The sequence below is a fragment of the Photobacterium swingsii genome (genome assembly GCF_024346715.1).
In the GTDB taxonomy this organism is placed as follows: domain Bacteria; phylum Pseudomonadota; class Gammaproteobacteria; order Enterobacterales; family Vibrionaceae; genus Photobacterium; species Photobacterium swingsii.
In genome coordinates this window covers 57,672-173,014 of the sequence record NZ_AP024852.1, presented here as the reverse complement: position 1 = coordinate 173,014, position 115,343 = coordinate 57,672, and the positions used below count along the sequence as shown (strand labels likewise).

Genomic DNA, 115,343 nt, shown 5'->3' with positions numbered 1-115,343 from the left:
ATTTACCCAGGTACTTTTGATCCCATCACCAATGGGCACCTTGATCTGATTGAGCGTGCGGCAGCGATGTTTGACCATGTCATTGTGGGTATTGCAGCCAGTCCAAGCAAAAAGCCGCTGTTTAACCTGCAAGAACGCGTTGAACTTGCAAATCACATTACCCAGCATTTAGAAAACGTCACCATTGTTGGCTTCTCAGGGCTACTGGTTGATTTTGCCAAAGAGTATCAAGCGAATGTGCTGGTGCGAGGTCTGCGCGCAGTTTCTGATTTCGAGTACGAGTTCCAATTAGCAAACATGAACCGTCGCTTGATGCCTGAGCTAGAAACGGTATTTCTCACGCCAGCCGAAGAAAACTCCTTTATCTCTTCAACCATAGTGAAAGAAGTAGCACTACATAAAGGGGATGTTAGCCAGTTTGTTGATCCACATGTCACCGCAGAACTGATCAAAAAGCTGCATTGAGTCACGTATTGATTCTCAGAGAAAATCAAAAAAGGGAAGTGCGCACTTCCCTTTTCTATGTATCGCCATCAAGATTTATCAGCTAAACACTTATCAGGTATCAACCAAATAAAAGTCACGATACCAATCAACAAAGGCTTGGACACCTTCCGTCACTTTCACTTGCGGCAGATAGCCTGTAGCAGCAAATAAATCCTGCGTATCGGCATAGGTTGCGTACACATCACCCGGCTGCATCAGCATGAAGTTTTTCTTCGCTTCCACCCCTAAGGCTGTTTCTAATGCTGTGATGAAGTCCATCAACTTTACTGGGCTACCATGCCCTATGTTATACACTCGGTATGGGGCCGAACTTGTTGCAGGCGACCCCGTTTCAACAGCCCAATCCCTACTTGGCTCAGGGATCACATCCTGAATGCGAAGCACACCCTCAACAATATCATCGATATAAGTGAAGTCTCGGCTTAATTCACCATGGTTGTAAACATCAATTTGTTCACCTTCAAGAATCTTCTTGGTGAACTTAAACAACGCCATGTCAGGGCGCCCCCACGGCCCATAAACCGTGAAAAAGCGTAACCCTGTGGTCGGAATACCATATAAGTGAGAATAGGTATGCGCCATCAATTCATTGGATTTCTTCGTGGCAGCATAAAGAGAAATCGGGTGGTCGATACTATCGGCAGTATCAAATGGCATTTTCTGATTCAAGCCATACACCGAGCTTGATGAAGCATAGACAAGATGTTTAACCTTGTTATGACGACAGCCTTCAAGGATCGTCAAGTGACCCACTAGATTACTGTCCGCATAGGCCATCGGGTTATCAAGCGAATAGCGTACACCAGCTTGTGCTGCTAGGTGGATCACCCGATCAAACTGCTGCTCGGCAAATAACGCAGCGATACCCTCACGATCAGCGATATCTAAGGCCATAAAAGTAAACCGCTCATGCTGAATACGTACTAAACGGGCTTCTTTCAATGCTATGTCGTAGTAATCATTAAGATTATCGATACCAATAACCTGGTGACCTTGGGCACATAAACGCTCAGCAACCGCACTCCCGATAAACCCAGCTGCGCCTGTGACTAAATACTTCACATTTCCTCCAACTAGATAACAGGTTTAATGCTATCGCCTCGTCCTATCGCGTAATAATACAAGCCATATTCTTTCAATAGCTCAGGTTCGTACAAGTTTCTACCATCGACAATCACTTTTTCACGCAGTGTTTCCGCCAAGGCATCAAAATCTGGCGCCCTAAAATTGGTCCACTCAGTACAAATCACCAAGGCATCTGCATTTTTTAACGCCGCCTCTTTGGTTCCCATCAAGAGTAAATCATCGCGTTCACCATAAATCCGCTGACACTCTTCCATTGCCTCAGGATCAAAGGCTTGTACCTTAGCACCTGCTTTCCAAAGTGCTTCGATCAACACGCGACTTGGGGCTTCTCGCATATCATCAGTGTTTGGTTTAAAAGCCAACCCCCATACAGCAATAGTTTTACCTTGCAAATCACCCTCGAAGTGGCGCATTAACGCATCTGATAACTTCTCTTTTTGACGAGAGTTAACACGCTCAACGGCTTCAAGTAATTCAGAGTGGTAATCAATGGCACAAGAGGTACGCACCAAAGCTTGTACATCTTTCGGAAAACACGACCCACCATAGCCACAACCAGGGTAAATAAAGTGATAACCAATACGAGGATCAGAACCTATCCCTTTACGCACTTGCTCAATATCTGCACCTAGCTTTTCAGCTAAGTTAGACATTTCATTCATAAAGGATATTTTAGTCGCCAGCATACAATTAGCCGCGTATTTGGTGAGTTCAGCCGAGCGCACATCCATAAAATAAATCTTGTCACGATTACGATTAAACGGCGCATACAACTCTCGCATTCGACGTTTCACTTTTTCAGAATCGGTACCGACAATAATACGATCAGGTTTACGACAATCTGAAACTGCCGCCCCTTCTTTCAAAAATTCAGGGTTAGAAGCAACATCAAAGGTGAGATCTTCATTGCGCTCTTGCAACACTCTAGCCACATGCGCTTTGACTTTATCTGCCGTGCCAACAGGAACAGTCGACTTAGTGACAATGATTTGATGGGAGGTCATATGGGTAGCAATGGTTTCAGCGACAGATAACACATACTGTAAATCGGCAGAACCATCCTCATCAGGTGGTGTTCCAACGGCAATAAACTGAATTTTACCATGCGCAACACCAGCAGCCATATCTGATGTAAAAATCATACTGCCCGCTTCAATATTTTCTTGCACTAAGGTGGCTAACCCTGGTTCAAAGATAGGTACTATACCCTGTTTTAGAGTGTCGACTTTGTGCTGATCAATATCGACACACATCACCTCATGTCCAACTTCAGCCAGTACAGCAGCTTGAACCAAGCCAACATACCCAATACCAAATACCGTTACTTTCATGCTCTATCCCTTTTAACCTACGAACATCATACCGCGACTTGCATGCTCTATCCCTTTCACCAGCATTTTTTTGCAATAAACGAACAATGAATGAGTACAAAATAGAGAATAGTATGAATTCATCAGAGGCTAAAAATATTCTCGGTAATCACTATAACTGGCATTCACTACAATAAAATGTAGCACGCTGACCAATTTTTATTTGATTTAGCGGAGCATCGCACCGCGGGCATGCTTGCCCGCCTTTGCCGTAAACCTGTAATTCCTGCGCAAAATAACCGGGTTTACCGTCAGCATTCTTGAAGTCTTTTAAGGTGGTACCGCCTTGTTCAATCGCAAAAGCCAGTACTGACTTTATTTCAGCAACTAACTTAGTGACCTCTGCTTTCGTCAATTTACTCGCAGGGCGTTGTGGTGAAATTTTTGCGCTAAATAGCGCTTCATTAGCATAGATATTACCCACGCCCACGACGATGTGATTATCCATAATAAATTGCTTTACCACAGTGCGGCGCCCTTGCGCCTTTTCAAACAAATAATCAGCATCAAATTCAGCCTCTAACGGCTCAGGGCCCAACTTCGTTAATACTTGATGTAATTCGTTAAGATCAGCCCACAACCACGCACCAAACCGACGAGGGTCGTTATAACGCAACATCTCACCGCTCGCTAAGACAAGATCAACATGATCATGTTTATCTGGGGGCGTAGCTGCAGGCAGTACCCGCAAACTACCTGACATCCCCAAATGGACGATGGCAGTACCAACAGCAGTGTGCAAAAGCAAATACTTAGCACGACGAGTAACCTGCGTAATCACCTGCCCTTCAATGGCTGTTATCGCTTCAGGGATTGGCCAACGCAGCTTAGGGTTGCGAATAGTAATGCGCGACACCGTTTGTCCAGCGACATGCGGTGAAATACCCATACGGCTCACTTCCACTTCCGGTAATTCAGGCATTTTGGCTCCTCATTTTATGGCTTATCGCTTATGGTGAAGGAAATAAATAGGTCGGTTCTACAGACACGGCTAACCATTGTGCCTGCCAGTTTTTTAATAACCAGAACTGTGGAAGTTGATAGACAGTCACTCTGACAGGTTCTTCATAGGCTTGTAGCCAAATTTCAACGGTTCTCGGCTGAGTCAGCTGAGGTTGTAACTTGGTCATCATCGCCTCATCGACAGGTGTTCCCGCCAATGTCGCCCAGTGGCTCACCACATCCACCTGCGCTGTTTGCTCACCACCAGCGATATGCCAATCGTCGCCCTGACGAATATAGTGCTGTTCAGGCAAGATAAGCTGATCAATGACGGCGTGTGCGGGTAATAAGGTACTCAGGGTTACTGGAGGCGATGCTGTGCCATATTTCTGCTTGATCAAAGTAGGTAGTTGGATCACGGCAATAAAAATAATAACCGCAAAGATAATGACATTGTTCCAACCACGGCGAGATAACTTCATGGATACGCTCCTTTTTATCTTAACCATTATACCATTGATGCCATAACGCGAAGCGCTAAGACAAGAAACAAGAGAAAGAAAGACACAAGCAGTACAGATGAAAGCAGCAAGCATGATCAGCGAGTAATGGAGCAGGCATTAAAGCAGAATAGAAGGGAATCCACATTTTTCAGGTATAAAAAAACCCAGACAATGCTGGGTTTTTATCAAAGATTTTAAAATCAATTACTTGATTTTAGCTTCTTTGTACATAACGTGCTGGCGAACTACAGGATCAAATTTCTTGATCTCAAATTTGCCTGGCATGTTACGCTTGTTTTTGTCGGTAGTGTAGAAGTGGCCTGTACCAGCAGATGATACTAGACGGATCTTCTCACGAATGCCTTTAGCCATTGTTCAAATCCTCTTAAACGTTCTCGCCGCGAGTACGCATATCTGCAAGAACGACATCAATGCCTTTCTTATCAATGATACGCATACCTTTCGCAGAAAGGCGTAGTTTAACGAAGCGTTTTTCGCTTTCTACCCAGAAACGATGAGTTTGCAGGTTCGGCAGAAAACGACGCTTGGTGGCATTACGTGCGTGTGAACGGTTGTTACCCGTTACAGGACGCTTACCAGTTACTTGGCATACTCGGGACATTACTGTCTTCTCCAAATCGTTTCAGCTCGATATCTACTGTGATTAATTCAATACGAAAAAACTTTTCACATATAACCACAGCTATCAAAGGTCGCGCATTATACTAAGTCAAAACCAGTTGCTCAAGTCCCGAGCAGATCCTTTCTTCACTTTTTGTTCAAAAAACGACTATTTTATAGCCAATCTCGTTCAGAAAAAGAAATGATTTCCCCATCACCCACAACAAAGTGGTCAAGAACTCGAATATCCACCAATGCAAGTGCATCCGTGATTCTTCGGGTTATTCGACGGTCAGCCTGACTAGGTTCAGCTACGCCTGACGGGTGATTATGCGCTAAAATGAGCGCGGCTGCATTAAGTTCCAGTGATCTTTTTACCACTTCGCGTGGATAAACTGCCGCAGAGTCGATCGTTCCTTCAAACAAAACCTCGCCAGCTATGACTCTGTACTGATTATCGAGAAATAAAATATAAAAAACTTCACGCTGCCGATCGCGCAATATTTGGCTCAAATATTGCCTTGTTTGTTGCGGACTCGTCAGCACATCCCCTTTTTTGAGGGTTTCCTCCAGGTGCCGATGACTCATTTCGAGCACCGCTTGTAATTGCACATACTTAGCAGGGCCAAGCCCTTTGACTTCGCAAAAGCGCTTTTCGTCAGCAGCCAATAATGCCCGTAAGGATCCAAATTCACTCAAAAGCAAAGCGGATAGCTCAATAACGTTGATCCCCGGCAGCCCTGTACGCAAAAAAATGGCTAATAATTCTGCGTCCGTCAGCGCTTTTGCCCCAAACTGTAAAAGCTTTTCCCGTGGAAGAAGCGTACTCGGTAAATTTTTTAATGTCATAACGGCCTCTTTAAGTCATTCCCTACGCTTGAACCCTCTCCGTAAAAATACAAATTTGATCGCGATAGGTTACGAGCCGCTCATCGTTTTTCAGCGCAATCTAGCACCAGAAATACATGCGTTTGTGAGCCTAGTAACGAGATAACCCCATCACTAAGCTGGAATTACACCTTGCTTGAAATGATAGGTATAGCCAGCATCTAGCCAAGGCTCGATTGATCTCAAACGATGAATCACGCGATATTTGATGCTATCGTGTGGCCCTTGTTTTTGGTTAATCAGGCAATCTCATGCAAACGCTAGCAGGAAAAAAAATACTTCTCGGAATTAGTGGTGGTATCGCCGCATACAAGTGCGCAGAGCTCACTCGACGCCTTATCGAGCGCGGTGCTCAGGTACAAGTCGTGATGACCAAAGCAGCACAAGAATTTATTACGCCCCTAACGATGCAAGCCGTCTCTGGCAACCCAGTATCGAGCAGCCTACTCGATCCTGCCGCTGAAGCTTCAATGAGTCATATTGAGCTGGCTAAATGGGCCGACATGGTTTTATTGGCTCCTGCGACAGCGGATCTGATAGCCCGAGTCAGTGCGGGGATGGGCAATGATTTGCTCTCTACCTTATGCCTTGCAACAGATTCGCCGATTGTGGTTGCACCAGCCATGAATCAGCAGATGTACCGCAATATTGCGACCCAAGAAAACATCGCAACCTTAAAGCGCCGTGGTTTCCATGTGTGGGGACCAGCAAGTGGTGAACAAGCCTGTGGTGATGTTGGCCCTGGTCGTATGCTAGAACCAATGGAGCTAGTACATCATGCGGAAGCTTTTTTTCAACCTGCAGACCTCACAGATATTTCACTGACCATTACTGCAGGGCCAACCCGTGAAGCCCTCGATCCTGTGCGTTATATTTCCAACCACAGTTCCGGCAAAATGGGCTTTGCTATTGCCCAAGCAGCCGCAGAGCGTGGCGCAAAAGTCACTTTGATTAGTGGCCCAGTGAACTTACCCACGCCACAGGGTGTCACTCGCGTTGATGTAGAGAGCGCCGAACAGATGCACCAAGCCGCCATGGACCATGCACCTCAACATCATATTTTTGTTGCTTGTGCCGCGGTTGCTGATTTCCGCCCAGCCACTGTCGCTGAGCAGAAGATGAAAAAACAAAGTGATGAAGACACCATGACGCTCACTTTAGTGAAAAACCCCGATATCGTAGCAAGTGTGGCTGCGTTAACAGACAAGCGCCCATTTACCGTTGGCTTTGCTGCTGAAACCCAAGATGTCGAGCAATATGCACGTGGTAAGCTGACCCGTAAGCAGCTTGATCTGATTTGTGCCAACGATGTCGCGCAGCAAGGGCAAGGGTTCAATAGCGATAAAAATGCCCTGCACTTGTACTGGCCAAGCGGCGACAAAGCCCTGCCACTGACAGACAAGAGTGAACTCGGCAAACAACTTATCAATGAAATCACGGCGCTCTATCGCAGCCACTAACTGGGCGATAGATAGTTATAGTACAAACTAAATATCCCAGCTTGACACCCAACCTTGCGGTATCAAGTTGGCATCACGAAACATGTCTTTAAAGAGAACAAGATGAAAAAAATCGACCTAAAAATCCTAGACCCACGTGTCGGCAATGAATTTCCACTACCCGCTTACGCTACCGAAGGATCGGCTGGTCTTGATTTACGCGCCTGCTTAGATGAAGCACTAACCGTCGAGCCTGGTCAAACCCACCTTGTTCCAACAGGTCTGGCGATTCATATTGGCGATCCTAGCCTAGCAGCCACGATTTTACCCCGCTCTGGCCTTGGCCATAAACACGGTATTGTCTTAGGTAACTTAGTCGGTTTAATTGATTCAGACTACCAAGGTCAGCTAATGGTTTCAGTATGGAACCGCGGTCAATCAACCTTTACGATTGAACCTGGCGACCGTATTGCTCAGTTGGTATTCGTGCCTGTGGTACAAGCTGACTTTAACATCGTGAATGATTTTGATAGCAGCGATCGCGGTGAAGGTGGCTTTGGTCATTCCGGTCGTCAATAAACCGCAGCAGATCATCAGCAAAAAGTCATCGCTATTAAAAGCGATCTAACGCAACCTTCAGGTTGCGTTTTTTTTGCCGATACAATTTTTTTACCGATAACTCAGCACTATCAGCAGCTAACACTTTTCTCTGTGTCAGCGCACCGTTAAGATAGGCGGGTTTTTTATACCCAGCGAACAATGCATCTCGGTTTATTGACCGAGTGCCAATCTGTGGTACTCATTTCGAAAAGGAACGGTTATTCATGGCAGGCAACAAAAAAAACAATCGCCGCGAAGAGATTCTACAAGCTTTGGCACAAATGCTAGAGTCAGCACAAGGTAGCCAACGTATTACAACGGCCAAACTTGCTGCTCAAGTAGGCGTATCAGAAGCTGCACTCTACCGTCATTTTCCAAGCAAAGCGCGTATGTTTGAAGGCCTGATTGAGTTTATTGAAGATTCAATCACTACCCGCATCAACCGTATCCTAGATGAAGAAAAAGACACCCTGAACCGCCTTCGCATGGTGTTACAGCTGATCTTAGTCTTCGCCGAGCGTAACCCAGGTTTAACCCGTATCATGACGGGCCATGCGCTGATGTTTGAACAAGACCGTCTGCAAGCACGTATCAATCAGCTGTTTGAGCGTATCGAAACCCAACTGCGTCAAGTGCTGCGTGAGCGTAAGCTACGTGAAGGCAAAGGCTTTCCTGTCGATGAAAGTATCTTGGCGGCACAGTTGTTAGGCCAAGTAGAAGGTAGCCTAAGCCGCTACGTACGGTCTAACTTCAAGCATAAGCCGACGGATAGCTTTGATGATTACTGGGCACTGCTGAGTGCACAGCTAGGTTAAGTACATTCAATGCCCAAACACCAACAAAAAGGCTTGCCCAGTGGCAAGCCTTTTTTTGTCATCGTAGTTTATTACAACAAGGCTTAAACGCCGTATTGTGCACGGTACGCTTTAACCGCTTCAAGGTGCTGTTCCATGCCATCTTGCTCGGCAAGGTAGGTCACGACATCACCCAGTGACACAATCGAGATCACATCACAGCCAAAGTCACGCTCGACCTCCTGAATCGCAGAAAGCTCGCCCTTGCCTTTTTCTTGGCGATCAATCGCCACCAATACGCCAGCAAGGTCTGCACCGTTCGCTTTGATGATTTCCATCGACTCGCGAATTGCAGTACCCGCAGTGATCACATCATCCACTAACATGATGCGGCCTTCTAACGCGCTACCCACTAAGTTACCACCTTCACCGTGGTTCTTCGCTTCTTTACGGTTAAAACAGTATGGCGTATCCACATCGTGGTGGTCAGCCAACGCTACCGCTGTCGTCGTTGCGATAGGGATCCCTTTGTATGCAGGGCCAAACAACACATCGTAATCAATACCAGCTTCAACTAAAGCTTCAGCGTAAAAACGGCCTAGACGTGCAAGATCACGCCCTGAGTTAAATAAACCCGCATTGAAAAAGTACGGGCTCTTACGGCCTGATTTCAGAGTGAACTCACCAAACTTCAACACACCTTTCTCTAGGGCAAATTCGATGAACTGACGCTGATATGCTTTCATTGTAACTCCTTAATATAGCTATGTTTGTGTTTTATTCGCTATAACCTATCAACAGCCCCTATTCAGTAACACTATCGACAAATTTTAGACAAAAAAAAGCGACTCAATAGAGTCGCTTAATCATTAATTTTCTAACGCTGCTTTCTGCATCGAAATGATATCGGTAATGCCGTCCTTCGCCAGCGCTAACATCGCCAACAATTCTTCATGGCTAAAGGCCTCGCCTTCCGCAGTGCCCTGAATCTCGATCATCTTACCTTCTTCGGTCATCACCACGTTCATGTCGGTTTCAGCCGCTGAATCTTCAACGTACTCCAAATCACAAACAGGCTCACCGTTATAGATCCCCACAGACACAGCAGCAACCATGCCTTTCAGCGGACTCTTCTTCAGCAGACCTTTTTCAATCATGTAATTGATCGCATCAACTAGCGCAACCATAGCACCAGTAATAGACGCAGTACGCGTACCGCCATCGGCTTGGATAACATCACAATCAACAGTGATCATTTGCTCACCTAGCGCTTCAAGGTCTACTGCAGCACGCAAACTACGGGCGATAAGACGTTGAATTTCCATGGTGCGGCCACCTTGTTTACCGCTCGCAGCTTCGCGACGGTTACGGGTGTGCGTGGCACGAGGTAACATGCCGTATTCAGCAGTAACCCAGCCCTGACCTTTACCTTTTAGCCAACGTGGTACATTTTCTTCCACGCTCGCGGTACAAATCACTTTGGTATCACCGAACTCTACTAAAACTGAGCCTTCAGCATGTGCTGTAAAGTTACGAGTAATAGTAATAGGACGAACTTGGTGGGTCTGTCTGCCGCTTGGACGCATCGGGATAACCTCTGACTGAGTAATTTTAACCTGCGATTATAGCCAGTTACGTCCGCCAGTGCTAACCCTTTGCTAAACGATTGCTCTTAGACGCCCACAATTGCAGCGCAAAGCCACAACAACGCGGTTCAATTCCTTTTATAATCAATGCTGAGTATAATCAGCTCATCAACGCTTTGAGCACCAGCTTCAAGCGAACCGCTTAACAAAAGGGCCATCAGCCAATGATTCATAGCATGACCGCCTACGCGCGCCGTGAAGTAAAAGGCGACTGGGGCAGCGCCGTTTGGGAAATCCGTTCGGTCAACCAGCGTTACTTAGAAACCTACTTACGTATGCCTGAACAGTTCCGTGGCCTAGAGCCGGTTCTGCGTGAACGCTTCCGTAAACGCCTAGCTCGAGGCAAAGTAGAGTGCAACCTACGCTTTGAAGCGAACGCATCTTCTAATCGCGAACTATCGATTAATGAAGACCTTGCTAAGCAAGTGATCAAAGCCGCTCAGTGGGTTAAAGAGACCTCAGGTGAAGGCAATATTGGTCCATTCCAAGTATTGAACTGGCCCGGAGTGATGGAAGCACCAGAGCAAGACCTGGATGCGATCAACAAAGACCTACTCGCAGGCTTTGAAGAAGCACTGACCGATTTCATTGCAGCACGTGCAAGCGAAGGCGAAAACATGAAGGCGCTGATTGTTCAGCGTTTGGATGCGATTACCGTTGAAGCAGGCAAAGTACGCGAACAAATGCCAGAAGTCATGGCATGGCAACGTGAACGTCTATTAAGCCGTTTTGAAGAAGCAAAAATCGAACTCGATGCAAGCCGTGTCGAACAAGAACTGATCCTGCTGGCGCAAAAGAGCGATGTAGCCGAAGAACTCGACCGCTTAGATTCACACGTGAAAGAAACACAGAAGATCATGAAAAAAGGTGGCGCATGTGGTCGCCGTTTAGATTTCATGATGCAAGAGTTCAACCGCGAGTCGAACACCCTAGCCTCTAAATCAATCAATACCGATATCACGGCATCAGCTGTTGAACTCAAAGTACTGATTGAGCAGATGCGTGAGCAAATTCAAAACATTGAATAAGCGCCGTTTGTACATATAACATGATTCCCAAAGCGCCTCAGGGCGCTTTTTTGTTGCCTCGCTATCATCAACTAAATAATCCTCTTCGCATTCACATCGTTTCTCATGGTTTGACTATAGTTAGAGCTAAGCAGTGATCGCCCTGCATGGTAAAAATAGTCATGGATGCATACCAAGGATTGTTATGGATAGCTCGCTCGAACGAAATGATCACCAATCACATCCTAACCATCATCGAATAGCCTCTCGGCATCTCCTGCATGTTTTCCCCACCTTTGCCATTGGTGGCCAACAAGTGCGCTTTGCCCAGATCGCGAATGCGTGTTCGCAAGCTTACCGTCACACTATCATTGCTTTAGACGGTAACTTCGATGCCAAAAGCAAACTGCTGGAAACCATCGACGCAAGCTTCATCGACCTAAGTCATCTCAAGCAGCAACACGTTCTGCAGCGCATGCAATCGATCCAACATTACCTCGCAGATCATCAACACGATACCTTGATGACCTACAACTGGGGTGCGATTGAATGGGCGCTGGTGCACCGCATCCGTTCACGTGCCACCACTACGGTTACGGCCCCGCAACATGTCCACTGGGAAGACGGCTTTGGCCCCGAAGAACAGCAAGAGCGCCTACCGCGCCGCAATATCTTTCGCCGCCTTGCGCTATCTGATGACACCAAAGTAGTGGTGCCCTCACATCAGCTTCAATATATCGCACAGCAAGAGTGGCATGTACCAAGCACCCAGCTTGTTTATTTTCCAAACGGTATCGCCTTGCCAACACTCCACCCAGAAACTCAAACGCTGCGCCAACACCCCACCTTTATAACCTTGGCAACGCTACGCGCAGAAAAGAATATTCCACGGTTAATCGACAGCTTTTTAGCCGCAGTGCCAGATGGCAAACTGATCATTGGTGGTGGTGGGCCTTTACTTGAAGAGCTACGCACGTATGTGGTTTCACTCAATCAAACCGACCGTATCGAGCTAACCGGTAATGTCACGGATATTTGGGGATTTCTCGCTCAAGGCGATGTCTTTTGTTTATCCTCAGATACCGAACAAATGCCAATTTCAGTATTGGAAGCGATGGCAATGGGACTGCCTATCGTCTCAACCGAGGTCGGCGATATAAAAACCATGCTGCCCCCTGAGAACCAAGCTTATATTGCAGCACCTGCAGACTACCCAGCAACAATGAAAAAGCTACTGGCTCATCAAGACTACTGGCCAACCATAGGGCGCGCTAACAAACTACGGGTATCGCAACACTACAGTTTTGATACCATGCTCCATAACTTTGCCGCCCTGCTTTAAGTGCTATCTGCTATTTTTATTACATTAGAATATAAATAGCCGCTTAAAATAACGTGAGCAGCTACGCCTTATTTAAATACTTGCTTCAACGCTGGCGTTTTAAGGTTAGAAGCGAATAAGTCTGTTTTTTCAGTAACCACCTAGGCTTCACATTGCTAGCTCGATAAAAAAGATTATTGGTTATTCCTTGACTATCTGATTTAAATTATCTGCAGTTCATGATAATCTGCGCGCCCTTCTAACACTGAGTGAAACAGCAATGAGCAAAGGTACGTTATACATTGTGTCGGCACCAAGCGGTGCGGGTAAATCAAGCTTGATTAACGCCCTATTGGAAACCAACCCAACTTATGACATGAAAGTATCGGTTTCTCACACCACGCGCGGCATGCGCCCAGGTGAAGAACATGGCGTTCATTACAACTTCGTAAGTGTTGAAGAATTTACTGAACTTGCTGACCAAGGTGCGTTCCTTGAGCATGCAGAAGTATTTGGCAACTACTACGGTACGTCACGCCCGTTGATTGAAGAGCAGCTAAACAAAGGGATCGATGTATTCCTTGATATCGACTGGCAAGGTGCGCGTCAAATTCGCAAACAAATGCCACAAGCGAAAAGCCTCTTTATTCTACCGCCATCAAAAGAAGAATTAGAACGTCGTCTTAATGCTCGCGGCCAAGACAGCGACGCTGTTATTGCTCGCCGTATGGAAGAAGCGCGTTCTGAAATTTCACATTACAGCGAATACGACTACGTGATCGTGAATGATGATTTTGATGTTGCTCTTATCGATTTCAAAGCGATTATCCGCGCTGAACGATTGAAGCAAGACAAACAAGCTGCTAAATATAACAGCATGCTGAATGGCCTACTGGCAGAACAGTAAGTATTTTTGTACAATTTTCTATCTTTTTTTATATAACCACTGGAGTCCTCCATGGCACGCGTAACCGTTCAAGACGCTGTTGATAAAATTGGCAACCGTTTCGATCTGATCCAAATTGCTTCACGCCGCGCTCGTCAAATGCAAACTGGCGGTAAGGATCCACTGGTTCCAGAAGAAAACGACAAGTACACAGTGATCGCGCTTCGTGAAATCGAAGAAGGCCTAATCACTAAGGACATCCTTGATGCTCGCGAGCGTCAGGAACTTCAAGAGCAAGAAGCAGCAGAGCTAGCAGCAGTTAGCGCTATTGCAGGCGACCACCGTTAATTCAGGGAACCGGGCGATTGTATCTTTTTGATAGCCTGAAAGAAGTCGCAACCGAATACCTGCCAGAGCCTCATATCGAGGCTCTTAGGCAGGCTTATCTCGTTGCGCGTGATGCCCACGAAGGGCAGACTCGCTCTAGTGGCGAACCTTATATCATCCACCCGATTGCTGTGGCCCGCATCCTTGCGGAAATGCGCCTCGATTACGAGACGCTAATGGCTGCACTTCTCCATGATGTAATCGAAGACACCGAAGTGACCAAGGAAGACTTGGAAACCCGCTTTAGTGCCACGGTTGCAGAACTGGTTGATGGCGTATCGAAGCTGGATAAACTCAAGTTCCGCGACCGCAAAGAAGCGCAAGCAGAGAACTTCCGCAAAATGATCATGGCCATGGCCCATGACATTCGCGTAATCTTGATCAAATTGGCTGACCGCACGCACAACATGCGCACCCTAGGTGCCCTGCGTCCGGATAAACGCCGTCGTATTGCTCGCGAAACGCTCGAAATATTCTCCCCACTGGCACACCGTCTGGGTATTCATAACATCAAAACCGAACTCGAAGAGTTAGGCTTTGAAGCGTTATATCCAAACCGTTATAAAGTGCTCAAAGAAGTGGTGGCAGCGGCGCGTGGTAATCGCAAAGAAATGATTAATAAGATTCACGCAGAAATCGAGGGCCGCCTCGAAGATGCGGGAATTAAAGCAACGGTTGTCGGCCGTGAAAAGAACTTATACTCCATCTATAACAAGATGAAGAGTAAAGAGCAGCGTTTCCATTCCATTATGGATATCTACGCGTTCCGCGTTCTGGTCACCGATCTCGACACCTGCTACCGCGTATTGGGCCAAGTACACAACTTGTACAAACCGCGTCCAAGTCGCATGAAAGACTACATCGCCATCCCGAAAGCCAATGGCTACCAATCACTGCATACCTCTCTAGTGGGCCCGCATGGTGTACCTGTCGAAGTACAGATTCGTACCGACGACATGGACCAAATGGCCGACAAAGGTGTTGCTGCGCATTGGACTTATAAAGATGGCGAAAGCTCGGGTACAACCGCCCAAGTGAAAGCACAACGTTGGATGCAGAGCTTACTTGAGCTGCAACAAAGCGCCGGTAGTTCATTCGAATTTATTGAAAACGTAAAATCTGATCTCTTCCCTGATGAGATTTACGTCTTTACACCAAAAGGCCGTATTGTTGAATTGCCGGTTGGGGCAACCGCCGTCGACTTTGCTTACGCCGTCCATACCGATGTGGGTAATGCTTGTGTCGGTGCTCGTGTCGATCGCCAGCCTTACCCGCTCAGCAAACCGCTGAAAAACGGTCAGACTATCGATATCATCAGTGCGCCAGGCGCACGTCCAAACGCAGCATGGCTAAACTATGTGGTGACATCACGTGCACGCGCACGTATTCGTCAGGTACTGAAAACCATGCGCCGTGATGAATCCATCACCCTTGGTCGTCGCTTACTCAACCATGCACTTGGTGAGTTGAGTATCGACCAAATCAACCCAGATAACCTTCAGCAAGTGCTGACCGATCTGCGGTTAGAATCTATGGACGACTTACTGACAGATATCGGCTTAGGTGAACTCATGAGTGTGGTGATTGCTCGCCGCTTATTAGGTAACCCTGAAGAGCTGAATAATCACGACGAAGGCGCACGCCGCTTACCGATCCAAGGTGCCGATGGTATCTTGCTCACGTTTGCCAACTGTTGTCACCCAATCCATGGTGACCCTATTATGGCGCACGTCAGCCCAGGTAAAGGCTTAGTTATTCACCGTGAAGAATGTGCCAATATCCGTGGTTACCAAAAAGAACCCGATAAGTACATGGCGGTAGAGTGGAGCGAAGACTTTGAACAAGAATTCGTAACCAACCTTAAGGTGGACATGCAAAACCACCAAGGTGCGCTAGCTGATTTAACCAATACGATTGCTGCAACAGGCTCAAATATTCAAGGATTAGCCACCGAAGAAAAAGATGGCCGTTTATACACCATCACGGTTCGCTTAACGACCAAAGGCCGTATCCACCTTGCCAATATTATGCGCCGAATTCGTGTAATGCCGAATGTTGTCCGTGTTGCTCGTCAGAAAAACTGACACAGCAACACCAACAATCACTTATTCTAAACGCCCTCTTTTGGGCGTTTTTATTTATGGATATTAATAAACGACTATGACTCCTGATCGTTACCAACGTATTCAATCTGTACTGGCCACTCGCCAAACCGACCTCACTGTGTGTATGGAAGAAGTGCACAAACCTAACAATGTGTCTGCAATTGTGCGTACTGCCGATGCAGTCGGCATCCACAAAGTGCATGCCGTATGGCCTGACGATAAAATGCGCATGCTAAGCCATACCTCAGCAGGGGCGCGTAACTGGGTCGAACTTGAAACCCATGACACCATGGTCGAAGCCGTACAACACCTAAAGAGCCAAGGAATGCAAGTACTGGCAACCAACCTGTCAGATACCGCAATTGATTTTCGTGACGTGGATTACACCAAGCCCACCGCAATTATCTTAGGTGGTGAAAAAAATGGGATCACCCAAGAAGCCTTAGCGCTTGCCGATCAGGACATCATCATTCCTATGGTCGGTATGGTACAGTCGTTAAATGTCTCGGTGGCCAGTGCTCTTATTTTGTATGAAGCACAGCGCCAACGCCAGAATGCAGGCATGTACGACCAAGCAACCACTCAGCTACCTGAGGAAGTGGTACACCGTATTTTGTTTGAACGCGGCCACCCCGTACTTGCCAAAGTGGCACGTCGTAAAGGCTTGCCTTATCCACCATTGGATGACGAAGGCCAAATCATGGCTGACGATGCGTGGTGGGCAACTATGCAGGCCATTGAGCCAAAGAAAAACAAACAGAAATAGCCAATAAGGACATGCGATGAGCGGACAGCTACTGGATACCATCGCCCTCACCGAGCTTGCTGGTGTAGGCGCAAAAATGGCAGAAAAGTTAACGAAAATTGGATTAAATACCGTCCAAGACCTGCTATTTCATTTGCCGCTCCGCTATGAAGATCGCACCCGTATTTGGCCAATCGCAGGCGTGATGCCCGGCCAGCACCTGACGATTCAAGGTGAGGTGCTCAACACCAGCATTACCTTTGGCAAGCGTAAGATGCTCAGCGTTAAAATCAGTGATGGTAATGGCGCAGCCACCCTACGCTTCTTTAATTTCAACGCTGCGATGAAAAACAGCTTGGCTGAAGGTAAGCAAGTCAAAGCCTATGGCGAGATCAAACGCGGCAAGTTTGGGGTTGAGATCATACACCCCGACTACAAGGTGTTTTCTGAAACCACTGAACTCAGCGTCGAAGAAACCTTAACCCCAGTTTATCCCACCACAGACGGCTTACGTCAGCTAACGTTACGTAGCCTAACGGATCAAGCCCTTAAGCTCTTGGATAAAGCCGCCGTCAGTGAGTTGTTGCCCGAAGGGTTGTACGATCGCCAAATGACGCTGGCCCAAGCCTTACGCATCATGCACCGTCCAACCCCAGATGTTTCTTTAGAGCAACTCGAAGAGGGGAAACATCCCGCCCAGCATCGCCTGATACTAGAAGAACTACTGGCCCAAAATTTATCCATGCTGGCCGTACGCAGTAACAGTCAACGTCATGATGCATGGCCGCTTAGTGCCAAAGATACCCTAAAACAACAGTTCCTTGCTGGCTTGCCATTTCATCCAACAGGCGCTCAACAGCGTGTCGTTACCGACATCGAGCAAGACCTCACCCAACCACACCCTATGATGCGCTTGGTGCAAGGGGATGTGGGCTCAGGTAAAACCTTAGTCGCCGCGCTGGCGGCACTGCGTGCGATTGAACACGGCTACCAGGTAGCACTCATGGCCCCAACTGAGTTATTGGCTGAACAGCACGCGCAAAACTTTGCCAGCTGGCTCAACCCGCTGGGTATTCAAGTCGGCTGGATGGCAGGCAAGCTCAAAGGCAAAGCCCGTGAAGCCGAACTGGCGCGCATCGAAAGTGGTGAAGCCAAAATGGTGGTGGGTACCCATGCCTTATTCCAAGACCAAGTGGTGTTTAACAACCTGACCTTGGTGATCATTGATGAGCAACACCGTTTCGGTGTCCATCAACGCTTAGAACTGCGTGAGAAAGGCGCCAATAACGGACGTTATCCGCACCAACTGATCATGACTGCCACTCCGATCCCACGGACGTTAGCGATGACAGCTTATGCTGATTTGGAAACCTCTGTAATAGATGAATTACCACCAGGACGGACACCGATCAAAACAGTTGCCCTGTCTGACGCGCGCCGACCTGAAATCATTGAACGGATCCGCTCAGCCTGCCAAACCGAAGGCCGTCAAGCCTATTGGGTTTGTACCTTAATTGATGAATCTGAAGTATTGGAAGCCCAAGCCGCTTCTGACACCGCTGATGAGCTTACCGCGCTATTACCCGAGCTGAAAATTGGCTTGGTGCATGGTCGAATGAAAGCCACTGAAAAGCAGGCCGTTATGACGCAATTCAAAGACGGCGAGCTTGATTTATTGGTCGCGACCACGGTAATTGAAGTGGGCGTTGATGTACCCAACGCCAGTTTGATGGTGATTGAAAACCCAGAGCGCCTAGGTTTAGCCCAGCTCCACCAGTTGCGTGGCCGTGTCGGTCGAGGTCAGGTTGCTAGTCATTGTGTGCTGCTGTATCACGCACCACTTTCACAAACCGCCCAAAAGCGCTTAGGGGTACTGCGCGAAAGCAGTGATGGCTTTGTGATTGCCCAGCGCGACTTAGAAATTCGAGGGCCGGGTGAGTTATTAGGGACGAAGCAAACCGGCATCGCTGATTTTAAAGTGGCAGATCTGATCCGTGATCAACACCTTATCCCACAGGTACAAAAGCTAGCCCGATACATTCACGATAAATATCCGACCAATGCCGAAGCCATCATAACCCGCTGGCTCGGACAACGTGAAAATTACTCCAACGCCTAGTCCCCCTCTTATTTCGGCGCTTTATTTCACTCTAGTGTGGATAAAGTGCCGGCTTTTATTGATTCGATAAGCCAGCATCAGGCTAAGACAATAAAATAACAGCACTTACCAAGTTTCTAGCGCTTATCTTTCAGCATTACATAACAAGCGTGATCTCTACAGCCCACTAAAAATACTTACTCGCCTATTTTCTTTCCCTTTTTACCCCTTAGCACGCTATTTACCCCTGAAGTAAATTATCTCATCACAAAAGCGCGCAAACGATTGCTATTTTCTGCAAGGTAATTACAATAGCGCACAAAATTCGTCCACCTCCATCTCTCCCGTGTTGATTGAAGCTGATTAACAGCAATCACAGATATATTCGGTCAATACATACTGCGGCCCATTCAGCGCATGCAGTCAGGGAACCAGAGATAAACCAAGGAAAACAAACGGCATGACCCGTCAACACAGCGATATTGAAGCGCCGCGTAAGTCTGATCTCATCTATCGATTAGACGATCGTCCGCCGCTACCACAAACTCTGTTTGCAGCCCTACAACATCTTCTTGCAATGTTTGTAGCTGTCGTCACCCCCTCGCTGATCATCTGTCAGGCTTTGGGATTACCTGCCAGTGATACCAACACCATCGTCAGTATGTCGCTGTTCGCCTCGGGGATTGCGTCGTTTATCCAAATCAAAACCTTTGGCCCTATCGGTTCTGGATTATTGTCTATTCAAGGCACCAGTTTTAACTTCCTTGGCCCTATCATAGGGGCTGGGTTAGCCTTAAAAGCAGGCGGTGCTGACGTACCAACTATGATGGCAGCTATCTTCGGCACCATCTTGTTTGCTTCATTGACAGAAGTCTTCATCTCTCGCATTTTGCAGCACGCCCAGCGGGTAATTACTCCGCTAGTATCAGGCATTGTCGTCACCCTGATCGGCCTCACCCTGATCCAAATCGGTCTCACATCGATGGGTGGGGGTTACGCAGCACTAGAAAGTGGCACCTTCGGTAGCTTAGATAACCTCATGTTGGCGGGTACAGTATTAGCCCTTATCGTGCTACTCAATCGTGTTAAGAACCCGTACCTACGCGTATCATCCATTGTCATTGCAATGGCTGTTGGCACCCTTTTGGCCGCTTTCTTGGGCATGATTGACACCTCACGCAGTGCTGACACCGACTTCATCGCGATCCCCCTCCCGATGCAATACGGTCTAGGCTTTGATTGGGGCTTATTGATTCCACTGGTGATCGTGTTTGCCATTACCTCGCTTGAAGCCATTGGTGACATTACCGCGACCTCAGAAACATCAGAACAACCTGTCGCGGGCCCTGTCTACATGAAACGCATCAAAGGGGGTGTGTTGGCTGATGGCCTAAACTCAGGTGTGGCTGCAATACTTAACAGCTTCCCAAATTCTACCTTTAGTCAGAACAACGGCATCATCATGCTAACGGGTGTGGCGAGTCGTTATATCGGCTTCTTTGTCGCGGGTATGCTAGTGCTATTAGGCTTGTTCCCAGGCGTTGCTAATTTAGTACAGCTGATCCCTGAGCCAGTATTAGGCGGCGCAACTATTGTGATGTTTGGTACGATTGCAGCATCAGGTGTGCGTATCATCTCGCGCTGTAACCTTGACCGTCGCGCAATCCTTATCATGGCACTGTCATTCTCGATGGGCTTAGGCATTGCACAAAAACCTGAGATCCTGCAGTTCATGCCAGACCTAGTGAAAAGCATCCTGTCTTCGGGCATGGCAGCAGGTGGCTTAACCGCGATCATTCTTAACTTGGTGTTACCTGAAGAACCGAAAGAAGCATCAGAAATCAAAGCGGAAGCGGTGACGGCGAAGTAAGCAAACCTTATCGCCTCCCAAAAACCTATAACGAAAAAAAGATCAATAAAAAAGGGTTAGCCACTGGCTAACCCTTTTTGATCTCACTGTCTGCACCTAGATTCGCTAGGCTTTCTTACCACTGCGAGAGGTATGAAGTGCCAAATTAATTTGGACTCGTAAGCCGCCTTCACTGCGGTTGCGCACACAAATTTCGCCATCGTGCTGGTCGATAATACGTTTCACAATCGCCAAGCCCAGCCCTGTTCCTTCGGTTTCGCGACCACGCGCCGTGTCACCACGCGTAAGCGGTTGGAACATCCGTGAGACTTGATCAGGCTCTATCCCCGGGCCATCATCTTCAACACAATACCAAGCGGATTTACGATCGGCTGTCGCACCACTGGAGATCTTGACCCAGCCATTACCATAGCGCAGCGCATTACCGACTAAGTTAGCGACCGCCCGCTTCATCGCCACGTTATTAGCCAGAATCACCCCTGGGACATCGCCAAGATCAAGGTCAATCTGATGTTGCCCTTCGCTATCTGCGACCTCTTCTAATAATGCATTCAGATCAATTTTCTCTTCTTCCTGCTTCTTGGTCGATTTAAGGTAATCCATAAACTGGCTGATGATCTCGTTACACTCTTCGGTATCTTTGATCATACTATCAGCAAGATAACTGTCTTCTGGTGACATCATTTCTGTCGCCAGTCGAATACGGGTTAACGGTGTCCGTAAATCATGGCTCACCCCCGCCAGTAACAAAGCGCGATCTTCTTCAAGCTGCTGAATACCTTCCGACATTTGATTAAAGGCTTTGGTAACCGCTCGAATTTCAGACGCACCGTTTTCTTGCAATGGTGGAGGTGTTTCACCCCGTGCCACCGACAATGCCGCTTGCTCTAACGCTACCAAGGGCCGGTTCTGAATCCGAATAAACAGCCAACCACCCGCAATCACCATAAAGGCAATGATCAGGCTATAACGAAACAGCGGCGAGAAATCATCCTCTTGCAGTTCCGACAAGGGCACTCGCATCAAGAAACCGGGCATTGCATCGCACTTCAACCACAATACATAACTGTCTGCGCCCAATACCAACCGCACTTCGGTATTGGTATCGAGTTCTCGAGTCATTTCCTCACTGAGGTATTCCACTTCCGACGCCTGACGATATTCATCCGCTTCAGCACTGGTTTCAAGATGAAGAGTAACCCCAAGCTGTTCAAGCAGCTGACGACGTAATGGCGTGTCTAAGTGAAAGGTATGGCCATCGGCTAATTGCACATCTTCTTTTAGCATCAAGCGCACTTCGTAAGCCAAAATACGATTGAACTGCTTCAAGCTAGGCAATAATGCATAGTTAAAAACGGCAAGATACGAAAAGATTTGGCTAGCTATCAATAAGCCAGCCAATAGGATCAAAGTACGGGTAAACGTACTGCGCGGAGAAAAGCGCATAGATTATGCCTCGTTACCATCCGGTACGAATACATAGCCCAAACCCCACACCGTTTGAATGTAACGCGGGCGGCTTGGATCTTCTTCCACCATACGGCGAAGACGTGAAATTTGAACGTCGATTGAGCGTTCCATCGCGGAATATTCACGGCCACGCGCCATGTTCATCAGCTTATCGCGCGACATCGGCTCACGAGCGTTAGTCACTAGCGCTTTCAGAACCGCAAACTCACCCGAAGTCAGTGGCATGGATTCTTCACCTCGGAACATCTCACGTGTGCCCAAGTTCAAGCGGAAGTCACCAAATTCGATCACCTTGCTATCCACGCTTGGTGCACCCGGCGCTTCAATCGTTTGACGACGGAGAACCGCACGAATACGTGCTAGCAGTTCACGCGGGTTAAACGGTTTAGGCAAGTAATCATCAGCACCCACTTCTAAACCAACAATACGATCAACTTCATCGCCTTTTGCTGTCAGCATCAAAATAGGTAACATGTTATTGGCGTTACGTAAGCGACGACAAATCGACAAGCCATCTTCTCCTGGCAGCATTAAATCTAATACCATCAGGTGAAAGGTTTCGCGCGATAACAGACGATCCATCTGCTCACCATTGGCGACACTGCGAACCTGAAAGCCTTGCTCTGATAGATAGCGCTCTAGTAACGCACGCAGACGCATATCATCATCAACAACCAGAATTTTATAATTTTCCTGCATATCTTCTACCTTACTGCACCGAAACGATTATCGAGCTATGAGGGTTTATATTACTCGACTCACCCTGCCCTAAGCTTAAATTCGCCGCTAAAATGTGAGCTAAATTGTTACTGGGTATGTCTAGCACAATAACGTATCACTCCCCAAACAACACGTAATAGTTTCATATATTCTAACGCCTTAAAGTCCCTTCGACTGTGTTGCAAACATTGACCTGAGCCCAAATGCGTAACACTATTTATCTCTAAGCGTCACGCAATGACGGTTCAAACGATCACTTTGCATCCACCAAAGTACGCATCACGATTAGGAACTAGCATGAAAACCAACCTCATCACCCGCGAGGGCTATGACAAACTAAAAAGCGAACTTGAGTTTTTATGGTACGACGAACGCCCCGAAATCACTAAAAAAGTGACCTGGGCTGCCAGCCTTGGCGACCGTAGTGAGAACGCCGATTAATAATTAGAATCACTTTGAGTATACCATTGTCAATTAAATCAAAAATAATCAATTAATTACATATAGTATCTATCACATTAAAGTATACTATCGGCTCGATTATCATGACTAAAGTGATCACAAAAAGATGAATGAAGGACAATTGACTCTTTTGAAAGACTGGTTCAGAAGGGCTCGGGAAAGCCAAGAAATTCACTATGAAAGTGAAAAGTTTTTTAAACGAATCCATTACTCACTAGGGATTCCAGCAACGATTCTGTCTGCAGTCGTTGGTACTACCATCTATGCAGTTATGGAATCAGAAGCCGGTGGATCAATGAAGCTAGTGCTTGGATGCATTAGTATGTTATCAGCAGCATTGATAGCACTTAACACCTTTCTTGGTTGCTCACTAAAGGCAGAGAAACACCGTGCTACTGGTGCTTCATATGCTTCAATAAGGCGCAAGCTAGAGCGAATGAAGACATCTCAAGAGTCATATAAAGATAAGTTTGATGAAGAGATGGGGTTAGTCCAAACTGAGTTTGATTCTCTTGCGAGCAATTCGCCAGTGCCACCTGGATTTGTTTCAAAAAAAACAATTAAGCGCTTAAAAAGCACTGAGCACAAAAGAATTTTTCATATTCCAGCAAAAGAACAAAACTAAGTGGTAGGCCATTTGGGAGACATTCCAAGATCGCTGTATACTCCTTCGAGTATACCAAGCTCAAATGGCCAACTACGATGAAACCTTCGAGATTGTTTTCTAGATAGAAAATAAACCAAAAGTATATAGCTTTGCTTAAATTCCATATACTTACCAAGATTTATTCTTTCCTCAATCTTTTGAGGTATATAGCTACACTCTTGCAAAAACTCAGAGAACTCTTCAGTCGAATACTTAGCTAAAAGATCTTTTAAAATGTCAATAATATAATCATTATTGGCATCATCGAAAACTATATCTAAACCAGAAAGCCATTTTTCACACTCTTCCTTCAAGACTGCTTTCCAATCATTAATGTGCCTGCTAGCTTTATCTAAAGTACTCTTTGCTTCACATAGTAAGCCATCGGTGGTTTCCATAAGAGCCATCCCTTTTGCGAATGATCTTACAACCTCTGGCTCAGCTTTCACGCTCCCCTTGTATATTGTGTCATGAGCAAGCTCTGCGTATGCATGTTGAAGCAATGTTCTTACCTGAACTTCACAGGTGGTTCCCTCATTAATAAGAACACCATTATGTTCAAGTTTTTGGTTACAAGTGACAATATAGTGTACAGATTGATAATCAAATAGCCGAGGATCCGCCTCTTTCCAATCATCAAACTCTCTTGATTTTTCTGAAATCCAGTGCGGTGACTCTTCTATTAAATTGGATATACAACTAAGTTGAGATGTAAGTAAGACTACGAACCTAACGCCAGCTTTATCAGTAATCTCCTTATATGCATCTCTATCTTGATAGTATTCACGATGCCTTACAAAAACCTTTGATATCAATGAGTCAGGTGTCTTAACCCTTTTAGTGGGTGGAATTTTCACCCACTCTGAGTACTCTTTATCTGAATGACATGAAGAGCGAATAGCAAGGTCAATTTCATTACATACAAAATCAGCCCATGCTTCATACATAGGCATTTCTTGCACATAAAGTTCCCTAAACTCTTGCTGATCCATTACTCTTGATTCTCTAAATGACCTTTAACTTTAATAGTAGTTGATTCATCACTAACAGATAACACTTCAACTAACTCACTGAAGGACTCTGCAGGAGCTATGATTTTGACATTGCTAGAAAAGTTAACTTTCCTTTGCCTTAACTGCCCTTTAATTAGCTTTAGGTCTTTAACAATTACAGTGGTAGGGAAGTTCTTTCCTTCCATATAATCCAAATAATCATCTTTCAACTCATCAGAATCTGACATGTATTTGTCAGCAAAATCACTTAGCTGTATGGTATTGCTCTGGTCCATTTTTAGATAAGTATACAACGCTTGCTGTAAATCCAATTTATCTTCAGCTGGAATATCTACTGAGTTTATAAAATCTTTTGTAAGATTATGGAAGTCTCTTGTTTTTTGTTGAGAATTTTCAGGAATCTTTAAACCAAGAAAGTTACTGTAAAAGTATTGTGCCGCTTTACTATCATCTTGAGCTTTGATGTTACTATCAAAAATGAAAGCCGAAAAATCAGATGCCTCTCTTGCATTTGATTTAACTGATTTATCGTCAACTTCAATAAATGCGCCAACTTTATATAACTTCGACTGTGGTGTCAGAATCAGGTTATCGATGTACTCTAGGATAATCTGCTCTGTAGTAACGGTTTCTTCCTTAAAGCCTGATTGAGGCTCAGCTTTAATTATAAAAACACAGCGCCGATTTGAGGCTCCGACTGTTCCGGAGATGATTACAAGAGATCCGCCTGGCCAGGACTTACTTGTATGAGCTTGGGTATGAAGATCTGCTATCTCTGCAGATTTTTCAATAAAATCCTTCTCACCCGCACCTACCAATACTGAAGAGAAATGAAAGCAACTTGTTGCCCCCGTTTGGACAATCTCCATCTCTAAGCTTTTTGATTCGTGTCCTAGAACCTTACTAATACGCTCAATCAATTTACCCTTAGCCTCAGCACCAAGAGTAATTAGCTTTTTACTGATAAATGGAGGAACAATACCATCGTCACTTGGAGGGTAGACATTATGAGTAATTATGTGATTGAAAGATATATTATCAAAAATGAAAGCCATTCCATCGTCCTAACATACGAATTATTGAGCGCAAAGCTACCATAATCCCCCATAAAAAAATATGACGTAGCTTGTCAATTCCTATTGTTTATTAACGCTTTAAAGTTAAAGCACAACAAATCAACACGCTCCTAATCAATAGTGGTAAAGAGCGATAGTTTTTTTAAATCTCATTTCCCTCGCCAAAAGCCTCAACTAACCGATTTCTAAACCGCTCTAATTTGAGTTGAAAAGAAACACTATCAACTTCATTTGTGCCCCCTTCAATACAGAGGCTCCATTGTGTTCCTGACACAACGACATCACCTCTATTTCCTGTTTTTGGACAATCATAAAGCAGGACGCTATCCATATTAAAGCAAACTTCAGGCTCCTCTGATTCACATATCAAACCGTACCCTTCGTCTCCAACCCTTTCAGCGAACTTTGCGAGTCGCTCCTCAGCTATAGTGTAAAGCCATGCTTCTTGATTCAGAGAATTTGTGATTCTCAGAATTCGCCCCAAAACTTGTCTGAAGTAAAGTTCCGTTTTTATTGAGCTAAGATGAAAACACACTTGAAGCCGAGGAATATCCGTCCCTTCACTGACCATTCCAACACTAACAATCCATTGCGTTGAGCTATGTCGATATTGTTCAATTTTCTTAAGTGGCTCATCATCACGGTATGTCACGATCACTGTTGTTTGTCCGAAATCATTAATCAGAATCTGTTGTATCTTTCGCGCATGCTCAACAGATGCCGCAACAATCAAACCACCGGCTTCAGGGTTACTCCAGCGGATTTGAGCCAACTTGAGACACCCCAAACTAAGCACATATTTCATCGCATCATAGTTGGAGATGACTGAAAGATAAGACGTAGAGCCATCTCTCATCAGCTCAGAAAAAGATGAAAATCTTTTGTTTTCACCGCTTTCAAATAACGTAAGCTTATCGCTATCTACCAACGTGATTTTCGGTAATCAACATACCTTATCCCGAACTGCTTCACCAAGGCCATATACATAATCACAAAGGACTTCACCATTCTCATCAGCATAGTTTGCAAGAACAATTGAAGCTTTATCAGAGCGCCACGGCGTACCTGTTAAGGCCAGAGTGTAAGCTGCATTATCCTGTACCTTCGTAAGTATTTGAGCCCCCCAAGCATTGGCCTCTTCCACAGAAGAACCAGCGCAATGATTAATTTCATCAAACACTACTAGGACACTATAGCGTTTAAACAAATCCCAAAAACAGTCCTTTAAATAGAGCATATTTTGGTAGGTATAAGAGCCTCCGACAGCACCAATTCCACCATTAAAGGAACAACCCAACTTCCACGAAAAGGTACTCTGGATGCCTGCGGCAACAGCATTTGATGGGGAAAAGCAGATAACTAAATCCACCTTTTGGTTGTCAAAAAGGCGCTTGGCCACTTCAGCCGCCATCACTGTCTTTCCTGCTCCAGGTGTTGCTAAGCACATGAAATGCCGTTGTTCAGAGCTGTACTTTGTCAGAGCTACTTACACGCAATGACTTTGCCAAAGCCTCAACATGGGACTTTCTCCGACGACTGAGGATAATTCATTAAGAGCTTCGTAAGGGCCTCCAAATCTCCCTGCATGTTCTTTGCTCGCTCTCTTGCCTGTAAAAAGAATGTCCGAACATAACTGGATTCATCTGGAAAGCGACTAAGCACCTCTTGATACTTATCCATCTCACGTAACGCAATTTCTTGTAATGCCTCTAACTCAGATTTTTCTTTACGAATGGCTTCAAGGAAACCTCTACTATTTTCAGATTGACCATTAGGTCCCGGCTTACTCTCCTTCTGTTTAGCAACCAGACGTCTACGGCTTTTGCCAACAAACCGGTTTTGATTGAAGAATGTCGACTTGAAATAAACAGTACTTTTCCACCTACTGCCAGGCTGTTTTTCTAGCAATCCTTTATCGAACAAACGTGAGATCTGGCGATAGATAAACTTTCTCGCTTCATTCTCATCGTCAAACTGATCTGTAGACTTAACCAAAGCATCCCTGAGCTCCGTAACAGTAAAATGATCCAAATCCTTTACGATCAGCAAGTTGTAAATATGTTCATTCAATGCCACTGCTTTAGACACTTTAGACTCCTTAAACCATAAAACTTAGGATTGCTAAGTATACAGAAATCAGTAAAACTTAGACAATCTAAGCTATTCAGGACCTACTAAATGAAACCTCAGTGGCAAGAGAAAACCCGATCCCAGCACGCCTTAAAGAGGCGCGCAAAAAAGCAGGTATCACTCAAAAGGATCTGGGTGTTCGTATCGGTATGGAACCAAGCTCGGCAAGTGGCCGCATGAACCACTATGAGAAGGGAAGGCATACGCCGGACATCAGCACTCTCCAGAGAATGGCTGATGAACTAGGCGTACCTTTAAACTACTTCTTCTGTGAAGACGAATTAACCGCGGAATTGACTTGTTTGATTTCGAACATGAGTGATGTGGATAAGAAAACACTCATCAATCAGCTCACAAAACGCACCTAAAGCATTGACTACAGATTAACCAATGCGTTAGTTTAGAGGCTGAAAAATAAAACTTATTAATCTCACGTAATAGCAATTATTGAAGGCATTTAGATCAGATTTATGCGCTTAGTGACTACCGACTACATCTAACAAATGTGGTCATAGGAGCTATAGCTATGACAAATTTTCTTCGCCATATAACAGTCATCATTGTACTTCTAACCCTTACCTTTGCACTCCATCTAGCCTTAACAGGTAAAGAAACCGTAGCCATTGGACTAATAACCGTGCTCGGTCCAATTTTGACGACTATACACAAAATATTAAAGGACTGTGATAAAGCAAAGTAAACACCGTGGAAGAACAGATAAAGGGCGCTCTTTAGTTGCCCTTTTCATACTCAATGGAATTAATGAACCACTCCTTGTCACCTTCAGGTGTTTTCACCACGAAGTCGTCATCAACCTCTTTTTTTAGCAAGGCTCTAGCCATAGGTGAATCTATAGAGATGTAATCCTTCGCATCATCACCATAAATCTCTTCTGGGCCAACAATACGAAACTTTTTAATGTCTCCAGCTTCGTTTTCAATTTCGACCCAAGCACCAAAAAACACCTTACCCTCTTGCTGAGGTGAGTAATCAACAACGGTTACATCAGGCAGAAACTTTCGTAAGAAGCGAACTCTTCGATCTATTTGTCGCAGGATACGTTTATTAAAGGTGTAATCAGCATTTTCAGAACGGTCGCCAAGACTTGCTGCCCACGTGACTATCTTTGTGATTTCAGGCCGCTTTTCCTTCCACAAATAGTCATGTTCTTCTTTGAGCTTGTTATAGCCTTCTCGAGTAATCAGCTTAGTTTTCACGCTTAAATACTTCCTGATTTTATTATAGATTCTGTAGTGCTTTTTTAATCGCGTCTATAGTCGCGACATGAAAAAAAGACTTTTGAGTATCACTCGAGACTATACTGCCATTTTTTCCAAGCTCCAATTGATGTCTGCGCAAAAACTCACTAGAAATGAGGTACTCCAATGCGCTTCGTTCCAGATCAGTGAGCTTGATCGACGCAGCAGATATATCAACGTTATCGAACACTTCAATGACCTGATTAATAGGTACCACTTCATTTAGTAGTCGTTCCGCTTCCTTTTTTTGAGCATAGAGAATGTTGGCTTGAAGCTTAACTACTGGATCTTCGAGTTCATCTATCCAAGCGTGCATCTTACCTTTTGAGGTGTTTCGCGCCGGCCTTAGTTGGTCTTTTGTTGAGGAGCTGAAGCAAGCAATTAAGGTCCGGTACGATTCACCGGTTTTGTTTCGGATGCTTTGTGCAGCTGGAACTCCTCGCCCTTTTCCAAGACGAGCTATCGTGGAATAACTAAAGTCGCTCAATCCACGCTTTTGTTGTTCCTTGCATATCGTGAACACGGCCTCTAACGAGTTCTGTACCCGAGATGACGCTTTCTTTTTTAGCTGACTTAGTACTTGCTCAGGAGTAATTTCTGACATGCTAACCGATCCTTTTTAGTGGTTGCGACTTTTCAAACAATTCACGAATCATCTTTTCGTCGAACTGGTTGTCTATCGATAAGTCCTTTAGAGTCAAACTCCCATCGATGAGACGGTCAACATTCTCCCAGCCTTTCAACCTTGTCAGCATTAGCTCTATTAGCTGATTCCCCACCAAAAGCTGTTCTTCTTCTGACAGTAAGAAAAGTTGCGGCTGGATACCGTTCTCGACCATCATTTTGTCGAGCATTTGGGAGCGTCTTGTTACCGCTAAATCGTCGCTACAGCTATGGTACAGTTCTGCGTTCGAACACACTTCTGATAGTTGATGAAAATTGCTTACCTCATCTAGATCCACCCCTAATGTGAATTCATGCGGAACAATAAGCTGATAGTGATTCTCCGTATTTTCTTTAGGGTTACGCATAAGAATTTGACAATTATGAATATGTCGGTGAATCACGTTCATGTCTGAGAGGTACAAATCTAGTTTCTTCGCTCGTGTTTCAATTTCCGAGTTCAAGTGTATACGCTCTCCAACCAGCTTACGCCTATCAGACTCCAAAGTGGATTTCTCTGAGCTATCCGCTTTAATTTTATAAAGTTGGTGATCAATGACATCTATCTTCTCTGCAATATCATCAAGCTTTTGCCCAAGCGAGGTGTAACGTATAGATTGCGTGTTTACGGCTAGGCTTATCTCATTGAACATGGCGGCAAGTCCAACCAAAAAAGCAGGGCCGGTAATAAAGAATCGACACTGAAAACAGTTCTGCTCACCTAAATAACCTGCAGGTACAGGGTGATATATGTTGGCTTTTGTGGCGACTGGACAGCCCCCTTCTGAACAAAAAGCACCTCCAACAGGGCAGATACCAAAGTCTTTCCATTGGTAGCTGGAGGCCGGGCGAGCATTGTCGAGTGAACTTAGTAGATCCACAGATGAACCTACCAACTGTGATTTCACTTCTTCAATTCTCTGTTGTTCCACAAACGACCTGAGCGTTTGTGTTGCTTTGCTCAAAGCTTCCTTTTCTCCCAACTCCATTTTCTCTCGTAAGTTGGCACCAGTTTTATCGCTCTTGAGATAGTAGATAGACATAATGATACTTGAGTGACCAACTAGCTTCATTATGACTTCTAAAGGAATACCGAGTTCATACGCGTATGCGTTGATCAAACTGACGCGCATTGAGTGCGGAGTGTAGGGGGATTTGAAGTGTGAAAGCGGTATCGTTTGAGTCTTTTCCAACTCTTTAATCGATTGATTGTATTTCAGTCCTTGGTAAGTAGCCATTTTAATATCATTCTTGCCAGAGAAATATAGTGCAGATGCAAGCCGTGTCGTTAGTCTGCCACCAAATGTGCCTGGCTCTTTTTCTAGATAGTCTCGGAATAAAAAGCAATTCGACCCTTTTTGCTTACGCTGTACTTCATTTAGATTAGTACGCTCACAATCAAGCCATTTCGTTGGCTCCTTAAGTGGATTATATTTCTGTTGCCACTTTCTCAGCTTTACCAACCAATATGCCAACTCTATGGGCATGAAGGGAATCGTGTAGCCCGAACCATCAAACTTGGTTTTGTTCGACGTGTAGTGGACACCGAACTCTCCTTGGCCGGACTTACTCACCATGCCCTGTTGGTTGGTTAAGCCTGCCAACATAGTCCTATTTTTATTCCAAATGACTTTACCGTTCTTAAAATCGGCAAGCTCTTTGTCGGCCTCTCCAGAGTCACAGTAGACGATTTGCATTCCTCTTGCAGGGAGTTGCATCAATGAATACGTATAGGTCCAGTATGTTGGAAACCATAGAAAGGTTTTTCCATTTTCAACTTTGAATACGCAGTCAGGATCATTTTTATCTAGGAGAGAGTTGTCATTTATCTTCACCCAATCTGATGAAAAATGATGTAAATGGGCCAAGTCCCGATAGCTTAGTTTTTTTTCTATTGAATCTGAGGGAAACATCCACTCGCGCCCTTGTTTTACATATTGATAAGGCAGCGCCATCTTGTCCGTTTCATTAATGACTTGCGGTGCAACTTCTCCACTAAAGTTAACGTGGCTAAAAGGGTTTTTGGCTCCCTTAATATGAGTAACTTCTCCGGTCTCGGTGTCTTCCAAAATCAGATAGTTCGAGATAATCCAATCTAAGAATTCATTGATAGAGAAGATCCACTTTTTTTTACGTGTCACCGGTACTTGTTCAAATAGATGGAGCATTGGTTGAATGTTAGTCGAGCCGCGCGTGAGGAACTCTAAGGGGCATTCTTCGAAGTCATTCGGTTCAATGTATTCACGAACAAATTCACATAGATCTTTCGCTTTGGTATCTCCACCACGCGCAGACTTGAGAAACTCTTCGATCTTGTCTGCCCATAGAATCCATTCTTGAGTGAAATACTTTACTTGGTATGGTCTACAAGCCCCAAAAAAGTCATAAGCATTTGTCCACCCTTTATTTTTGTAGTAACCCTCTGGTTTTACCGCTAGGCGGGGATCATGTGATTCAATTCTATATTGAGTGTATTGCTTTAATGTCTTTATGCCATTCGAACGAACTAGCTTTCGCAACTCATCATAGCTATATAGCTTCGGGATATTTAAAGCATCGTACCAAGTTGTCCAACCATCCATCTTCTCTGGCTTCGCTGGAAGGATAGGGTTGGTCCTCCTAACTTCTCTATAGTGTTGCGAGTTTCTTATTCCTAGAACGATACAAGCTCTTTTAAAGGTTCCTATTTCATTGATCTTTTCTGGCAACAAAAAATCTTTCCAGCCACTCCAATGTTTGGAATACATTATTTCTGGTGACGATGGAAGCAAGGGGTCAGACTTATATCTCTTCTTATAGTCTAGGCTGCTTTTGATGTTGAGGTTGTGTGCTGACTTCCTTGCTAAATCATAGTTTTTATAAAACGGAGACATTTTTTCTGCTTGAAGGAAATTTTGCCAGTCAACCCAGTCATGTCTGTAATAGTTTTGAGGTTCAGATGGTAGCTTTGGATCTTCTTTATATCGTTTTGAATATTCCTCGCTTTTTGTAATTTTAAGCCTACATGAAGCTTGACTTGCTTCAGTATATGTTTCGTAAAATTTTTTCCTAGAATGGCCGAGGAAATCTGACATTCCTTTCCAAGAGTCTTTGTAATAAAAATCTGGTGCAGAACATAATCGTAAATCTTCACTATAACGTTTTCGATATTCATCCCATGATTTGATACCTAGTTTTCTGGCCGCTTCACTAGCTTCATCATAATTCTCATAGAATGATTTTTTCGTTTTCCCCAAGTAAGCTGTCCAACCCTTCCAATTTGCGCGATACCTTACATTTGGATGTTTGGGTAATAGAGGGTCTTTAGTGTAAATTTTGTAATAAACATCTCTACTACACGCGCCTAGTTTTGCAGCTGACTTTGCCGCCTCTCTGTAAGAGTCATAGACTCTTGCCTTTCTTTTACCAAAAAAGTCAGGCCAATTTGTCCACACCGTCTTGTAAATTAACTGAGGGTTCGACGGTAACTTTTTGTCTAGTTTATATTTTGTTCGATAAACTGTACTGTTTTCTATACCCAAATTTTTGATCGCTTTTTGGGCTGATATGTAATCATAAAATAGTTGAGGCTCTTGGCTTAGAAAGTCTCGCCACCCATTCCAATCGTTCTTATAAAATTTTCTAGGAGAGCTCGGAAGCTTTGGGTCTTTCTTATAGCTTCTGAAATAGTCGAGACTACTTTTTATTTTTAACCTTCGAGCAGATTTTTTTGCATCTTCAATGTTTGGGTAAATGTTCCTTTTCAAAGCTTGCAACCTCTCATCAAATCTCTGACTTCATTAGACATGGCTTGAAGATAAACCAAACAACTATCGGGGCTCTTATGATGCATTGCTTTCTGAATTTCTAACTGAGAAAAGCCATTTTTACTTAACCTATAACCATAGGAGTGACGATGTGAATGTGGAGTAGTCCCCAACAATTTGGAAGGTTCAAGTCCAATTCGTTGAACTGCTCTGCTGTGCTTTCGATTGAAATTTTTTTTACTCTCTGGGTTGCCTTTTGAGTTAACAAATAGGAAAGGAGATTCTGAAGCAGGTTTAGTCGAAAGGTATTTTTGCAATAACAGAGTAAACTCAACGGCTTTACTTGCTGGATAAAACATTACATCAAAAGACAGATTGCGATTTGTAAGCAAAGATCCTTTCCAGCCGCTGTAAAGCCTATGACTTCTCGAATACTCATTCCGTGGATTTAGTCGGTATACATGAGCCAAATATTCTCTTCGATTACTGAACCGCTTGTCAGGAGACTTTCCGTCACTAGGATGGTAAACCGATATAAGAGCAGAACCTGATTTAGGATCTATTGATATATCATCTGTGTATATATGGAAACACTCTGACAGTCGCAACCCACCGAAGTGCATTAACATCAAAATTAATTGACTACCATAATCTGGCTCTCCTGAAGCAGAAACAAAACCATATTTAAATAGGTCTTCAATTCGAGCTTCAGAAAAACGATATACCTCTTCAACATCAATAAAATGCCTCTCAGGTCCGCGAATTTTTCTAGCAAGTGAAAATTGTTGTGCAGTTGTTTTAGCTAAGTGATTAAGAAAGCTACGACTATGCCTCCTGTAGTAAGCACACCACTGCATTCGCTCTTCTGTGTAACTTGCTTTTCTCAAAGGATTTAGCTTCGGCAAGTCAGTGCCATGAATAGTGTCGAGGTAGTCGCAATAATCCGTAATATGCTGAAGTAGAACATTTACGTCCTCATTTCTTCTTGGAGACCAGAATAATCCTGAACTATCATCCCCTTCTTGGACAGTGCCAAATTGCAAAGCCTCTACAAATGCTCTGAGTAACTCTGTTGCGGAAGAGAAGCTAGAGACTTGATGGTCAATAAACTTTAAAAGTTGCTCCACAGCAAATGTGTTTCTCTCTATCCAAGATTGAGACTTACCTCGATTGGTATATAAGTATCTTAAATGAGAAAGTAACAAGCCATTCTCTGTGAGAAGAATCGGAAAGGTATGTGATGAAGTTGCAATACTACCTTTATAGGATGCCCTTCTTTTAAGTACATAACCCACTCTTAGCGATCTTTATCCGAATATTTGGGGGGGGGGGAGGAAGGAGTACTGTCACTTTTTGATTGTTTTCTGGGGAAATTCTTGTACTCCTCTGCTGATTTAGTCTTTGGCTTCTGGGTAGCCTCACGTGCTTGTTCATAACTATAGAATTTTGACACACCTTACTCCCATTACTTATTCCGAATATGTGCCTAAAAAAGATAAGACGTTAAGCATTTCTTAGCATACTAATTAGTATATAGTTCATAGATCTTATTTTTCCAAATATGAAAGTGATCTAGTCCAATCTGGGAGGTTGAAGATTGTTTACTTAGAAATAGTATGTTCTATAGAGTAGAACTAATACCAATACAATAAAAAACGCCTGCGTGAAATAGACCGTCGTGTTCGCTACCTACGTAAACGGCTTGAAGTGGTCAAAGTCATCGACTACTCCCCCCAACAAGACGGTAAAGTCTTCTTTGGTGCCTTTGTTGAAATAGAAAATGAAGCCGGTGACAGTAAAGCTTTTCGGATTGTCGGCCCGGATGAAATTTATGGCCGTAATGACTATATTTCTATCGATTCACCAATGGCCCGCGCCATGCTGAAAAAGGAAGTCGATGAAGAATTTGAGGTGGTTACGCCACAAGGACGAAAGCTGTGGTTTGTAAATAGCATTCGTTATAACTAACACGGGGCAGCCTTTGCTGTGCAACCACGCTGCAAGCCTGCGTATTGAACTCAGCCCCACTCATCGTGTTTAAACGCACTGACACAGTCTTAACATTAGCCTGCTTGTCAGCTTCGGATTCCTCCGTAGAATGACATCAGTTAACGATAATAACCAAGAGATACAACGGATGAACAACGCTATCAACCAGATGATTGCCAATGAACTCAATGTTCGTGTCGAGCAAGTCACTGCCGCAGTCACTCTGTTAGATGACGGTAATACGGTTCCCTTTATTGCCCGCTACCGCAAGGAAGTCACCAACGGACTGGATGATACCCAGCTCCGTAACCTCGAATCACGCCTTGGCTACTTACGTGAACTCGATGATCGCCGCCAAGTGATTCTAAAATCCATCACTGAGCAAGGAAAACTCACCGCGCAACTGGAAGCGGCAATCTTATCGGCTGATAGCAAAACTCGCCTTGAAGATCTGTACCTGCCTTACAAACAAAAACGCCGCACGAAAGGCCAGATTGCGATTGAAGCAGGGCTTGAACCTCTGGCTGATACACTATGGCAGCAACCACAGAGCGAACCAGAGGCTACAGCAGCACACTACCTGAGTGCTGACAAAGGTATCGCAGACACCAAAGCAGCCCTTGATGGCGCGCGCGCTATTTTGATGGAGCGCTTTGCTGAAGATGCTGCGCTACTAGATAAAGTACGTCGTCACCTGCAAAACCAAGCAGAGCTCACCGCTCGTGTGGTTGACGGCAAAGAACACGAAGGGGCGAAGTTCAAAGATTACTTTGAACATAACGAATTACTCAAAAACGTGCCATCGCACCGCGCCCTTGCCATGTTCCGTGGCCGTAACGAAGGCTTCTTGCAGCTGTCATTGAATGCAGACCCAAGCCAAGATGAAGGCGTTCGTGGTTCATATTGCGAAGTCATTATTGCTGACCACTATGGCGTCACACTTGGTAACCAACCCGCGGACACTTGGCGTAAACAGGTGATCAGCTGGGCATGGCGCATCAAAATTTTGATGCACATGGAAACCGAGTTGATGAGCGCCCTGCGTGAAAAAGCTGAAGATGGTGCAATGCAAGTCTTCGCCGACAACCTGAATGATTTGTTGATGGCGGCACCTGCTGGCCCACGTACGACCTTAGCGTTAGACCCAGGTTTACGTACAGGTTGTAAAGTCGCGGTCATTGATGCGACTGGCAAGCTGCTTGATATCGCCACGATTTACCCTCACCAACCACAACGCCAAGTCGCACAATCTGAAGCCACGGTATTAGGCTTAATCACCAAGCATCAAGTTGATTTAATCGCGATTGGTAACGGTACTGCTTCACGTGAAACAGATGCCTTTGTCGCGAAACTACTAAAAGACAACAACCTCAAAGTACAAAGCGTGATGGTCAGTGAAGCTGGTGCTTCTGTGTATTCAGCTTCCGAGCTGGCAGCCAACGAATTCCCCGATTTAGATGTATCCATTCGTGGCGCCGTATCCATTGGTCGTCGTCTACAAGATCCACTAGCAGAGCTCGTAAAAATCGACCCTAAAGCAATTGGGGTTGGCCAATACCAACACGATGTCAGCCAAAGCATGCTGGCCAAGCGTCTGGATGCTGTCGTGGAAGACTGTGTAAACGCCGTGGGTGTCGATGTCAACATGGCATCAGCAGCACTCCTGACACGCGTGGCAGGCTTGAGCAAAACCATGGCACAAAACGTGGTGGATTACCGCGATGAACATGGCCGCTTTGAAAGCCGCACCGCACTGAAGAAAGTTGCTCGTTTAGGGCCTAAAGCCTTTGAACAATGTGCGGGCTTCCTGCGTATTATGAACGGTAAAAACCCACTGGATAGCTCAGCGGTTCACCCTGAATCTTACGCTGTGGTCAAGGCGATCGCCGCAACGAACAGCAAACCTGTGGATGCCATCATTGGTAATAGCGAATTCTTACGCACCCTTAAAGCGGCAGATTACACCGATGAGAAGTTCGGTTTACCCACAGTAACCGACATCATCAGTGAGCTTGATAAACCCGGCCGCGATCCACGCCCTGAGTTTAAAACCGCGACCTTTGCAGAGGGTGTGAACGAAGTTAAAGACCTGATCCCAGGTATGGTACTCGAAGGCGTGATCACTAACGTCACCAACTTTGGCGCATTTGTGGATGTCGGTGTGCACCAAGACGGTCTGGTTCATATTTCAGCCCTGTCCGACAAGTTCGTCGCCGACCCACGTGAAGTGGTGAAAGCGGGCGATGTGGTCAAAGTGAAAGTCATGGAAGTGGATTTACAGCGTAAGCGTATTGCGATGACCATGCGTATGAGCGATGAACCCGGCCAAGAAAAGCCCACCCGTAAGCCTCAAGGGCAAAATCAAGGGCAAGCGCGCGTGACAGGTAACCAAAACAAACACGCCAACAACCCTGCGCGCAACCAAGGCAGCAATAACACGGGTGCTATGGGTGGCGCATTTGCTGCTGCATTTGCCAAAGCGAAAAAATAACATCCAGTTATGCTGCTAACCGCAACATGAAAAAAAGCCTTTCTCACTGAGAAAGGCTTTTTGTTGGTAACAGTATATTGGCTCACGACGGTGCAATCATCCACCCTCGCCCTACAACAAATCGATCTACAGCACGACAAGGTAATCCGTTGGCGGGTTAGGAATGGTTGCTTGCGCGTAATGGTGAGCAACCACCCCTTTGGTTCTTTCAGTTTTACTGATTTTCTCCAATTCATCGAGCAAATCACGCGGCAGCTTGATATGCATGGAATACCCAAGGTCTTGCGAATCTCGCAAATAGGTATCCGCCGATAATGCCGTCACTAACCGTTCAAGATCGTCCTGATAACCATATTGTTTAACAGAATCTTCCGCTAACTCACTGTAATCCGGATGTTCACTCGGATCCCAGGATGGCTTCTTCAGTTGCTTTTCTTCACTGGTCAGTGGTTTACCATGTGGCGATGGTGCACTTTCTGTCGCTGGAATGATTTTTTCACGAACGCGATTATCCCGCGCAGTCTGCTCGGTTGGCGGGTTCACTGAAGGCGCTATTGTGGGCGCACCCACATTAGCCGGTGAAACTATCACGCTGATGTCACTCCTTGGGCATCAGCTCAGGTTTTCAATCCCTTACGCTAATGCCAATAATACTGTTGCCACGGTCCCGACCGCAGAAAGTACCTGACCGGCAGTATAAAACTCATCGGTCTGTTTATTCACTTCTGCAGGATGGTCCATTCCCAGCGCACCGTAAGCAAACGACTCCCCTTTACTTGGCTTTTCATTTTCGCCTTTCTGAGGGTCGAGCTCTGTGGCTGACTCTTTCGCATCTGCCGCTAACTTTTGTTTCGCTTCTTCTGAAATAGACACCGTTGTCTCGGCAACCGCTCCTTTTGGATCGCCATTGACTGCTTGATTCCTTCCTTCAGCTTTCGCTGAGACCGCAGCCTGAGATTGTAACGTTGCCGGAGAATAGGTTGGGCTATTCCCCACAGTTCCTACTGTCATTATGGCCTCACAATAATGTAGAGCAACTCCACGAATATAAATATCGGCGATAATTAACAGAAGTTTAATTTTTTGTTAAATGCCGCCTTGGCATATCAATCATCGTGCGCCTCAACGAAGTGACGCAATGCTTGCGTAAACGCGACAGGGTGAGAGATAAAGGGTGCATGCGACGCCGCGGCAAACACTTGCCGTTGAGACTGCGGTGCAAGCTCATCCAATTCCTGTGCAATTTTCACTGGTACTAACCCGTCCAACCGCCCATACATCCTTAACCAAGGCTGTTGAATCTGTGCCAGTTGTTCACGTAAATCGACTTCAGCAAGCTGTATTAACCCATCGCTCAGCGCATTTGGATTAGGCTGAGGGCGTGATAACACCGCCTGCTTTAGCAACTTAATATCCTGCCGTGCCGTCGGGCTTCCCATGGCTTGTAAGGCCATAAAACGCTCAATGGTTAAACGAAAGTCATTACTCAGTTGCTGTTGAAAATCAGTAAGCACGCGGGGCTGAATACCCCGCCACGATGTTGCTTTATCAGCCGCAAACTTAGGTGAACTTGCCACCGTCACTAATCGATTAACACGTTCAGGCGCGAGCAGTGCTGCCTGTGTCGCGACTAACCCACCGAGTGACCATCCCACCCAAGTTGCTGCTGTTGGTGAATATTCAAGCAACAGATGTGCCAGCTCTTCAATAGAAGCACTGTCAATGGATGCGCTATGACCATAACCGGGTAAATCAACACAATGCACTCGAAAATAAGGCGTTAACAGCGGTAACACCTGCTGCCAAACCGCTCCATTCATGCCCCAACCATGAATGAGAACTAGATCCGAACCTTGGCCTTCTGTCTGCCAATGTAGCTTGGTTGTCATTTACACTTCCTTTTATTCGCAATAACCCATCAGGATGCCATGGATGTTATCCCCTTCGCGATTAAGATCAATACTCGATTGGACCAACCAGCGCTGCCAACTGTGTCATCTACCGCTGACCAATAACGAACGCGTATGGTGCCACCATTGTATTTCACACTTCCCACAGCCCCCTTATTGCCGACGATGTGGTGCTACGACCCTTACTTATGTTGATCGATGTGGTTACTGCTTATCCTCTCCACCACCTTGGCAACGCTTGTTCCGATTGGGTGAATACCGCCCACCACTGCGCCAATGTGTACAAAGATACAAATTCAACGGCAAATTTTGGCTAGCACACCCATTGGGTCAGCATCTTGCTGCGCATATAGAAAACCCAGCCCCTTTATTATTACCTGTGCCTTTGCATCCACGACGTCGCTGGCTACGCGGCTTTAATCAAAGCACCGCCCTAGCATGGTCAATAGCTGCAATCACAGGTAGTCAAGTGGCACCGCACGGTTTTCATCGTATTCGCCACACACCCGTTCAAAAACAGCTCTCACGCCACCAACGCCAACAAAATTTACGCGGCGCCTTTGAATTAACCTTAAAAAATTTACCCCATCACGTCGCCATTGTTGATGACGTAGTAACAACGGGCAGTACGGCTTCAGCTCTAACTAACTTGCTGAAAAGAAGCGGTGTTCAAACAATAGACATCTATTGTATTTGCTACACTCCGATGCCGAAGTGATCACAAAAAAGCGGCAAAACGGTGTTCAAATCATGGTAGGCGTGATTTGGGGATGATAGAAAGGGCGACTAAGAGTAGAATAGAATTAAATCTTACTAAATAAGTCAGGTATTACGTCGTGTCTATGATCACTATTACTGAAAACGCTCAGCAGCACTTCGGCAAGCTTCTTGCCCAGCAGCCTGAGGGAACAAATATTCGTGTCTTCGTGGTAAACCCAGGCACCCAAAGCGCAGAGTGCGGCGTATCGTACTGCCCACCTGAAGCTGTTGAAGCAAGCGATACTGAAATTAAGCTAGACCTGTTCTCAGCTTACGTTGATGAGCTAAGCCTACCGTTTCTTGATGATGCGGAAATTGATTTTGTTACCGACAAAATGGGCTCACAACTGACACTAAAAGCACCGAATGCAAAAGTGCGTAAAGTGTCGGATGATGCAACGCTGATGGAACGCGTTGACTACGTTATCCAGACCCAAGTTAATCCACAACTTGCAGGCCACGGTGGTAACGTATCACTGTCTGAAATCACTGAAGACGGCATCGCAATCCTACAATTTGGCGGCGGCTGTAACGGTTGTTCTATGGTTGATGTCACGCTAAAAGAAGGCATCGAAAAAGAGCTACTGGCTCAGTTTGAAGGTGAGCTAAATGGTGTTCGAGATATTACCGAGCACGCACGTGGTGAGCACTCTTACTACTAATCTCCTTCGCTGAAGTGTTACCCATAAAAAAAGCCGCTCAATGCGGCTTTTTATGGGATCTAATCAGCACAATATTAGGCACTATCCCGCCCAAGTGATCGTCACTTTACGCTTTCCCCAATTTTTTGCGGCTTGAATATCTTTACCCATGTAGATATCAATCTTACGCGACCAGCGCTTATTCATTTTATCCAGCACCACATACTCACCCGGTAAACCCGATATCTTCACCTTTGTACCGTGTTTAATTCCCATATTCAGTAAATCACGTGATACCGCGATGGCTTTCATGCCTGGTTTCAAGCGATCCCCCCAAGCGGCAATACTTGGGTTGGCATTGGTTTGCGCCCGCACTGAGTTATACGCGGTTGCAGTAACATTTAATGTTTTGCTTTGCTTACCTGCTAATACCTGAGGGGCAAAAATAAAGCTGGCTAGTGCCAGCATTACAACGAAAAACCGACTATTCATACATTCACCTGAACAATAATTGTGCACATTTTAAACACAACAAAGTCCAGATGAGTAGCATTTATTGGCGAAAAAAGAGCCAATTTCAGTTAAATAATTCTAACTAGTTGTTGGCATTAGCGGTTTCTAGAAAAATATTTTTCTTCCATTGATACGTAAAAACCACGGCAAGACTCATTCCACGCATAGCCATAAAGCCAAGCATGGCTCCCCACAATGCATGGTTGCCATAATCAACCAATAACCACCAAATCACAAAGAAACTGCAGGTCGCGACAAACATACTATTGCGCATTTCCCTGCCGCGCGTCGCGCCAATGAAAATACCATCCAGCAAGAAACACCACATCGACACCAAGGGCACGGCAGCGAGCCAAGGTAAGTAAAGTGCCGCTTCTTGTTGCACCGCAGGAATATCAGAAATCAAGCTCACGATATTGCCGCCAAAGAAGGTAAAGGCAACCGTCAGTAACAATGAAACCATCAGACTCCAAAACGTAGTACCCACTAAATAACGGCCTAATTCATCACGATTACGCGCGCCTATCGCTTTACCCACGAGCGCTTCCATCGCATAGGCAAAGCCATCCATCGCATAGGACACCAACATCAAAAAGCTCATTAAGACGGCATTCGCCGCCACAGTATTATCCCCGAGTGTTGCCCCATAGAAGGTCATGAAGGTAAAGGTCAATTGCAGGCACAAACTACGCAGAAAAATATCACGGTTGAGCTTAAGCAAACGCCCCAAACCTTCACGTATTGAGCCGATTTTTTCACGCACCGCAGGCAAGGCTTGTACTAGCCATTGACGCGACACAAACCATAAACCCAGCGCCATTCCACTGTAATCTGCTATTACAGAGGCTGCCGCTGCGCCTTGTACCTTCCAACCAAAGCCAAGTACAAACAGTACATCCAATGCGATGTTTACGATATTAGTGACAATCAACAACCACATCGGTGCACGGGCATTTTGGCTACCGAGCAACCAGCCCATAATGACAAAGTTAGCGAGCGAGGCTGGTGCCCCCCAGATACGAATCGAGAAATATTGCTCAGCATAGCGTTTGACTTGGTCGCTGGCACTACTGAGCGAGAAAATTAGATCGGCAACAGGCTGATGGAATACCAAAAGCATTGCTGCCAATAACCAAGCAAGGGTAATGCCTTGCAAGAAGGTGCTGGCTTGTGCGTCTTTATCACTCGCACCGTAGGCTTGAGCGCTCAAACCTGTGGTGGCCATCCGCAAAAAACCTAACAGCCAAAAAGTCACGTTGATCATGGTGCCACCCACGGCGACACCACCGAGATACCAAGCGTGATCAAGATGACCGATCACCGCGGCATCCACCAGCCCCAGTAACGGCACTGTGATATTTGACAGCACCATAGGCAAAGCCAATGCGAAAACTTGGAGGTGGAGGGATTTATCCCTGAGGGCTGCGAGCACGAAAACCTCTTAACGGCAAAGCATCGCATCTTGATGGATGCACAACAAAAATAGAGAGGCAGTGTAGCGACTTCCGTTTCGAGACTAAAGCATCACACAGGCATTTCGTGCCTGATGCAGCCAAGCCATTAACCGACGTATTAGCCCAACCAAGCCATTAGCCAATGGTCGCCAAGTAGCACCACAAATAACCCAAGCAAATGCCAAATCGAGTACTTAAAGGTCGCCCACGCATGGCCTTCACTATCGGCAAACTTCAGTTTCCACGCGTAACCAATAAATCCTACATTTAATAGGCCGCTACCCACGAGATACACTATGCCACTCATGCCCGTCAGCCAAGGCAGCACACCCACCGCAAATAACATAAAGGTATAGAGCAAGACCATGGTTTTCGTGAAGGCAATCCCATGAGTCACCGGCAACATGGGGATCCCAGCCTTGGCGTAATCATCACGACGGTGGATTGCTAAGGCCCAAAAATGAGGCGGCGTCCAAGTAAACACTAACATCACCAGCAAGAGAGCATGCGGATCAAGCTGACCTGTGACTGCCGTCCAACCAAGTAAAGGTGGTGCAGCGCCTGCCAACCCGCCAATCACTATGTTTTGCGGGGTAGCATGCTTCAACCACACGGTATACACCAAGGCATAACCCACTAAGCTGGCCATGGTCAGCCACGCAGTCAGTGCGTTAAGTTGCCATAACAGCGCAAAACCCACGACCATCAAGATCACGGCAAAGGCGATCGCTTTGTGCGTTTCCACTCGCCCTTTCGCCAACGGGCGATGATAAGTCCGTGCCATTTTGGCATCAAAGCGGCGATCCAGCACATGGTTAAACACCGCCGCCGCTGCCGACTGTAAACCTATTCCCAGCAACCCAAGCACAACGGCTTTCATCGGCGGAATGCCTAGGACGGCTAAACACATGCCAACCAAGGCGGTTAATAGCAACATAGCCACCACTTTAGGCTTAGTCATGGTGAGGTAATCTTGCCACAACGCAGGTTTAACCGACGATGACGCGGACGTTCGCTGAGAGGTAAACGCTTGTGACTTAGCCATGATGATGCTCCTCTGCTATCCATGCTTTTGCGCTCAAAAGACGAGCGGCGGCGTTATGCTGCGCCTGACGATAATCCAATACCAATCGATAGTTGGCGGCCACGACAGTCAGTAATAAGATAAGGCCAACCAAGTTATGACTAACCGCCACCGCCAGCGGTAAATGGGCGAGCACATTGGTGATCCCGAGCAATATCTGCAATACCAGCACCACAGTGATGACCGTGGCTAAACGACGATATTGCGGGCTACGCATAAGCTGCCAAACAAATGCCCCTACCACCCCACACACCACCACAGCACCGATTCGATGGGTAACATGAATCGTCACTCGCTGAGCATAATCAAGCACACCAAACTGATAGCTGGCGTGTTCAGGCTGAATAGGGGCAAAGGCACTGGTATCGTATTGAGCTAGCCAATCCACCTCACACAGTGGCAACTGAGTACAGACTACGGCGGCATAATTGGCGGCCGTCCAGCCCCCCAGCATGATCTGCCCCACCACGGTTATCAAGGCAAAAGCTGCCAGTGTGAGCAGCCACTTAGTCGGTGTAAAAGCAGGCGGCAGCTCAGCAGCATCACTGTCTTTAATTTGCTGCTCATGGGTTGCTCTTTCGTTAGCACGCTTCATCGCATCAACAGAAATAACCTGTTGATGACTCATTTCAAAATCCAGTTCATCGAAGGCATGTTGTAGCTTCTGTGCATCAGCAGGGGATAAGGCGGGTGAGGTCGTATCGAGCAAATCAGAAGGCAGTGCCAATAGCGCCTTTAACTGTCGCGCTTGCTGTCGTACACGTAACGCCAGTAACAACAAGAGTGACACAATCGTAAAGCCACCTAACAAGTGCCCCATCACCACAATGGGCATCAAGTTCAAGGTCACCGTCCACATTCCAAGTGCAGCTTGGAAACACACCACCACCAATAGAAAAAATGGCAGCTTTTTAGGGCGAGAGACTTGTTGCCACGAGGCAATATTTAACGCCAAAATCAACAATCCCAAGGTGCCTGCCACATAACGATGGATCATTTCATTCCACGCTTTTTCAACTTCTACAGGCGCATCGGGATACGTCAATTGTGCTTGGGCCAACTGCGCGGGCGTTTGAGGAACGCTCAAGGTGCCATAACACCCCGGCCAATCAGGGCAGCCTAACCCCGCTTCCGTCAAGCGGGTATACGCGCCCAAGACAATGACTATCAGTGACAATCCCAAGGTGGCGTAAACCAAATATCGGTACGTCGTATTCGCCATAGGCTCTCCTTAGCCGATTTTAGACACCTTCAACAAGCGTTTTAAATCACGTAGCACGTCTTTCCCCTGTGCCAAAATCGCATTTTTATCACTCACCAAGGGGTATGCCATCATCACGTTTCCTAACGGGTCTGCGATATAAATGGCTTTGGTGCCAAATTCAAACGTCTGCATTTGTGCAACCACATGGGGAGAAATAGACAGTAAATGAATACCAGCAAGGTGAGATTGTATTTCCGTCGACAAGCTGGCTTGTGCCGATTCAGCAATGAGTACAGTGCTATCGACCCGCGTTTGCCCCGCCCCCACCGCAACAGGCACTTGGCGAAGGTTGAATAACGCGCCTTGGCAAGCACTGTCACAATGTTCAGGCAATAAATAAATTAACCGCCACTGTCCCTGTTCACCGCCCCCGAGTTCACTCAACCACTCAGGCGTTAACGGGGAATCCAATAACTTACCGCGATTAGTGATCCCACCTTGGTACCAATTCAAATCCAGTACCAATTTAGCCAACAACAGCGGCAACACAAATACACCTAACAGCAGTAACAACGCACTCCGTTTGCTTCCTTGTTTGCTCATGCTCTTGTCCTTTTTAACCACCAGAAGGCTAACCCTGAAATGGCAACCGCCATCAAAAACCACTGCACAGCGTAGGCATAATGCTTATGCGGCCCCATCACAACCGGTGTCCAGGTTTGCTGCAATGCCAACGCATTATCGGGATCGATTTGTAAAACCCACGGCTTGAGTGGTAAATCCATTTGTTGCGACAGCAATTCTAAATCAACCACTTGCACTCGCTGCGGCCACACTAAGGTCTCGCTTGGCGCAGCCAATGTCGGCATCTGAGATGGGGGTGCAATAATCCCTTCAACCCTCAATTCACCGTGGTGCTCTGGCAATACAGGCAGTTGTTCACGGTATGTCGGTGCAGCAATCCAGCCTAAATTCACCAACACCCAATCTCTGTTCACTTTCAAGGGATAAAGCAGGTGATAGCCAACTTGACCACGGTAAATCTGATTATCCAATAACACCGCGTAGCGATGTTCAAACGTCCCATGCAGGGTTAACCCATACCAGCGGGGATCGCTCGGTAAACTTGCCAAGCTGTAATACATTTGTTCGCTTCGGTGCTTTAAAGCATGGTTTAACGCCTCTTTTTCTTGCGCTCGTGTTAATTGCCATAAGCCCAACTTGACCAATGTCAGCATTACCGCCACAGTAAAAAGTATGAATCCGATCCGTCGCATACCACCTCTTATCAATCGGTTACTGCTAACAGGAGTGTTTACATGCTGATCAAAGCCCTTGTTGTTTGCTTATTGGTTTTCATTATTTTCAATTTGTTTCGTGCACTGCCAGTGATGCTAGGTAAACGAGAAGGAGTACCGCTTTCCCGCTACTTAGGTCGTCGACTATGGCTGTCGGTATTGGTCTTTGCCTTGTTGCTTATCGGTATCGCCACAGGTTTAGTTGAACCTAACCCTCGCCCCTTTTAACCACGCACAAAACGTAAACTCAAAGAATATAAACAAAGGTAAATAGCCCCAACCACACCACATCGACAAAGTGCCAATACCAAGCGCCCGCTTGAAAGGCAAAGTGCTTCTCGGCACTGAAATGCCCTTTCAGCACCCGGCACCACACAATAAATAAAATGATGGTACCCAAGGTGACATGCAGGCCATGAAATCCCGTCAGCATAAAGAAAGTATTGCCGTATATGCCTGAATCTAACGTTAGACCCATATCCTGATAAGCGTGAATATATTCCACCCCTTGCAGGTAAACAAACAGCCCACCCAACAGCACGGTTAACAACAAAAAGAGGGTCAAGCGAGGGCGATTATCTTTTTCTAACGCAGTGTGCGCGATATGGATAGTGACCGACGATAACAACAAGATCAGCGTATTATATAAAGGTAGACCTAAAGGCCCCATAGCTTGGGTTTCGCCCCCACTCGGGGTTAAGATCAGCGGCCACTGGGCAATGAAATCAGGCCACAACACAGCATTGGTCATGGCGTTATTACCTGCCCCACCGAGCCATGGCACCGCAATCATACGGGCATAAAACAACGCCCCAAAAAACGCAGCAAAGAACATGACTTCAGAAAAAATAAACCAGCTCATGCCTTGGCGAAATGAGCGATCCAATTGGGCGCTGTATAACCCCCCCATCGATTCTCGAATCACATCGCGAAACCAACCTGTCAGCATAATCAGTAACAAACCGACACCAGCCAGTAGTACCCAAGGCCCTTGCCCCGCCATGAGCCCACCCACGGTTGAGCCAGCCCCGAGTGCAATCAAGAACAGCGCGATTGCCCCAACAATGGGCCATGCACTAGTCGCTGGTACATAATAGGCTTCGTGCTGCTGGCCTGAGGATGCGTCGGGGGGCGTAATTGTTTGATCGTGTTCGCTGTACGGGTTTGCCATTGTTATGACCTCATTGGGTTTGCGCAGTATCAGTCGGCTGCGCGTCATACAAGGTGTAAGCCAAAGTCAGGGTATTAATGTCATCAGGCAAATTCGGATCGATGTAAAACACCAAAGGTAACTCTGCCGATCCCCCTGCCTCTAATGGTTGATGATTAAAGCAAAAGCACTGAATCTTATTAAAATACTGCGCTGCTAACCCCGGGGACACCGACGGAACGGCTTGCCCGACACTGGCTGCTGCTGTCAGGTTTTGCGCGGCATAAGCAATTTTATGGGTCTCACCTGGGTGGACTTCCATACGTGTCACTTGCGGCGTAAATGTCCACTTCATGCCTTGATTGATGTAGGCGACAAACTCAACCGTGACCGTGCGACTCGTATCAATACGATTGGCAGCAGCCGTGGTCGGAGTCGATGAGGTTTTGCCATTGATCCCCGTGATATCGCAAAACACGTCGTACAAAGGCACCAGTGCAAACGCAAACCCAAACATTGCGATTGCCATCCCCACTAAAGACCACAGCGAGCGCTGCTTTTTCTTCGTTGCCGATAGCGGTTCTTGATCTGCCATACCCGCTCCTAATCCACTTTCGGTGGCGTCGAGAATGTGTGGTGAGGCGCGGGTGACGGTACCGTCCACTCAAGGCCCTCCGCTCCATCCCATGGTTTGGCGGCGGCAGGTTCACCACCACGGACACACTTAATGATGACGGCTAAGAAAATAAACTGTGATAAGCCAAACAAGAAGCCACCGATACTGACCACCATGTTCACATCAGCAAACTGCAGCGCATAGTCAGGAATTCGACGCGGCATGCCCGCCAGCCCAAGGAAATGCATCGGGAAAAACAGAATATTGACCGACACCACTGAGCACCAGAAATGCCACTTCGCGAGACGCTCATCAAACATGTACCCGGTCCATTTGGGCAACCAGTAATACGCTGCCGCCATGATCGAAAATATCGCCCCCGACACCAGCACATAATGGAAATGCGCCACCACAAAATAAGTATCGTGATACTGGAAGTCAGCTGGGGTTATCGCCAGCATCAAGCCAGAAAAACCGCCAATGGTGAACAAGATAATAAAAGCGATCGCAAAGAGCATCGGGACTTCAAAAGTCAACGAGCCTCGCCACATAGTGGCCACCCAGTTAAAGACCTTCACCCCCGTTGGCACAGAGATCAACATGGTGCAGTACATAAAGAAGAGCTCTGCCGCCACGGGCATCCCAGTGGTAAACATGTGGTGGGCCCAAACCAAAAAGCTCAAACCTGCAATCGAGGCTGTCGCATACACCATCGAACTGTAACCAAAGAGCTTCTTGCGAGAAAATGCGGGGATAATGGCAGAGATGATACCGAAACTCGGTAAAATCATGATGTAAACTTCAGGATGACCAAAGAACCAAAAAATATGCTGGAACATCACAGGATCGCCCCCACCTGCCGCATCAAAGAAGCTGGTGCCGAAGTACTTATCCGTCAGTACCATGGTAACCGCCCCTGCCAGCACGGGCATCACGGCAATCAGCAAGAAGGCCGTGATCAGCCAAGTCCACACAAATAACGGCATCTTCATATACGTCATGCCGGGCGCACGTAAATTCATGATGGTGACAATCACATTGATTGCCCCCATGATGGAGCTGATCCCCATGATATGAATAGCAAAGACAAACAACCCCGTGCTAGCAGGACTGTACGTCGTTGAAAGTGGCGCGTAGAACGTCCAGCCAAAGTTAGGACCACCGCCTTCCATGAACAGAGAAGCCAGCAACATGGCAAACGCAAATGGGAGAATCCAAAAACTCCAGTTATTCATCCGCGGTAACGCCATATCAGGCGCACCTATCATCAAAGGCACCATCCAGTTTGCCAACCCAGTAAAGGCAGGCATCACAGCACCAAACACCATGATGAGCCCATGAACCGTAGTCATCTGATTAAAAAAGTTAGGCTCAACCAACTGTAACCCGGGCTGGAAAAGCTCAGCACGGATCACCATCGCCATTGCACCGCCCGTTAAGAACATCGCAAAGCTAAACATTAAATACAGCGAGCCGATCTCTTTATGATTGGTGGTCAGCACCCAGCGCATAAGCCCTTTCGGTTGGTGGTGGTGATCATGATGTCCCGTATCGTCATGCGGTGAATGCCCATTATTTGATGGCGTCGAATCAGGCTGCTCAACGTCGGTTTGCTCTCGTAACATATCCGTCATTGGTCTTGCTCCCTTTAAAGATTCTCGCCATTCAACACGGCTTGTACTTCAGCGGCTTGCACCGTATCACCCGTATCATTGCCCCACGCATTCCGCTCGTAAGTGATCACGGCAGCGAGTTCCTTAAGACTTAGCTGAGGGCCAAAAGCCTGCATTGCCGTTCCCGTCTTGCCGTGGACAACAATCGAAATATGCTCAAGTTTTTTACTTTTATCGACCGATAACCCTTGCCCCGCTAACGCTGGGAATGCACCAGGAATCCCTTGGCCAGCCGCTTGGTGACACACCGCACAGCGAGCTTGATAGGTTTTCTCACCCAATGCCATCAGCTCATCCATTGGCATTTGCATATCCAACAAACGCTGCTCTTCTTCACGAGCTTGCTGCTGAGCAACCTTAGTGGTTTGCAGCCATTCTTCGTATTCCACTTGGGTTTTAGCAATGACGACTATCGGCATGAAGCCATGGTCTTTACCACACAGCTCTGCACATTGGCCGCGGTAAATACCTGGCTCTTCAATTCGTGTCCACGCTTCATTAATAAAGCCAGGATTGGCATCCTTTTTCACCGCAAAAGCAGGTACCCACCATGAGTGAATCACGTCTTGCGAGGTAATAAGGAAACGAACTTTTTGCCCAATAGGGAGAATTAATGGGCGATCCACCTCTAACAAATAGTTGTCACGCTTTTCTCGTTCGTTGGCGATCTGGGCGGGAGATGTCGCTAACAGCGAGAAATACTCCACTTCTTGATCAAAATAGCTGTAATGCCACTTCCACTGTGATCCCGTGATCAGGATTGTTAGGTCAGGTTTAGAGGTATCTTCCATCGCCAATAAGGTTTTGGTGGCAGGGATCGCCATCACTATCAAAATCACAAACGGGATTAGCGTCCATAGGATTTCAACTTTAGTACTTTCATGGAAAGAAGCGGCAACAGCGCCACGCGATTGACGATGATGGATAATGGCCCAAAACATCACCCCAAACACGATGATCCCTATCACGACACAGATGTAAAAAATGGTCATGTGAAGGTCAAAAACCTGTTGGCTAATATCAGTGACCCCTTGGGTCATATTAAGTGGCATGGTTTTCGTTTCGGCTGCAACTGGTAGCGCCCAAAAGGCAGCAAACAGCCCATAGAACAATTGGCGAATTGTCACCCCGATCCCTCCCCTGGTAACACCAACAAGACGATATCCCTAAGCATCAAGACAGGAAAAAACACACCTTTCCCGCCCATCAATTAACACTTTATTTACATTTAACTTAGGACATGATCGGGTGATAGCGCAATAAATTACCAGTTAAAAAATAGAGGGATAAACAAACGAAGCAACACCCAAAACAAGATGGTTTTAGGTGAAGGCACTACAGAGGAAAAGCTTTACAGACGGAAGTGAACAACAACAGGAGTCAGGCGATATTTTAGGCTACCCATCTTAGCAACCCAGCGCTGCCATGAACGCCAGCGCCCGCATGGGTGGTCAAACGGGCTCTGACAACTCACTAGCTCGGCCCAAGGTAACCAATTAATAATTTGTTGGCCTGGATCGGCAAAGCCATGTTGGTACTTTTCTGTGCCCATTTTTTGCGCCAACACCGAATCACTGGCATCCCCAGCGAGGACCACGCACGCTTCAAGTTTGCTGAAGTGACAACCAATACGCTGAATAAATTGCGCCAAGTGTTGCTCAGTGCATTGCAATAAGGCCTGATCGCACAATAACAAAACGGGGACAGTATTCATGGCAGGTAATGCCTTGAGCCAACTCAACTCTGTTACCGATCCATTACGCATGGTATAGCGCTCACTTTTATGGAAAAGACGCTCGCGCCACAGGAGATTTTCGTCGGTATCTAACTCGAACCAGCGACATCTTCCGTTATCTAGGCGGTAAAATCGGGTATCTAACCCAGCTCCCACATTAACGACATAGCCATTAGGGTTACGGCGCAAGAACTGTAAGACCACCTTGTCACACTGCAAAGTCAGGGTTGCATGAAGCAACTGCCGCTCAGTGATATTGCCCGATAAACAATCTGGAACAAGATGACATTGACTGCATGCTGCCGCAGCAACAGGATCATAGATAAGGCCGTTATCATCCATGCTTTCACGGCTACGCAGCCACAGCGGCTGCAGTAATTTAGGTGGTATCTTGTAGCGAACTGGACTGCCCATGACTTCTCATCTCCCTATGATCACACTGAATGACAGATACACTCAATGGTGAATACATAAGATGATAATAACTCTCATTAGCTTTTGCAAAGGTATTCTCTGCCTCTTCAGCGTCAAGACAGTATAAAAGGCAGGCAATAAAAAACGCCCGTCTAAATGACGAGCGCTTGATAATAGTGCAGCAATCAAGATGTGAGGCTGAAAATCACATCCAGTCGCTATTGCGAATCACCCCTACCGCAATACCCTCAATAGACAGGTGTTGCTGGCTAAGATCGACCACTATCGGTGCAAAATCTTCATTTTCAGCATGCAGTAGTACCTGTGAGCCTTTTTTCTCTAAACGCTTCACGGTCACATCATCATCAACACGAGCAACAACCACTTGCCCATTGTGCACATCTTGGGTTTTATGTACGGCCAGTAAATCACCATCCATGATGCCAATATCTTTCATACTCATGCCATTTACACGCAGTAGGAAATCAGCATGTGGCTTGAAAAGTGAGGCATCCACTTCATAGTGTGTTTCAACGTGTTCTTGCGCCAAAATAGGCTCACCTGCGGCCACTTGGCCAATAAGCGGTAATCCTTTCTCTTCTGGCTCATCATTACTGGCCACAAGGCGAATGCCTCGTGAAGCACCAGGAATAATTTCAATCACTTGCTTACGCGCAAGTGCCTTTAAATGCTCTTCTGCAGCATTCGCAGAGCGGAATCCGAGTTCACGGGCTATTTCAGCGCGTGTTGGCGGCATTCCAGAATCTTCGATTTTTGCTTTGATTAGCTCAAAGACTTCTTGTTGGCGCGGCGTTAACGGCTTCATAATAGACCCTGTCTTTTTATACAGTCACTGTGAGTATATCCAGTGTTAGCCTGCTTGAAAAGGCACTTGTCGAACAAAACAGCAATTAACTTTAACCAGCCACATATCCCCGCTGAATCAACTAGGGAAATACATTATTACGCAAGATAATTTAGTGACCTCCCTCACTAAACAATTAGTTAGCACAGCAGAACAGCAAAAATGTCACCTTTACCATCTTCTGAGTGATTTTAGCTGCAAGATTACGCGTGTTTAATGATATCCTTGCCTCGTTAAAAAACCGAGGCTAGTAAAAGACATGTCAAGTTGGCAGAAATTTTATCAAAAAACACTCAATTTGCCGCTTTCTCTGCTGGTTAAAACGCATTCAATTCCGTCTAACCCAGTAGAAGATTTGGCGTTAGACTTAGCGCGTCCTATCATCTATATCTTACCCTTCCGTTCGACAACTGATTTGGTAACACTGCGTCGCAGCACAAAAGAGCTTGGCCTTCCAGACCCTCTCGCGCCGCTAGAAATAGGTGATCGCACATTCAATCGCTTTGTCTTTGTCGCAGATGCTCCAAGTATTTTTGGTAGCGATGGTGAATTACCGCCGTCGTCACTGACCCTGTTCACTGAACTGCTAGAGCTGCATAAACAAGATGCTGAGCTTGATATTCAGCTGATCCCTGCATCTATCCTATGGGGCCGTAAACCGGGTAAAGAAACCAACCATAAACCTGTTCTGCGTGCCCTGAATGGCCCAGAGAAAATGTTTACGGTATTAGCCCATGGCCGTGATTGCATGGTGCGCTTAAGCTCGCCAGTATCACTACGCTACATGGCAGATCACCACGGCATTGATAACGCGATTGCCCATAAGCTGGCGCGAGTGGCTAAGATCCACTTCTCACGCCAACAACTGGCTGCATCAGGCCCGAAATTACCCGATCGTCAATTGCTGTTTAAGCGTCTATTAGCGTCGAAAGCCATTGAAAAAGTGGTCGAAGAAGAAGCGCTAAGCCGTGATGTTCCGATCGAGAAAGTGCGCAAAGAAGCCGTCGATATGATGGAAGAAATTGCCGCGAACTTCTCTTACTCGCTGATCCGACACGGCGAGCGTATTCTGGGTTGGTTCTGGAACCGCTTGTACCAAGGCTTGAACATTCACAATGCCCAGCGTGTACGCCAGTTAGCACAAGACGGCCACGAGATTGTGTACGTGCCTTGTCACCGTAGCCATATGGACTACTTACTACTGTCTTATGTACTGTACAAAGAAGGCATGGTGCCACCCCATATTGCGGCGGGTATTAACCTGAACTTCTTCCCTGCAGGCCCTATCTTCCGTCGTGGCGGTGGCTTCTTCATTCGTCGTAGCTTTAAAGGCAACCGCCTGTACTCCACGGTTTTCCGTGAATACTTGGCAGAACTGTTTGCCAAAGGCTATTCCGTTGAATACTTCAGTGAAGGTGGCCGCTCTCGTACAGGTCGTTTGCTACCGGCTAAAACGGGCATGCTGTCAATGACCATTCAAGCCATGCTACGTGGTCTTAACCGCCCTGTTACCCTAGTGCCTGTGTACATAGGTTACGAGCACGTGATGGAAGTCAGCACTTACGCCAAAGAGCTGCAAGGTAAGCGTAAAGAGAAAGAGAACGTCGGCCAAGTGCTACGAACGTTACGTAAACTGCGTAACTTCGGCCAAGGATACGTGAACTTCGGTGAACCTATCCCAATTAATCAATATCTAAACGATCACGCACCTGATTGGCACAAAGATATCGATCCGATTGAGCCGCAACGCCCACACTGGTTAAACCCTGTCGTGAACAGCCTTGCTGTGAAAATGATGACTCACATTAACGATGCAGCAGCCACCAATGCCCTCACCTTGTGTGGCCTTGCATTACTGTCATCACGTCAGCGTGCGCTAAGCCGTGAAGAGCTTGAACAACAGCTGGCTTGTTACTTAGAGTTACTGCGCAATACGCCATATTCCGAGCAGAGCACAGTACCTTCTGAAGATGCTGCAGAGCTGGTTGCCCACGCAATCGAAATGGATAAGTTCTTGGTTGAGCGTGATGCATTGGGTGAAATTGTTTCACTTGATCGCCAGCAGTCAATCTTGATGACCTACTACCGCAACAACATCATTCACTTGTTTGCGCTGCCATCCTTGATCGCCCATATTGTGGTGCAATACCAAACGCTGACAGTCGATGAGATCCACGAGCAAGTTGAAAAACTGTACCCCTTCTTAAAAGCAGAATTATTCCTGCGCTATGAAAAAGAAGAATTAGGGGCAGTGATTGATGAGCTGATCGCAGAACTGGTTCGCCAACGCCTATTGCTCAATGACGGCGTTCATATTTCGATGAACAATGCCCGCATTGGTCCACTGCAACTGCTCGCGCGTACCATTTCTGAAACGCTGCAGCGCTATGCGATTGCATTAACGCTACTGCGTGCTGAACCGCAAATGATGAAGAGCGATTTAGAACAGCAAAGCCAGATGATGGCACAGCGTCTAAGCCGCCTACACGGTATCAATGCGCCAGAGTTCTTCGATAAAGGTGTATTCGCTACGCTGGTGAAAACCTTGCGTGAAGAAGGCTATCTTAACGAAGAGTGCCATGCGGTTTCACGTCCCGTAGAAGAATTGGCCGATCAGTTAGCAAGTATGGTTTCGCCTGAAGTGAAACTCACTATCCACGCGGTCATGAGCCGCGAAGAGCGTGAAATCACTACCGATTAAACCTCGCTAACCTTCAGTATATCAAGCCGCTTTCGAGCGGCTTTTTTTATGTTTGATATTCGATTACAACGCATTTTCATACTGTGAACACGCTTTTTAGCAATAGGCACACCATAGCTAAAAAGCTTATAACCAACAGATTTATATGAATAAAAGTTGAAAATCATTTTCAAATTTATCGCTTTAAGGCTTTTAGTTCACGCTAACCCTAAAACTCTGGCCTTCGCTTACGACTCGGCTCAATCACAAAGACAAAAAAAGCACCCTAAGGTGCTTTTTGGTCGCTGATTAGCCCGAGATAACGACAGTTAGAAACAAACGCTCCAACCAATACCGATACAAATCAACATACCCACGTAGTTATTATTCAAGAACGCCTGAAAACAAGGTTCACGTTCGCGATCTCGCAGTAATAATTGCTGGTAGACAAACAAACCAGAGGCGAGCAGTAGGAACCAGTAATACACCTGACTCAACGACAGCACCATACCCACAGCGATCAATAACCCTAGGGTCGCGAATTGCAAACCACCCACAATCATCTTGTCAAAACGACCAAACAAAATCGCAGTCGACTTAATCCCGACTTTCAAATCATCATCGCGATCAACCATGGCATATTGCGTATCGTAGGCAATTGTCCAAGTAATATTGGCTAAAAACAGCAACCAAGCTGCTGGCGGTAACTCTCCCGACTGGGCAGCGTATGCCATCGGAATAGACCAACCAAATGCCATTCCCAACACTAACTGCGGCAAATGGGTATAGCGCTTCATGAACGGGTATGCCGCCGCCAATAACAACCCCACCACCGACAACATGATGGTTAAGGTATTCATGGTGAGCACTAATAAAAACGAGACCAGTACCAATAAGCCAAACAAGCCCAAGGCTTCACGTTCCGACACTTTACCCGATGGCATCGGGCGGTGGGCGGTCCGCTTTACATGGCCATCAAAGTTACGGTCAGCGTAATCATTAATCACACAGCCTGCGGCACGCATGAAAATCACCCCAAGCACAAAAACAATCAGCACTTCCCAATTAGGAAAGCCATCAGCGGCGAGAAACAGTGCCCATAGTGTCGGCCAAAGTAACAACAAGCTGCCAATTGGTCGATCAAATCGGGCAAGTTGACAATACGCTTTCGCCTTAGTCATCGCTAACATTGACTCTCCTTGGTGTAGATAGGGGCCTGCGCAAGAAACAGTTCAGCCACCAGCAAAGGTTTTTCGTTTATCCATAAGCGAGAACGGCGTGCCCACAAAGGCTGATGTGCCGTACCAACATCGGCAACCTCTAACGCATCGCGGCGGGCGCTACGATCGGTAAAAACACGAAAGCCCAGAGGCATTTCGCCTAATTGTTCGAGGTCACTTTCCTGCCCTGTTAGCGTAGAAATCGGGATCAAGGTGCGCGCAAATACCCAAGGTTGGCCATCACCTTGTAATATCACTTTTCGCATCAGGCAATCGGCATCACCAATCAATGCGCGTTCATCATCCTTTAACGCAGAACGAGGAATCTTAACCTGCTCAATCAGCGACACAGTAAATGCGTCACAATGGCGCTGAAAGCGACGTGACAATGACTCCTGTTCAAGCAACCAATGCCCGATTTCGGTGCCCTCAATGCCTAAGTGATCCGGTAATTGCCACTTAGCACCATCTAATAGGGGTTTGTACAACTGCTTGAATTTCGACATTTTTCCAAATCAAATTCTGCCTCGCATCCATAAAATAGCTTGGTAGAATGTGGTTAATTTATTACCATAAAGAGTCACTATTGTAGCAAGCTGTAACGGGTACGAATATCGTTACGATCGAAAGAAAACGATTCCTGACAGGTAATTCCCACAAACTGATGAATATTATGATGAAATCAAAACTCGTTAACCTTGTGCTACTGCTCACTTGCGTACTTTTTTCTCCACTTTCCCTTGCTGAAGAAGAGAATGCACCGGCGAAACCGCAATATTCGTATTACACGTTAGCGCCCGATATTACGACCAACTATGTTACCCAAGGCAACCGCTTAGGTTACTTGCGTCTACAGGTAGACCTGATGGTTATCGACCCAAGTTTGGTCAAAATCGTAGAAGAACATTCACCACTGATCCGCGATGCCATCATCACGATTATCGGCCGACAACCAGAGGCAAAAGTAAAATCACTGGCTGGGCGTGAAGAAATTCGCCAAGCATGTCTAGATACAGTAAACGAGCTATTAATCGCCGAAACCAATCAAAAGCTGCTGACAGAACTACTATTTACTAAGTATTTATACCAGTAATCCCCCTTTCCTTGTGGGTCAGTAAGAAACGCAAAAAGGCACTCCGAAGAGTGCCTTTTTTGTTTTCAACAACCAGAACAATTTAGCTTAAGTACGCCATCTACGCAGCAGCCTCAGCTTGTGGCACATGGGCTTTCAGGTATTCAGCCACCGCTTGCTGTTGCTCTTGCGATAGGTATAGGCCCAGTTTGCTCCGACGCCATAACGCATCTTCCGCTGTTTGGACAAATTCGTGTGCCACCAAGTAATCCAACTCACGTCCAGTAAGGCCCTGACCAAAGTCAGCCCCCATTTGATCTTTATCCGTCACGTCGGCAACCAAGTGTAATGCGCGTTCGCCATAGTTCGTCAACCAGCGATCAACCGTAAAATTATCTAACCAAGGGCATTGCAGCATAAGTTGTTGCTGAGCATGCTCACGGTTAAATTGTGCACTCGCCCCCGGCAAGTATGAATCTGCCGTCCACGAGGGTTTCATCTGAGAGAAGAAAGGCGATAGATGGTTCATGGCCGCCTCTGCCAGTTTACGATAGGTCGTTAACTTGCCACCAAAGATAGATAATAAGGGTGCATTCTGCCCCTCTTGATCCAGCTCTAAGGTGTAATCACGGGTAATGGCCTGCGGCGAGTCAGATTCGTCATCACACAGTGGACGTACACCGCTGTAGGTCCACACCACATCGGCACGTTGCAACGACTTTTTAAAATGATTGTTGTAGACATCCAGCAAGTAGTTAATTTCATTTTCATCGATCGCCACTTCACGCGGATCGCCTTGGTATTCAACATCCGTGGTGCCAATAATCGAAAAGCGGTCTAAATACGGGATCACAAAGACGATACGGTTATCTTCATTTTGCAAAATATAGGCTTGCGGCTGATCGTGTACGCGTGGCACCACTATGTGTGAGCCTTTAATTAAGCGAATATTACGCGGTGAGGCTTGCGCTAGGCTGTGATCAAAGAAGGCTTTCACCCAAGGGCCAGCAGCATTGACGAGTGCGTGAGAGCGACGCTCAAACGTTTGATTCGTTTGCGTATCCAAGATAGTGACACGCCAAATATCACCGTCACGTACGGCTTGTTCAACACGGCAACGATTACGGACCTCTCCGCCCTTTTCTGCGGTTTCCATCGCATTCAAAATCACTAAGCGGGCATCATCAACCCAACAATCTGAGTACTCAAAACCACGGGTGATCTCAGGAGCTAATACCGAATCGGCACCAAACTTAAGGCCTTCACTCGCTGGTAGCGTTGTGCGCTTACCAAGGTGGTCATACAGAAATAACCCCGCACGGATCATCCAAGAAGGACGAAGGTGAGGACGATGAGGTAAACGAAAGCGCATCGGGCGGGCAATGTGTGGAGCCTTACGTAATAGCACTTCACGCTCAGCCAAGGCTTCACCCACCAAACGAAACTCATAATGCTCTAAGTAACGTAAACCACCATGAATTAACTTCGAACTTGCCGATGAAGTAGCAGAAGCAAAATCACTGGCCTCATACAAACCCACTTTCAAGCCACGGCCAGCAGCATCGGCGGCAATACCCGCTCCATTAATACCACCACCGACAACAATTACGTCGAGCACTTCATTGCGTTCTACTACCATGCGATCTACCTCACCTTTAACCAAGACTCTTCGTTAATCTCAAAACCGAAACAAAACGAACATCAAAATGCTCGAATGCGAACATAGTATCGAACATATTGATCAAGATCATCACAATTCTTGCTGTTTATTCGTACAGCATGATCATTAGCACAAAAAAAACGGGCTACCCAATAAGGATAGCCCGTTCGTTTTCGAAAATAGTTTGGGTTAAGCAATAATCTCTAAATGAATTTCATGCTCAACAACACGTTTGTTCAATTCTTGTGGCGGTTGCTGATCGGTGAACAGCATATCTATTTGGCTAATATCACCTAAATTCACCATAGCATTACGACCAAATTTAGTGTGGTCGACCCCCAACATGACGCAACGGCTATTTTCAATAATGGCCTGTTTGACACGAACTTCATGGTAATCAAAGTCTAACAAGGAGCCATCAAGGTCGATGCCACTGATACCCATAATCCCGAAGTCTAATCGGAATTGTGAAATGAAATCGAGGGTCGCTTCACCGACGATACCGCCATCACGGTTACGCACTTCACCACCCGCCAAAATAACGCGGAAATCATCTTTCCCCGTCAGAATACTCGCGACATTCAGGTTGTTTGTCACCACGCGCAGATCATTGTGATCCAGCAAAGCACGGGCAACCGCTTCAGGGGTGGTACCAATATCAATAAATAAAGTCGCACCATCAGGAATGTGAGATGCCATTGCTTGAGCAATGCGGTCTTTTTCAGCCAATTGCATCACTTTACGGGTGCTGTACGAAGTATTAACGGAACTCGAAGGAATGGTCGCGCCACCATGGTGACGGCGAATTTTGTTGTCAGCCGCCATCTCGTTTAAATCACGACGGATTGTTTGTGGGCTGACGTTAAAGCGATCGACTAAATCGTCGGTACTGACATAGCCTTGTGTTTTCACAAGATCGATAATTTCTTGATGACGTTTGCTCTGCTTCACTGCTCACGCGGCTCCTGGTTACAACAAGGCTCCGCGAATACGGAGCCTTGTCATATTACCTACAGCACTCTAAAGATGCCAATGATGGCGATCTCAATCATGCATTTTGTTCTGTTACATGATGGTCATGCTCGATTTTTTTCTCACCCACCAATGCCAGTGTTAGGAAGAAAATAGATAAACCACACGATGCTGTCAGTACAAGGAAGCCACCATCCCAACCAAAGTGGTCAACGGTGTAACCTAAGATAGCATTCGCTGCTACAGCACCACCTAGGTAACCAAATAGACCTGTTAGGCCAGCTGCCGTACCCGCTGCTTTCTTCGGTGCTAGCTCTAGTGCGTATAGACCAATCAACATAACTGGACCATAAATCAAGAAGCCGATTGCAACTAGCGCCATCATATCGATTGACGGGTTACCCGGTGGGTTGAACCAGTAAACCAATACTGCCACTGTCACCAATGCCATGAACAGAATACCAGCAGGTGCACGACGGCCTTTGAAGAATTTATCCGACATCCAACCACACAATAGCGTACCTGGAATACCTGCCCACTCGTAAAGGAAGTATGCCCACGATGATTTATCCACCGTAAAGTGTTTCACTTCGCTTAGGTAAACCGGTGCCCAGTCCAATACGCCGTAGCGAATCAAGTAAACAAACGCATTCGCAATCGCAATGAACCAAAGCAGTTTGTTATTGAAAACGTACTTGAAGAAAATTTCCTTCGCCGTCATCTCTTTTTCATGTGATTCATCGTAGCTATCTGGGTAGTCATTTTTATGCTCTTCGATTGAAGGCAGACCACAAGATTGCGGTGTATCACGCATTACCAATAAGCTGAATACAGCAACCAAGATTGCAAAGAAAGCAGGCACATAGAAAGCAGAACGCCAGTCATCGTTAAACGCCCACAGACCCAGTAGGAACATAGGACCAATCAAACCACCACCCACGTTATGGGCAACGTTCCAAACGGATACTATCTCACCACGCTCTTTGCGCGACCACCAGTGCACCATGGTTCGTCCACAAGCAGGCCAGCCCATACCTTGGAACCAACCGTTAAGGAACAAGAGGATAAACATCGCAGCGATACTGCCTGTCGCCCATGGCATAAAGCCAAAGCACAACATCACCAGTGCGGACATGGTCAAACCTGCGGCTAAAAAGTAGCGAGGGTTTGAACGGTCAGACACATTCCCCATCAAAAATTTGGATAAACCGTAAGCGATTGATACAGCGGCTAAGGCAACACCCAGCTCACCGCGACTATAACCATATTCTTCAATAAGGAATGGCATTGCCAAACTGAAGTTTTTACGTACTAGGTAATAACCGGCATAACCGAAGAAAATACCAGCAAATAATTGCCAACGAAGGCGCTTATAGACGGGATCAATTTGATCGCCGCCTAACCGCTCTATATGAGCAGCAGGACGAAACAAGCCAAACATAAGATGTTCCTTAATTTAATATTCTTATGGCGATGGTGAAAGTGACGCATAGGGATAGAGTGAGCGTTTAAAAAGTGAAAACGCTCAAAGTGCGCAAATTATTGCGCGAACAAACAACAAAAACCGTGAAAACAATCATAAACGAAGATTAAGTTTGCACTTAACAGCAAATTACGGCTCTTTTTTACTCAGAAGTTGATCATGATTCATTATTCAACACGTTTGGTAACGATGCAGAAGTGAACAGTTCGTTGTTTTTTTATCTATTTGAATCAAAAAAGAAAAAACGCAGCCTTGGCGGGCTGCGTTTATCAAGATGTTTGCGAGTATATATGAATATTAATCGCTATTAAGCATGACTTGGTGCTCGTTTGGCATCAATAAAGCCCAATGCGCACCCGCTCAACAAACCGAACAAATGCGCCATATTCGCTATCGACATGCCAAAGGGTTCAGCAAACCCTATCACCAGCCATGCCAACATAAAGATCACATAAGGCTTGGGTAACACTAATCCCCGCTCAGGCGCGAGCCAACCTAGCCACCAGATGTAACCCATCAAGGCATACACCACGCCCGATAAGCCACCAAAATTAGGTCCATGTAACCAAAACTGAGCAAACCCAGAGATCAACGCTGAAAACAAGAAGACCTGAAGTAATTTACCACTGCCACTGTGTTGCTCTAGCTGGCCACCAAGAATCCACCACCACAAGCAGTTAAAAACAATGTGCAGCGTCGAGAAGTGGATCAACGCATGAGAAAAATAGCGCCACAACTGCCATTCATCACCTTGCATGGTCGGAAAATGCGTCAGAGCAAAGATAGGCTGACGAAAGCCTAAAAACCACAAGACATAAATGGTGATCACAACCACCATCACCGACAAGCTAAACGGACCTGCTTGGGTTTTTACCATCTTGAGCAAACTGGGGTTCTGGTAATAGAACTTAGCGGTACGGCTTTCCGCAACATCCCATGATGCTGCGGCATAGCGTTTTGCATAAGGATCCGCAATAAACGCAGCCAGTTCAGCTTCCACTTCAACCAAATGCTGACTATCAGCTAGCCACAAGGCAAAGACCCCTTCAGGCTCTGATGCCATCTGGATGGTAATACCGCGGGAGGCCATATAATCAATAAAGGCTTGTCCCTGGCGAGGGTTGGGAAGTCCGACTAACCGATGCATTGTTCATTACTCCGCTTTATTACTGCTCTTTAGCTGGGTAGCCTTCACGACGCCATGCCTCAAAACCACCATCCATACTATACACCGCATCATACCCTTGATTAATCAGATATTGAGCCGCACCTTGGCTGCTAATACCGTGATAGCACATCACAATCACTGGCTGCTCAAAATCCACTTCATCCATCAAACGCACCATGGTGTCATTGGTCAGGTGAAATGCATTATGTGGGTGTGCAAGGGTATGTGATTGAGGATCGCGAATGTCCACCAATACGGCTTGCTCTTGCTGCAGCATGCTATAAGCATCCTGCACTGAAATATGTTCAAACTGTTCCATTCACTTTCTCACTTTCTGTTGAATAGGGTCTGAATCAAAGATCCGACCGCTTTATTATTAGATCCATAATATGTGACGATCGTCCGTTTTGCGATCATTGCATGGCTATCGCAACGTCTTGCCACAGTCTCGCCATTGTATCCTATCTAGTTACTCACAACCTCGCACAGAAAATGTGGGCTTATCCACACCGACGAGGTTGTGCATAAACCCAGCAATGACAAGGCGTTGATCGCACATTGATAGAACACTCAGTGAAAAAGCGATCACAAAGCGACCAACTGTGGAAAAGTCTGTGAATTACGTTGATAATGTGTTTTCTAGATTTAGGATCCACTACATATAGTTTGGATCCATCATAAGCTGTGGATAAAACGGTGAGTAATACACAAAGCTACTCACAAATGTGAGGTAACTCCCAAATTTCAGGCACAAAAAAGCCGGTATCATACCGGCTTCATTTTTATGATGATCAGCTATGCGCGTAAGATCCTAAAATAGGTCACCTACCGCTGCTTTTAGCTTCTTCATTGCGTTCTTTTCTAGCTGACGAATACGCTCTGCAGATACACTGTACTCATCGGCCAGTTCCTGCAACGTTGTTTTCTCATCATCTAACCAACGCGAACGCACAATATGCTGACTGCGTTCGTCAAGGGTTGCTAACGCGTGCGATAAACGGTTATTGGCGTGTGATTCCCAGTTATTTTCTTCATGGCTTAAGGCCACATCAGACGCTTTGTCTTCGAGGAAATAAACAGGTGCCGTGTAACCACTATTACGATCGTCATCTTCAGCTGGCATTTCAAACGTTGGATCTTGCGCAGCTAAACGTGATTCCATCTCACGCACTTCAGAAGCTTCCACACCGAGCTGTTCAGCTACCATGTTCACTTCTGCATTGTTAAACCAGCCCAAACGCTTTTTCGCTTTGCGCAGATTAAAGAACAATTTGCGTTGTGCTTTGGTGGTTGCCACTTTCACAATACGCCAGTTACGTAATACGTATTCGTGAATTTCAGCCTTAATCCAATGCACAGCAAATGAAACTAATCGAACCCCAACTTCCGGGTTGAAGCGTTTCACGGCTTTCATTAAACCTATATTGCCCTCTTGCACCAAATCCGCCATAGGTAAACCATAGCCAGAATAACCGCGTGCAATATGAACAACAAAACGCAGGTGCGACATGACGAGTGCTTTCGCTGAATCGATATCACCGTCGTAATGCAAACGTTCAGCAAGCTCACGTTCGCGCTCAGCGGTCAGCATTGGATAGCCGTTTACGGTCTGGATATAGCTATCCAAACTATCAGCGGAAACCAAAGCCATTGAAGACATCGCTTGTGCCATGTAAAAAACCTCGTGTGTTTTTTATACGAATGAAAAGTTACTTGAACCGCCTATAATGCCTAAAAAGGCACCCCGGTTGCAAGCAGGCTGGGTAAACTACACCAATTATTGACAAAAAAATGTCAGACAGGTTCAATTTCTTTCAAATGACGCCCTGCCGATAAGCGTGCAGCACCTAAGCCAAGAAACGCTGAAATCATCAATAAGATTAAGGTTTCATCCCAGCTTAAGCCCACCAAACGATAGCTACTTTCATATAAACCCGCTAAGGTCGCAACTGCACTGTCGAGTAATATGGTCACTATGGCCGTCACCACCCAAGCGCTGATCCCACCAATCAGGCCGTACCAAACACCGGTATAGAGGTAAGGTCGTAAGATAAATTGATCGGTTGCACCAACCAATTTCATCACTTGAATTTCATCTTTTTGGTTCAGCACTTGTAAGCGCAAGGTGTTGCCGACAATCAAGAAAACAGCGATCAGCATCAAGCCAGATACTATCATTGCCAAAGTAATGGCAAGTTGCTTGATCGCAGCAAGGCGTTGTAGCCAATCACTGTCTAGTCGCACTTCAGCAATAGCGGATTCTGTTCGCAGCTTTGCAGCGAGTGCCGTTGCTTGTGTACTGCTTTGCCAATTTTCAGTTGGGCGGATCACCATTACTGCAGGTAGTGGGTTCTCATCCAATAAACTTAATGCCTGATCAAAGCCTGCATTTTGACGAAATTGCTGTAAGCCTTCATCGGGAGAAATGTATTCAACACTCTCAATTTCAGACCAACCTCGCAATTCACCAGCAAGGCGATTTGCCGTTGGCTCTGCCACGCCCTCTTCTATATAGAGGGTCAATTGCGTTGGGCTTTGCCACGCTTGCGCAACCAAGGCGACATTTTTCGCCAGTAGATAGAAAGTCGCAGGCAAAGTCAGGGCTAACGCCAGCACCGCCAGTGTTAATACATTGCCAAGCGGACGCTTAAATAAATCTTGTAAGGCCGCGACAGCTTGCTGTTTATGAATCGCAAAGAAACCACCTTTATTACGCGCCACGAGTCAGCTCCCTTAAACAACCTTGTTGCAAATCGAGTCGACGATAGTTTCGTGAATTCAGCAGTGATGTATCATGGGTTGCCATTAATACACTGACGCCAACTCGGTTAAATTCTTCAAATAAATCCATCACTTGCTGTGACAGCGCTGCATCGAGATTACCAGTAGGTTCATCCGCCAGCAGCAGCATAGGTTTATTCACAACCGCTCGGGCTATACCGACACGTTGTTGTTCACCGCCCGATAACTGCAGCGGTAAACAGCGGGCTTTATCCAATAAGCCCACTTTATCTAATGCGGCTGAAACACGACGTTTAATATCGGTTTCAGACGCTTGCTCAACACGCAATGGTAATGCCACATTGTCGTAAACAGTACGGTCGAGCAAGAGCTTATGATCTTGGAAAATCATCCCAATGTTACGACGCAAAAACGGAATATCTTTATTGCTCAAACGGCTAATATCATGGCCATTAAAGAATATTTTGCCGTCATTTGGTCGTTCAATGGCGCAAATCAATTTCAGCAAGGTACTTTTACCAGCCCCTGAGTGACCTGTTAAAAAAGCCATATCGGTCTTTTGTAGATGAAAATCTACTTTTTGTAAGGCAGGGCTGCCACCACCACCGCGATATACTTTACTTACCTGCTGAAATCGAATCACGAATTAACCCTCGTCACTAAATAGCGCTTCAATAAACTCATCGGCGGCAAATGGACGTAAGTCATCAATGCCTTCACCAATACCAATGTAGCGGATTGGAATGTTAAATTGATCAGCAATCGCAAAAATGACCCCGCCTTTTGCAGTGCCATCAAGTTTGGTCAATGTAATGCCCGATACTGGCGCCACATCACTAAAGAGTTTCGCTTGGCTAATCGCATTTTGTCCCGTGCCTGCATCGACAGTGAGCATAATTTCATGCGGTGCTTCTGGATCCACTTTCTTCATTACGCGCACAATTTTGCGTAATTCTTCCATTAAGTGACCTTTATTCTGCAAGCGGCCTGCGGTATCAGCAATCACAACATCAACATTCTTCGCTTTAGCCGACTCAATCGCATCAAAGATCACTGACGCACTATCCGCGCCAGTGTGTTGAGCAACAACAGGGACGTTATTACGCTCACCCCACACTTGTAGCTGCTCAACTGCAGCAGCACGGAAGGTATCACCCGCCGCAAGCATGACAGACTTGCCTTCACGCTCAAATTGCTTAGCCAGCTTACCGATAGTGGTGGTTTTACCCACACCATTAACACCGACCATCAAGATAACAAACGGCTTTTTAGTGGTGTCGATCACTAGCGGTTGCTCTACCTTCGCTAGCATATCACTGAGCTCTTCGCGAAGTTGGCCGTATAGCGCTTCACCATCTTTGAGGTCTTTACGGCTGGCACGATCGGTCAAGTTCTCAATGATTTTAACCGTAGTGTCCATACCAACATCGGCGATCAGTAATTGCTCTTCTAGCTCTTCGTACAGCTCATCATCAATTTTCTTACCGCTAAATAGGTCAAAAAAACCAGAGCCGAAGTTCATTTTTGTCTTCTTAAGACCACGCATTAGACGTGCAAAGAAGCCTTCACTCTTTGGTTTCTCTTGCTCGTGCACCTCTACGGCTTGTGCTTCAGCTTCTTCCGCCGCTTTGGCTACGGCCTGCGCTTCAGCTTCTTCCGCTGCTTTGGCTGCGGCCTGCGCTTCAGCCTCTTCAGCCTCTTCCGCCGCTTTGGCTGCGGCCTGCGCTTCAGCCTCTTCCGCCGCTTTGGCTACGGCCTGCGCTTCGGCTTCTTCAGCCGCTTTGGCTGCGGCTTGTGCTTCTGCGTCTTCCGCCGCTTTAGCTGCGGCTTGTGCTTCAGCATCTGCCGCCGCTTGGGTATCCGTTTCTTGTTGCGCAGTTTCGTCTACAGCAGGTTGTTCAACATTCGATTCTGCTTTTTCTTCAGAACCAAACCCTAGCCACGAAAATAAACCGCGTTTCTTTTTTTCTGCCATTGGCAAATCCTACAGCTTGATTGGTACAATTATCATCATGTCAGCCTGTTGAGTTAAACCTAACTCATGGCCATTTCGTTCATTCACCTCATACTCGTCAGTAAGAGATAAGCAAACGAAATAGTCATGGTGTTAATGTGGCTAATTTGCCACCGAAAAACAGGTGTATACTATCATTTTCTGAACGGTCGACGAAATTTATGACGAGACACAAGCAACAATCAGGGCGAAATCAACAAAATAACCGCCAAACAGGATTCGTCAGAATCATCAGCGGCCGCTGGCGTGGACGAAAACTTCCTGTTCATGATGTTGAAGGGCTGCGTCCGACGACTGATCGGGTTAAAGAAACAGTATTTAATTGGTTGGCACAAGATTTATACCAAGCGAAATGCTTAGATCTTTTTGCCGGTAGTGGCGGCCTAGGGTTTGAAGCGCTCTCGCGTGGTGCCGACAGCCTGACGTTATTAGAACTCGATAGCAAAGCGGCGAACCAAATCAAACAAAACTTGGCGACAATTGGGGCTGATAATGCCACGTTACACAACACAGATGCGCTCAAGTTTTTAGCCCAACCAGGCACCCCGCACGATGTCGTGTTTATTGACCCGCCATTTCGCAAAGATTTGATCGCGAGTGTCATTGAGTTACTTGAAGCCAATGGTTGGCTAACGCCGCAAGCCATGATTTATATCGAAACAGAAAAGGAACTGGGCGATCTACCGACCCCTGCTCACTGGCACCTTCACCGTGAAAAAACAGCGGGGCAAGTCAGTTATCGCTTATTTGAAAGAGAGGAATAATGAAAACGTTACTTCTACTGGCCAAAATAGCCATTGGTTTTGTCTGGCTTGTGCTAGCCATTAATATTTTTCACCCGTTTCCAGGGCTAACAGCGATTGTGCTATATATCATGACAGGCTTCTTATTCATGATGCATGGCGTACAAGCACTGATGTTCATTGGCGCATTTGGCGATAAAATTGCCATGAGCAAATGGGAAAAGTGGTCGATTTTATTTTTCGGAATTTTTGCCCTACTCGATATTCGCCGCAAACACATGATGTAATCTCATCAATTACTGGCGAAAAACACCAGACACAAAAAAGGCGGCCAATTAGCCGCCTTTTTTATATGTATCACTTTTAGCTGCAACTTCGCGTTACTTCACAGCTGTTAGCAGCTATTAAACCCCAATCTGCAGGTATGAACGAATACCATCTAAGAACATTTGGGTCGCCATCATAATCAATAACAAGCCCATCAAACGTTCGATAGCTTTCAAACCGCGTTCGCCCAGGATGCGATTGAATACTTCATAGAACATCAAGACAATAAACGTCGCGCCCCAAGCTAATAGCACTGACAATGCCCAATCCCAAGTGCGAGTAGGATCTTGATTTGAGAGCAAGAGTAATGATGCCAATACCGATGGCCCTGCGATCATTGGAATGGCCATAGGTACAAGGAAAGGTTCTTCACCCGCCGCAAGCCCTGTAACCCCACCCGGTTGCGGGAAGATCATTCTAATGGCAATTAAAAACAGGATAATACCGCCTGAGATGCTCACGGTTTCCGTTGATACATGCAAGAAAGCCAGCATCTGTTTACCGCCAAACAAAAATAGCAGCAAAATAATCAACGCAAAACACAATTCCCGCACCATAATGAGACGTCGACGTTTCGGCTCAATATGCCGCAGGATCGACAACATTACTGGCAGATTACCCAGCGGATCCATGATTAAAAATAACATGACCGCCGCAGATATAATTTCCACAGGCAGACCTCAGTTGAGAGTAGTAAGTATGTATTAGTAGATATAGGCGTTGTCAGCCGGACGGCTGAAGAAAGCGCGGGAGGAGTATAACAAACGAACAATTAGGAGGCGATTAAAACCACCTCCAGAAACGTATTTATTCTATTAATTTTTTAATGGCTACACATACGATCGCGGTTAGCCATAATCTTGTCGCCATCTTGAATAACTTTGCGGCGATCAAGCAAGAACGTCAACAATGCATCAAAGGTTAAATCTTGTAGGCTACAAGTATGAAAACGTACATCTTCACCATACAGGGCTACAACAGCTTGGCGCAATGAATCTAGCGAAAAGTCAGCGCCGTCTTCCAGCAGCATATTAAGAACATTGTGGGCGTGAACAGATTCAGTCATGATAAATTCTCAGTGTCGATGGTAACGAATAACATCATTACACCATATATTCAGATAGCCTTGTTGACCCAAAACAAATAAGTGTATTTTAAATACACCTTATTAACGCTACTCTGTCTTAGTCAATAACAAAGGATCACAGCCACACTGCCAACACACCTCAAATTGTGCGTCATTGACTTCATGACATTGCACACACCGCCACGCTTGACCATTTTGGCTCTGTTCGTAACGTTGTAAAATCGAGGCTGCTTTCACCCTATCTGGCTCATCAACCCATAAACTGACTTCCACCACGTTTGCCGGTAACTCACCGGCTGCTGACGATAAGTTTTCACCCGTCAGTTTCACGGCAATGTTGTCACTTTCCAGCAAGCCTTTCAGACAATGTGCTTCTAAACTATTTGCTGCGCGATACGCTATCACCCAATGCTCAGACATCTTGCTACCTTTTCGTTAATAACGAACCAGACCGCTCTAGGCTTTGGCCTCTTTCATTCATAGGTTAGTGCCTGCAGGTAGGTAATGCTAACCAGTCATCCTTATTAACTATAGCGGCATCATTAACGCAGAGACCACAATCAAAGACTGCGCCAAATAGTAGGTTGTCATGATAGTGGCAGGCGAACTGTGATATGGCCCCTTAAAGCGATCAATCGCTAATATCGTATCGGACACCATGAAGATCACGGCCCCCCCAAAAGCAAATAACGCCATGACACTTTGGGTCGTTAACCAAAATTCACCTGCCGCCCACGCCATCTGAGTGATCATGCCAATATATAAAGCCACAGGAAGAGTAAACCGACCTAATGTGGGCAACAATAATAAAAAGACAATAATGCCACCGCCAAAGAGCATCGCAGGTAACCACCACACCATGCTGGCGCTAAGCTGACTCCAAAATGCAATGGAGTAGAGGATATGGGCAACCAAAAAGCCACCCAGCCCTTGGATAAAGCGATCACGGGGCAACATAAGGAAAATATCGCCAACCACAGAGCACAACAAGCCAACAAAGATTGCCTGTTGATAAAAATGTGTCAGACCATGTTGCCATAAAGCAGCCATCAACAAACCTGTCGTTAATGGCTTAAAAAGATAAAACTGCCACTTTGGCCCAGTGTAGGCCGCGTTAATGTGTAGTAACGCTGAAAAAGAAATGGCTAACCAAACCCACATAACATCACCATTTTTAATTAATGTCGCACAGTGTAAAAATCCAATTGTTATTGTCTAGTCACTCACCCCGATAACTAGACACCGCTTATAAAACCTAACTTTCCTTATTGCGGTATATCACACCCAAATAGATTAGCCCTTTTTAGGTGAAATAACTTATGCAGCCACCTTAAACCCTTGCACAGCAAGCCTCTGACATAAAAAACCCAGCAAGCAAACGTTTACCTTTGACTGAAAGAAAAAAAGAACAGAAAAACAAATCCAATCATATGAAAACAAGGATAAAACCACTCAAAATAACATACAAAAAATAAAAAATAACAAACAACAAGTAAGCAAAAACAACAACTTATATTAAAAACATTTATTGGGAACGGTTCATTACAGCATGACTAAGGCTGATGAATACCTGAAAGAAAATAATGCGTTACCCACAATCATAAAAGCACTTTAGTTGGTTGATTTATAGATAAATATCCTAGTTGTAGAACAGATAGCCTTACAATTGCCTGCCTTTATATTGCACCAACACCATTAGGGATACTGAACCTTAAATTTACTAATAAAATATAAACCACAATAAACAACGCTAATCATGACGATAAAATGCACAGTGAGAAACAATTTAAACCACTACAAATCAATAGCTTACACACAACAATCAAAGTGTGATATTAATCACTCAAAAAATAACCACATCAAAAAACACAGTTAAAGAGCAACAACAAAGCCAAATATAGACTTTAAAATTGTGTTTTTTACGACAAATTGACATTCAGACTTGCCTAACACACAAAAACAATGCTATCTTTATTTACAACATATCTTTAGCAGCTAATTAAGGAGCCTACTCATGTTCACTTCCTCTCAAAAACAAGGGCTTATGATGATCGCAGTTGTTGCGGGCCTCATGACGCTGCCAATGCTTTACTAAGCAGATAAAAAATTCAAAAAAAAGGGCACCCAATGGGTGCCCTTTTTTCATGCCTAAACTTGCAAAGATAATCACTTATGCCATATAACGATGCTCTCATGAGCCACTATGGCGTAAGATTAATGTTGTGCCAATTTTCCGAATAAAACCATAATGCGAGTGCCGTAAAACCCAACACTATCAATAGTGTTAATCCCCAAATAAAACGTCCACTGCGCGGGGTTAGCTCTTTTTCACACAATCGACATGCCGCAATAAAGCCTTTTTTATCATCAAGCCTGTAGCCTTCTTCATGGACAGTTTTATTTCTCACAGAGGCAATAAAGCGTAGTTTGGGAATAATTTCATGAGGTAGTCGCTCTTCACAGCTGGTGATCAACTGGTGTAAGCCCTTACCTTCCGCATGATAATGCTCACGCAGCAAGTGTTCGATACGCCGTGTCTTTGTCACGACCATTTCGATATTGGCCATAGGCTATCTCCCTTCTATCAATACAATCCCCATCATAATTATTGTAAATAACAGCGCTGATGATGTGTTGCATGCCTTCCTTTACATTACTGACTCGTTAACGCAATGCAATCTTTGTTTCATGTAAAGCCAAAAAAGTCAGTTAAGGCTCACAATGCGTTATGCATCCTGAGTGAAAACCCAGATGGGATCACGCTTTATGGGATCTGCCATAGCCTTTACGTTCAAAATGGCGATCAATACAAGCAGACATTGTTCAAGGAGATCTCTCATGCCGTTTTGGATTCCACTCACCTTACTGGCATCACTGGCTATTGCTATCACTTATTTTATCTATTCTTATCGTCGCCACAGCCTTGGCCTTGACGCTCCAGAAAAGACAGTCGCAGTTTGCGTGCTTGATAAGCAAAGTAACCCAATAATAGGCGCACAGCCCGGCGACGATAATGAAGAGTATTGGATTTATGTTGAACCGCTTGATGGCGGCCCTAAACGTGAGTTTATGGTTGGTATTCACTATTACCAAGCACTCAAGCCTGGTGATCAAGGCACCATGACCTACCGCGGCAGACAGTTTTTACATTTTGCGCTACAGCGTGACTAAGCCCAGATCGTGATTAAGGAACTAACCAAGCTGTTACTTTGTATTTCGCTAATAAATAACTCGTCGCTAACGCAAGCCCACCACAGACCAGAGTCCAGAGCGGGATCATGATTAATGGTGATCCCCAGTACAGATCAAATGCCCGCACTGGCCACAAGAACAGAGGATGCAGCAAATAGATCCCCAAACTGTACCGACTAATAAATGCTACCGTTTGCTGAGTGCGGCCCTGCAAGCGTTCGCCGTAATAGCGCCCAACCGAGAACACCATGGCGGCAATTAATGCGGTATTGATTGTTTTATACGATAGCCAATTCCCCACCGTATAATCTTGTGCGGCTAAACTAACCGTTATCACGTTATAGCCGGTTAAGAGCAACATCATGCCCCCTAACACAACCAACCAAGGTCGGCTCGGCCATTGATATTGCAACAAACAGTACCCCAGTAGTAAGTAACCGCTATACAGCACCAACTCATGGTCCCATGGCCCCTCAACATCAAAGAAGAAGAGCGTGAATAAACCCAGCCATAAGCTAGTGAGTGCGATCATAGCTGTGCGATCAGCACGTCCTGCCACCCATGAGAAAAAAGGGATCACGGTATACAGAGGAATGAAGTAATAGAAAAAGCCTAGGTGGTAGTAGGTTTCATGAAAAGGCAAGGCGGTAAAAGTTTCCCATGCCAGTGCCCCATCAAAGCCTGATAGTGAAGCGCCTGAAAGCCAAGCATAAAATACAGACCAAACCAAAAAAGGGATCAATACTTTACCCAACCGCCGCTTTAAGTAGTAACTCAACACAAAGTCACGCCGATCACTGAGCATGAGTGCGCCTGTGATCATAATAAAGACAGGAACAGCCCACCGACTCACACTATTAAAGCCAATCGCGATCGCCCAATCTGTGTTTGCGATACTCCCCAACTGTTCGCGATAAGGGCCCAACACATGGATCACGACCACAGCAACCGCCGCCACACAGCGCAATAAATCGAAGAAATAAATTTTCTGACGCAATGTGCACCCCAGTAAGCATAACTACACCTTATCTTTTGTAGCATAGCCAACAGGAATCATTAACCATAACATTATTCATTTTGCGGAAATTGACAGCATTTTGACCTAATCAGGCTGTTTTCATCCCTTCACCACTCATATTTATGTAAAGAACATGTGACAAAACAGATCTTTCTTACTGGCTTTTGTTACCACAACTAGCATTCCTGCTAACCCACAACGGTGAAAGTCTTCCCATTAACGAGCAATCAATCACTTAGCAAAGCATTAAAATGCAACATAGCACACAACACCCAAGCGCATTTGCGCTCTGCTTTTGCTTAAAAAAACAACCAAAGACTCTATTTTATTAACAAAACACAGACAATTATGTGACATCAGAAACATTTTGAAATAGTTTCCCCTTGTTCACCGCGTTAACAATAGCGTAACCTTTCGCACATAAAGATGTTCCCATTGATGGGATTAAAACGAAAAGGAAGAGGATTTACATGCACTCATCTGCTTCACAACAGGCCCCTAAAGCGCCTAAAAAGAACCTTTTTACCCGCTTTCTCGACACCGTTGAGTGGCTAGGTAACTTATTACCTCACCCAATCACCCTTTTTGCTATGTTTTGTGTCGCGATTTTAGTGGCATCTGGGATTGCAGGTTATTTCGAAGTTTCCGTTGTTGATCCGCGTCCTGAAGGCGCTGCTGGTCGGGCTGCTGACGGTATGATCCACGTTGTTAGCTTATTTAACGCCGAAGGCTTACAGCTTATCGTGGCTAACTTGGTGAAAAACTTTACTGGCTTTGCACCATTAGGCACGGTACTGGTGGCTATGCTAGGTGTCGCGATTGCTGAGCACTCGGGCTTACTATCATCGGCAATGCGTGGCTTGGTCATGGGCGCATCTCGCCGTATGGTAACCTTGGTTGTGGTATTTGCCGGTATCATCTCAAATACAGCATCAGAGCTAGGTTATGTCGTACTGATCCCGCTAGCAGCAATGTTGTTCCACTCTCTGGGCCGCCACCCTCTGGCGGGTCTAGCAGCGGCTTTTGCTGGTGTGTCTGGTGGTTACAGCGCTAACTTACTACTGGGTACGGTTGATCCTCTGCTTTCAGGTATTACTGAAACTGCAGCACAAATGATTGACCCTAACTACACCGTCGGTCCTGAAGTAAACTGGTACTTCATGTTTGCGTCAACATTCGCAATCACCATCATGGGTGCGTTTGTTACTGAAAAAATCGTGGAACCAAAACTTGGTAAATACAACCCTGATGATGCCGCTGAAGATTTGTCTGGCGACAAAATGGGTAAACTGACTGACCTAGAGAAAAAAGGCCTTCGTTTAGCCGGTATTGCGGCACTGGTGGTAGCAGGTTTACTGGCACTAACGATTGTCCCTGCTGACGGTATTTTGCGTCACCCAACCACAGGTTTAGTTGCGGGATCGCCTTTCTTAAAAGGCATCGTTGCCTTTATCTTTGTGTTCTTCGCGGTTCCAGGCTTTGTTTACGGTAAAGTTGTTGGCACCATGAAGACAGATCGCGATGTGATTGAGGCAATGTCTAAATCCATGTCATCGATGGGCATGTACATCGTATTGGTGTTCTTTGCCGCACAATTCGTCGCCTTCTTTAAGTGGACTAACTTTGGTCAGGTATTCGCGGTCGGTGGGGCAGACTTCCTGCAATCCATTGGTCTAACGGGTCCTGCGCTATTCTTCGCTTTCATTCTGATGTGTGGCTTTATCAACCTAATGATCGGCTCAGCATCGGCACAATGGGCTGTAACTGCACCTATCTTCATTCCTATGTTGATGCTGGTTGGCTACGCACCTGAAACGATTCAAGCGGCTTACCGTATTGGTGACTCCGTTACCAATATCATCACCCCAATGATGAGCTACTTCGGCATGATTCTGGCTGTCGCATCACGTTACCAGAAGAACCTAGGCCTAGGTACATTGATCTCAACCATGCTGCCTTACTCTATCGTGTTTGTGGTTGGTTGGAGCATCATGTTCTACGTATGGGTATTTGTGCTAGGTATTCCAGTTGGTCCTGGAGCGGCAACCTACTACAACGTCGGCGGTTAATCCGTTCATGAACGGCTGATAACAGGGTATCTTCCTCCTTACCCTGTGCGATTCACTTTGATAATGACAAACGCCGAGCCTAGCTCGGCGTTTTTTATTGAGCACGGTTAGCGTAATGACACAGCCACCAGCCCCACACACACTAACATCGCCCCCACAACACGTGGGCGGTATGAGGGCTCTTTCAATAACCAAACCCCTAACCCGACTCCAACCGGAATACTTAACTGGCGTAGCGCCACGATATAACTCACATTTTCCGTCAAGGTCATGGCCCATAGTACTAACCCGTATGTCCCTCCCATCATACTCCCAGTCAACAAAGCGATATGCCTATCTTGCCAAACTGCTGCGAACTTATGTCGCTCAGACTTTGATAAATAAAACACACTCAGCCAGCAGCCCGTTACCAAAAACTGAGCCCCTAAATAAAACATTGCGATCAGCCATGACGGTAAACCTGTCGCCGCTAAGAGCTCCAAAGCGGTATTATCAAGCACCGAATAACCTGCGGTTCCAATGGCTGCAACTAAGGCCCATAAACACCCTAACTGAGTATACGCACGCCAATGCCACTGCCGAAAAGAAACCAAAGGCACGAATAAGCATCCAGCTGTCACCACGACCATCCCCCCCCATACCGATAAGGGTAATGACTGACCAAGCAATGCCGTGGTAACCGCCACCATCAACACAGGTAAAGCGCGGGCTATCGGGTAGACCACACCGACATCCGCTTGCTGGTATGCCAATGCCAAGGATGCCATATACACCATTTGGCAAAAGCCACTGAACAGCAATAGCCACCAAAAAGATGTCGGCAAAGATATGGGCAAACTCAGCACATACACCAACACAGGCAATAGCAAGCTCCCTGCCCCTAAACTGGCTAAGCCAAAAAAGGCGGGCGTTGGCGTACGCGACTTACCCAGTAAATTCCAACTGGCATGAATGATGGCCGACACCACCACTAAGACAAACGCAAAGATAGACACAATATTCCTTTCTTAATGCCCTTCATCAGCTGCAATGCAATCAGCTTGCACCACTGTAAGAATGGCCTAGTCCAAAAGAAAGAGTGTAAAGAAAAGTGAGGGGAGATAATTCAGATTACGCAGGGTTTCACAAAAGGTTCATCCGCAACCAACTCACAACCCAAAGAGCGCGAGAGTTATTGGATGTTCAGCATATTTTCAGACCATACCGATGCTTGCTGGTAGCTACGGGTCACCAAGGTTTCAGCAATGCCAAGTTGCTCACAGTATTCACTGACTTGGTGCCAATTTGCCTGATCATAGGCTTCTAATAGCGCCAAAGTATGGCCTAAGCGCCCTTGATGATGCAGCAGTGCCGCTTCGACATCGTTTTGCAGCGGTAAAACTTTCACTAGCTGCTCAAGTGAGGTGTCTAACAACGCATCCAACAACGAAAACATGCCGACCAAAAAGGCTTGATGGGATTGCTCACGGGTTCCACTGCCAGCCGCCAATGATTCACACATCCGCGCACGTTGCAGTGACATCAAATACAGCTCTCTCGGCTTGTCTAATGCAGCGTGTGCCGTTGCGACAACGCCAACAAAGAGCCGAATTTTATCTTCGCCTAAGTACACTAAGGCCTGACGAAAAGAGCTGATCGGCTCAACCGTACGATTAGACGCAGCATTCACATAGCGCAGTAACAAATACGACAACGAAACATCGCTGGTAATGATTTGCTCTATCCGTTTGAAATCCACAGGATCACGGCAAATTTCTTGCAGTAACAAAACAGTGGCAACTTTCTCTGGCTCAACCTGACGGTTTTTTACCAACTCAGGTTTGCAGAAGTAATAGCCCTGAAAAAAATGAAACCCTGCGGCTAACGCTGTCTCATATTCATCTTTAGTCTCGACTTTTTCTGCCAAAAATTTCAAACGGCGTGAACGGTACTGGCTCACAAACTCGCACGCTTTTTCCATGCCGAGTTTGAGCAAGTCCAACTTAATAATGCGCACATACGGCAAGAAACGCTGCCACTCCGGTGACATCTCAAAATCATCCAAGGCAATAATGTAACCACGCTGGCATAACAACTTTATTGCACTAAACAGCGCGTCGTTAGGCTCGCAAGTTTCAAGCACTTCAATCACCACTTCACGCTTAGGCAACAGTAGCGGCAGCAGTTGAAGTAGGCTTTCTTGGGGAAAGTTAATGAAGGTTCGTTGCCCTGAGGTCGCTTTGTTATCACCCACCGCCATGTAGTTTTCCACTAACAAGCGGCTGGTGGCCTTATTCGCCTCTATCATAGGAAAGGCGTTACTCTCACCATCACGGAACAGTAATTCATAGCCAACTGTACGCTGTTGCCGATTGAATATCGGCTGGCGCGCAACATAGGAATACATGGCTTGAGCATTACTTGATTTCATGATGCACCAGAGTTAAAGGAAAAAGCGCAGACTACGCACGTGCCGATGCCAATAATGCACCGCAGCCGATGAACATCGAACCGAAGACACGATTAAGCGCCCCCATAATGCGCGCAGAACGAATATAGCCCGATAACCGTGACGCCAAGGTGACATACCCGAGCATGACACACATATCCACCACGACAGTCGTTACACCCAATATTACCAATTGTGGTAGCTGTGGCGCAGAGGGTTGGATAAATTGTGGGAATAGCGCCACTAAAAATACGATGCTCTTAGGGTTCGTTAAGTTCACCAGTACTGCTTGGCGGAATAACCGACGCCCAGACACGCTTGCTTGTTGAGGATTTAAATCAAATGCCGCCCGTTCACGCCATTTTTGCACCCCTAAAACAATGAGGTACACCACGCCAACCCATTTAATCACAGTAAATGCTGTTGCCGATTGAGCAACCAAGGCACCCAGCCCGACCCCTACCAAGATGATGTGACAGGTTAACCCCACCTGCAAACCCATGATGGACGCCAGCGATTTACGAAAACCGTAGACCATGCCATTACTGATCGAATTGACGGTACCAGAGCCCGGTGCAAAGCTGAACACAATTGCGGTCGCCAGGTAGGCTAACCAAATATCAATACTCACTCTATACTCCTGCAATACGACTCGTCGATACGAGTTCAGCAACTATCTAAGCTATCAATATTGCCGTTAGTTAACAGCAGAATAGATTTGAAAGCAACTTGCACCCTTTTATTCGTTGATCTTCAGTTTAGGTTATAATGACATCCAATAAATAAGCGACCATATCCATCGTATACTTTAGAATAAGGGCGCGTTTCGAGACTGACAGCGCCTAGCCAACTCGGTTTCCCTATCCCCTCACTTTGAGAGCCAGAATGACAGCACAACCTCCACATTTTTATGATTTTTCACTCGAACCTCACTTTGCAGCAACCATGCAAGGGCCCGTTGCTGCAATGTGGCAACAACGAGAAGAAGGCGAATTCAGAGGGGTTGATGATCGCAATATCGGTTGGGTGAGCTTAACCAAACCAAACCATGACAAAGTGATAGTCATGATCAATGGTCGCATCGAAAGTTACTGGAAATACCAAGAACTGTTTTACGACCTATTCCAGCAAGGCTATGACATTTTTTCCCTCGACCATCGTGGCCAAGGGGTCTCTGATCGCTTAGTCGATGATACCGAGCTTGGTCATGTCGAAGAGTTCGCCCACTACGTTGAAGACTTTACGACCTTCATCGATACTGTGGTTGCGCCGTGCGGCTACCAACAACATTACATGCTGGCACATTCCATGGGTGGCACAGTCGGCAGCCTATTTTTAGAGCAACGCCCTGACTTTTTCGATAGTGCGGTATTAAGTGCCCCAATGCATGGCATCAACTTAACCCAATGGATGAAGCCAATTGCTTCCCCATTTGCACGCGTAGTGGAACAACTACAACGCCAACCTAACTACGCACCAGGACAAGTGCCTTATTACCCTAAGCCTTTCTTAGACAATAAACTGACCCAAAGTGAAGTCCGTTATCAGTGGTTCCGCGATCTCTACGAACACAAACCTGAGCTAAAAGTCGGTGGGCCGAGTGCACGTTGGGTATGGCAAGGCATGGCAGCAGCTAAACAATGTATTCAGCACGCTTACCAAATCAAAGTGCCCGTCCTTTTGATCCAAGGTAGCGATGACACCGTGGTGGATAACTCAGCCCATGATGTTTTCCATCGTGCAATGACACAGTCTGGTGGTGATTGTGAAATCAAAGTCATTCATGGTGCTCGCCACGAGTTGTTATTCGAACAAGACAAATACCGCACCCCGGTATTAGCCGCGGCTTTTAACCATTTCAAAAAAGCGGAAACCGAATCACAGTAAATTAGCCTCTTTTTCTTCCGTAAAAGTGGTTTAGAATCGATCCTACTCTCGTCAGCGCTTTTGCTGGCGAGTTGCTCATAGTGGGAATGTTCATGTACAAGATTGTTGCTTCAGATCTGGATGGCACCTTATTAACACCGGATCACAAACTCGCCCCTTACACCAAAGAAGTGTTGAAACGCCTTCATCAAGAAGGTCGTGACTTTATTTTCGCAACCGGTCGTCACCATATCGATGTCGCTGGCATGCGTGAAGAATTAGGCATTCCTGCTTACATGATCACCTCCAATGGCGCACGCGTTCACAACTGTAAAGGCGAAGCGATCTTCAAACAAGACGTGACCCCAGAGGTGGTTGCTGGCGTCGTGGCAATGGCAAAAGCTGATCCTGATCTGAAAATTCACATCTACCAAAATGATCAATGGCTACTAAACGCAGAAGATGAAAAGCTGCGTGATTTTCACGACACCTTCACGTACCAACTGTTTGATGTCGAGAACCCACCACTAGACGGAATTGCGAAGGTATTCTTTACCCGCGATGACCAAGACCACGATAAGCTGGTTGAGTGGGAAGATAAATTCAACGCAGAGTTTGGCGATAAAGCGAACATCGCATTTTCGACGCCTTGGTGTTTAGAAATCATGGATGCCAATGTCTCAAAAGGGCATGCACTTGAAGCGGTGGCCAAAGAGAAAGGCTTAACCTTGGCAGACTGCATTGCGTTTGGTGATGGCATGAACGATGCTGAAATGCTGTCAATGGCGGGCAAAGGCTTAGTCATGGGCACTGCGCACGAAAAAGTAAAACGCGCCTTACCTAACAATGAGGTAATCGGCTCATGCGCAGATGAAGCGGTTGCTCACTACTTGATTGAAAACGTGCTGTAAGGCTGTAGTAGTACAGTAAGCCGCCACAATGAATAATGAATAACGACTTTAGATGCTTGCACTAAAGTCGTTTTTATTTCGACGTTAATGAAACCCTACCATTTCAGCGTGGGCATCCATGGTTTCGAAACACCAAGCGCCCTAAAACTGCCCTGTCATCTGCAATATTTCCGCCCACTCAGCCTCTGTCACTGGCATGATACTCAAGCGATTGCCTCGCTTCACTAAAGGCATCTCGGCAAGTGCCTGATTGGCCTTCATCCGCTTTAATGACACCAAACGCAAATGGCGTTGGTAGGCAATATCAACCATTATCCAACGTGGGTTATCTGGTGTCGATTTTGGGTCATGGTAAGGACTTTGCGGATCAAACTGAAAATGATCGGGATACGCTTCTTTCACTACCGTTGCAATGCCCACCACACCCACCTCTTTACACGAAGAATGGTAAATAAAAACCTCATCACCCACTTTGATCGCATCACGCATCATATTACGGGCTTGATAATTACGAACCCCCTCCCAACATGAAACTTTTTGCTGCTTTAACGTGTCTATCGAAAAGGTGTCAGGTTCTGTTTTAAATAGCCATTTCGCCATGGAAGACCTCTTTGTTCGGGGTTCTTTGTTATCTAGTGTTATAGCAGGTAAGCTCATAACACCGCTGAGCATGACGCTCACCATACTATATTCCACCACTCTCGATGAAGAGGTAAATGATGAAGCTTTGGACCCCACTGGCGCTGCCACTTGCAACGCTTGCACTGCTGGCAGGTTGTTCCTCCCAGCCAAGCTCACAGCAAGGTGTTACCGCAATCCCAACCACAGCGAGCACCGCTTCAACCGCTCAGCCAAGCGCCAAAGTACAAGCCTTTATGATGCGTGGTATGGTGACTTGGGGTCATGAGAGTTACTCCATTCAGCCGTGCAATAGCCAAAAACAATATTGGATTGTGTTCCCACCTAGCGACCACAATGAAATTAGAGAGATTGCGCCGTACAGCTATGAGCCTATGTATGGTGAAGTCATTGGGATGCTAGAACCCGCCCCTGAAGATGGCTTTGCCGCTGATTACGATGGTCGCTTTATGGTCAAGCAAACCAATTTACTGTCGGCGGAAATGCTGGGAGGCTGCCAAATGAGCGCTCACTACACCAATGCCTTTGGCATGGAGCCTAGCTGGGATCTTAAGATTCAAAAAGATACGGTTATCTTCTCGCAGATGGGGATGAGTGATCAGCAACAAGCCATCACCCAGCGTCAATCAACATCGGGTAAACAAGTGTATCAAGGCAAGGATTTCCGCCTAATCCTGACTAAAGGCCACTGCAATGACACCATGAGTAGCTCGCTCTACGGTTGGCAATCCAACCTCACATGGAAAGGAAAAACCTTCAAAGGTTGCGCCACCTTAGGGGCGACCGATGTGACGGCGAATTGGGTCGGGCACTACAAGACAACGGCCGATGCCACCAACACCCCTGGCTTGACTACCACACTCACGCTACTTGCCGATCATTCCGCCATTACTCGCTATGAATACGACAGTAATGAGCCTGCACTCGAAGAACAGGGCTTGTGGCAGCAAGTGAGCGAAGATAGCGTCAAAGTGATGATGACCTCACACCAAGGCCGTCGTTTACTGAGCGAACGCACCTACACCCTTGAAAATACCGCCAAAGGGCCACGTCTAATCGCCCGTGATGAAGTGATTAACGGCAATGAATACAGCCTTGGCGAAGGGGGCTTACAGCTACAGCGCCAGCCCGAGTGATCATGAAATAACGACACTCCTCATCCGCTGTCGTTGCTATCTTGCAGCGACAGCATGATTGCCGCACAATCCGCTTTGTCTATTCACCCATACCATCGGGAATTTGCGCATGTCTTGCCCACGCTGTGGCTTCACCCATAACTGTATTTGCTCGCACGAGCCCAAGTTAACCAGTGCCGCTCATTTTGTCTTGCTGACCCACCCCAATGAATGTCGCAAAGCCACCAACACAGGCGAACTCATGATGCGTACCTTGCCCCATTGTGAGCGAGTGATTTGGGATCGCGTGAATTCACCAACAGCGCTAATTGAGAAGCTCGAAGATCCAGCCTATCAAGCTTGGCTGCTTTTCCCTGCTGACGACACACACCCTGCCACGCCTTTTGTTGCACACTCAAGCTCATCAACATCAATAATAACAACCACACCATTGTTTGTATTACTTGATGCAACTTGGCAAGAAGCACGAAAAATGGTGCGTAAAAGCCCTTGGCTCGCCAACCTGCCGCGCCTGAGCTTAACACCAACCGCCCTGTCTCAATATCAGCTCCGTCGCAATCAACAAGCGGGGAACCTTTGTACCTGCGAAACAGGCATTGCCTTGCTGTCACTCTTAAATGAGCCCCAGCAAGCCGAACAGCTTCAGTGCTATTTCACTGCATTTTCTGACGTTTTCCATGCCGATCGCAGCGGACATAGCCACCGTTAGACAAGGTGATAACTGTGATCGCCTTAACTTGCACCTTGGAAGTTATCACCTATACTTAAAACCGACTATTTAGTCGGTTTTGGTTTTTATTGATAATATTAAGGATGAGATCATGACAGCAGCACACTCTACTGTTTCCGAGCGCATAGCTTCTGAGAAGATGGTTTCTGATCATCCCGCTCCTGATAATCAAGTTGTTGAACACGCTGATATCAGCCAACTTCAGCTGCAACTCGATCGACAGCGCCAAGCCTTTAATGCCGCTCCTTACCCCGATCTCGCCGAGCGTATTCACCACTTAAAAGCCCTTAAAAAAGCCTTACTGCATCATAAAACAGCCCTATGCCATGCGCTTGACCAAGACTTTGGCCAACGCAATAAACATGACACCCTGATCAGTGATGTCCTGCCATGCATTCTCAACATCAAATACACCATCAAGCAATTGAAAAAGTGGATGAAACCTTCACGTCGCCATGCGGGATTATTGCTGGCGCCAGCCAAAGTCGAAGTGATTTATCAGCCCCTCGGTGTGGTGGGCATTATTGTGCCGTGGAATTTCCCTGTGATGTTAAGCCTAGGGCCATTGATCACCGCTCTGGCTGCTGGCAACCGAGCAATGATTAAACTTAGCGAATTCACGCCACAAACCAATGCCGTGATCACCGCACTGTTAGCCGAAGCCTTTTCCACAGAGCAAGTCAGTGTGGTTGAGGGTGAAGCGGATGTTGCTGCGGCCTTCAGTCGCCTCGCGTTCGACCATTTAATTTTCACAGGTTCAACGACAGTGGGCCGTCATGTTATGCGTGCCGCGGCGGATAACCTCACCCCTGTCACACTAGAGTTAGGCGGAAAATCCCCAGTATTGATAGCGCCCGATATACCAATGGCAACAGCAGTAGAGCGGATGATCTTTGGTAAAAGCCTCAATGGCGGTCAAATTTGTGTTGCGCCTGATTACGCCTTAGTGCCCGAAGAACAAGTCGCAGACTTTGTGGAAGAATATAAAAAGCAGTTTAATAAAATGTACCCTAAAGGGGTGGCCAATAAAGACTTCACCTCAGTGATCAACACACGCCAATATCAGCGTTTGAACGAATATTTAGCCGATGCAAAGCAGCAAGGTGCCCAAATTATTCCGTGCCATGAGAACGCCTGTGATGACGCCAAACACCGTATGGTGACCCACTTGGTGTTAGATACCCAAGACAGCATGACCTTAATGCAAGATGAAATCTTCGGCCCTATTTTGCCTATAGTGCCATACCGCTCGATCGATGACGCATTGGCATATATCCAACAGCGACCGCGCCCACTCGCGTTTTATCTGATGAGTTTTGACCAAGCATTGCAGCAACGCATAAAAACCACGACTCACGCCGGTGGAATGGCCATCAACGAGTCTGTTTTTCAGGTAGCCGCTGATGACGCTCCTTTTGGTGGGATCGGCCCTTCAGGTATGGGGCACTATCATGGCCATGAAGGTTTTTTAACCTTCTCTAAAGCCAAAACCGTGCTGACTCGTGGGAAAATCAATACAGGCAAATTGGTGACCCCACCCTACGGCGGCATCATCCAAAAATTGATGTTAGCCTTTTTTGTTCGTTAATTTCTAAGCCCAAACTCATTACTCTGAGGGATCAATGGCAAGCCATAAAAAACAGCAGCTACTCGATACCGCTCTCGTGCTCTTTGTCGAACATGGGATCCAAGCTACCGCCACCGCAAAGATCGCCCAGCAAGCTGGGGTGGCGAACGGGACGCTGTTTCATCACTTTGCAACCAAAAAAGATCTGGTCGATAGTTTGTATTTGCTGACTAAGACAGAGCTCAGCGCAGCTATGCCTCCTGCTGAGCCTAGCTTGTCGCTTCAGCAACAAATTCAGCACTATTGGAATAATGGGCTAACATGGGCACAACACAACCCAATCAAGCTTCAATTCTTGCGCCAAATCGCCAGTGACCCAAGTTTTAGCCTACGCCAACAACATGACATGATGACCACCACCATGAGCTTTCTGATGGCCTTAATTGAAACGGGCATTCGCCAAGGTGAATTGGTAGACCGACCACTGCCAATGCTGCTGAACTTCTGTCATAGCCAGTATCTCGCCACTGCAAGCTTACTGATTGAATACCCCGATTATGCCAACGACCCCGAATGTCAGCAGCATGCGTTTGACCTATTATGGCAGGCTATTGTCGCACACGAATAATCAACCACTATTAGCTAATAACCTAAACCACAGAGACAAAAATGGGCGCCGAAGCGCCCATTTTTCATACCCGAGAAACCTACGACAGGTTGTTCGCGTATTGTGTTAATTCGTCCATACTTACGGTTGTTACGAATTGACCATCAAGGTAGAAATCCACACCGTCTTCTACTTTCTTTCCACGTAATACCGCTGTGTCACCATTTTGGTAAGCCACGTGCATATCTAGCGTGTTGGAATCAATTTGCTCAAAGTGCGCAGCATCTACATCGCTGTGACGAACGCTCGCTAATGGTGCGGTTGTCATGCTTTTATCTAGCTTGCTATTTACTTTGAAAATCGCATCAACAGGCATATCAACCACAGCAGGTGAACGCCCTGTGATTGGGTTTTTACCCGTCCAGAATTCAATGCTGTTGAAGATGAACATATCTGCTGTTGCCGCAATACCGTATACCGGGCTTAGCAATACAAACAGTCCAGCACGACCATAACGATTATCCACTGCAGACAAGTTAAGTTTTGTCACAGCCGCAGAGGTCCCCATTTGACCAATACAACCCGTTAGTGATGTTGCTAGCACAGCCATTGCTACCGCTTTAAGCGCAACTTTCGTCATTACCGATATCTCCAATTATTTAGAACGCAAAAAAAGCTGGCGGATTATAGACCTTTTTGGATGAAGGTCGAGCTTTTTATACGAAAAAATTGCACCTTGATATCGGTAAATTCAACGCTTTGTTTTTGAAGCTAATTTAACTAATAGCAGAGTTTTACGTCGTCGATAAAAGCAGCATGTTCCACTATCAGTCACAGCAAAGTACGTTAAGCGTACTGTCCTGCCACATAGCCACTCGACCACGCCCACTGGAAGTTGTAGCCACCCAGCCAGCCGCTCACATCCATGACTTCACCGACAAAGTACAAACCAGAAACCTGCTTCGCTTCCATCGTCTTAGACGACAACTCATCGGTATCAACACCACCTAGTGTCACTTCAGCGGTGCGGTAACCTTCGGTGCCGTTTGGTGCAATCGACCAGCGGTGGAAATAGTCCGCTAAAACCGTAATGTCTTTCGGGTTCAACTGCTTTAAAGGCTTATCTTCAAGATCGCCACGCGCAATCAAGACTTCGATTAAACGCTTCGGCAACAAACGAGACAGTGAGTTTTTCAGGCTTTGATTCGGATGCGCTTCACGCATTGCCGTCAGTGTTTCGGCGAGATCGTCGTTTGGCAATAAATCGACCGTCACTTTTTGTCCAGGGGTCCAGTATGAAGAGATCTGAAGCACAACAGGACCAGACAAACCACGGTGGGTAAAGAGTAAATTTTCTTTAAATGAGGTGCCATCTTGGGCATCAACCACCACAGGGATCGCAATGCCCGACAGTTCAGCAAAGGCTTCTTTGTCTTCTTTATGCAAGGTAAATGGTACTAACCCCGCCGTGGTAGGGATGCGTTTTAAGCCAAATTGTTCAGCAATCTGGTAACCAAATGGGGTTGCACCCAGTTTGGGCATCGACAAACCACCGGTTGCAACAACCAGTGATTGGCAGTGAATGGTGTCGGTATTCACTTTCAAGGTAAAGCCAGTTTCAGTCTTCGTTATCGCATGTACATCGGCTTGATAACGTTGCGAGACGGTCGGCAAGTCACACTCAGCCAGCAACATTTTTACGATGTCTTTCGCCGAATCCAAGCAAAATAATTGGCCATGATCACGCTCTTCAAACGCAATCTCATGCTTGCCAACCATGGCAAGAAAATCCCACTGGGTGTATTGCGACAAGGCCGATTTCACGAAATGTGGATTACGGCAAACGTAGTTATTAGCCGCCACATCATAGTTGGTGAAATTACAACGACCACCACCTGAGATCAGAATTTTACGGCCCGGTTTTTTGCCGTGATCAACCACCAGCACCGAACGGCCTCGTTTGCCTGCTTCAGCAGCACACATCAACCCTGCGGCACCCGCACCTATAATCACTACATCAAACTGTTCTGCCATCTTACTCAACCTGCTTTTCTCGCAATGAAAAAGGGATGCCAATATAGCATCCCTCATTTGTGCACATTTTACCCGCCTACGCGGCGAATACCAACAGCAATCCTACGCGCTTAGCCTTCAAGTGACCCGAGCTAAGCCTTTAAAGAAGAAGATTCTAGCGCCATCAAGGCATTATCGCCCAATTGCACCGTACTGGTTGGGAAGGCAAAGTCAGCCCCATGCTGATGCACTATCTCGACAATCTTGAGCATCACATCTTGCTGCACGTCTTTGTATTCAACCCAATTCACGGTTTTGGTGAAGGTATACACCAACACATCCAGCGACGACGGGCCATAATTATCAAAACTAACAATCAGGGTTTGGTGGCTATCAATATCAGGGTGCTGGCGCAGCATCTGCTTGATCCCTTCCACCACCTCACCAACAACCGCAGCATCTTGATAACGCAGCCCCACTTTTTGCTTAATTCGACGATTCGACATCCGCGATGGGTTTTCTACCACGATCGAACTAAAGACTGAATTCGGCACGTACAAAGGGCGCTTATCAAAGGTACGGATCACCGTCATACGAAAACCGATACGCTCGACCGTGCCTTCAATTTGGCGATCAGGACTGCGGATCCAATCTCCCACTTTGAATGGACGATCGAAATAAATCATCAAGCCCCCAAAGAAGTTGGCCAGCAGATCTTTGGCTGCCATACCAACAACTAAGCCACCGACACCACCAAAAGTCAGAATACCCGACAGACTGAGCCCGAGGTTTTGCATCATCACCAAACCGCCGATCACCATCACCATCAGGCGCAGCACTTTAGACACGGCATTTAAGGTGGTGAGATCTTTGGCATTGCTGGCTAATGCCGTTTCAACATTAGAGATTAAGCGGAGTAAGATCCAAATGAGCGTCCATACCAAAAGTAGATGGCGGACCACAGCCAAAAAGGTAATGGAATAATGACTGGTATTCTCTACCACCACACCAATCGAGATCAGCGCGGGCCAAAGCCAAATTAGCCAAGAGACAGGTCGACGGACCGCATGAACAAGAGCATCATCCCAAATGAATTTTGTTGCGGTAGCGACATGGGCAAGACGACGACTGATCAGCCACCACGCCCCCCAAAGCACTGCACTTAAGGTTAGCAGTAGACCCACATTCAAGAGCCAATCAGGACTAGACCCTTGCTCTAACGATAACCACCAGGTTGTCATTTTTTCCATTAAAAACCAGCATAACTGTTTGCATTCAATAGCCGTAAAGTTAAGCGCAATGACGACTATTGGCAAACAGAAATACGCGTGATGTTAGGCGAAGATCTGACTATTTCCGCTACATACCAAGATAAGCAACAACAAAAATGGCAATAAAGAACACCATCAAAAAGGTACTGGCTAAAATAAATAACCGACGCACTTTGATGCACTTGGCCATAAAGACGGGATCATGATGTTTATGATATTGCTGACTGCGAATGTAGTGGAACAAACGAATTTGCTTACTAACATTGCCTTGAGATGAGAAGAAACCTCGACCATCCACTTGCTGATAAAGCAGAGGATCGCACTCACGCATGATGGCGAGTAATGTACGTAATGTACTGACATACCTAGAAACGTTAACAACAGCGACCATAAACAGCGCCAGTAGTAATGCATCCCCACTTATCATAAATAACCCCCAAACTACCTTGGACACAAGCAGGGGATAAAGGGTGCATCTCTACACCCTATACGATGATTTAACCTGCTTGCGTATCCATCACAGACGACGATCCAGCTTTAGCCATCGCAGCTAAGTCTTTATCGATAAAGAACAGGGCTTTACCGTCTTCACCAACCAGCTCAATCTTGTCTAGAACACCTTTAAACAATTTCTCTTCTTCGTGCTGTTCTGCGACATACCACTGTAAGAAGTTAAATGTTGAGTAATCTTGAGTAGTGAACGCTACGTGCGCCAGCATGTTGATTTGTTTAGTGATCAACTGCTCATGCTCATACGTCTCACGGAACACATCGCCCAGCGATGCAAATTCGTGTTTTGGTGCTTCAATTGCACCCAGAATTGGCATAGCACCCGTTTCACTCACATACGTGAATAAACGCTGCATATGTTCCATTTCTTCAACAGCATGGGCACGAAGAAACTCAGCAGCACCTTCAAAGCCTTTGTCTTCACACCATGCACTCATCTGTAGGTATAGGTTTGAAGAGAAAAACTCCAAGTTAATTTGCTCATTCAGTTTTTCAACCATCGCTTGCGCTAACATCGCACTACTCCTTCTTATACAATTGTAATAGAGACATTGTCACAGCGCACAATCAAGTTTGCAACACAGCAAAGTAAGTATCTGTCATGGCATATCTCAGTTAAGGGTAAGATACGAAAAGAAAAGATAAAAAGACCACTCTGTCGTGATTTTTTTAGTTACCGCCAAGGGTGAGACCTACACGATATTTTTGCGTCATACTCAGTGGTAGCATGAAATGAAACCGTGATAAGGAGTGCACAGTTATGGCTTACAAACACATTCTCGTTGCTATTGATTTATCTGAAGACAGCTTCGTTTTAGTTAATAAAGCTGCCGCTCTGGCCAAGGCCGTCGATGCTAAATTATCGCTGATCCATATTGATGTGAATTACGCCGAACTCTATACCGGCCTGATTGATATTAACCTTTCTGATGCCCAACATCGCATGGCCGATGAAGCGCAGCATCACCTGAAAGCCTTAGCCAACAAAGCTGGCTACCCTGTTTCTCATACCTTAGTGGGCAGCGGTGACCTTGCCGATGAAATCTGCCAAGCGATTGATGATCTTGATATTGAGCTCATCGTCTGCGGTCATCACCAGGACTTCTGGAGTAAAATCCTGTCTTCAGCAAAACAACTGATCAATCGAACTCCCGTTGATATGTTGATGGTGCCATTGAAATAACCACACCATGAACGGGATGAGCGGTAAGCGAGAGTTACCGCTCCGACCTCTCGCCTTGCACTAGCATTTCTCTGCTTGCCGCGAGCGCTTTAAGGTACACTATCGCCATGACACTTATGGATTGATCAAACTGTTATGGGATACCTTTCTACAATCACCCTGTTATGGGCGTTTTCATTTAGCCTGATTGGGGTGTATCTTGCGGGCCAAGTTGATGCTTGGTTCTCGGTGCTCACTCGCGTGTCACTCGCTGCGCTGGTGTTTTTACCTTTCTTGCGTAAACAGCATTTACACCCTAAGTTAGCCGCAAAATTGATGGTTGTGGGTGCCTTTCAGCTTGGCATCATGTACTGCTTTTATTACCAGTCTTTCTTGTATCTCTCGGTACCTGAAGTACTGCTATTCACTATTTTTACCCCTATCTATGTCACCCTCATTTACGATATGCTGCGCCGCCAATTCTCAGCGTGGTATCTGGTCACCGCCGCCGTCGCTGTGCTCGGTGCTGCCGTCATCAAATTTGAAGGCATAAATGAAAACTTCATTACGGGCTTTTTAATCGTCCAAGGTGCCAACCTGAGCTTCGCCATTGGCCAAGTGGGTTACAAGCACACTATGGAGCAAGAAAGCCAAGATATCCCGCAGCACACGGTGTTTGGCCTGTTCTACTTAGGCGCGATGTGTGTCGCTATCCCAATGTTTTTGATGTTTGGTAATACCGATAAACTGCCAACCACCTCAACCCAATGGGGCGTACTGATTTACCTGGGTACGATTGCATCGGGCTTGGGCTATTACATTTGGAATAAAGGCGCGACGCTGGTTAATGCGGGGGCGCTTGCCATTATGAACAATGCCTTGGTACCTGCGGGCTTGATTGTGAATATCGTGATTTGGAACCGTGATGTGGACTACCCACGCTTGATCATTGGCGGCGTTATCATCGTCTTTTCACTGTGGTTCAATGAAACCTGGGTCAAACGTAAGGTCGCAGCATCACGCCAAGCCAGCGTGTAGCCGTCATCTCGCAATATTTAGCATATCACCACAACAAAAACGGCGAGCCAGTGGCTCGCCGTTTATTTATCGTTTTATCGCTCTATCTTTATCGATGGATTTATCGATTAAATAAACGAGAAGGCATCAGCGAACATACGGTCACGCTCTGCCCCTTTTTCCGCGGTAAACTGTTCACGCGCTGCACCCGCCATTTCAAAACGACCACAAATATAGATATCGTAGGCTGACAGGCTAACAAAATCGTTGCTCACCGCCTCCAATACATTACCGACTTTACCCTGCCAAGCCGCTTCTGCTTGCTCAACCACAGGTACATAAGTCAGGTTCGCATGCTTGTCCGCCAACGCTTGTAGCTCATCATTTGCGTATAACTGGCATGCATCACGGCCGCCCCAGTAAACAAAGATAGGCTGACTGACACCACGGCTTAAGCAGTTATCTAAAATACTACGCACGTAAGAAAAACCAGTGCCCCCCGCGATCATCAGCAGTGGTTTTTCGCTATCGGTACGGACCCACGCATCACCGTGTGGTGCTTCGATTTCAACAGGCGTACCTGCAGCCAGTGCCGCCTTCATAGTTTCGACCACTTCAATCGCGTACGGGTTATGCTCCGCCGCACCAATGTGGAGCTCAAGCTCACCTTCACGACACGGGCTGCTCGCAATAGAAAATGGGCGCTTATCTTTCTCACCCATCACGGCAAGCAGGTATTGACCGGCCTTAAAATCGATCGTTTGTTCTGGCTGCAATAGAATACGAAAGGTATTACATGCTAATGATTCAACTGACTTTACTTCACATTTAATCGACATGATTGTCCTCTGGTCGTTCAGGAGCATGGCACGTACAAGACGCTAATCCATGCTGAGCACCAAGTCGCTTTTCGCCGTTGCTTGGCAAGTAAACATCCAACCCTGCGCTTGCTCTTTCTCAGTAAGCATAGGCTCAAGTTGGTAACTTATCTCACCCGATAGCTTTCGACACATGCACATGGCACACGCACCGACTTGGCAACGGTTAGGAAAGGCAATGCCCGCGTTGAGCGCAGCCTGCAGTACGCTTTCATGCTCGGTAGCAGTAAAAGTCACATCGGCAGGCAGCAGGCGAACTTGGTACGTCATAATATTCTTAGTAATCGTGTTCCAGACAAAGTGCGATTAATTACAAAGCACCTTATCAAGAGTCATTAAAAAACAGGTCATCAGCTATGATAACCTGTTTAGTCTGTTTGATAGCTATGATTTAAAAATCGCTAATTCATCCCAAATGGCATCCACTTTCGCCACAACAGCGGGATCTTTACTAATTGGGGTTCCCCATTCGCGATCGGTTTCACCTTGCCACTTGTTGGTCGCATCCCAACCCATTTTCGCACCGTGGCCATACGAGAGTTGCTCTGCGTCAGAGCCATTAATCATAATGGCATCACGGATAGGATCCATGCGTGTTGTTACCGCCCAGATCACATCATTCCAATCACGTACATTCACGTCATCATCACAGACAATCACAAACTTGGCATTGGTAAACTGTGCCAAAAATGCCCACACCGCTTCCATCACTGCGATCGCTTGACCTGCTCCCTCTTTCTTGATGCTCACTATCGCCATGCGGTGTGAATCAGCTTCAGGCGGTAAATAGCAATCCAGAATTTCAGGGTGTTGCTCGCGCAGCACTTTCAGCCCTGCATCAACATCAAAATCATGGTTCACGGTGAATGCTTCACTTGGTGAATTGACCGTTTCGGCATCCCATTTGATCGTCACATCCAAACCCATTTTTGACCCTAACCCAACCACAGGCGAGGCAAAATCAAGGGAATCAATCGGCGTATTGTCAATCATCACAGTATCGCGCACAGGATCCATTCGCGTGGTCATCGCGTGGATCACGCTATTCCAATCACGCGCGTTAACATCGTCATCGCAAACCACGACAAATTTGGTGTACATGAACTGACGTAAAAAAGACCAGACGCCCATCATGACGCGCTTGGCATGACCAGGGTACTGCTTCTTCATAGTCACTACCGCCATGCGGTAGGAACAACCTTCAGGTGGTAAATAAAAGTCCGTGATCTCAGGGAACTGCTTTTGCAAAATAGGCACAAACACTTCGTTCAATGCCACGCCTAATACCGCAGGCTCATCGGGCGGGCGCCCCGTATAAGTACTGTGATAAATCGGGTTATTACGCATGGATACGTGGGTAACGGTAAACACATGATGGCTTTCAACTTCGTTGTAATAACCCGTGTGATCACCGTAAGGACCTTCATCGGCAAACTCAGTCGGATCGATATACCCTTCTAACACCACTTCAGCGCTTGCGGGCACATCCAAATCATTACTAAGGCTCTTCACTACCTCGGTTTTACTGCCACGCAATAACCCTGCAAACGCATACTCAGACAAGGTATCTGGCACAGGCGTCACGGCACCCAAAATGGTCGCAGGATCAGCACCAAAGGCAACGGTCACTGGAAAAGGTTTGCCTGGATGAGTTTCCATCCAGTCGCGTAAATCTAATGCCCCACCCCGGTGGGCTAACCAGCGCATGATCACCTTGTTTTTACCCAGCTTTTGCTGACGGTAAATACCAAGGTTTTGGCGCTTTTTATTGGGCCCTTTGGTGATGGTTAAGCCCCAGGTTAATAGTGGTGCCACATCACCCGGCCAACAGCTCATGATAGGGACTTTATCAAGATCAACCTCGTCACCTTGCCAAACGATTTCTTGGCACGGTGCTTTGCGTAAGCGCTTTACAGGCATGTTCAGCACTTGCTTGAACACAGGCAACTTATCCATCGCATCACGAAAGCCTCGCGGTGGCTCAGGCTCTTTTAGGTACGCCAGCAGTTTACCCACTTCGCGCAGTTCTTTAACATCCTGTCGTCCCATCCCCATTGCAACACGACCTGGTGTCCCAAACAGGTTGGTCAGAACTGGCATATCATAGCCAACAGGGTTTTCAAATAGCAAAGCAGGACCGCCCGCGCGAAGCGTGCGATCACTGATTTCGGTCATTTCTTGATTGGGATCGATAGGCTGCGAAATACGCTTTAGTTGCCCTTGCTGCTCAAGGCGATCAATAAAGTCGCGCAGATCCTTGAATTTCATAGGTGCTACCCGTTACCAAGCGGCACCCTCACTATGCGAGTGCCCATCAATTAATGGGCGATATTATAACGAGTTGTTAACCTAATCTCACCCGTTACTGATTATCAGTTACTGTTCGAGTACGATTTGTAGATTCTTTTTCAATACATTACTCGTGTGTGACGTTGCTAATTGACGCAACCAATGGGTATACCCTTGCTGCGCCAGCTGCTGAGCCACCACCTGGCCGTCATCTGTTTCCCCCATCTTGGTAATCAAAAACTGGCGGGTCGATGCAGGCATTGGCTTTAGGGTAATCAATGAACGATATGCTTGCTGCTTCAGTGATGGGTTACTGGTCGCAGCCATCAGCTGCTCTAAAGCGAGCGGCTGAGGCGCCAACTCAGTTAATCGGGTTAACTCTTGGTAGCTGTAGGTATCGGTGCGACGACGCCACAGAAGTTGGTACATATCATTATCGCCTGAATGTGCCGCCAAACTGGCAATGATGGCATTGTCGGGTAACCACATCAGCTGACTATCCGATTGAAACTGGTCAACTAAGGCCGCAATCGCAGCCGGTGAAAGTGTTTCAACACGTTCTAAAAATAAGTCACGACGGTGTTTTTGAACATGGGGATCGTTGGTTAGCCACTTGGACAACTGCAAAGTGCCCGATTCAGCTTTACGTACCATATCATCAGCTTGTAACTGGTGTTCCCAATGCTTAATCAAGGTCCGCGCTGGCGCACCATAATGAAACGCGGCTTTCATCACTAGATAGCCGTCACCTTGTTCAACAATGGTAAAGGTTGGTTTTCGCCCTGCCTGCTCAGCCAGCCATGTGGCTTTGGCTTGATCGACCTGACCAAATTCGACCGCAAATAACACCAGTTTTTCGCGAACAGCTTCTTGTGAGAGTGGCGGTAATTGCGAGAGATTAAATTCTAAAGCACGAAAATCATTTCGCTTGTAGAGTGTGGTAAGGGCATTCACCCGCGTTTGCACTTGCGCTGATGCTAAGGTGTCGAGTACCTGTTGTTCTGACACATCTTGTGCCAAAGCGGGTGCTGTCCACATCGTCAGTAGCAAGGGTATCATGCACAATCCTTGTCGCATGTTATCTCCTATTCGTCGAGAGGAAGATCAAGAGCAATCAATGCTCTATTGGCCAATTCAATGTTGTCGTGTAGGCATGCCATCCTAACTTGCCTACTCTCTACCTATACAGCATTCAAGCAGTAATACCAAGCCGAATGATTATTCTTCGCAGCACTGTGCAGTATTGTTATTCATAGCATGACATCACGATAAGCAATCACACTCTTATACGTAATCATTTCGTCTTTCATACACAATTGAACACTGCATTAAATCCAGTATGCCTGAAAGGCAGATAATAAAAAACGCCGCACTAGGCGACGTTTCTTTAATTTGTGACCAAGCTAACCTTCTAGCTTAGAACCCTATCGATTAAGAGTTTTGACGGCGCATGGCATCAAAGAACTCATCGTTGGTTTTAGTCATCGATAGCTTGTCGATCATGAATTCCATGGTGTCGATTTCGCCCATTGCGTGGACAATTTTACGCAGGATCCACATCTTCTGTAGCTCGTCTGATTTCGCCAGTAGCTCTTCACGACGCGTACCAGAGCGGTTAATGTCGATAGCTGGGAAAACACGTTTTTCAGCAATTTTACGAGATAGGTGCAGTTCCATGTTACCTGTACCTTTAAATTCTTCGTAAATAACTTCATCCATTTTAGAACCAGTATCAACCAGTGCTGTTGCGATGATAGTTAAGCTACCGCCTTCTTCTACGTTACGAGCTGCACCGAAGAAGCGCTTAGGACGGTGAAGTGCGTTTGCATCCACACCACCTGTTAGGACTTTACCTGATGAAGGCACAACGGTGTTGTATGCACGTGCTAGACGCGTAATGGAATCCAGTAGGATCACCACGTCTTTTTTGTGCTCAACAAGGCGTTTTGCTTTCTCGATAACCATTTCAGCAACCTGAACGTGACGAGATGCAGGCTCATCGAACGTTGATGCAATAACTTCACCTTTAACTAGGCGTTGCATCTCAGTTACTTCTTCTGGGCGTTCATCGATCAGCAATACCATCAACTCACACTCAGGGTGGTTGTATGCAATGCTTTGGGCAATGTTCTGTAGCAACATGGTTTTACCCGCTTTTGGCGGAGCAACAATCAGACCACGCTGACCTTTACCAATTGGCGATGCTAAATCAAGAACACGTGCTGTGATATCTTCAGTCGAACCGTTACCACGTTCCATACGCATACGTTCGTTAGCGTGAAGCGGGGTTAAGTTTTCAAATAAGATCTTATTACGCGCGTTATCCGGCTTATCGTGGTTAACTTCGTTAACTTTTAGCAGGGCAAAGTAACGCTCACCGTCTTTTGGTGGGCGAATCTTTCCGGCAATGGTGTCACCAGTGCGAAGGTTGAAACGGCGAATTTGGCTAGGAGAGACGTAGATGTCATCAGGGCCAGCAAGGTAAGAACTATCTGAAGAACGAAGAAAGCCGAAGCCGTCTTGAAGAATTTCTAGAACACCATCGCCAAATATGTCCTCACCACCCTTCGCATGTTGTTTAAGAATGGCAAAAATAATGTCCTGCTTTCTTAAACGCGCTAGATTTTCCAATCCTAGGCTTTCGCCAAGCGCAACCAGCTTTGAAATAGGTTGGTTCTTCAGTTCTGTAAGATTCATAGTGGTGGGTTTCTTGTTTGTCAAAATGGGGTTCTATATAGTTGAGAGAGTTAATGACCAATGGGGCTGGTCATGAAATGAACAAGTTTGATATTTACGTGCAATAAGTTAGCACTAAACCTTCCATCCGTCTAGCATAGTCGGAAGACAAACTGCGCACAACAAAGAAATTGCGCACAGCTCGTATTTACAGCTTAAACGTTCGCGTCTAGGAACTCTTTAAGTTGAGATTTTGATAGCGCGCCCACTTTGGTCGCTGCTACGCTGCCATCTTTAAATAGCAGTAATGTAGGGATGCCGCGGATACCAAATTTAGGTGGTGTTGCTGCATTCTGGTCAATGTTTAGCTTACCAATCGTCAGCTTGCCTTCGTACTCGTCAGCAATCTCGTCAAGAATTGGGGCAATCATTTTACATGGACCACACCATTCAGCCCAAAAATCGACTAGTACAGGTCCTGCAGCGTTAATTACATCACTTTCAAAGCTTGCATCGCTTAGCTGCACAATCTTGTCGCTCATCTTCCACTCCAATGGTTGATTTTATTAGCTTATACCAATCTGGATAAGTAAATGTTCAATGTTTAACTGATAAATTGCCAATATATTCAAAGCGTAAACAGCAATAACTAGTCTGTCTAGTCAGGGGTATTTAGGCTTAATATGGGTTATTTAAATCCGCTTACATGATCAGATAGCTTGTCTGATAAGTATTATTTATACGCTACAAAGTTCGATTCAGGCTAGTCGAATTACGTTAAACCTGACCTATCTCATAGTATAAAGAGCAAATCGTTGCCCTATTTGAATTGAATCCGTTTCGTATTGCAACCCTAAGCTGATATTCTATAGCAATGAAGACGACTCATATCACAGAGCAAAAATTTGCCGACCTTGGTCTAGAACCAACGGTTATCGCAGGTTTGGACAGCAAGGGTTTCTACAATTGTACCCCGATCCAAGCCTTGGCATTGCCGGTAGTGCTCTCCGGCCAAGATATCGCAGGACAGGCTCAAACAGGTACGGGTAAAACCCTTGCCTTCCTGACTGCTACTTTTAATCACCTGCTGCTAAACCCAGCACCAGCAGAACGTAAACAGAACCACCCTCGCGCAATCATCATGGCTCCAACGCGTGAGCTGGCAATCCAAATTTATAACGATGCTAAACCGTTACTAGAAAGCACCGGTCTTACCGCGGGCTTAGCTTACGGTGGCGAAGCGTACGAGAAACAACAGAAAACACTAGAGAATGGTGTCGATATTCTGGTGGGTACGTGTGGCCGTATTATCGATTTCTACAAGCAACGTGTTATCGATCTACGTAGCATTCAAGTGGTTGTACTTGACGAAGCCGATCGTATGTTCGATTTGGGTTTCATTAAAGACATTCGTTTCTTGTTCCGTCGCATGCCGGCACCAGAAGCCCGTCTGAACATGCTGTTCTCTGCAACGCTATCTTACCGCGTAAAAGAGCTTGCATTCGAACACATGAACAGCCCAGAGAGTGTGGTTGTAGAGCCTGAACAAAAAACAGGTCACCGTATTCAAGAAGAGCTTTTCTACCCTTCAAATCAAGAAAAAATGCGTTTGCTACAAACCTTGATTGAAGAAGAATGGCCAGATCGCGCGATCATCTTTGCTAATACTAAACACCGTTGTGAAGACATTTGGGCGCACTTAGCGGCTGATGAACACCGTGTTGGCTTGCTAACGGGTGATGTACCACAGAAAAAACGTGTTCGTATTCTTGAGCAATTTACTCAAGGTGAACTTGATATTCTAGTGGCTACCGATGTGGCAGCACGTGGTCTACACATTCCTCAGGTAACACACGTATTTAACTACGATCTACCTGACGATGCTGAAGATTATGTTCACCGTATTGGCCGTACAGGCCGTGCAGGTGCAAGTGGTCATTCAATCAGTTTTGCTTGCGAAGGTTACGCGATTAACCTACCAGCTATTGAAACCTACATTGAGCACTCAATCCCAGTTTCTAAGTACGACAGCGATGCTTTGATGACAGAATTGCCAGCGGCACTGCCAGTACAACGCACACCTCGCCAAGGTGGCAACCGTCGTAACAACACGCGTCAGGGTCAAGGACAAGGTCAGGGACAATCTCGCCAGCGTCATCGTCGCCGCCCACAAACGCAAAAATAATAAGAATCGATAAGTCTATGGAAAGAAGTTCAGTATCACCTTTGTACGCCGCGATTGATTTAGGATCTAACAGCTTCCACATGTGGATTGTGCGTGAAGTTGCTGGCAGTGTTAAAACACTCGCAAAGATAAAGCGCAAAGTGCGTTTAGCCGCAGGGTTGAACCACGACAATATCCTCAGTGACGAAGCCATGCAGCGTGGCTGGGAATGTCTAAGCCTATTTGCTGAACGTCTTCAAGACATTCCCGCAGAGCGCATTCGTATTGTAGGTACCGCTGCGCTTCGTACCGCGGTCAATGCTGATACTTTCCTAGCTAAAGCAAAAACGATTCTCGGTCACTCGGTTGATATTATTCCGGGTGAAGAAGAGGCGCGGATCATCTATCAAGGTGTCGCGCATACTTCAGGTGGCAGTGATAAACGCCTCGTGGTCGATATTGGCGGTGCCAGTACCGAAGTGATCATAGGTGCAGGCTTTGATGCCAATGCCCTCACCAGCTTAAAAATTGGCTGTGTGACGTGGCTTGAGCGTTATTTTAAAGACCGCGAGCTCAGTGCCGCGAATTTTGATGCTGCAATCACAGCCGCAAAAGCTGCGATTGATCCGATCTTAGCGCAGTATAAACAGCTAGGCTGGGATACCTGTGTCGGCGCCAGTGGCACAGTACAGGCATTGCAAGAAATCATGCTGGCACAAGGCATGGATGAAGTGATTACGCTGCAAAAGCTCAAACGCATGCAGCGTCAAGCGATGCAATATGAACGCTTGGAAGATTTAGACATCGAAGGGCTGACCTTAGAGCGCGCATTGGTATTCCCAAGTGGGTTATCTATTCTGATTGCGCTGTTTGAATCACTTAACATCGATACCATGACGCTGGCAGGCGGCGCGCTACGTGAAGGTATGGTTTACGAAATGATGAGCCAGATGCGTCATCATGATGTTCGTGAGCGTACCCTTAACAGTGTGCAACGACGTTTTCAGCTAGATGCCATTCACGCTGATAATGTGGCGAACACTGCCATGACACTGCTAACCAGTTGCAAGAATGAATGGCCACTGGAACAGCAAGCGCCTTGTCTACTCCATGCGAGCAGTACCTTGCATGAAATCGGTGCTAGCATCGAATTCAAAAAAAGCGGCGAACACGCAGCCTACCTGATCAATCATATTGATCTTCCAGGTTTTACGCGTGCACAGAAGCATTTAATCGCCGAGTTGCTTCGCCGTCACCGCGAAGTACTCACTAGCCTGCCAGAGCAACACGCCCTGTCTGCATCAAGTGCAACCCGTATTCTACGTTTACTGCGCTTAGCCGTGATTATCTGTCATCGTCGCGACCACCTGCATCAACCGGTTGTGACACTCACAGCACAAGACAATAATCTCACGCTATCACTACCGAGTGCATGGCTTGCAAGCAATCCGCTCACCAACGCGGAGCTTCAACAAGAAGCTAACCGTCAGACCGATATGGGCTGGCCATTGCACATCATTGCGATGGATGACGAGGCTTAATCACCCGTAACCCAAAGCAATAACCGTTTCAGCACGATCAAAAAAGGCTCCCTTGTTATCAAGGCAGCCTTTTTTATTACCTGTCTATTTTAGGACTAGACATCATTTTTAAAACTAGACACCAGTGTTCACGCTATGGCGGCGGCTTACCCCGTAATGCCGCAATGACGTAGCATGGCATCCAATTGTGGCTCACGGCCACGGAAGCGTTTGAACAAGGCCATCGGCTCTTCACTGCCGCCACGCTCTAAGATGCAATCCAAGAAATCCGCACCCGTTTGTGGGTTAAAGATCCCTTCTTCTTCAAAACGCGAGAACGCATCTGCTGACAACAGTTCTGCCCATAGGTAGCTGTAGTAACCTGCGCTGTAACCACCCGCAAAGATATGGCTAAAGCTATGTGGGAAACGGCCCCACTCAGGGCTTTGCACCACAGAAACACGCGACTTAATGTCGAACAAGGTTTCTAGCACTTGAGCACCAATTTCTGGGTCATATTGCGTATATAAGCTGAAATCAAATAAGCCAAACTCAAGCTGACGTAAGATACCCATCGCGGATTGGAAGTTCTTCGCCGCTAGCATTTTATCGAGCATTTCTTTTGGCAGGGCTTCACCTGTTTCAAAGTGACCCGAAATAAATGCCAGTGCTTCTTCTTCCCAGCACCAGTTTTCTAAGAATTGGCTCGGCAGCTCGACGGCATCCCAAGGCACACCATTAATACCCGATACTGCAGGTGCATCGATTTGAGTCAACATATGGTGAATACCGTGGCCTGTTTCGTGGAATAGCGTCACGACTTCATCATGGGTGAACAAGGCTGGTTTATCACCAATCGGCTTGTTGAAGTTACAGGTTAGGTAAGCAACTGGCGTCTGTAGCGAACCATCAAGACGAGTGCGGCGTACCATGCACTCATCCATCCATGCGCCACCACGTTTGTGTTCACGGGCATACAGATCGAGGTAGAAGCTACCGCGCAGCTCACCTTTGCTGTCGAAGATATCGTAGAAGGTCACGGTATCATCCCAAACGTCAACACCGTCACGCTGCTTCACATCCATCCCAAACACTCGTTTTAGCACTTCAAACAGGCCAGATACGGCGGTTTTCTCAGGGAAGTAAGGGCGTAGCTGTTCATCTGAAATACTGTAACGATGCTGCTTTAGTTTCTCGCTATAGAAAGCAAAATCCCACGGTTGCAGATCATCGGCACCAAATTCGTCTTTCGCGAATGCACGTAGCTCTGCCACTTCACGCTCACCTTGTGGCTTGGCGCGTGTTGCAAGATCGTTCAAAAAGCCCAGCACTTGCTCTGGCGATTCCGCCATCTTGGTCGCCAGTGATTTCTCGCTATAAGTGCTAAAGCCAAGTAGACGTGCTAGCTCATGGCTCAGCTTCAGTTTTTCAGCAATGATTTCGCTGTTATCCCATGTGCCTGCATTCGGACCACGATCAGAAGCACGTGTTACGAACGCTTCATACATTTCTTGGCGTAATGCACTGTTTTCACAGTAAGTCATCATAGGAAGGTAAGATGGGATTTCCAGCGTAAACAGGTAACCCTCAAGCTCTTTCGCTTGTGCGGCAGCTTGAGCAGCTTGCATCGCGGATTCAGGCAAGCCTGCCAATTCAGCTTCGTCTGTTACCTGCTTGCTCCATCCCATAGTGGCATCCAGTACGTTGTTGCTAAACGTCGAGGCCAACTCTGAAAGGCGCTTACTGATTTCACCATAGCGGTGTTGTTCATCGGCAGGTAAACCAATACCCGACAATTCAAATTCTTTTAGCGCGTCAGTGACTGATTTTTGCTGCGCTTGGTTCATTGTTGCAAAAGCATCACTGGCTTTGATCGCTTTATACGCTTCGTACAAGCCTTTGTGTTGACCAACCCAAGTACCGTAATCAGATAGCATAGGTAAACAACTTTCGTATGCTTCACGCAATTCAGCACTGTTTTTCACCCCGTTTAAGTGAGAAACCGGTGACCAAATACGGCTTAAACGATCATCGGTTTCCGCCAGTGGCTCACAAATGGAGTCCCAACTTGGTGGCGCATCGTTTGCCAAGACCTCTTCTACCTTGGCACGACAATCAGCAATCGCTTGTTCAACGGCAGGTTGAATGTGCTCAGCTTTAATGAGAGAAAACGGAGGCAGATCCGTCATGGTCAATAGTGGGTTTGACATGCGCTTATCCTTTATGAGGTTATCCCTAATAGATGTGTCTTTCTCTGGTTAAATTCAATCCCTTAGTCCAGCTTAGAGCAAAATTTAACACCCCTTATCGCTTTAATTATGCGCCAGAGACTTAAATAAGCCAGCGCTTAGCTTGGTATAAACTGGATATTCATCATGATTTGGCGATAATAGCGCCTTCACTATTCTTATTCGTCACAGAGACCTTCCTAATGCTGAGTTATCGTCATAGCTTCCACGCTGGCAACCATGCCGATGTGGTAAAACACATTGTTCAAAGCCTGATTTTGGATTCACTCAAGCAGAAAGATAAACCTTTCGTTTACCACGATACCCATTCAGGGGTTGGTCGTTACGATTTACAAGATGAACGCAGCGAGAAAACCGGTGAGTTCCTCGAAGGGATTGCGCGTATTTGGTCTCGTGATGACATCCCAACGGAAATTGCGTCCTACATTAACGCCATCAAGGCACTAAACGACAGTGAAGAATTGCGCTACTACCCAGGGTCGCCAAAGGTTGCAAGTGCCCAAATCCGTGGTCAAGACCGCATGGTCTTAACTGAGCTGCACCCAACCGACTTCCCACTGTTATTGCAAGAATTCCGTGGCGATCGCCAAGTGAAAATCTATAAAGAAGATGGCTTTGCCCGTCTGAAAGGTAGCCTTCCGCCCAAAGAGCGCCGTGGCGTGGTACTGATCGACCCACCGTATGAACTCAAACATGAATACATGGATGTAGTGAAAGCCATTCGTGAAAGCCATAAGCGTTGGGCAACAGGCACGTACGCGATTTGGTACCCTGTGGTTTACCGTGAAAACATCGATAAGATGATAAACGGCCTAAAAGACACAGGTATTCGTAAGATCCTGCAAATTGAATTGGGTGTAGAACCTGATACCGAAGAGCGCGGTATGACAGCCTCGGGCATGATAGTGATTAACCCACCATGGAAGCTAGAAAGTCAAATGAAGACCATTCTACCTTGGCTACAACAAGCTATCTCACCAATCACAGGTTTCAATACTGTTGAATGGATTGTGCCTGAGTAACCCCTTCGTCATTGCTCACGTTACATCTACTGGCGAGTCACAATGCTCGCCAGCTCACATCTCCTTTCTCTCTCGTTTCAATCCCCATCACTGCTGCTCGTATCTCGCACTTTTCTCCATTACACTAAACGCAATATAAATGGCGCTTAAAAATTACAAATAGGTGGAGAAAGTCATGGCGAAGCATTTTGATTATATTTGTATCGGCGGTGGTAGCGGCGGTATTGCCTCAGCAAATCGCGCTGCAATGTACGGCGCAAAAGTAGCAATTGTCGAAGCAAAAGCCCTTGGCGGTACATGTGTCAACGTGGGTTGTGTACCAAAGAAAGTGATGTGGCACGGCGCACAAATTGCTGAAGCAATGCACCTTTACGCAAAAGACTACGGCTTTGATGTTGATGTAAAAGGGTTCAACTGGGGCAAACTGGTTGAGAGTCGTGAAGCCTACATTGGTCGTATTCACCAAGCGTACGACAACGTACTAGGCAATAATAAGGTTGAAGTGATCAATGGTTTCGCAACCTTTGTGGATGCAAAAACCATCGAGGTGAATGGCGAACACTACACAGCCGATCACATTCTTATTGCTGTTGGTGGTGAGCCAACCATTCCGAATATTCCAGGTGCCGACCACGGTATCGACTCGAATGGCTTCTTCGAGCTAACCGAGCAGCCTAAGCGTACTGCTGTGATTGGTGCAGGCTACATTGCAGTGGAAATTGCAGGCGTACTGAGTGCACTCGGTACTGATACTCACCTGTTCGTTCGTAAAGAATCGCCACTACGTAGCTTCGATCCACTAATCGTAGAAACACTGGTAGAAGTGATGAATGCAGAAGGTCCAACCCTGCACACCCACTCGATTCCAAAAGAAGTGGTTAAAGAAGCCGATGGCACCTTCACCATGCACTTTGAAAACGGTGAGTCACACAACACAGATTTAATCATCTGGGCAATTGGTCGCCACCCTACTACCGACAAGATCAACCTTGCTGCGACAGGCGTTGAAACTACAGACCGCGGTTACATCAAGGTCGATGAATACCAACAAACTAACGTTGATGGCATTTACTGTGTGGGCGATATCATGGAAGGCGGTATTGAGCTAACACCTGTAGCGGTTAAAGCAGGCCGTCAGCTGTCTGAACGTCTATTCAATGGCAAGACCAACGCGAAAATGGACTACAAGCTAGTACCAACCGTAGTATTTAGCCATCCACCAATTGGCACTATCGGTCTGACTGAACCAGAAGCGATTGCAGAATACGGCGAAGACAATGTGAAAGTGTACAAATCTGGCTTTACCGCTATGTACACAGCAGTCACCGCTCACCGTCAGCCTTGTAAGATGAAACTAGTGTGTGCAGGCCCAGAAGAAACAGTTGTGGGTCTTCACGGTATCGGCTTTACGGTTGATGAAATGATCCAAGGCTTTGGTGTTGCCATCAAAATGGGCGCAACCAAAGCAGACTTCGATGCAGTCGTCGCGATCCACCCAACGGGCTCAGAAGAGTTTGTTACCATGAGGGGTTAGTGTAGGAAAAGCATCTTACACACGTAAATAAATCTGGAAAATAGTTAATCACTGTCCATACTGTATACATGGACAGTGATATTTTCAGGATGATTTATGACACACCTTGTACACTCTAGCGATGTTTTCAAAGAGACTAAGCTACAAAAACTAGATGATGGTACATTCCATTACCTCCCCTCCAATGACAATATCGGTTCGCTGCCAACCCTCTTTTCGCAAGATGGTATATTCAATCACGAAGCCAACAGCTACCTGTTTTATCTCAAGGCAGTAAAGAAGGCAGAAGACCTATCTCCCTGCGCACAGGCTCTGCGTGCCTATTACCAATTTCTTGAGGAGAAGGGACTTCGCTGGGATAAATTCCCGCCAGTAAAACGGCTCAAACCAACTTACCTGTACCGCTCTCACCTGCTCAAGCAAATAAAGCAAGGCGAGCTTGCACACAGCACTGCCAGTGTTCGTATGAACCAAATCGTCAATTACTATAAGTGGCTAATGCATGATGGTTACTTACGCGTAAAGAATGAGAAGGAAGCCCCATTCAAAATGGAGTTTGTATCTGTTCAGAACAGTGGGATGCTTGCCCACATATCCCCAACTTTCATTGTTGAGACCAGTGATTTACGTATAAAGGTTCCTAGGGATGCAGATAGTAAAAACATCAGGCCATTATCCCCATTAGGCTGTGATGCTCTTGGTATTTTAACTCAACATTTATCACAAACATCTGAAGAGTTGCGCTTACAAGCCTTGCTTGCAATTGATACAGGAATGCGAGTTGAAGAAGTAGCAACTCTGTCGTTAGATGCGTTAGATACTGCAACCCCACTTGCTGAGAGCCAACATCGTTTTGAAATTCTGTTATGCCCCCGCTCTACAGGCGTACAAACCAAGTTCCTAAAAACTCGGACTGTCGAGATTTCATCGGACTTGCTCCAGTCATTAAATGAGTATCGAATTTCAGAACGCCGCCTGAAGCGTGTTACTAGGCTCAACGAGAAAATAGAACACCTAGACAGCGATGCTTCCCCCTTCCCCCAGAAGACCGTTGAAAGACTGGAGCGTTGTAACCGTCATGAACCACTTTTTGTTAGCCAGCAAGGCAACCCTGCTACGGGGAAATCCATTGAAGCTCGATGGATTGAGTTCAGGGCAGAAGTAAAACAGGCAGAGCCATCATTTACCCATCGCTTCCATGATTTACGCGCCACCTATGGCACCTATCGCCTTAGTGACTTGCTAGAGGCTAAATTGCCCATTGTCGACTGTATGGAGCTTTTGATGGGCTGGATGGGGCATAAAGATGAAAGTACGACTTGGAAATATTTACGCTTTCTAAAACGCAAAGAGGCGTTCAAAGTGAAGTTTGGCATCCTCGATTCCATCATGCACGACGCGCTGGGAGGTGATGATGACTGAACTAACCTACCTATCTGGATGGAGGCCTGATCTCTGTATCAAGCTTGATGTTAGGGACAATCTTTTAGCAGACTTTAACCGTTTTTTATTCAAGGAGCTTCCATCAACTAAAGAGTTACAACAAAGCAACCAATTCAAGATTGCAGATCGTGAAGCGTTCGTTTTTCAGTTAAAAAACAGTTTTAGTGAAAAAAATGATGAAGGGGTTAGTCACGACTCTCTATATGGCATTTATGTTGAAGCCTCTCAATACATACGGTGGTGCGATAAAGAAAGCGAGCCAGCATTTATCAAAAGCTCATTAGAGGGGTATATGGAACACTTACAAACCAGAGTAATGCTAGGCGAACTCAAAAGGAGCACGTATAAGAATAGGCGAGCTAATATGGTCACCCTATTTTCTAGATATCTTGATCTACCACACTATTACTTTAATAACGTGGTTATCATGGATAATAGCGATAGGGAATCTTATGAATCCTATACTCAAAGCGATTTAAAACAACTACTTCCATTTCTAAGACGCCTTTTCAATCAAACCTATTCTCAATTTATTGTAGAGCCAGAAAAGCACATTCAAGCTTATAAAAACACGGCTACCATGACCTTTGAGTGGCAAAGTAAAGAATATAAGCTTTGCGGTGGCATATCCAAGATGATGTGTGCCGCCACCTACCTACTGGCTTATTACACTTATGCCAACTCCAGTGATCTATTTAGGTTAAAACAGCCTAATAATTCATCAATATCAACAGGGGAAACATGGTACACAATGCCCGCCTTTAAGCGTCGAGCATTCAAAACCATTCGGGTTGAAATGGGTGAGCACGAGTTAGAAATACCCAAGTATGCTATGACCTTTTTCGACAAACTACTCAATGCTTCAAGAATAATTAGCACAAATGAAGAAGCGCCTCTTCTTCAAACCATTGCCTCTCGAAAGGTGCAAAAGTTACAGACTTCAAGGCTCCAATCTTTTTTGAAAGTATGGCTAGAAAGACATTTTTCCTTCACAGATCAAATGGGAAGACGTTTACGCCCTAATATAAGCCGCTTTCGTGAAACAGGCTCTCAACTAACCGCATATCATCAAGGTGAAATGGTTAATAACCTCATGCTTAACAACACGCCCAACACCCGTAAGCGTCACTATAGCGAGGGAAATAAGCTGGCAAATAACGGCATGATGCAAGATACGATGTCAATTCGGGAGGAGCAGGTCAAGAACAGGGTCAGCACCCAGCAAGCTCAGGAAAACCTCTGTATTGATGTGCTGGTCATCGAGGAAGAAAAGAAGATTAACCTTCCCAATTTAAGCCGTACCTCTAATGGCGGTAGCTGCGTTACCCCATTCGGCGAAAAGTCCCAAAAGTACACCAAGAAAGCCCAAGCACAGGGGCTTGCCAAGGAGGGAGAGCGATTGGCCTGTGCAGACCTGTTGGGGTGCTTTGGTTGTCCTGACCAAGTGATTGTACAGTCGATCTCAGATATCTGGTGCCTGCTCTCATTCAAGGCCTGTATTGAGGAGTCACTATACCTTCATTTGGATGCCAGCCATTACAAAAAAAACTTTGAAGACATCGTACAATTCATTGAGCAAAAAATACTACCGAGCATAAATCAACGGATATTGAGGCAGGCAGAAACCAAGCTCGATGATGATGGCCTGCACCCCGCTTGGGATGACAGCGAGTCAGTTTTAAGCTTAATTCCAAAATCACCAGCCGAGGTAGGATAATGGATACATCTAAACTCTATTTGCCCGATTTTCCACAGCAGCATAAAGTCAAGGATGTTGATGTGGTCACGCTCTACCATGAGAAAAGATTTGAAGAGCTGGATGCCGTCGTCATCTGCAAGGATAAGGACGGTAACGTTACCGCCACCTTTGGGCAAAACAATTGGGATTGCTTACCTTTCTCTCGAAGAAAAGATAACAACAATCTAAACACAGAAGAATTCAAATGTGCGCCTAAGTTACAACGAGAACTTAAGCTGCTAAGTTTTTGTTGGCTATTCAATAAAAGCCCTCAACAGAAAAAAGCAATAAAATTCTCAAGTGTTCGCTCTCGACTAAGTAATATAAAGGTGGCTTATAGTTTCTTGATGGAGAGTAACTATAGCTCGTTGAAAGCTCTTGGCTCGCCTGTTGTATGGACTGAGTTTGAACACTTCTTGCAAAAACGTAACTATGCACAAGGCACAATTGAATTAACTTTTGTTGCTATTAATACCGCCATAAATAATGAGTCATGGCACAAACTTGATCTTGGCATTAACCCAATAAAATCAAAAATAGAAGCTATACGGTTAAGTAGCAATGAAGCGCAACAAACCCTTGTGATACCAGAACGCCTATGTGATGCCATTTATGGAAAAGCAATAGAACTGGTTAATGATGCTCATCCACATAGACAATCAATTTTGGATATAGAGATTGCTCTACAAAGCAACTATATCGAGGGAGTGCGCAACCTTGAAGAGAAAATAAAGCAAGGTAACCATTACTCCTTCATTGGTGAGGGTGGGAGCATCGACAATCGCAAATATATATCAGCGACTCAAGAGTGCCAACCACATAAAATTAAAGATATTATCGCTCCATTAGCAAAGAAGATCCCACATATCCAACTGAACAATGGAAGCGACTTTAAACGCTACTTAGGTCAACTAATTAACGCTTGCTATATCGTTTGTGGAGGTTTTAGCGGCATGCGAGACTCCGAAATCGATAAATTAACGCCTGAAAGTTATTACAAAGATACCTTTGAAGGACGTGACTTCCACATGTTGCAATCTCACACCTTTAAATTGGGTAATAAACGAGAAACATGGATCACAGCTTCTTCTTCCAAAACTGCTATAGAGTTAATGACTACGTTAACGGAAGAATGGCGCAAAGAAACCACCTACCCAGATAAAAAATACAGAAACTCCATTTGGGTTAATAAAACATACCGCTCCAAGCCCCCCGCATTGATTACAGGCTGGAATCACCGACTAAAACGTTTTTGTAAGCAGTTTAATTTCATTGTAGCTGAAGAGGATTTCGCTGAGTGCCTTGAGTCGAACCCTCGCTCATTAAACCGTGTAAAAAAAGATGTAACTGTTGGAAATCCATGGCACATGACAACTCATCAGTTCAGGCGCACCTTGGCCTTTTACTGCATTAAAAACCGTCTGGGGACGTTGGTGGCGCTCAAACAACAGTTCAAGCACCTCTACCTCGCGATGACCGAGTGGTACACCAATGGTGGGAGGCTGGCGAGCCTACGGGACCTGAAAGTGGACGAGAAGGTGCAAAAAACACTCGATGAAATCAATGCTGAAACCACCGCTAATAAAATCTTCAAGCAATGGCACTCAGATGAAACCCTCTCAGGTACTCACGGTAAAGCAATCATGAAAATGCGGGGGGATATGCCGACCATCTATAGCTCTTGGGACGTTATATACAAAGCAGTTAAGGATGGAAAGTTGACGCTGCATGGTTCAATGCACAGCTATTGCAAATCGGGTTATGACTGCGATATGGATGGTGTGGTCGCCCCACAGTTCTGTGTTGATTGTGGCTCTGGTAGTAGCATCATTGATGAACAGCAAATGAAGTGGTGGCAAAAAAAGCATCGCAGTTTAACCACTTATATGGCATCAGGAGAGGATATTTCAGCGAGTGAGCGCAGTCATTATATCACCCAAATTAGAGCAGCAGAAATTGTGATGAAAGACTTTGATATGCCCTTTACCCCTTTTGAACCCGAATTAAAGGTTACTGAATTATGAGTAAGAGCGAAAACACTCTGCTTGCACTTGAGGCTGCGCTAGAACGTATTACGCAAGGAAAACCCAAGCGCATTCCAGCCACACGCAAACTCAGCGTGAGAGCTATCGAAGAAGAGGCAAATCTCGGTAACGGCAGTGGTTACTACTATCCTGATTTTGTGGAGAAAGTGAGGCAAGTAAAATCTGATATAGCCGAAGCCAAAGGTGAATATATCCAACCTGAAATTCAATCGGTGCGTACTAAGCTCAACGAGGAAAAACGCATCAAGAAAAACTATAAGGAAAAGTACGAGTCTGAGAAAGAGAAGCTGGCTTTATTCGCAGCAGCCCAACACCACCTTAACGACAAGCTAGTTCAGGCTTTGGCTCGCATTGATGAGCTGGAATACGAGAACGTAGAGCTGAAAGAAAAACTCACAAACCTAAAACGAAGCAAGGTTGTACCTATCAAATGAAACTGTACACGCCCACTTGAGGTTCGCTCAAGTGGCTTACTTCCTAGCATGTTTTTGGGCATTAGCGAGATAGCTTTTTCGGACAAGGATGTTTACAGCCTTCACCTTCAAATAACTTTTCAGGCCCTAAAAGATAGAACGGCACCGCTGAACGAGGTGCCGAATCTGAAAGGTCTGTGCTAGCACATCTAATTTTTACACTATGCAGCTAACTGAGAGTGCGTCTCAAGATGTTTTTTCACAGCCTCTAGCCAACTATCATTCAAATCATTGAGATTAAACGTGTCAGGTTTTAATGCCCACTGAGCAACCATACCTATCAACTTTGGTCTTGGCACTTGCTTATAATTCTGCGCTTCAACAAACTGCTCAACTATGTGCTCACTCACAATTCCAAGCCCTTCGTGATCTAGCTCTTCAATATCTTTATGAAGTGGATTTATCGCTACATAATCGCTACCAGGATCAGTTTGCGTTACCTTTAATCCCTTACCCACTAGGCTATCTTCTTCGAGCCATAATAAATCAATTTTGGCTGGTTGAGGCATAGTTATGGCTAGGCCAACAATTAGGTTTTGTACGCTTTCATCATCAAAATCTCTTGTATCTGAATGCCATACAGAGAGGGTGTTTGACTTGGTACGTGTACATCCAGTGATTGCATCCGCACTATGTCTTGCTGACTCTTTACCTACGTTGGGTTGCCATTTGTTTGGATTGATTTTTCGAAGCAAATACGTCACTTACCCAGCCCCTCCAAGTACTCAATGACATTTACCCGATATTCTTCTAACCAAGGATAATCAAATGCCCTCATCTTTTTTAAGTACGACACATGTTCGTGTTGCTCCCAGGCTTCTGCTAGTCTTAAGCAGGCTTCATTTACCAAAAGACTAGGATGAGAGCTACAACCTAAAATCAGCGTAATCCCATGATGTTCTAGCCATTCATATGGTAGGCATGAGGCAACAGAAGCAAGGGTATAAATGTGGTCTTCATCATCTAAGCCAAACAGTTTAACCCATGCTCTTGTAAAGCTCTCCCTAAATAAGAAAGGATCTCTTAGGTACAGCTTTTCAAGATATAGCTGAGTTTTGCTAACCTCACCTTCAACAAAGTCGTCCTTCATAGCAAAAGAAATAATCTGCTTCGCACAACGTTCTTGCTCTTCGCTTTCAGCTCGAAAAGCCTGAAATGTTGAACTGTCGGAATATTGAATTAGGGAGCCACGAGAGCCGCTTGAAATAAACTCGACTTTAGGTGGTAATCTATCCAATGCGTTATCCATCTTACCTCCTAAAAGTAGCGTCCCAGAGCGTCTGTCAAAGTATCATTGTTGCTATACAGCTCGGCAAAAATTTTCTTGGCTTGCTGAATTGAGAACCTCATCTCCGTATTCTGGTGAAGAGTGTTACTGTCTATCTCCATTGCCACTATGTCTTGCTGACGACCACCATCAATGAATGGAGATCTAATTTCACTGCGCCTGATAGTGCTTATGCTGTTTATCAGCTCTTTAGTTTCAGGAAGCTCTTTTCTCTCAACGATACGATTGTCCCATTCGAACGGTTCTGCATCTTTATGAGTAAACAGTGCATGGTAAAGGTTACTGTAGCTTTCAACATCACTGCGAAAGTATTTAGAATTAAGTATGGATAGCCTGTTAGCCACCTTCATAGGAAACAGCTTTTCAATCGCAGAAAGAACTGTACTGCTGATCTCACGAAACTCTTCAATGGTTCCACCTTCAACAACTACAACAATCTCTGATGAAGGAAACTCTACTCTCAGTTTATTATCTGGAGTCATGAGTATTAGAAACTGCCTGTGCTGCCCCGTAGATCCATTCAGATTCAATTCGTTTCCAGAGACTGGAACAAGGTTAAATGCTTGAAGCTCTTGTTTGAAAGCATTGATAAAAGGAGCCGTTGGTTCTATATCGCCGTTGTTAGAGAAAAAATGCAGTTGATGTGTTTGGTGTAGTAATTCCATGATTTGTCCACTTAGCAGGAAAGTATCCATCCCAATTTGACTGTTGTTATAAGCAAAGCATACTACAGCTATGCTGATCCGCGCATATCAAACATCAAAAAAACGTAACTTTTACGTTTTATCTCAATTCTTGATTAACTCTTCTTGTGATTTGACTCTTTCAAAAGAGTTTAGTGCCTTTATAGGTTAAGCAATAGATAAGGTGATTGCTTGGAAGTCTGTTTGGGGCAAACGTGTGTTGGGCTGATTTGTGCAACAG

At 46.1% G+C, this 115,343-nt stretch carries 109 protein-coding genes and 3 pseudogenes (1 of these 112 only partly in view); 42 read left to right on the top strand and 70 right to left on the bottom strand.

Annotated features, from left to right (window positions below; translation table 11 throughout):
• On the top strand, nucleotides 1-465 hold the 3' portion of the coding sequence (coaD, locus tag OCU77_RS00805; protein ID WP_048898831.1) for a pantetheine-phosphate adenylyltransferase. It extends 21 nt beyond the left edge of the window; the window shows 465 of its 486 coding nt (coding positions 22-486); its start codon lies beyond the left edge, outside the window; it ends in the stop codon at nucleotides 463-465.
• Nucleotides 466-558: 93 nt separating this feature from the next.
• On the opposite strand, the gene OCU77_RS00800 is transcribed toward coaD, so the two are convergent.
• The 7 genes from OCU77_RS00800 to radC all read right to left on the bottom strand — a co-directional run bounded on the left by OCU77_RS00800 (nucleotide 559) and on the right by radC (nucleotide 5,878).
• Entirely contained in the window at nucleotides 559-1,569 is a 1,011-nt protein-coding gene (locus tag OCU77_RS00800) for an NAD-dependent epimerase (RefSeq protein ID WP_048898830.1), read from the bottom strand.
• Between the two features lie 11 nt (nucleotides 1,570-1,580).
• A complete protein-coding gene (locus tag OCU77_RS00795) occupies nucleotides 1,581-2,924 on the bottom strand; it encodes a UDP-glucose dehydrogenase family protein (protein WP_048898829.1) in 1,344 nt (447 codons plus the stop codon).
• A 151-nt stretch (nucleotides 2,925-3,075) separates the two neighbouring features.
• Nucleotides 3,076-3,885 (bottom strand): bifunctional DNA-formamidopyrimidine glycosylase/DNA-(apurinic or apyrimidinic site) lyase, encoded by an 810-nt coding sequence (gene mutM / locus OCU77_RS00790; RefSeq protein ID WP_048898828.1) that lies wholly within the window; start codon nucleotides 3,883-3,885, stop codon nucleotides 3,076-3,078.
• Nucleotides 3,886-3,913: 28 nt separating this feature from the next.
• Entirely contained in the window at nucleotides 3,914-4,387 is a 474-nt protein-coding gene (locus OCU77_RS00785) for a hypothetical protein (RefSeq protein WP_048898827.1), read from the bottom strand.
• A gap of 225 nt (nucleotides 4,388-4,612) precedes the next feature.
• Nucleotides 4,613-4,780, bottom strand: a complete 168-nt coding sequence (rpmG, locus tag OCU77_RS00780) for a 50S ribosomal protein L33 (protein ID WP_002535344.1) — start codon at nucleotides 4,778-4,780, stop codon at nucleotides 4,613-4,615.
• A gap of 13 nt (nucleotides 4,781-4,793) precedes the next feature.
• The gene (gene rpmB / locus OCU77_RS00775; RefSeq protein WP_048898826.1) at nucleotides 4,794-5,030 is read right to left on the bottom strand and encodes a 50S ribosomal protein L28; all 237 of its coding nucleotides are present in this window, start codon (nucleotides 5,028-5,030) and stop codon (nucleotides 4,794-4,796) included.
• 173 nt (nucleotides 5,031-5,203) lie between these two features.
• Complete coding sequence (gene radC, locus OCU77_RS00770; RefSeq protein ID WP_048898825.1) at nucleotides 5,204-5,878, bottom strand: RadC family protein; 675 nt, start codon at nucleotides 5,876-5,878, stop codon at nucleotides 5,204-5,206.
• A gap of 290 nt (nucleotides 5,879-6,168) precedes the next feature.
• Here radC and coaBC point away from each other — a divergent pair, with 290 nt between their 5' ends.
• The 3 genes from coaBC (at nucleotide 6,169) to slmA (ending at nucleotide 8,771) form a co-directional block, all read left to right on the top strand.
• The gene (gene coaBC / locus OCU77_RS00765; RefSeq protein ID WP_048898824.1) at nucleotides 6,169-7,377 is read left to right on the top strand and encodes a bifunctional phosphopantothenoylcysteine decarboxylase/phosphopantothenate--cysteine ligase CoaBC; all 1,209 of its coding nucleotides are present in this window, start codon (nucleotides 6,169-6,171) and stop codon (nucleotides 7,375-7,377) included.
• A gap of 102 nt (nucleotides 7,378-7,479) precedes the next feature.
• Entirely contained in the window at nucleotides 7,480-7,935 is a 456-nt protein-coding gene (dut, locus tag OCU77_RS00760) for a dUTP diphosphatase (RefSeq protein ID WP_048898823.1), read from the top strand.
• 245 nt (nucleotides 7,936-8,180) lie between these two features.
• Nucleotides 8,181-8,771 carry a nucleoid occlusion factor SlmA gene (slmA, locus tag OCU77_RS00755; protein ID WP_048898822.1) on the top strand — a complete coding sequence of 197 codons (591 nt, stop codon included), beginning with the start codon at nucleotides 8,181-8,183 and terminating at the stop codon, nucleotides 8,769-8,771.
• Nucleotides 8,772-8,854: 83 nt separating this feature from the next.
• Here the strand turns inward: slmA and pyrE are convergent, their stop codons facing one another.
• Nucleotides 8,855-9,496 carry an orotate phosphoribosyltransferase gene (gene pyrE / locus OCU77_RS00750; RefSeq protein ID WP_048898821.1) on the bottom strand — a complete coding sequence of 214 codons (642 nt, stop codon included), beginning with the start codon at nucleotides 9,494-9,496 and terminating at the stop codon, nucleotides 8,855-8,857.
• A gap of 123 nt (nucleotides 9,497-9,619) precedes the next feature.
• Nucleotides 9,620-10,336, bottom strand: a complete 717-nt coding sequence (gene rph, locus OCU77_RS00745) for a ribonuclease PH (RefSeq protein ID WP_094958064.1) — start codon at nucleotides 10,334-10,336, stop codon at nucleotides 9,620-9,622.
• A 224-nt stretch (nucleotides 10,337-10,560) separates the two neighbouring features.
• Between rph and OCU77_RS00740 the strand changes: the two genes are divergently transcribed.
• From OCU77_RS00740 to OCU77_RS00705, 8 genes are all read left to right on the top strand, one after another.
• A complete protein-coding gene (locus tag OCU77_RS00740; RefSeq protein ID WP_048898820.1) occupies nucleotides 10,561-11,424 on the top strand; it encodes a YicC/YloC family endoribonuclease in 864 nt (287 codons plus the stop codon).
• 184 nt (nucleotides 11,425-11,608) lie between these two features.
• The gene (locus tag OCU77_RS00735; RefSeq protein WP_048898819.1) at nucleotides 11,609-12,745 is read left to right on the top strand and encodes a glycosyltransferase family 4 protein; all 1,137 of its coding nucleotides are present in this window, start codon (nucleotides 11,609-11,611) and stop codon (nucleotides 12,743-12,745) included.
• A 259-nt stretch (nucleotides 12,746-13,004) separates the two neighbouring features.
• On the top strand, nucleotides 13,005-13,631 hold the full coding sequence (gene gmk / locus OCU77_RS00730) for a guanylate kinase (RefSeq protein ID WP_048898818.1): 627 nt from the start codon (nucleotides 13,005-13,007) through the stop codon (nucleotides 13,629-13,631).
• A gap of 51 nt (nucleotides 13,632-13,682) precedes the next feature.
• Nucleotides 13,683-13,958 (top strand): DNA-directed RNA polymerase subunit omega, encoded by a 276-nt coding sequence (rpoZ, locus tag OCU77_RS00725; protein ID WP_036821454.1) that lies wholly within the window; start codon nucleotides 13,683-13,685, stop codon nucleotides 13,956-13,958.
• Between the two features lie 17 nt (nucleotides 13,959-13,975).
• The gene (gene spoT, locus OCU77_RS00720; RefSeq protein WP_048898817.1) at nucleotides 13,976-16,081 is read left to right on the top strand and encodes a bifunctional GTP diphosphokinase/guanosine-3',5'-bis pyrophosphate 3'-pyrophosphohydrolase; all 2,106 of its coding nucleotides are present in this window, start codon (nucleotides 13,976-13,978) and stop codon (nucleotides 16,079-16,081) included.
• A gap of 76 nt (nucleotides 16,082-16,157) precedes the next feature.
• Entirely contained in the window at nucleotides 16,158-16,868 is a 711-nt protein-coding gene (gene trmH, locus OCU77_RS00715) for a tRNA (guanosine(18)-2'-O)-methyltransferase TrmH (protein ID WP_048898816.1), read from the top strand.
• Nucleotides 16,869-16,884: 16 nt separating this feature from the next.
• Nucleotides 16,885-18,966, top strand: a complete 2,082-nt coding sequence (recG, locus tag OCU77_RS00710) for an ATP-dependent DNA helicase RecG (RefSeq protein ID WP_048898815.1) — start codon at nucleotides 16,885-16,887, stop codon at nucleotides 18,964-18,966.
• Between the two features lie 439 nt (nucleotides 18,967-19,405).
• Nucleotides 19,406-20,815, top strand: a complete 1,410-nt coding sequence (locus OCU77_RS00705; RefSeq protein ID WP_107302821.1) for a uracil-xanthine permease family protein — start codon at nucleotides 19,406-19,408, stop codon at nucleotides 20,813-20,815.
• Nucleotides 20,816-20,920: 105 nt separating this feature from the next.
• Here the strand turns inward: OCU77_RS00705 and envZ are convergent, their stop codons facing one another.
• Both envZ and ompR read right to left on the bottom strand, forming a co-directional pair.
• Nucleotides 20,921-22,261 carry a two-component system sensor histidine kinase EnvZ gene (envZ, locus tag OCU77_RS00700; RefSeq protein ID WP_048898814.1) on the bottom strand — a complete coding sequence of 447 codons (1,341 nt, stop codon included), beginning with the start codon at nucleotides 22,259-22,261 and terminating at the stop codon, nucleotides 20,921-20,923.
• Between the two features lie 3 nt (nucleotides 22,262-22,264).
• Nucleotides 22,265-22,984, bottom strand: coding sequence for an osmolarity response regulator transcription factor OmpR (gene ompR / locus OCU77_RS00695; RefSeq protein ID WP_048898813.1), 720 nt, complete (start codon nucleotides 22,982-22,984; stop codon nucleotides 22,265-22,267).
• Nucleotides 22,985-23,302: 318 nt separating this feature from the next.
• On the opposite strand from ompR, the pseudogene OCU77_RS00690 reads away from it, so the two are divergent.
• Nucleotides 23,303-23,443: pseudogene (locus OCU77_RS00690) on the top strand (transcription elongation factor GreB); the annotation flags it as partial.
• Between the two features lie 130 nt (nucleotides 23,444-23,573).
• Nucleotides 23,574-24,092: an SLATT domain-containing protein gene (locus tag OCU77_RS00685; protein ID WP_048898812.1), complete on the top strand. Its 519-nt coding sequence runs from the start codon at nucleotides 23,574-23,576 to the stop codon at nucleotides 24,090-24,092.
• Here OCU77_RS00685 and OCU77_RS00680 read toward each other — a convergent pair.
• The 4 genes and pseudogenes from OCU77_RS00680 to OCU77_RS00665 form a co-directional block, all read right to left on the bottom strand.
• A complete protein-coding gene (locus OCU77_RS00680; RefSeq protein ID WP_048898811.1) occupies nucleotides 24,089-25,105 on the bottom strand; it encodes a GTP pyrophosphokinase in 1,017 nt (338 codons plus the stop codon). The two genes, OCU77_RS00685 and OCU77_RS00680, sit on opposite strands and share 4 nt — an antisense overlap.
• The gene (locus OCU77_RS00675) at nucleotides 25,105-26,181 is read right to left on the bottom strand and encodes a nucleoid-associated protein (protein WP_048898810.1); all 1,077 of its coding nucleotides are present in this window, start codon (nucleotides 26,179-26,181) and stop codon (nucleotides 25,105-25,107) included. Before OCU77_RS00675 ends, OCU77_RS00680 begins: the two co-directional genes overlap by 1 nt.
• 163 nt (nucleotides 26,182-26,344) lie before the next feature.
• A pseudogene (locus OCU77_RS00670) lies at nucleotides 26,345-27,682 on the bottom strand (DEAD/DEAH box helicase).
• Nucleotides 27,683-27,714: 32 nt separating this feature from the next.
• Nucleotides 27,715-28,290: a hypothetical protein gene (locus tag OCU77_RS00665; protein ID WP_048898809.1), complete on the bottom strand. Its 576-nt coding sequence runs from the start codon at nucleotides 28,288-28,290 to the stop codon at nucleotides 27,715-27,717.
• Nucleotides 28,291-28,391: 101 nt separating this feature from the next.
• Between OCU77_RS00665 and OCU77_RS00660 the strand changes: the two genes are divergently transcribed.
• Nucleotides 28,392-28,700, top strand: a complete 309-nt coding sequence (locus OCU77_RS00660) for a helix-turn-helix domain-containing protein (RefSeq protein WP_048898808.1) — start codon at nucleotides 28,392-28,394, stop codon at nucleotides 28,698-28,700.
• A gap of 363 nt (nucleotides 28,701-29,063) precedes the next feature.
• Here the strand turns inward: OCU77_RS00660 and greB are convergent, their stop codons facing one another.
• From greB to gmtY, 4 genes are read right to left on the bottom strand one after another with little or no spacing between them, the layout of a single operon-like run.
• Entirely contained in the window at nucleotides 29,064-29,549 is a 486-nt protein-coding gene (gene greB / locus OCU77_RS00655) for a transcription elongation factor GreB (RefSeq protein ID WP_048898807.1), read from the bottom strand.
• A gap of 22 nt (nucleotides 29,550-29,571) precedes the next feature.
• Nucleotides 29,572-30,195: a gamma-mobile-trio protein GmtX gene (gmtX, locus tag OCU77_RS00650; RefSeq protein WP_048898806.1), complete on the bottom strand. Its 624-nt coding sequence runs from the start codon at nucleotides 30,193-30,195 to the stop codon at nucleotides 29,572-29,574.
• Nucleotide 30,196: 1 nt separating this feature from the next.
• Nucleotides 30,197-34,000, bottom strand: coding sequence for a gamma-mobile-trio integrase GmtZ (gmtZ, locus tag OCU77_RS00645; RefSeq protein WP_244915176.1), 3,804 nt, complete (start codon nucleotides 33,998-34,000; stop codon nucleotides 30,197-30,199).
• Nucleotides 33,997-35,295, bottom strand: coding sequence for a gamma-mobile-trio recombinase GmtY (gmtY, locus tag OCU77_RS00640; protein ID WP_048898805.1), 1,299 nt, complete (start codon nucleotides 35,293-35,295; stop codon nucleotides 33,997-33,999). Before gmtY ends, gmtZ begins: the two co-directional genes overlap by 4 nt.
• A 343-nt stretch (nucleotides 35,296-35,638) precedes the next feature.
• On the opposite strand from gmtY, the pseudogene OCU77_RS00635 reads away from it, so the two are divergent.
• A pseudogene (locus tag OCU77_RS00635) lies at nucleotides 35,639-35,968 on the top strand (GreA/GreB family elongation factor); the annotation flags it as partial.
• Between the two features lie 169 nt (nucleotides 35,969-36,137).
• The gene (locus OCU77_RS00630; protein ID WP_107302819.1) at nucleotides 36,138-38,480 is read left to right on the top strand and encodes a Tex family protein; all 2,343 of its coding nucleotides are present in this window, start codon (nucleotides 36,138-36,140) and stop codon (nucleotides 38,478-38,480) included.
• 126 nt (nucleotides 38,481-38,606) lie between these two features.
• Here OCU77_RS00630 and OCU77_RS00625 read toward each other — a convergent pair whose 3' ends face one another.
• The 3 genes from OCU77_RS00625 to bioH form a co-directional block, all read right to left on the bottom strand.
• Nucleotides 38,607-39,071 carry a hypothetical protein gene (locus OCU77_RS00625; protein WP_048898804.1) on the bottom strand — a complete coding sequence of 155 codons (465 nt, stop codon included), beginning with the start codon at nucleotides 39,069-39,071 and terminating at the stop codon, nucleotides 38,607-38,609.
• Between the two features lie 42 nt (nucleotides 39,072-39,113).
• Complete coding sequence (locus OCU77_RS00620) at nucleotides 39,114-39,491, bottom strand: hypothetical protein (protein ID WP_048898803.1); 378 nt, start codon at nucleotides 39,489-39,491, stop codon at nucleotides 39,114-39,116.
• Nucleotides 39,492-39,586: 95 nt separating this feature from the next.
• Nucleotides 39,587-40,369: a pimeloyl-ACP methyl ester esterase BioH gene (gene bioH / locus OCU77_RS00615; protein WP_048898802.1), complete on the bottom strand. Its 783-nt coding sequence runs from the start codon at nucleotides 40,367-40,369 to the stop codon at nucleotides 39,587-39,589.
• A gap of 43 nt (nucleotides 40,370-40,412) precedes the next feature.
• Between bioH and OCU77_RS00610 the strand changes: the two genes are divergently transcribed.
• Nucleotides 40,413-41,108, top strand: a complete 696-nt coding sequence (locus OCU77_RS00610) for a ComF family protein (protein ID WP_048898801.1) — start codon at nucleotides 40,413-40,415, stop codon at nucleotides 41,106-41,108.
• A gap of 124 nt (nucleotides 41,109-41,232) precedes the next feature.
• Nucleotides 41,233-41,811 (top strand): Fe-S biogenesis protein NfuA, encoded by a 579-nt coding sequence (gene nfuA / locus OCU77_RS00605; RefSeq protein ID WP_048898800.1) that lies wholly within the window; start codon nucleotides 41,233-41,235, stop codon nucleotides 41,809-41,811.
• 81 nt (nucleotides 41,812-41,892) lie between these two features.
• Here the strand turns inward: nfuA and OCU77_RS00600 are convergent, their stop codons facing one another.
• The 6 genes from OCU77_RS00600 to OCU77_RS00575 form a co-directional block, all read right to left on the bottom strand.
• Entirely contained in the window at nucleotides 41,893-42,258 is a 366-nt protein-coding gene (locus tag OCU77_RS00600; protein ID WP_239685967.1) for a 3D domain-containing protein, read from the bottom strand.
• Between the two features lie 127 nt (nucleotides 42,259-42,385).
• Nucleotides 42,386-43,735 carry an MATE family efflux transporter DinF gene (dinF, locus tag OCU77_RS00595; protein WP_048898798.1) on the bottom strand — a complete coding sequence of 450 codons (1,350 nt, stop codon included), beginning with the start codon at nucleotides 43,733-43,735 and terminating at the stop codon, nucleotides 42,386-42,388.
• A gap of 140 nt (nucleotides 43,736-43,875) precedes the next feature.
• Nucleotides 43,876-44,802: a heme o synthase gene (gene cyoE / locus OCU77_RS00590; protein ID WP_048898797.1), complete on the bottom strand. Its 927-nt coding sequence runs from the start codon at nucleotides 44,800-44,802 to the stop codon at nucleotides 43,876-43,878.
• Complete coding sequence (locus OCU77_RS00585; protein WP_053111813.1) at nucleotides 44,795-46,063, bottom strand: COX15/CtaA family protein; 1,269 nt, start codon at nucleotides 46,061-46,063, stop codon at nucleotides 44,795-44,797. Before OCU77_RS00585 ends, cyoE begins: the two co-directional genes overlap by 8 nt.
• A 9-nt stretch (nucleotides 46,064-46,072) precedes the next feature.
• Nucleotides 46,073-46,648, bottom strand: a complete 576-nt coding sequence (locus OCU77_RS00580) for a hypothetical protein (RefSeq protein WP_048898796.1) — start codon at nucleotides 46,646-46,648, stop codon at nucleotides 46,073-46,075.
• On the bottom strand, nucleotides 46,645-47,322 hold the full coding sequence (locus OCU77_RS00575) for an SURF1 family protein (protein ID WP_048898795.1): 678 nt from the start codon (nucleotides 47,320-47,322) through the stop codon (nucleotides 46,645-46,647). Before OCU77_RS00575 ends, OCU77_RS00580 begins: the two co-directional genes overlap by 4 nt.
• Before the next feature lie 42 nt (nucleotides 47,323-47,364).
• Here OCU77_RS00575 and OCU77_RS00570 point away from each other — a divergent pair, with 42 nt between their 5' ends.
• Nucleotides 47,365-47,571, top strand: coding sequence for a DUF2909 domain-containing protein (locus OCU77_RS00570; RefSeq protein WP_048898794.1), 207 nt, complete (start codon nucleotides 47,365-47,367; stop codon nucleotides 47,569-47,571).
• 19 nt (nucleotides 47,572-47,590) lie between these two features.
• Here the strand turns inward: OCU77_RS00570 and OCU77_RS00565 are convergent, their stop codons facing one another.
• From OCU77_RS00565 to lexA, 6 genes are all read right to left on the bottom strand, one after another.
• A complete protein-coding gene (locus tag OCU77_RS00565; protein ID WP_048898793.1) occupies nucleotides 47,591-48,514 on the bottom strand; it encodes a cytochrome c oxidase subunit 3 in 924 nt (307 codons plus the stop codon).
• A gap of 10 nt (nucleotides 48,515-48,524) precedes the next feature.
• Nucleotides 48,525-49,088 (bottom strand): cytochrome c oxidase assembly protein, encoded by a 564-nt coding sequence (locus OCU77_RS00560; RefSeq protein WP_048898792.1) that lies wholly within the window; start codon nucleotides 49,086-49,088, stop codon nucleotides 48,525-48,527.
• A gap of 8 nt (nucleotides 49,089-49,096) precedes the next feature.
• Nucleotides 49,097-50,743, bottom strand: coding sequence for a cytochrome c oxidase subunit I (gene ctaD, locus OCU77_RS00555; RefSeq protein ID WP_048898791.1), 1,647 nt, complete (start codon nucleotides 50,741-50,743; stop codon nucleotides 49,097-49,099).
• A 14-nt stretch (nucleotides 50,744-50,757) separates the two neighbouring features.
• Nucleotides 50,758-51,909, bottom strand: a complete 1,152-nt coding sequence (gene coxB, locus OCU77_RS00550; protein ID WP_048898790.1) for a cytochrome c oxidase subunit II — start codon at nucleotides 51,907-51,909, stop codon at nucleotides 50,758-50,760.
• A 224-nt stretch (nucleotides 51,910-52,133) separates the two neighbouring features.
• Complete coding sequence (locus tag OCU77_RS00545; protein ID WP_048898789.1) at nucleotides 52,134-52,931, bottom strand: class I SAM-dependent methyltransferase; 798 nt, start codon at nucleotides 52,929-52,931, stop codon at nucleotides 52,134-52,136.
• Nucleotides 52,932-53,136: 205 nt separating this feature from the next.
• On the bottom strand, nucleotides 53,137-53,757 hold the full coding sequence (lexA, locus tag OCU77_RS00540) for a transcriptional repressor LexA (protein ID WP_048898788.1): 621 nt from the start codon (nucleotides 53,755-53,757) through the stop codon (nucleotides 53,137-53,139).
• 298 nt (nucleotides 53,758-54,055) lie between these two features.
• Here lexA and plsB point away from each other — a divergent pair, with 298 nt between their 5' ends.
• Nucleotides 54,056-56,497, top strand: coding sequence for a glycerol-3-phosphate 1-O-acyltransferase PlsB (gene plsB / locus OCU77_RS00535; protein WP_048898787.1), 2,442 nt, complete (start codon nucleotides 54,056-54,058; stop codon nucleotides 56,495-56,497).
• Nucleotides 56,498-56,805: 308 nt separating this feature from the next.
• Here plsB and ubiA read toward each other — a convergent pair whose 3' ends face one another.
• Together ubiA and OCU77_RS00525 are read right to left on the bottom strand one after the other, a co-directional pair.
• A complete protein-coding gene (ubiA, locus tag OCU77_RS00530) occupies nucleotides 56,806-57,666 on the bottom strand; it encodes a 4-hydroxybenzoate octaprenyltransferase (RefSeq protein WP_048898786.1) in 861 nt (286 codons plus the stop codon).
• Complete coding sequence (locus OCU77_RS00525) at nucleotides 57,660-58,202, bottom strand: chorismate--pyruvate lyase family protein (protein ID WP_048898785.1); 543 nt, start codon at nucleotides 58,200-58,202, stop codon at nucleotides 57,660-57,662. The genes ubiA and OCU77_RS00525 overlap by 7 nt, the downstream gene beginning before the upstream one ends.
• Before the next feature lie 167 nt (nucleotides 58,203-58,369).
• On the opposite strand from OCU77_RS00525, the gene OCU77_RS00520 reads away from it, so the two are divergent.
• Nucleotides 58,370-58,789, top strand: a complete 420-nt coding sequence (locus OCU77_RS00520) for a flagellar basal body-associated protein FliL (RefSeq protein WP_084711785.1) — start codon at nucleotides 58,370-58,372, stop codon at nucleotides 58,787-58,789.
• A gap of 100 nt (nucleotides 58,790-58,889) precedes the next feature.
• On the opposite strand, the gene glpD is transcribed toward OCU77_RS00520, so the two are convergent.
• The 9 genes from glpD to ftsY form a co-directional block, all read right to left on the bottom strand.
• Nucleotides 58,890-60,407 carry a glycerol-3-phosphate dehydrogenase gene (gene glpD / locus OCU77_RS00515; RefSeq protein ID WP_048898784.1) on the bottom strand — a complete coding sequence of 506 codons (1,518 nt, stop codon included), beginning with the start codon at nucleotides 60,405-60,407 and terminating at the stop codon, nucleotides 58,890-58,892.
• A 210-nt stretch (nucleotides 60,408-60,617) separates the two neighbouring features.
• Complete coding sequence (locus OCU77_RS00510) at nucleotides 60,618-61,379, bottom strand: DeoR/GlpR family transcriptional regulator (protein WP_048898783.1); 762 nt, start codon at nucleotides 61,377-61,379, stop codon at nucleotides 60,618-60,620.
• 97 nt (nucleotides 61,380-61,476) lie between these two features.
• Complete coding sequence (glpT, locus tag OCU77_RS00505) at nucleotides 61,477-62,841, bottom strand: glycerol-3-phosphate transporter (RefSeq protein ID WP_048898782.1); 1,365 nt, start codon at nucleotides 62,839-62,841, stop codon at nucleotides 61,477-61,479.
• 349 nt (nucleotides 62,842-63,190) lie between these two features.
• Nucleotides 63,191-64,030 (bottom strand): rhomboid family intramembrane serine protease GlpG, encoded by an 840-nt coding sequence (gene glpG / locus OCU77_RS00500; protein ID WP_048898781.1) that lies wholly within the window; start codon nucleotides 64,028-64,030, stop codon nucleotides 63,191-63,193.
• A gap of 19 nt (nucleotides 64,031-64,049) precedes the next feature.
• Nucleotides 64,050-64,370: a thiosulfate sulfurtransferase GlpE gene (gene glpE / locus OCU77_RS00495; protein ID WP_048898780.1), complete on the bottom strand. Its 321-nt coding sequence runs from the start codon at nucleotides 64,368-64,370 to the stop codon at nucleotides 64,050-64,052.
• 492 nt (nucleotides 64,371-64,862) lie between these two features.
• Nucleotides 64,863-65,723 carry an RNA polymerase sigma factor RpoH gene (gene rpoH / locus OCU77_RS00490; protein WP_048898779.1) on the bottom strand — a complete coding sequence of 287 codons (861 nt, stop codon included), beginning with the start codon at nucleotides 65,721-65,723 and terminating at the stop codon, nucleotides 64,863-64,865.
• A gap of 122 nt (nucleotides 65,724-65,845) precedes the next feature.
• The gene (ftsX, locus tag OCU77_RS00485) at nucleotides 65,846-66,772 is read right to left on the bottom strand and encodes a permease-like cell division protein FtsX (protein ID WP_048898778.1); all 927 of its coding nucleotides are present in this window, start codon (nucleotides 66,770-66,772) and stop codon (nucleotides 65,846-65,848) included.
• Entirely contained in the window at nucleotides 66,762-67,436 is a 675-nt protein-coding gene (ftsE, locus tag OCU77_RS00480; protein ID WP_048898777.1) for a cell division ATP-binding protein FtsE, read from the bottom strand. The genes ftsX and ftsE overlap by 11 nt, the downstream gene beginning before the upstream one ends.
• 3 nt (nucleotides 67,437-67,439) lie before the next feature.
• Nucleotides 67,440-68,768 (bottom strand): signal recognition particle-docking protein FtsY, encoded by a 1,329-nt coding sequence (ftsY, locus tag OCU77_RS00475; protein ID WP_107302818.1) that lies wholly within the window; start codon nucleotides 68,766-68,768, stop codon nucleotides 67,440-67,442.
• Nucleotides 68,769-68,968: 200 nt separating this feature from the next.
• Here ftsY and rsmD point away from each other — a divergent pair, with 200 nt between their 5' ends.
• Nucleotides 68,969-69,571 (top strand): 16S rRNA (guanine(966)-N(2))-methyltransferase RsmD, encoded by a 603-nt coding sequence (gene rsmD, locus OCU77_RS00470; protein WP_107302817.1) that lies wholly within the window; start codon nucleotides 68,969-68,971, stop codon nucleotides 69,569-69,571.
• The gene (locus tag OCU77_RS00465) at nucleotides 69,571-69,837 is read left to right on the top strand and encodes a DUF1145 domain-containing protein (RefSeq protein WP_048900465.1); all 267 of its coding nucleotides are present in this window, start codon (nucleotides 69,571-69,573) and stop codon (nucleotides 69,835-69,837) included. Before rsmD ends, OCU77_RS00465 begins: the two co-directional genes overlap by 1 nt.
• A 117-nt stretch (nucleotides 69,838-69,954) precedes the next feature.
• Here OCU77_RS00465 and OCU77_RS00460 read toward each other — a convergent pair whose 3' ends face one another.
• The 5 genes from OCU77_RS00460 to OCU77_RS00440 form a co-directional block, all read right to left on the bottom strand.
• A complete protein-coding gene (locus OCU77_RS00460; RefSeq protein WP_048900466.1) occupies nucleotides 69,955-70,548 on the bottom strand; it encodes a YhgN family NAAT transporter in 594 nt (197 codons plus the stop codon).
• Nucleotides 70,549-70,700: 152 nt separating this feature from the next.
• Nucleotides 70,701-70,943, bottom strand: a complete 243-nt coding sequence (locus OCU77_RS00455) for a YecH family metal-binding protein (protein WP_048900467.1) — start codon at nucleotides 70,941-70,943, stop codon at nucleotides 70,701-70,703.
• A gap of 108 nt (nucleotides 70,944-71,051) precedes the next feature.
• Nucleotides 71,052-71,384, bottom strand: coding sequence for a putative signal transducing protein (locus OCU77_RS00450; protein ID WP_048900468.1), 333 nt, complete (start codon nucleotides 71,382-71,384; stop codon nucleotides 71,052-71,054).
• Between the two features lie 108 nt (nucleotides 71,385-71,492).
• Entirely contained in the window at nucleotides 71,493-72,125 is a 633-nt protein-coding gene (locus OCU77_RS00445; protein WP_107302816.1) for a lysoplasmalogenase, read from the bottom strand.
• A 1,040-nt stretch (nucleotides 72,126-73,165) separates the two neighbouring features.
• Complete coding sequence (locus OCU77_RS00440; protein ID WP_048900469.1) at nucleotides 73,166-73,531, bottom strand: hypothetical protein; 366 nt, start codon at nucleotides 73,529-73,531, stop codon at nucleotides 73,166-73,168.
• 271 nt (nucleotides 73,532-73,802) lie between these two features.
• Between OCU77_RS00440 and OCU77_RS00435 the strand changes: the two genes are divergently transcribed.
• Nucleotides 73,803-74,135, top strand: coding sequence for a DUF2500 domain-containing protein (locus tag OCU77_RS00435; RefSeq protein ID WP_107302814.1), 333 nt, complete (start codon nucleotides 73,803-73,805; stop codon nucleotides 74,133-74,135).
• A 13-nt stretch (nucleotides 74,136-74,148) separates the two neighbouring features.
• Here OCU77_RS00435 and OCU77_RS00430 read toward each other — a convergent pair whose 3' ends face one another.
• Entirely contained in the window at nucleotides 74,149-75,153 is a 1,005-nt protein-coding gene (locus tag OCU77_RS00430; RefSeq protein WP_048900470.1) for an acyltransferase, read from the bottom strand.
• 491 nt (nucleotides 75,154-75,644) lie between these two features.
• Between OCU77_RS00430 and OCU77_RS00425 the strand changes: the two genes are divergently transcribed.
• Nucleotides 75,645-77,243 carry an AbgT family transporter gene (locus OCU77_RS00425; protein ID WP_048900471.1) on the top strand — a complete coding sequence of 533 codons (1,599 nt, stop codon included), beginning with the start codon at nucleotides 75,645-75,647 and terminating at the stop codon, nucleotides 77,241-77,243.
• Nucleotides 77,244-77,350: 107 nt separating this feature from the next.
• On the opposite strand, the gene OCU77_RS00420 is transcribed toward OCU77_RS00425, so the two are convergent.
• The 3 genes from OCU77_RS00420 to rhtB all read right to left on the bottom strand — a co-directional run bounded on the left by OCU77_RS00420 (nucleotide 77,351) and on the right by rhtB (nucleotide 80,302).
• On the bottom strand, nucleotides 77,351-78,238 hold the full coding sequence (locus OCU77_RS00420) for an EamA family transporter (protein ID WP_048900472.1): 888 nt from the start codon (nucleotides 78,236-78,238) through the stop codon (nucleotides 77,351-77,353).
• A 176-nt stretch (nucleotides 78,239-78,414) separates the two neighbouring features.
• A complete protein-coding gene (locus tag OCU77_RS00415; protein ID WP_048900507.1) occupies nucleotides 78,415-79,629 on the bottom strand; it encodes an EAL and HDOD domain-containing protein in 1,215 nt (404 codons plus the stop codon).
• Between the two features lie 55 nt (nucleotides 79,630-79,684).
• The gene (gene rhtB, locus OCU77_RS00410) at nucleotides 79,685-80,302 is read right to left on the bottom strand and encodes a homoserine/homoserine lactone efflux protein (RefSeq protein WP_048900473.1); all 618 of its coding nucleotides are present in this window, start codon (nucleotides 80,300-80,302) and stop codon (nucleotides 79,685-79,687) included.
• A 254-nt stretch (nucleotides 80,303-80,556) separates the two neighbouring features.
• On the opposite strand from rhtB, the gene OCU77_RS00405 reads away from it, so the two are divergent.
• Together OCU77_RS00405 and OCU77_RS00400 are read left to right on the top strand one after the other, a co-directional pair.
• The gene (locus OCU77_RS00405) at nucleotides 80,557-81,558 is read left to right on the top strand and encodes an alpha/beta fold hydrolase (protein WP_048900474.1); all 1,002 of its coding nucleotides are present in this window, start codon (nucleotides 80,557-80,559) and stop codon (nucleotides 81,556-81,558) included.
• Between the two features lie 92 nt (nucleotides 81,559-81,650).
• Complete coding sequence (locus OCU77_RS00400; RefSeq protein WP_048900475.1) at nucleotides 81,651-82,448, top strand: Cof-type HAD-IIB family hydrolase; 798 nt, start codon at nucleotides 81,651-81,653, stop codon at nucleotides 82,446-82,448.
• Nucleotides 82,449-82,589: 141 nt separating this feature from the next.
• On the opposite strand, the gene OCU77_RS00395 is transcribed toward OCU77_RS00400, so the two are convergent.
• Nucleotides 82,590-83,048 (bottom strand): EVE domain-containing protein, encoded by a 459-nt coding sequence (locus OCU77_RS00395; RefSeq protein ID WP_048900476.1) that lies wholly within the window; start codon nucleotides 83,046-83,048, stop codon nucleotides 82,590-82,592.
• Nucleotides 83,049-83,164: 116 nt separating this feature from the next.
• On the opposite strand from OCU77_RS00395, the gene OCU77_RS00390 reads away from it, so the two are divergent.
• The 4 genes from OCU77_RS00390 to OCU77_RS00375 all read left to right on the top strand — a co-directional run bounded on the left by OCU77_RS00390 (nucleotide 83,165) and on the right by OCU77_RS00375 (nucleotide 87,148).
• Nucleotides 83,165-84,223, top strand: a complete 1,059-nt coding sequence (locus tag OCU77_RS00390; protein ID WP_048900477.1) for a COG3650 family protein — start codon at nucleotides 83,165-83,167, stop codon at nucleotides 84,221-84,223.
• Between the two features lie 109 nt (nucleotides 84,224-84,332).
• Complete coding sequence (locus OCU77_RS00385) at nucleotides 84,333-84,932, top strand: tRNA-uridine aminocarboxypropyltransferase (protein ID WP_048900478.1); 600 nt, start codon at nucleotides 84,333-84,335, stop codon at nucleotides 84,930-84,932.
• Nucleotides 84,933-85,092: 160 nt separating this feature from the next.
• Nucleotides 85,093-86,541, top strand: coding sequence for a coniferyl aldehyde dehydrogenase (locus OCU77_RS00380; protein WP_107302841.1), 1,449 nt, complete (start codon nucleotides 85,093-85,095; stop codon nucleotides 86,539-86,541).
• Nucleotides 86,542-86,575: 34 nt separating this feature from the next.
• A complete protein-coding gene (locus tag OCU77_RS00375; RefSeq protein ID WP_048900479.1) occupies nucleotides 86,576-87,148 on the top strand; it encodes a TetR/AcrR family transcriptional regulator in 573 nt (190 codons plus the stop codon).
• 79 nt (nucleotides 87,149-87,227) lie between these two features.
• Here OCU77_RS00375 and OCU77_RS00370 read toward each other — a convergent pair whose 3' ends face one another.
• From OCU77_RS00370 to ftnA, 5 genes are all read right to left on the bottom strand, one after another.
• Nucleotides 87,228-87,767: a DUF3332 domain-containing protein gene (locus tag OCU77_RS00370; protein ID WP_048900480.1), complete on the bottom strand. Its 540-nt coding sequence runs from the start codon at nucleotides 87,765-87,767 to the stop codon at nucleotides 87,228-87,230.
• A gap of 206 nt (nucleotides 87,768-87,973) precedes the next feature.
• Entirely contained in the window at nucleotides 87,974-89,161 is a 1,188-nt protein-coding gene (locus tag OCU77_RS00365; protein ID WP_048900481.1) for a BaiN/RdsA family NAD(P)/FAD-dependent oxidoreductase, read from the bottom strand.
• A gap of 131 nt (nucleotides 89,162-89,292) precedes the next feature.
• Nucleotides 89,293-90,390, bottom strand: coding sequence for a mechanosensitive ion channel family protein (locus OCU77_RS00360; protein WP_107302813.1), 1,098 nt, complete (start codon nucleotides 90,388-90,390; stop codon nucleotides 89,293-89,295).
• 109 nt (nucleotides 90,391-90,499) lie between these two features.
• Nucleotides 90,500-90,838 carry a universal stress protein UspB gene (uspB, locus tag OCU77_RS00355; protein WP_048900483.1) on the bottom strand — a complete coding sequence of 113 codons (339 nt, stop codon included), beginning with the start codon at nucleotides 90,836-90,838 and terminating at the stop codon, nucleotides 90,500-90,502.
• 70 nt (nucleotides 90,839-90,908) lie between these two features.
• Nucleotides 90,909-91,436 carry a non-heme ferritin gene (gene ftnA, locus OCU77_RS00350; protein WP_048900484.1) on the bottom strand — a complete coding sequence of 176 codons (528 nt, stop codon included), beginning with the start codon at nucleotides 91,434-91,436 and terminating at the stop codon, nucleotides 90,909-90,911.
• A 245-nt stretch (nucleotides 91,437-91,681) separates the two neighbouring features.
• Between ftnA and uspA the strand changes: the two genes are divergently transcribed.
• Nucleotides 91,682-92,104, top strand: a complete 423-nt coding sequence (uspA, locus tag OCU77_RS00345; RefSeq protein ID WP_048900485.1) for a universal stress protein UspA — start codon at nucleotides 91,682-91,684, stop codon at nucleotides 92,102-92,104.
• Between the two features lie 135 nt (nucleotides 92,105-92,239).
• Nucleotides 92,240-93,121, top strand: coding sequence for a carboxylate/amino acid/amine transporter (locus OCU77_RS00340; RefSeq protein ID WP_048900486.1), 882 nt, complete (start codon nucleotides 92,240-92,242; stop codon nucleotides 93,119-93,121).
• Between the two features lie 107 nt (nucleotides 93,122-93,228).
• Here OCU77_RS00340 and fre read toward each other — a convergent pair whose 3' ends face one another.
• The 6 genes from fre to trxA all read right to left on the bottom strand — a co-directional run bounded on the left by fre (nucleotide 93,229) and on the right by trxA (nucleotide 99,485).
• A complete protein-coding gene (fre, locus tag OCU77_RS00335) occupies nucleotides 93,229-93,939 on the bottom strand; it encodes an NAD(P)H-flavin reductase (RefSeq protein ID WP_048900487.1) in 711 nt (236 codons plus the stop codon).
• 42 nt (nucleotides 93,940-93,981) lie between these two features.
• On the bottom strand, nucleotides 93,982-94,248 hold the full coding sequence (locus OCU77_RS00330; RefSeq protein WP_048900488.1) for a 2Fe-2S iron-sulfur cluster-binding protein: 267 nt from the start codon (nucleotides 94,246-94,248) through the stop codon (nucleotides 93,982-93,984).
• A 114-nt stretch (nucleotides 94,249-94,362) separates the two neighbouring features.
• Nucleotides 94,363-96,246, bottom strand: a complete 1,884-nt coding sequence (gene ubiD / locus OCU77_RS00325) for a 4-hydroxy-3-polyprenylbenzoate decarboxylase (RefSeq protein ID WP_048900489.1) — start codon at nucleotides 96,244-96,246, stop codon at nucleotides 94,363-94,365.
• Between the two features lie 108 nt (nucleotides 96,247-96,354).
• Nucleotides 96,355-97,344 carry a hypothetical protein gene (locus OCU77_RS00320; protein WP_244915175.1) on the bottom strand — a complete coding sequence of 330 codons (990 nt, stop codon included), beginning with the start codon at nucleotides 97,342-97,344 and terminating at the stop codon, nucleotides 96,355-96,357.
• A gap of 354 nt (nucleotides 97,345-97,698) precedes the next feature.
• Nucleotides 97,699-98,964, bottom strand: coding sequence for a transcription termination factor Rho (gene rho / locus OCU77_RS00315; RefSeq protein WP_107302811.1), 1,266 nt, complete (start codon nucleotides 98,962-98,964; stop codon nucleotides 97,699-97,701).
• A gap of 194 nt (nucleotides 98,965-99,158) precedes the next feature.
• Nucleotides 99,159-99,485 (bottom strand): thioredoxin TrxA, encoded by a 327-nt coding sequence (gene trxA / locus OCU77_RS00310; RefSeq protein ID WP_048900490.1) that lies wholly within the window; start codon nucleotides 99,483-99,485, stop codon nucleotides 99,159-99,161.
• A gap of 332 nt (nucleotides 99,486-99,817) precedes the next feature.
• On the opposite strand from trxA, the gene rhlB reads away from it, so the two are divergent.
• A complete protein-coding gene (gene rhlB / locus OCU77_RS00305; protein ID WP_048900491.1) occupies nucleotides 99,818-101,128 on the top strand; it encodes an ATP-dependent RNA helicase RhlB in 1,311 nt (436 codons plus the stop codon).
• A gap of 17 nt (nucleotides 101,129-101,145) precedes the next feature.
• Nucleotides 101,146-102,648: a guanosine-5'-triphosphate,3'-diphosphate diphosphatase gene (gene gppA / locus OCU77_RS00300; RefSeq protein WP_107302810.1), complete on the top strand. Its 1,503-nt coding sequence runs from the start codon at nucleotides 101,146-101,148 to the stop codon at nucleotides 102,646-102,648.
• A gap of 146 nt (nucleotides 102,649-102,794) precedes the next feature.
• Here the strand turns inward: gppA and prlC are convergent, their stop codons facing one another.
• The gene (prlC, locus tag OCU77_RS00295; protein ID WP_048900492.1) at nucleotides 102,795-104,837 is read right to left on the bottom strand and encodes an oligopeptidase A; all 2,043 of its coding nucleotides are present in this window, start codon (nucleotides 104,835-104,837) and stop codon (nucleotides 102,795-102,797) included.
• Nucleotides 104,838-105,058: 221 nt separating this feature from the next.
• On the opposite strand from prlC, the gene OCU77_RS00290 reads away from it, so the two are divergent.
• The 6 genes from OCU77_RS00290 (at nucleotide 105,059) to OCU77_RS00265 (ending at nucleotide 113,092) form a co-directional block, all read left to right on the top strand.
• Nucleotides 105,059-105,898: a 23S rRNA (adenine(2030)-N(6))-methyltransferase RlmJ gene (locus tag OCU77_RS00290; protein WP_048900493.1), complete on the top strand. Its 840-nt coding sequence runs from the start codon at nucleotides 105,059-105,061 to the stop codon at nucleotides 105,896-105,898.
• Between the two features lie 175 nt (nucleotides 105,899-106,073).
• Entirely contained in the window at nucleotides 106,074-107,432 is a 1,359-nt protein-coding gene (gene gorA, locus OCU77_RS00285) for a glutathione-disulfide reductase (RefSeq protein WP_048900494.1), read from the top strand.
• 96 nt (nucleotides 107,433-107,528) lie between these two features.
• Nucleotides 107,529-108,854: a tyrosine-type recombinase/integrase gene (locus tag OCU77_RS00280; RefSeq protein WP_107302809.1), complete on the top strand. Its 1,326-nt coding sequence runs from the start codon at nucleotides 107,529-107,531 to the stop codon at nucleotides 108,852-108,854.
• The gene (locus tag OCU77_RS00275; protein ID WP_048900495.1) at nucleotides 108,847-110,592 is read left to right on the top strand and encodes a hypothetical protein; all 1,746 of its coding nucleotides are present in this window, start codon (nucleotides 108,847-108,849) and stop codon (nucleotides 110,590-110,592) included. Before OCU77_RS00280 ends, OCU77_RS00275 begins: the two co-directional genes overlap by 8 nt.
• Entirely contained in the window at nucleotides 110,592-112,637 is a 2,046-nt protein-coding gene (locus OCU77_RS00270; protein ID WP_048900496.1) for a site-specific integrase, read from the top strand. The genes OCU77_RS00275 and OCU77_RS00270 overlap by 1 nt, the downstream gene beginning before the upstream one ends.
• Entirely contained in the window at nucleotides 112,634-113,092 is a 459-nt protein-coding gene (locus OCU77_RS00265; protein ID WP_048900497.1) for a hypothetical protein, read from the top strand. Before OCU77_RS00270 ends, OCU77_RS00265 begins: the two co-directional genes overlap by 4 nt.
• Nucleotides 113,093-113,292: 200 nt before the next feature.
• Here the strand turns inward: OCU77_RS00265 and OCU77_RS00260 are convergent, their stop codons facing one another.
• Genes OCU77_RS00260 through OCU77_RS00250 form a run of 3 tightly spaced genes read right to left on the bottom strand, consistent with a single transcriptional unit; the run spans nucleotide 113,293 to nucleotide 115,084 of the window.
• Complete coding sequence (locus OCU77_RS00260; protein WP_048900498.1) at nucleotides 113,293-113,835, bottom strand: hypothetical protein; 543 nt, start codon at nucleotides 113,833-113,835, stop codon at nucleotides 113,293-113,295.
• On the bottom strand, nucleotides 113,832-114,380 hold the full coding sequence (locus OCU77_RS00255) for a hypothetical protein (protein ID WP_048900499.1): 549 nt from the start codon (nucleotides 114,378-114,380) through the stop codon (nucleotides 113,832-113,834). Before OCU77_RS00255 ends, OCU77_RS00260 begins: the two co-directional genes overlap by 4 nt.
• 8 nt (nucleotides 114,381-114,388) lie before the next feature.
• Nucleotides 114,389-115,084, bottom strand: a complete 696-nt coding sequence (locus OCU77_RS00250) for a hypothetical protein (protein WP_053111895.1) — start codon at nucleotides 115,082-115,084, stop codon at nucleotides 114,389-114,391.
• Between the last annotated feature and the right edge of the window lie 259 nt (nucleotides 115,085-115,343).

Excerpts from the sequence above, each read along its gene's own strand:
- OCU77_RS00795 (WP_048898829.1), bottom strand. The coding sequence starts at position 2,924 with ATGAAAGTAACGGTATTTGGTATTGGGTATGTTGGCTTGGTTCAAGCT.
- mutM (WP_048898828.1), bottom strand. The coding sequence starts at position 3,885 with ATGCCTGAATTACCGGAAGTGGAAGTGAGCCGTATGGGTATTTCACCG.
- OCU77_RS00785 (WP_048898827.1), bottom strand. The coding sequence starts at position 4,387 with ATGAAGTTATCTCGCCGTGGTTGGAACAATGTCATTATCTTTGCGGTT.
- rpmG (WP_002535344.1), bottom strand. The coding sequence starts at position 4,780 with ATGGCTAAAGGCATTCGTGAGAAGATCCGTCTAGTATCATCTGCTGGT.
- rpmB (WP_048898826.1), bottom strand. The coding sequence starts at position 5,030 with ATGTCCCGAGTATGCCAAGTAACTGGTAAGCGTCCTGTAACGGGTAAC.
- radC (WP_048898825.1), bottom strand. The coding sequence starts at position 5,878 with ATGACATTAAAAAATTTACCGAGTACGCTTCTTCCACGGGAAAAGCTT.
- coaBC (WP_048898824.1), top strand. The coding sequence starts at position 6,169 with ATGCAAACGCTAGCAGGAAAAAAAATACTTCTCGGAATTAGTGGTGGT.
- dut (WP_048898823.1), top strand. The coding sequence starts at position 7,480 with ATGAAAAAAATCGACCTAAAAATCCTAGACCCACGTGTCGGCAATGAA.
- slmA (WP_048898822.1), top strand. The coding sequence starts at position 8,181 with ATGGCAGGCAACAAAAAAAACAATCGCCGCGAAGAGATTCTACAAGCT.
- pyrE (WP_048898821.1), bottom strand. The coding sequence starts at position 9,496 with ATGAAAGCATATCAGCGTCAGTTCATCGAATTTGCCCTAGAGAAAGGT.
- rph (WP_094958064.1), bottom strand. The coding sequence starts at position 10,336 with ATGCGTCCAAGCGGCAGACAGACCCACCAAGTTCGTCCTATTACTATT.
- OCU77_RS00740 (WP_048898820.1), top strand. The coding sequence starts at position 10,561 with ATGATTCATAGCATGACCGCCTACGCGCGCCGTGAAGTAAAAGGCGAC.
- OCU77_RS00735 (WP_048898819.1), top strand. The coding sequence starts at position 11,609 with ATGGATAGCTCGCTCGAACGAAATGATCACCAATCACATCCTAACCAT.
- gmk (WP_048898818.1), top strand. The coding sequence starts at position 13,005 with ATGAGCAAAGGTACGTTATACATTGTGTCGGCACCAAGCGGTGCGGGT.
- rpoZ (WP_036821454.1), top strand. The coding sequence starts at position 13,683 with ATGGCACGCGTAACCGTTCAAGACGCTGTTGATAAAATTGGCAACCGT.
- trmH (WP_048898816.1), top strand. The coding sequence starts at position 16,158 with ATGACTCCTGATCGTTACCAACGTATTCAATCTGTACTGGCCACTCGC.
- recG (WP_048898815.1), top strand. The coding sequence starts at position 16,885 with ATGAGCGGACAGCTACTGGATACCATCGCCCTCACCGAGCTTGCTGGT.
- OCU77_RS00705 (WP_107302821.1), top strand. The coding sequence starts at position 19,406 with ATGACCCGTCAACACAGCGATATTGAAGCGCCGCGTAAGTCTGATCTC.
- envZ (WP_048898814.1), bottom strand. The coding sequence starts at position 22,261 with ATGCGCTTTTCTCCGCGCAGTACGTTTACCCGTACTTTGATCCTATTG.
- ompR (WP_048898813.1), bottom strand. The coding sequence starts at position 22,984 with ATGCAGGAAAATTATAAAATTCTGGTTGTTGATGATGATATGCGTCTG.
- OCU77_RS00685 (WP_048898812.1), top strand. The coding sequence starts at position 23,574 with ATGAATGAAGGACAATTGACTCTTTTGAAAGACTGGTTCAGAAGGGCT.
- OCU77_RS00680 (WP_048898811.1), bottom strand. The coding sequence starts at position 25,105 with ATGGATCAGCAAGAGTTTAGGGAACTTTATGTGCAAGAAATGCCTATG.
- OCU77_RS00675 (WP_048898810.1), bottom strand. The coding sequence starts at position 26,181 with ATGGCTTTCATTTTTGATAATATATCTTTCAATCACATAATTACTCAT.
- gmtX (WP_048898806.1), bottom strand. The coding sequence starts at position 30,195 with ATGTCAGAAATTACTCCTGAGCAAGTACTAAGTCAGCTAAAAAAGAAA.
- OCU77_RS00630 (WP_107302819.1), top strand. The coding sequence starts at position 36,138 with ATGAACAACGCTATCAACCAGATGATTGCCAATGAACTCAATGTTCGT.
- OCU77_RS00620 (WP_048898803.1), bottom strand. The coding sequence starts at position 39,491 with ATGACAGTAGGAACTGTGGGGAATAGCCCAACCTATTCTCCGGCAACG.
- bioH (WP_048898802.1), bottom strand. The coding sequence starts at position 40,369 with ATGACAACCAAGCTACATTGGCAGACAGAAGGCCAAGGTTCGGATCTA.
- OCU77_RS00610 (WP_048898801.1), top strand. The coding sequence starts at position 40,413 with ATGTTATCCCCTTCGCGATTAAGATCAATACTCGATTGGACCAACCAG.
- nfuA (WP_048898800.1), top strand. The coding sequence starts at position 41,233 with ATGATCACTATTACTGAAAACGCTCAGCAGCACTTCGGCAAGCTTCTT.
- OCU77_RS00600 (WP_239685967.1), bottom strand. The coding sequence starts at position 42,258 with ATGCTGGCACTAGCCAGCTTTATTTTTGCCCCTCAGGTATTAGCAGGT.
- cyoE (WP_048898797.1), bottom strand. The coding sequence starts at position 44,802 with ATGGCTAAGTCACAAGCGTTTACCTCTCAGCGAACGTCCGCGTCATCG.
- OCU77_RS00585 (WP_053111813.1), bottom strand. The coding sequence starts at position 46,063 with ATGGCGAATACGACGTACCGATATTTGGTTTACGCCACCTTGGGATTG.
- OCU77_RS00580 (WP_048898796.1), bottom strand. The coding sequence starts at position 46,648 with ATGAGCAAACAAGGAAGCAAACGGAGTGCGTTGTTACTGCTGTTAGGT.
- OCU77_RS00575 (WP_048898795.1), bottom strand. The coding sequence starts at position 47,322 with ATGCGACGGATCGGATTCATACTTTTTACTGTGGCGGTAATGCTGACA.
- OCU77_RS00570 (WP_048898794.1), top strand. The coding sequence starts at position 47,365 with ATGCTGATCAAAGCCCTTGTTGTTTGCTTATTGGTTTTCATTATTTTC.
- OCU77_RS00565 (WP_048898793.1), bottom strand. The coding sequence starts at position 48,514 with ATGGCAAACCCGTACAGCGAACACGATCAAACAATTACGCCCCCCGAC.
- OCU77_RS00560 (WP_048898792.1), bottom strand. The coding sequence starts at position 49,088 with ATGGCAGATCAAGAACCGCTATCGGCAACGAAGAAAAAGCAGCGCTCG.
- ctaD (WP_048898791.1), bottom strand. The coding sequence starts at position 50,743 with ATGACGGATATGTTACGAGAGCAAACCGACGTTGAGCAGCCTGATTCG.
- OCU77_RS00545 (WP_048898789.1), bottom strand. The coding sequence starts at position 52,931 with ATGGGCAGTCCAGTTCGCTACAAGATACCACCTAAATTACTGCAGCCG.
- lexA (WP_048898788.1), bottom strand. The coding sequence starts at position 53,757 with ATGAAGCCGTTAACGCCGCGCCAACAAGAAGTCTTTGAGCTAATCAAA.
- plsB (WP_048898787.1), top strand. The coding sequence starts at position 54,056 with ATGTCAAGTTGGCAGAAATTTTATCAAAAAACACTCAATTTGCCGCTT.
- ubiA (WP_048898786.1), bottom strand. The coding sequence starts at position 57,666 with ATGTTAGCGATGACTAAGGCGAAAGCGTATTGTCAACTTGCCCGATTT.
- OCU77_RS00525 (WP_048898785.1), bottom strand. The coding sequence starts at position 58,202 with ATGTCGAAATTCAAGCAGTTGTACAAACCCCTATTAGATGGTGCTAAG.
- OCU77_RS00520 (WP_084711785.1), top strand. The coding sequence starts at position 58,370 with ATGATGAAATCAAAACTCGTTAACCTTGTGCTACTGCTCACTTGCGTA.
- glpD (WP_048898784.1), bottom strand. The coding sequence starts at position 60,407 with ATGGTAGTAGAACGCAATGAAGTGCTCGACGTAATTGTTGTCGGTGGT.
- glpT (WP_048898782.1), bottom strand. The coding sequence starts at position 62,841 with ATGTTTGGCTTGTTTCGTCCTGCTGCTCATATAGAGCGGTTAGGCGGC.
- glpG (WP_048898781.1), bottom strand. The coding sequence starts at position 64,030 with ATGCATCGGTTAGTCGGACTTCCCAACCCTCGCCAGGGACAAGCCTTT.
- glpE (WP_048898780.1), bottom strand. The coding sequence starts at position 64,370 with ATGGAACAGTTTGAACATATTTCAGTGCAGGATGCTTATAGCATGCTG.
- rpoH (WP_048898779.1), bottom strand. The coding sequence starts at position 65,723 with ATGGCACAAGCGATGTCTTCAATGGCTTTGGTTTCCGCTGATAGTTTG.
- ftsY (WP_107302818.1), bottom strand. The coding sequence starts at position 68,768 with ATGGCAGAAAAAAAGAAACGCGGTTTATTTTCGTGGCTAGGGTTTGGT.
- rsmD (WP_107302817.1), top strand. The coding sequence starts at position 68,969 with ATGACGAGACACAAGCAACAATCAGGGCGAAATCAACAAAATAACCGC.
- OCU77_RS00465 (WP_048900465.1), top strand. The coding sequence starts at position 69,571 with ATGAAAACGTTACTTCTACTGGCCAAAATAGCCATTGGTTTTGTCTGG.
- OCU77_RS00455 (WP_048900467.1), bottom strand. The coding sequence starts at position 70,943 with ATGACTGAATCTGTTCACGCCCACAATGTTCTTAATATGCTGCTGGAA.
- OCU77_RS00450 (WP_048900468.1), bottom strand. The coding sequence starts at position 71,384 with ATGTCTGAGCATTGGGTGATAGCGTATCGCGCAGCAAATAGTTTAGAA.
- OCU77_RS00445 (WP_107302816.1), bottom strand. The coding sequence starts at position 72,125 with ATGTGGGTTTGGTTAGCCATTTCTTTTTCAGCGTTACTACACATTAAC.
- OCU77_RS00440 (WP_048900469.1), bottom strand. The coding sequence starts at position 73,531 with ATGGCCAATATCGAAATGGTCGTGACAAAGACACGGCGTATCGAACAC.
- OCU77_RS00435 (WP_107302814.1), top strand. The coding sequence starts at position 73,803 with ATGCCGTTTTGGATTCCACTCACCTTACTGGCATCACTGGCTATTGCT.
- OCU77_RS00425 (WP_048900471.1), top strand. The coding sequence starts at position 75,645 with ATGCACTCATCTGCTTCACAACAGGCCCCTAAAGCGCCTAAAAAGAAC.
- OCU77_RS00415 (WP_048900507.1), bottom strand. The coding sequence starts at position 79,629 with ATGTATTCCTATGTTGCGCGCCAGCCGATATTCAATCGGCAACAGCGT.
- OCU77_RS00405 (WP_048900474.1), top strand. The coding sequence starts at position 80,557 with ATGACAGCACAACCTCCACATTTTTATGATTTTTCACTCGAACCTCAC.
- OCU77_RS00400 (WP_048900475.1), top strand. The coding sequence starts at position 81,651 with ATGTACAAGATTGTTGCTTCAGATCTGGATGGCACCTTATTAACACCG.
- OCU77_RS00395 (WP_048900476.1), bottom strand. The coding sequence starts at position 83,048 with ATGGCGAAATGGCTATTTAAAACAGAACCTGACACCTTTTCGATAGAC.
- OCU77_RS00390 (WP_048900477.1), top strand. The coding sequence starts at position 83,165 with ATGATGAAGCTTTGGACCCCACTGGCGCTGCCACTTGCAACGCTTGCA.
- OCU77_RS00385 (WP_048900478.1), top strand. The coding sequence starts at position 84,333 with ATGTCTTGCCCACGCTGTGGCTTCACCCATAACTGTATTTGCTCGCAC.
- OCU77_RS00380 (WP_107302841.1), top strand. The coding sequence starts at position 85,093 with ATGGTTTCTGATCATCCCGCTCCTGATAATCAAGTTGTTGAACACGCT.
- OCU77_RS00375 (WP_048900479.1), top strand. The coding sequence starts at position 86,576 with ATGGCAAGCCATAAAAAACAGCAGCTACTCGATACCGCTCTCGTGCTC.
- OCU77_RS00370 (WP_048900480.1), bottom strand. The coding sequence starts at position 87,767 with ATGACGAAAGTTGCGCTTAAAGCGGTAGCAATGGCTGTGCTAGCAACA.
- OCU77_RS00365 (WP_048900481.1), bottom strand. The coding sequence starts at position 89,161 with ATGGCAGAACAGTTTGATGTAGTGATTATAGGTGCGGGTGCCGCAGGG.
- OCU77_RS00360 (WP_107302813.1), bottom strand. The coding sequence starts at position 90,390 with ATGGAAAAAATGACAACCTGGTGGTTATCGTTAGAGCAAGGGTCTAGT.
- uspB (WP_048900483.1), bottom strand. The coding sequence starts at position 90,838 with ATGATAAGTGGGGATGCATTACTACTGGCGCTGTTTATGGTCGCTGTT.
- ftnA (WP_048900484.1), bottom strand. The coding sequence starts at position 91,436 with ATGTTAGCGCAAGCGATGGTTGAAAAACTGAATGAGCAAATTAACTTG.
- uspA (WP_048900485.1), top strand. The coding sequence starts at position 91,682 with ATGGCTTACAAACACATTCTCGTTGCTATTGATTTATCTGAAGACAGC.
- OCU77_RS00340 (WP_048900486.1), top strand. The coding sequence starts at position 92,240 with ATGGGATACCTTTCTACAATCACCCTGTTATGGGCGTTTTCATTTAGC.
- fre (WP_048900487.1), bottom strand. The coding sequence starts at position 93,939 with ATGTCGATTAAATGTGAAGTAAAGTCAGTTGAATCATTAGCATGTAAT.
- OCU77_RS00330 (WP_048900488.1), bottom strand. The coding sequence starts at position 94,248 with ATGACGTACCAAGTTCGCCTGCTGCCTGCCGATGTGACTTTTACTGCT.
- ubiD (WP_048900489.1), bottom strand. The coding sequence starts at position 96,246 with ATGAAATTCAAGGATCTGCGCGACTTTATTGATCGCCTTGAGCAGCAA.
- OCU77_RS00320 (WP_244915175.1), bottom strand. The coding sequence starts at position 97,344 with ATGCGACAAGGATTGTGCATGATACCCTTGCTACTGACGATGTGGACA.
- rho (WP_107302811.1), bottom strand. The coding sequence starts at position 98,964 with ATGAATCTTACAGAACTGAAGAACCAACCTATTTCAAAGCTGGTTGCG.
- trxA (WP_048900490.1), bottom strand. The coding sequence starts at position 99,485 with ATGAGCGACAAGATTGTGCAGCTAAGCGATGCAAGCTTTGAAAGTGAT.
- rhlB (WP_048900491.1), top strand. The coding sequence starts at position 99,818 with ATGAAGACGACTCATATCACAGAGCAAAAATTTGCCGACCTTGGTCTA.
- gppA (WP_107302810.1), top strand. The coding sequence starts at position 101,146 with ATGGAAAGAAGTTCAGTATCACCTTTGTACGCCGCGATTGATTTAGGA.
- prlC (WP_048900492.1), bottom strand. The coding sequence starts at position 104,837 with ATGTCAAACCCACTATTGACCATGACGGATCTGCCTCCGTTTTCTCTC.
- OCU77_RS00290 (WP_048900493.1), top strand. The coding sequence starts at position 105,059 with ATGCTGAGTTATCGTCATAGCTTCCACGCTGGCAACCATGCCGATGTG.
- gorA (WP_048900494.1), top strand. The coding sequence starts at position 106,074 with ATGGCGAAGCATTTTGATTATATTTGTATCGGCGGTGGTAGCGGCGGT.
- OCU77_RS00280 (WP_107302809.1), top strand. The coding sequence starts at position 107,529 with ATGACACACCTTGTACACTCTAGCGATGTTTTCAAAGAGACTAAGCTA.
- OCU77_RS00275 (WP_048900495.1), top strand. The coding sequence starts at position 108,847 with ATGACTGAACTAACCTACCTATCTGGATGGAGGCCTGATCTCTGTATC.
- OCU77_RS00270 (WP_048900496.1), top strand. The coding sequence starts at position 110,592 with ATGGATACATCTAAACTCTATTTGCCCGATTTTCCACAGCAGCATAAA.
- OCU77_RS00265 (WP_048900497.1), top strand. The coding sequence starts at position 112,634 with ATGAGTAAGAGCGAAAACACTCTGCTTGCACTTGAGGCTGCGCTAGAA.
- OCU77_RS00255 (WP_048900499.1), bottom strand. The coding sequence starts at position 114,380 with ATGGATAACGCATTGGATAGATTACCACCTAAAGTCGAGTTTATTTCA.
- OCU77_RS00250 (WP_053111895.1), bottom strand. The coding sequence starts at position 115,084 with ATGGAATTACTACACCAAACACATCAACTGCATTTTTTCTCTAACAAC.